The sequence below is a fragment of the Actinoplanes sp. NBC_00393 genome (assembly GCF_036053395.1).
Classification (GTDB): Bacteria; Actinomycetota; Actinomycetes; order Mycobacteriales; family Micromonosporaceae; genus Actinoplanes.
This window is the reverse complement of sequence record NZ_CP107942.1, coordinates 8,818,999-8,932,957: the sequence shown is the minus strand read 5'-3', so window position 1 is coordinate 8,932,957 and position 113,959 is coordinate 8,818,999. Positions and strand designations below refer to the sequence as shown.

The window sequence follows — 113,959 nt, the reverse complement described above, 5'->3', positions numbered from 1 at the left end:
GTACCGGGAAGCGCTCCGAACGTCTCGGGGACCACCTCGCCGCGCAGCAGGTTCAGCGCGCTGATCACCTCGGCGCTCTCCTCCTTGCCGGTCAGGCCGACGGAGACCACCGCGACGTTCCCGGCCGGGTTGACCTCGACGTCGATCGGCTCGACCAGCTTGCCGCCACTGGCCTGTACCGCGGACCGGAACTCGGCCAGCGCCTGATCGAACTGCGCGCCCTTGACGGTGTCCGCCTGCACGACGACCTGCGCCGGCGTGGTCTTGCTGGGGAACGCCTCGCCGATCGCGAGGAAGGCCTGCACCACCGGCGCGTCCGGGGACACGTCCTGGATGCCCTGACCCTTGGTCTTCAGATCCAGGGCCGGCGCGGCGAGCGCGCCCAGGGCCGCCACCGCAACCACCGCAGAGATCAACGGCTTGGCGAGTACGAGCTTCAGCAGCCCGTTCCACACCCGGCCCTCGCTGTTCCGGCGGTACAGGCCGGGGATCTTGACCGCGTCTACCCGGTCGCCGAGGGCCGACAGCAGAGCCGGCAGCACGGTCAGCGAACCCAGCACCGCGGTGGCGACCACCAGAATCGTGCCGGTCGCGAAGCTGACGAACGTGACGTCACGGGTGAAGAACATGCCGGCCATGGCCACGATCACGGTGAGCCCGCTGACCCAGATCGACCGGCCGGACGTCTGCGCGGCGATCATCAGTGCCCGGTGCGGATCCGCGCCCTTGCGCCGCTCGTCGCGTTCCCGCCGGATGTAGAAGAGGCAGTAGTCGACACCGACCGCCAGGCCGATCAGCAGCATCACGTGCGTGGTCTCGTCCACCGCCGGCGCGAACCGGCTTGCCACGGCCATCAACCCGATCGCGGCGACCACCGACATGACCGCCAGCGCCACCGGCAGCAGCGCGGCCACCACGGCGCCGAAGGCGACCAGCAGGATGCCGAGCGTCACCGGGATGGACAGCAGCGACAGCCGGGTGAGGCCCTCCTCCAGCTCGTCACCGATCAGCTTGTCCCCGCTCGCGTCACCGGCCTCGGCGATGTAGAGATCCGGGTGGGCGGCCTGCACCTTGGACACCGTGTCCAGCGCCGGGCCGACCCGGTCCCCCGCGGTCTCCGCGTCACCGCCGATGGTGAACGAGATCAACGTCGACCGGCCGTCCGGCGACTCGATCGGCGCCTGTACGTCGGTGACGTCCGTGGTCGACTTCAGCGCCCGGGTGACCTCCTCCGCAGCGGCCACCCGGTCCCTGCCGGCCCGGTTCTGGATCAGCACCATCTCACCGGCCGGCTGCTCCGGGAAACCGGCCGCCTCGACGATCCGGTCCGCGTCGCCGGAGTCCCCGTGCCCCGCCTCGGCGTAGTTGGCCTGTGTGGTCCCGAGCTGTGCGCTGAGCATGACCGTGGCCGCGACGAAGGCGATCCAGCCGATGATGGCGAGCGCCCGATGGCGGGCGCTCCACATCGCGACGCGCGCCGCGATTCCCTTGACGTTCCCCCTGTTGTCCATGGTGAGAACGCTATGAATTCCGAAGTGGCTGGACGATCCGGCGAGCACCCCGGTCCGGGGTAGTGCTAGCCCTACGTCTGGAGGTAGGCCAGCACCGCCAGGACCCGCCGGTGCTGCTCCTCGTCCTGGTGCAACCCGAGCTTCGTGAAGATGTTGCGCACGTGCTTCTCCACCGCGCCCTCGGTGACCACCATCTTGCGGGCGATCGCGGTGTTCGACATGCCCTCGGCCATCAGGCCCAGCACCTCGCGCTCACGCGGGGTCAGGCTGCGCAGCGGGTCGTCGCGGTGCCGGCGGACCAGCAGCTGGCCGACCACCTCGGGGTCGAGCACGGTGCCGCCCTCGGCGACCCGGTTCAGCCCGTCCAGGAAGTCGGCGACCAGCGACACCCGGTCCTTGAGCAGATAGCCGACCGCCCCTCGGCGATCGGCGAGCAGATCATCGGCGTAGGAGACCTCGACGTATTGGGAGAGCACCAGGATCGGACTGCCCGGCACCGCGGCCCGCGCCTCGACCGCGGCGCGCAGCCCCTCGTCGGTGTGCGACGGCGGCATCCGGACGTCCACGATGGAGACGTCCGGACGGTGTTCCTTGATCGCCTCGACCAGGGACGGCCCGTCGCCGACGGCCGCCACCACAGTGTGACCGTTCTCCTCGACGAGCCGTACCAGGCCCTCTCGCAGCAGGACGGCATCGTCGGCAATCACCACACGCATGCCGCCATGCTGTCAGATCGGCAATGCCGCCGTGAGCCGCGTCCCTTCGCCTTCCGGACTCTCCACCGCCATCACCCCGCCGGCCGCCCGGACCCGGTCGTCGAGTCCGGCCAGACCGTGACCCTTGGCGAGGCTGGCCCCGCCGATCCCGTCGTCGGCGACGGTGACCAGCAGGCCGGTGGCGATCCGCTGCACACTCACCTGCACCTCGCTGGCGTGGCTGTGCTTGGCGACGTTGGTCAGGGCCTCGGCCACCACGAAGTACGCAGTCGACTCGACCGACGGGTCGAGGCGCTCGATCGGCGGCGCGTCCAGGTCGACCGGCACGGTGCACCGGCCGGCGAGCGCGGTCAGCGCGGCCTGCAGTCCCCGGTCGACCAGGATCGGCGGGGCGATGCCGCGGGAGAGGGCACGCAGCTCGTCCAGGGTTTCCCGGGTCTGCGAGAGCGCCTCGGCGACGGTGGCCCGGGCCGCTTCCGGGTCGGTGGCGAACTGCTGCTCGGCCCGGCCCAGGTCCATGGCCAGCCGCACCAGCCGCTGCTGCGGGCCGTCGTGGATATCGCGTTCCAGCCTGCGCAGCGCGACCGCCTCGGCCGAGACCGCGGCCGCCTTCTGCTGCTGGGCGATGTCCCGGTCCGCGTTCGCCTGGGCGACCTGCTGCCGCAGGTCGTCGACCCGGCTGAGCAGAAGCTGCGCGAAGAACGCCTCGAAGAGGGCGGCGCCGCGGACCACCGGGTAGAGGGTGGCGCCGAAGATCAGGCCGATCATCACGTTGACGCCGATCCGGGTGCCGGCGGTGTCCTGGAAGCCGAGGAACTCCGGCAGCTCGTAGTTGGCCTCCGGGTGCGGCAGCGTCCAGTCGTAGAACGGGTAGGTGAGGCCGGCCACGGTCACCGACCACCAGGTGATGACGAAGCAGAACGCCAGGGTGCTCGGGATGAACCGGAAGATCCCGTGCACCATGTCCAACCAGGACTGCGCGTCGGCGAGTGGGGACAGCATCTTGCGTACCCAGCCGTCGGCGCGGGCGGTGCGGTACATCGGGTGCGGGATCCTGCGCCGCAGCACCGGTCCCATCCGGGCCCGCTCCAGGATGGCGAAGCCGCGGGACATCCCCAGAGTGGCGACCAGGATCGGCAGGCCGACCCAGATGATCACGGTGCCGATGCCGACCGCGAACCCGGTCAGGCAGAGCACGATCGTGATCAGACCGATCGGGAACCCGAGAAGCACGTACTGGGTGTCGATGCCCAGCTGGCGCAGGTAGCGCCCGGCCAGGCTCGACTGGTTCGCCGAATCGGCGTAGGTCGTCGTCATGTCGTTCACGCTAGGCAATCGGGGCCTCCTCTCCGATCCCGCGAGCCGCCCGATCGACAGTAGGGTTAACCCGACCTACGGCTGCCGGAACGCGCCCGCGTTGACCGCCTCGGCAACCGCGGCCACCGCGTTCGCCGTCTCCTCCGGCGTCAGATCCAGGTCCGCGGTGTCGAGGGGGGTACCGGCGGAGTCTTCCACGGTTGCACCGGCCCACTTCGCGAGCTGGATCGCCGCCGTGCCGATCGGGCCGGCACCGTCCGCGATCAGCACGGTCCGGCCGGCCAGCGAGCCCGGGGTGAGCCGGTCCGGGCCGCCGGTGGCCCGGGTCAGGCACCGGTGCGCTTTCAGGGCCGGCAGGCCCAGGAGGGCGCCGACCTCGAACGGGACGTAGTCGTGCATCCGGACGGCTTGGTGACGGGGCAGCACGACATAGTCCTGCGTGGTTTCGGCGGCCCAGAGCCACACCCGGTCGCCCGGCTCGAGGTCGCGTACGCCCTCGCCGAGCGCGTCCACCACACCGGCGCCGTCCTGGTTCATGACGCGTACGCGTACCTCCCCGGCGCCGGCCACCGGCAGCTTCCGGTCGGCGCTCGGGAGGACGGACTCGCGGGAGACGGCAGCACGCATGCCCCAACCCTATGAGCCGGCCGGAAGATCGCGTCGCATGGTCAGGCGGGGCCAGCGGTCCAGCCCGTGCGCGGCCTCCTCGGCCCGGATCTCCCGCAGCCCCGGCGTCAGCTCGCTGTCGGCCAGCCGCCGGAAGCCCAGCCGCTCGTAATACGGCGCATTCCAGGCCACCTCGGCGAAGGTGGTCAGCGTCAGCGCGGCCGAGCCGCAACTCCGGGCCCAATCCGCGACGTGCGTGATCAGATCACGACCGAGACCACGGCCCGCGTACGCCGGATCGACCGAAACCTGCTCGATGTGCACCAGCCCGTCCACCCACTCGGCGATGAGGTAGCCCACCGGCCGGTCCACCTCGTCGACGACCACCCACGCCCGCCCGTCCCGCTGGTATTCCAGCAGCTCAGCGGCGGGCAGCGCCTCATCGCGGGCCACCTCGTCCATCCCGATCGCGGCGAACGACCGCCCGGCCGCCACCTCGATCTCCCGCAGCCGCTCGATCTCCGTAGCTCGCGCCGGTCTGATCACGCGCCCATTCGACCAGTTCACCGCTTCAGGTGGCGAAGCATTTAGCGGCGGTTGGCCTCAGCGGAGCAACGAGGTTGCCGAACTGGAGTACAAGTGCACAGCAGTGTCCCTGGAGGTTCGCGTGCCTACCGTGCTGATCGCCGACGACGAGATAGACCATCGGGAACTCCTGAAGTTGGCTCTGCACCGGCTGGGCTTCGACGTGGTGACCGCTTGTGACTCGGTGAGCGCCATCGACGCCATCGCCCACGGCGGCGTCGACGCGGCCCTGATCGACGTGCGGATGCCCGGCGGATCGGGCATCGAGTTGTGCCGTCGCATCCGCAGCGACCCGGAGACCCAGGACATGCCGATCATGGTGGTCAGCGCCGACGTGCACCGCCAGCAGATCATGACGGCGCTGCACGCCGGTGCGGACGACTTCCTGGCCAAGCCGTTCAGCCGGGCCGAACTCACCAGCCGCCTGGAGGACCTGCTGCGGCAGCGGCACAGCGCGGCGATCCGCTCGGCGGCCGCGGCCCGCGCTGCTCTGCTCGCGGCCCGCCAGGCCGTGCCGCCGGCCACCCCGGCGACCCACCGCGAATATCGGCACACGGCCTGAATCAGTAGTGCGCGATGATCCGTCGCGCCGGGCCGTCGACCGTGATCCGGCCGCCGTACGGCAGCACCCACTGCGGGTCGGTGTGCCCGAAGTCCACGCCGAAGACCGCCATCGCCTCCGGGTTGTACGCCTCCAGGGCCCGCAGCACCGCCGCCCGCTGCTCGTCCCGGTACTTCTGCCGGTCCTCCGGCGGCCGTGGCGCGGCGAAATGCGTGGCCTTGGCGGTCGCCACCAGCACCGCCGGGAACTGCTGCAGCAGCCCGCGCTCCCCGGCATTGCGCAACATCCGGAAGACCTCCAGCTCGGGTGGCATCTCCTCGGACGTCTCCAGCAGCAGCACGCAGCCCGCGTAGTCACCGGACGGGCGGACCCAGCGCCCGGCCGCCAGATTCCAGTGCAGGATCTCCAGATTGCCGCCCCAGGCCGGGCCGGTGACCACCCGGTCCGGCCGGTGCCAGCTCCACCCCGGGCTCGGGATCATCGGCGCCGACTCGGTGAGCGACCGGGGGTCCTCCCAGTTCACCTCCTCCTCGGCGAACGCGGCGACCGGCCGGATCTCCCGGTCGCCGGTCTCGAAGAGGGCCGCACGCAGCGACTCCAGGTGTTCCGGCCGGATCCCCTCGCCCTGCGCGAGATGCATCTGGGTCGATCCACCGTGGTACGCCGCGATGCCGTGGTACCAGAGCCAGTTCAGCAGGTTCGTGTTGTCCGAGAAGCCGAAGAACGGCTTCGGGTCGGCCCGGAACGGCGTGGGATCCAGGTACGGCAGCACGGTGATCTGGTCGTCCCCGCCGATCGTCGCGAAGACCGCCCGGATCGCCGGATCCGCGTACGCCGCCATCAGGTCGGCGGCCCGGTCCGCCGGCGTGGCGCCGAGCTGCCGGGTCGTCGGGTACTCCACCGGCTCCAGCGCCAGCTCCGCACGGATCCGCCGGATCGCCTGCTCGTGCAGCTCCGGGAACAGACCCGGCGCCGCGAAGGCGGGCGAGACGACGGCCACCCGATCACCCGGGCGCAGTTTCGGGGGCATACGGAATTCGGGTCGCATGCCCCCACATCTTTCACGTCACCGAAGCGGTGCCAAGCACTTTTCCGTCCCGGTCGGTGATCAGCACCGCGTCCACGTCGCCGATCTTGAACGAGCTCGCGCCGTTCACCTTGGCGCTGCCGTTTCCGGTGTCACCCCAGACCGCGGACTGTTCCGTACCGCCGCCCTTGCTGCGCATCAGGCACAGGAACGGCCCGTTGCCGGACATCTTGCTCACATCCAGCGCGATCGCCACACCCCACTCCTTCGGGGTGAGGACCGCCGATCCGGTCAGCCCGCTGCCGGGCGCCGACTCGAACCGGGTGGTCACCAGCTCCACGCTGGGCAGCGCCTCCGGCACCGTGCCGGGCTGCACCCGGCCGTTGGTGAAGATCCCGTAGCCGATCGCGGCGGCCGCGATCATCACGACCGCGGCGGCGGCCAGCCACCGCACCCGGTTGACCCGGGTCTCCCTGGTCTTCTCCGCCCGCATCCGGCTGAGCAGGCCTTCGATGTTCTGCTGGCTGGGCCGCGCGGTCGGGGCGACCGCGAGCGGTGCGCCACCACCCAGGTGCCGCGCGTCCGGCAGACGCTGCAGCATTTCCGGTACGGGAGCCAGCCGGTCGAGTTCGGCTCGGCAATCCGCGCAGTCGTGCAGGTGCTCGTCGAGCCGATCGGTGTCGGCCTCGTCGAGACCGCCGAGGAGGTAACCGCCCAACAACCGGTGCAGGTTGTCGTGTTCGTCGAGGTCGCTCATCGCAGCATCCCCATCTCCTCGAACACCGTACGCAGCGCGCGCACCGCGTAGTAGGCGCGCGATTTCACCGTGCCCTCCGGCACCGACAGCCTCCGCGCCGCATCCGCCACGCTCTGCCCCTCGTAATACATCGCCTGGATGACGGCCCGATGCTCCGGGGAGAGACGCTCCAGCGCCTCCGCCACCAGCCACCCTTCCACCATCTGATCCACATTGTCCGCCGACGGCACCGAATTGACCGCGTTCTCGTCGGCGACCAGCCGGGGACGACGCTGTTCGGCGCGCCAGGCGTTGGTCACCACGTTGCGGGCGATGGTCAACAGGTACGACCTGGTCCGGCCCGGTTCCGGGTCCAGATGGTCGATGTGCTTCCAGGCCCGTAACAGTGTCTCCTGCACCAGGTCCTCCGCTTTGTGCCGATCCGAGACGTACCGGGACACAAAGTTGATCAGGACTGAGTAGTGCTCGGTGTAGAGCGCGGTCATCAGCTGCTCGTCGGGGCTCACCCGTCGCTTCATCGGCGCCAGCTCCCCTCGGGTTCCGCCCGGCCACCCGCATGTACATCCTGGCATGCGGTCCGGTTCAAGTACTGTCGGCGAAAAGGCGAAAAACATCGATGCCCGGTCCCACGAGGGGAACCGGGCATCGAGTTGATCTAGCAGGTCAGCAGGCTCCGGAGCCGCCGTAGCGGAACGTACGGGCGCTCAGCTTCTCCACGCTGTAGTAGTCGCTGGTGCTGCGGACCTTCATCTCCACCGGCGGCCCGTTGAGGTACGAGACGCTGCCGACCTTGGCCGCGGTGGTGTCGGCGCCACCCTTGCCGTTGCCCATCTCGGTGCACGGGGTCGCGGTGGTCGCGGCGACCTCACCGAAGATCTGCACCAGACCGCTGCGGGTGAACTTGCCGCCCCACAGCTCGCCGGGGAAGTAGCCGACCCACTCGGTGTCGTACGCCACCCACCAGTCGCCGTTGAAGTTCTGGATGCCGAACTTCTTCTGGGTGTCCTGCACCAGGGTGTCGCCCGGCTTGATGGTCTTGCTGTACTGCACGAAGCCGCAGCCGTTGTAGCAGCTCGTCTGCCGGTCGACCCAGTGGTAGACGAACAGGTGCGGGTCGTCGTCGCCGTTGACCACCCGGTCGACGGTCCAGCCCACCTCGACGATCTGCTTCCCGTCGGCGGACTGCACGGCGATCTCGGCCAGCGTGTGGTAATCGCTCTTGGCCAGCTTGGGCTTGCTGATGGTGAGGTTCGCGTACGCCGCGTCGGCCTCGGCGGACTGCGAGCCCACGTTGTAGAGGAAGTGCACCGTCGGCCTGGCCGCGGCGTCCGGGCTCTCGGTCGGCACCGGCTCCGGCGGGACGACCGTGGTCGTCTGGGTCCGCAGCGATTCGGTCCGGTTGGTCCGGCCCTTGGGCGCCCGGTCCCGGCCGCGGTCCTCCGAGTGCGCGGCACTGAGCCCGGCCGCCTTCAGCGACTTGCTGGTGGCGCCGAACCGGCCGGTTCGAACTTTGCGGGGCCGCTCGCCCCACGGGAGATTGGTCGGCGGTTTCGCGACCGACTCGGCGGGCGCCGCCGCCTCCGCGGTGTCGGCCGGCGCGACGTCGGCGGGCGCCACCGCGGGTGCCGGCGCATCCGGGATCTGTTCGGCGCCCGCGTTGAGAGTCGAGACGACTCCGATCGCGCCGACCACAGCGGCGCTCAGGCCGGCGGCAAGCAGTCCGCGGCGTGACTTCAACACGTGTCCGTCCTCGTTGCTCGGGGCATCGGAGGCGATACGCGGGCGGCCTCCGGCAACCGGTTCTCAGCGGCGCCGCTCACGATATAGCTTTCTCGATTGGCCAGATACCGGCTGACCAGCAATTCCTCCGTTACGGCGGACCGGGGTAGGCCGAACTGGTGACAGACAGGCCACTTTGGTCGACGCAGCGTATCGATACCGTCGCGTATTGAAGTTTTTCGCACCACCTTCAGAAAGAGGCAAAGCTCTTGAAGCCTCTTTCGGGGACGTGCATCGCGGCCGAGCGCCGACTTCGCGATTCGGAAACCGCGGCCACGATCTTGTGGTAAAACCTATTGAGCCTATAGGGTATGTATGTGAGTTGGGAGCTGTCATGATCCGCGCCGCCGTCCGCCTCGATCACCTCGCCATCGCCCGTCAGTACGCGGCCGGCGCCGGCCTCTGGCCGGTCGCGCCCCGCTTCGATCCGGTCGAACGGTGGTATCACCGTCTCGCGGTCGCCGACGATCATGAGGTCTGGTTGCTCACCTGGCTACCCGGCCAGGCGACCGAGATCCACGACCACGGCGGCTCGGCCGGCGCGTTCCACGTCCACGAGGGCACCCTGACCGAAGACACGGTTTCGACCGGTCCCGCCGACTCCCCTCGGGTCACCTCCCGCTCCGCCCGGGTCACCTCCCGCTCCGCCCGGGCCACCTCGCGTGAGCTGGGCGAGGGCGCCGGGCGCCGGTTCGGCAGCCACCACATCCACCGGATCATCAACCGGTCCGGCCGGCCGGCGATCAGCGTGCACGTGTACGCGCCGGCGCTGACCACCATGACCAAGTACCGGATCGGGCCGGCGGGCCTCGAGGTGCTCACGGTCGAGCGGGCCGGTGCGCAGTGGTGACCACACCCCCGCCCGGATCCCGCGGGATCGACGAGATCCTGGCCGAGGCGCGTACCCGGCTGCGCCGGCTGGGACCGGAGGAGACGCACGCAGCGCTGAGCGACGGCGCCGTCCTGGTGGACATCCGGCCGGCTGCCCAGCGCGCCGAGTTCGGAGAGATCCCGGGCGCCGTCGTGATTGAGCGCAACGTGCTGGAGTGGCGGCTGGACCCGCGCTCCGACGCCCGGCTGCCGTTCGCCGGCGACTACGGGCTGCGCGTGATCGTCACCTGCCAGGAGGGCTACACCAGCAGCCTGGCCGCCGTCGCCCTGCACGATCTGGGCCTGCGGGAGGCGACCGATCTGGCCGGCGGCTTTGCCGCCTGGAAGGCCGCCGGTCTACCGGTCCGCTAGAGGGGGTAGACGATGCCGGAACGGCCGCTGTAGAGGTGACGCGTTCCGTCCCTCTCGTGACCGGTGTTCGGCGCGTCCAGCCAGACGATGTACGCGGCACCCGTCTCCAGGCCGGTGATCGTGGCGGTGACCGTGCAGCCGGTGCCCGGAGAGACCCGCTGCCACGTCGGCTCCGGCTGCGCCCCGGAGACCAGCGCCTGCGGCACCGCGGTCACCCGGTAGTCGGAGCTGTACTGCGTCGGCCATTCGACCTTGAGCGAGCCGGCGCCCGGCGTCACCTCGACCGGGATCATCACCGGCTCGGTACGCGGCCAGAGCTTGGTGCAACTCGGGTCGGGAGCCGGCAACGAGGCGGTGGCGTCCGGCGACGGACTGGCGGCCCGGCCGCGCGACGGGGCCGGGCTGGGCGTGGCCGCGCCCTCCTCGTACAGCATCCAGGGCTCGGCTGCCTGCTCGGCGGCCGACGAGGCCTGTGGGGTGTCACCGAGGCCCAGCGCGGCGCACCCGCCAAGCGCCAGCGAGAGAGCGGCCAGAGCGATCGCGGTCTTCGTGTGGCGCATGCCTGCAGAATCGGCCGGCGCCGTCCCGGGTTTAGCCCTCAGCCCGCCGGGAGCAGGCGATGTCCGGCCATCTCGAGTTCGCCCTCGTGCACGGTCACCGGCGTGTTCAGGCCGGAGTCGTCGTGAAGCAGCACCGAGGCTCCCTCGACCTGGTACGTGCCGCGAGCCGGGCGGCGGCGGCCGGCCACCTCGCCGGCGTACGTACCGTCGGTGCGCAGCCGCAGGCAGACCACACCGTCGGCGCTGCGCCACGCGCCGACGACGGCGGCGCCCGTCATCACCTTCGGGCGGCTCTTCGCCGGCCGCGAGCCCGGGTCCGCCGCGCCGCCCATGGCGATGGCGAGCAGCGCGGTGGAGTCCAGCACTGTGGTTTCCAGCACAGTGCGGTCGGTACAGGTGTCACTGAGAGAGGTCATCTTCTCCGGCTCCGGGGGGATCGGGTCGGGGTCAGCCCCTTCCTTCGGCCCCCACGGCGCGGAGCGCAGACTTTTCTGAGTTGCGAACGGGTGCGAATCGGTGAGCACCCGGTCGCCGGCTCAATCCCCTCCGGCGCCCTTCAGAGCGGCCGTCACGGCTGCCGCGAGCTTCTCCAGGTCGTCGTCCCGCAACGGTTGCCGGGCCACCGCCAGACGCCAGTACAGCGGGCCGAGGATCAGGCCGACGGCGAGGTCCGCATCCGTACCCTCGGGCAGCTCGCCCCGGGCGATCGCCTGACCGACCAGCTTCTCGCCCACCGCCTGCTGATGGGTCTGCAGCGCACGCTGCAGCGTCTCGGCGATCTGGGGGTTGCGAGCGGCCTCGGCCATCAGGTCCGGGATGATCTGCGAGGCGATGCGGTGTTGCAGCGCCCGGCTCACGATCATCATCAGGAGTTCGAGATCACCGGCGAAACTCCCGGTGTCCGGAAGGGGAACCTTTCGCTCCGCCACGTCCGAGATGATCTCCAGGACCATCTCCAGCTTGTTGCTCCACCGCCGGTAGATCGCGGTCTTGCCGACCCCCGCGCGGCGGGCCACCGCCTCGATGGACAATCGGCCGTAGCCGACTTCCGCCAACTCGTTCATGACCGCGTTGCGGATCGCCACGGTGATGTCACCTCGGAGCACCGCCGCTCCGGCTGGTGCGCGCTTAACTGTCGCCACAGAGTCACTATAACGCTACGACGTTACGGTTGCGTTCCGCCGTTTGGTCAGCTACCGTTTACAGCCACGTCGATACGAGCCCGTTTCATCGGTGTCGGTGGGTGCCTGTCATGCTGCTAGCTGTGTTCTCGCGTAAGTCACCGGAAGCCGCCGCCTCCCACGGGCTGACAAGATCGGAGCACCACCCCATGCCAGAGACGGCGGTCGCCGACGCCGACACCGGGCTTTCCCTCAAGGAACTGGCCCGGCGGCACGGCCTCAGCGCGTCGGGACGGCTCCCCAGCCTCCCGGAGTACGCGCGCCACCTGTGGGCTTACCGGCACTTCATCCAGGCGCACGCGAGCGCGAAGACGAGTTCGGCGCTGGGCAACACCAAGCTCGGCATGATCTGGCAGGTCCTCACGCCGATCATCAACGCCGCCGTCTACTACGTGATCTTCGGCATCATCCTGGGCGGCCGGAACGGCGTCGACAACTTCATCGCGTACCTCTGTGCCGGCGTGTTCGTCTTCGGCTTCACCCAGTCGGTGGTGCAGTCCGGGCAGAACGCGATCACCGGCAACCTCGGCCTGATCCGCGCCCTGCACTTCCCGCGGGCCAGCCTGCCGCTGTCGGTCGCCCTGGTGGAGATCCGCAACTACGTCGTGGCGCTGATGGTCCTGATGGGCATCATGCTGATCACCGGTGAGCCGATCACCGCACAATGGCTGCTGGTCATCCCGGTGGCGCTCCTGCAGGCGGTCTTCAACACCGGTCTGGCGCTGTTCATGGCCCGCTTCGGCTCCAAGGTGCGCGACATCAAGCAGCTGATCCCGTTCATCATGCGGTTCTGGCTGTACGGGTCTGCCGTGCTCTACCCGGTGACCCTGTTCGAGCAGCACCTGCAGGGCTGGGCGCTCGCCCTGGTCGAGGCGAACCCGCTGCTGATCTTCATCGAGCTGATGCGTCACTCGCTGATGGAGGACGTCCCGCTGGCCGGCCAGCCGACCCTGCTGTGGATCCAGGCGGTCGTCTGGACGGTGCTGGTGGGCCTGGGTGGCTTCGTCTACTTCTGGCGCGGAGAGAAGGGCTACGGCCGTGGCTGACAACGATCGCATTCCGACCGTCATCGCCGACAACGCCCATGTGATCTACAAGGTGCACAGCTCGGCCACGGCCGGGCAGACCAGCCCGCTGGCCAGCTTCAAGCGGCTGGTGACCAGCAAGACGGTGAACGTGCGCGAGGTGCACGCGGTCAAGGGCGTCAGCTTCGTGGCGTACCGGGGTGAGGCCATCGGCCTGATCGGCAGCAACGGCTCGGGCAAGTCGACCCTGCTGCGCGCCGTCGCCGGCCTGCTCCCGGTGGCCCACGGCAAGATCTACGCGGCCGGGCAGCCGTCACTGCTGGGTGTCAACGCGGCACTGATGAACGAGCTGCCCGGCGAGCGCAACGTCGAGCTGGGCTGCCTCGCGATGGGCATGTCGCCGGCCGAGGTGAAGGCGAAGAAGGACGAGATCATCGCATTCTCCGGCATCAACGACCGGGGCGACTTCGCCTCGCTGCCGATGCGGACCTATTCGTCGGGCATGGCCGCCCGGCTGCGCTTCTCGATCTCCGCGGCGAAGCAGCACGACGTGCTGCTCATCGACGAGGCCCTGGCCACCGGTGACGCCAAGTTCCGCCGCCGCAGCGAGGCACGGGTCCGCGAGCTGCGCGCCAACGCCGGCACGGTGTTCCTGGTCAGCCACAGCGAGCAGTCGATCCGGGACACCTGCGAGCGGTGCATCTGGCTCGAGTCCGGCCTGATCCGGGCCGACGGCCCGACCGCTGACGTGCTCCGGGAGTACGAGGCCTTCTCTCGCAAGTAGGCCCCGCACTCCCGCGGTTCGGACCCGTTCAGTTGACCGACAGGTGCACGTGGTTGGTGTGGTCGCTGGACGGGTCGCCACCCGCCCCGCTGTACGACTTCCAGCCACTGCTCGGCAGCCAGATCCGGCGGTACCAGATCACGTAGAGCACGTGCAGCTCGTCGGCGTTGTTGATGAAGTAGTTCGCCAGGTTGTCGCCGTACGTCCGGTCCCCACCGGTGGCGTCGCCACCGAAGGTGCCCTTCTCGGCGGAGAAGTCACAGGCCCGGCCCTTCGGGTGCTCACCGCTGTTCTGCTCGCGGAAGCACTTGGTGAACCGCGTGAACCCGTCGCTGCGCGCCTGCTCCAGCGCGTGCAGCGTGCGCGGGGTGAGGCAGCCGCTGGTGGTCGGGTCGCCCTCCGTGCAGCCGTTGCCGGCGCTGGGCGCCGGGTCGGCCGAGGCGCTGCCCCCGCCGTCACTCGCCCGGGAGGCGTCCGCACCCTGGTTGGCCTTCTTGAGCGCGGCCTCGGCCTGAGCCTTGCGCTTGGCCATCACGTTGACCTGCGTCTGCTCGTCCCGGACGGCCTGGTCGATGGCGATCTTGGCGCGCTGCTGCGCGGCCCGGGTCTCCTTGAGATCCGCGATCGCCGCGTTCTGCTGCGCCGCCACGGTGGCCAAAGTCTCGGCCCGGTCCAGGAAGGTGTCGCTCGAGTTCGCGGTGATCAGGGCGGACATCGGACCGAGCCGGCCCGACGTGTACGCCTGCTGGGCGATCTCGTCGAGGGCCTTCTGCTGGGGGCCGAGGGCGGCATCCAGCCGCTTGATCTCGGCGGCCAGGTCGGTCTGCCGCTTCTGGGACTTCTTGAGCTTGGCCTTCGCCTCCACGAAACCGCTGGAGGCCGCTTCGAGTTGTTCGACGAGGGACTTGGAACCACCCTCACCGTCGTCACCGGTGTCGCCCGGGGCGGCGAGGGGGCGGGGGGCCGCGGTGGCCGGCGTCGCGGCGACGGCCAGCCCGCACACGGCGACGAGCACCGCCAGCAGCGGTGCTAATCGCCGCGCAGTCTGATCCTGCACAGGCATTTCCTTCCGTCGGCCGCCGGCCGGGTTAGCTGACGGGTTCGGGACGAAGGAAATCCCTACCGCGGAACGCGGATTCACCCCGGAGAATGTGGTTCCCCGGCTCGCCGTAACGGCGATTAGGCGGCGGTCCCCGGTCGGGAACCGGCTCCGACCATACCCACTACATCGACAGATCGACAGTTCTCGTACGCACGGCAATTGGTCGCACACGGCAGGTGATCTGATTACAGAAAGTCGTTGCCCGGTAACGAATTTGACGGTTCCGTGGGTCCTGATGCGCGGCGATATCTCGGGTAAACTGGCCGCCGGTCCTGCCAGGACGGCACCGCCCCCGAGTTGCCGGCAGGCCGCCGCCCAATCGCCGAAAGGCGAGCCGGGGAACCAGGTCACTGGGGTGAATCCGCGTAATGCGGTAGGGATTGCTTCCGTCCCGAACCCGTCAGCTAACTCGGTCGGCGGTGACAAGGAAGGAACTGTTGATGACCGTAAGTCCCCGCCGGTGGCTGACACTTGCCCTGGCACCGCTCGTGGCTGTCGCATTGTTTGTGGCCCCCGCCACATCCGCGGCCGCGGCACCCGGTGGCAGTTCGCCATCTGCCGAGGACGAACCGGACGCGCTGATGTCGGACATGATGGAGTCGACCAACCGTCGCTTCGTCAACGCCAAGGCCGCCGTCAATGCGTCCCGAAAGAACCAGAAGAAGCTGGCGGCCGAGATGAAGGCTGCCGAGGGGCGACGCGACGCCCTGATTCCCGAGGTCAACTCGATCGCCCAGCAGCAATATCAGGTCGGCAACCTCAGCGCCGTCGGCTTCCTGCTGAACGCGAGCACGTCGAACGACTTCATGAGCAAGGCGATCTCCCTCGAGGAGATCAACAAGCTGCACGACAGCAAGCTGCGCGAGCTGAACTCGGCGATCGCCACGGTCACCGAGAGCAAGGCGGCCCTTGACGCCGAGCTCAAGAACGAGCAGCAGCAGCTGACCGCGCTGACGAAGCAGAAGGCGGCCGCCGACAAGCAGATCGACCTGCTCGGCGGTGGCACCGGCATCAACCGGACCATCACCGACGGTCTGGTCGACGCCAAGTCCAAGCCCGCCGAGGCAGCCCCGCGCAACGCCGACGGTGGCTTCTCGGCGGAGGGCTGCACGGAGAAGGACGAGACCACCAGCGGCTGTGTGACCAAGCGCACCCTGCACATGTACAAGGAAGTCCGCAAAGCCGGCTTCAAACGCTTCGTCGGCTGCCACCGCAACGGCGGACCGTTCGAGCACCCCAAGGGCCGGGCCTGCGACTGGTCCCTACAGAAGAGCGGCTTCTCCTCGGCGGACAGCAACGACGAGATGAAGTACGGCAACAACCTGACGGCGTTCCTGGTGCGCAACGCCGACAAGCTCGGCATCTACTACGTGATCTGGTACAAGCAGATCTGGTTCCCGGCAACCGGCTGGCGTGCGTACAGCGGGGTCAGTGACCACACCGACCACGTGCACGTCTCGATGCTCTAGCAGGCATATGAATGGCCCCCGCCCATCGGGCGGGGGCCATTTTCGTCGATCAGTGCACGGCGCGGCGCACCGGCGCCCGGCCGGCCGGCTGCGACGGCGCCGGGCCCACCGGCAGCGGCGGCGGGATCGCCATCGTCACCGGCCGCACCTGGGTCACCTCGAGCTCCTTGCCGTGGTGCAGCAGGGTGAGCCGGGCCTGGCCACCACCGTTGCGCAGCGAGTAGGTGACCTCCTCGGAGGTCACGTTCACCCGCAGCCGCAGGCCGCGCCAGAGCAGCGAGAACTCCAGGTTGTTGATCCGGCTGGGCAGGCGCGGGGCGAAGCTCAGCTGACCGTTGAAGTCACGCATGCCGCCGAGGCCGGCGACGAGCGCGATCCACGACCCGGCCAGTGAGGCCACGTGCACGCCGTCCCGCGCGTTGCGGTGCAGGTCGTGCAGGTCCATCAGGGCGGCCTCGCCCAGGTAGTCGTGGGCCAGCTCCAGATGGCCGGTCTCGGCCGCCAGCACGGCCTGGATACAGGCCGAGAGCGAGGAGTCCCGTACGGTCCGCGCGTCGTAATACGCGAAGTTGCGCGCCTTCTCCTCGGGCGTGAACGCGTCCCCACGGATGTACATCGCCATCACCAGGTCGGCCTGCTTGACCACCTGCTTGCGGTACAGGTCGAAGTACGGGTAGTTCAGCAGCAGCGGGTACCCCTCCGGCTGCGTGCCCTCGAAGTCCCACTCCTGCAGCCGGGTGAAGCCCTCGCACTGCTGATGCACCCCGAGCTCCTTGTCGTACGGGATGTGCACCGCGGCCGCCGCATCCCGCCAGGACGCCGCTTCCTCGTCGTCGACCCCGAACCGGCGGGCCAGATCCGGATGCCGCTTGCAGGCGTCCACCGCGGCCAACAGGTTCTGCTGGGCCATCAGGTTGGTGTAGACGTTGTCGTTCACCACCGCCGTGTACTCGTCCGGCCCGGTGACACCGTCGATGTGGAAGCGCCCGTGCCGGTCGTGGTGCCCCAGCGAGCGCCACAGCCGGGCCGTCTCCACCAGCAGCTCCAAGCCGACCTCACGCTCGAAGTCGTAGTCGCCGGTGGCCTGGACGTACCGGCGGACCGCGTCGGCGATGTCGGCGCCGATGTGGAAGCCCGCCGTGCCCGCCGGCCAGTAGCCGGAGCACTCCTGGCCGCGGATCGTGCGCCACGGGAACGCGGCGCCCTGCAGGCCGAGCGTCTGGGCCCGCTCCCGGGCCAGGTCCAGCGTCGAGTGCCGCCAGCGCAGCACGTCGGCCGCGGCCGAGGGCTGGGTGTACGTCAGGGCGGGCAGAACGAACGTCTCGGCGTCCCAGAACGTGTGTCCGTCGTACCCCGGCCCGGTCAGGCCCTTGGAGCCGATCGGGCGCTTCTCCGCCCGGGCGCCGGCCTGCAGCGTGTGGAACAGCCCGAAACGGACCGCCTGCTGCACCTCGGGGTCGCCCTCGACCTTGACGTCGGAGTGGTCCCAGAAGGCGTCCAGGTAGTCCTGCTGCTGCTGGACCAGGCCCTCCCAGCCGTCCAGGCGGGCGCTGGCCAGGGCCGCGCCGACCTGGTCACGCACTGCGGGCAGCGAGCGCATGCTGGACCATCCGTACGCCGCCAGCTTGACCACCCGCAGCTTCTGCCCGGGCTCGAGCCGGCAGGCGACCGTGGTCCGCAGCCAGTCGGGGTGTCCCTCGGTGGTGATGGCGTGCCGGCCCGGCGTCTCCACGGAATGTTCCATGGCGGCGGCCATCCGCAGGTCGCTGGCCTTGGTGCGGTGCACCAGGATGCCACCGGTGGCCTGCTCCATCATCTCCTCGGCCTGCAGCGGACGGTCCAGGACCGCCGCCACCCGCGGGTCCTTGCTCATCGGCGGCAGCTGCTCGTTCGCCACCAGCTCGGACTGCAGGATCAGCCGCGCCGGTACGTCCAGCGGCTCCACCTCGTACAGGAACGCCACCACGGCGCGCTGGGTGAACGAGACCAGCCGGACGGTACGCACCCGGACGCCCTGGCCCGACGGGGACACCCACTCGACGATCCGCTCCAGCGTGCCGGCCCGCATGTCCAGGCAGCGCTCGTGGGACCGCAGCTCGCCGTAGCGCACGTCGAACGGCTCGTCGTTGACGAGCAGGCGCATCAGCTTCGCGTTGGTGACGTTGACCATGGTCTGGCCGGACTCCGGGAACCCGTACCCGGCCTCGGCGTGCGGCAGCGGCCGCAGCTCGTAGAACGAGTTGAGGTAGCTGCCGGGCAGGCCGTGCGGCTCGCCCTCGTCCAGGTTCCCGCGTATCCCGATGTGGCCGTTCGAGAGTGCGAACACCGACTCGGACTGGGCCAGCAGGTCCAGGTCGAGCCGGGTCTCCCGGATGTGCCAAGGGTCGACGGGGTAGGCCCGTTCACGGATCACGGTCGTGCCTCTCGGTACTGAGAAGAGGAGGTCTTTGTTACTGCAGGAGGAGCTCGGACAGGTCCGTCACCACGATGTCGGCGCCGTGTTCCCGGAGCGCCTCCGCCTGACCGACCCGATCCACCCCGATCACGATGCCGAATCCGCCGGCCCGCCCGGCCGCAACACCGGCCAGAGCGTCCTCGAAAACCGCACAGTTCTCCGGGGCGAGATCGAGCAGCTTAGCCCCATAGAGGAAGGTGTCGGGCGCGGGCTTGCCGGGCAGTCCCAATTCGCGGGCGACCAGGCCGTCCACCCGGGCCTCCAGCAGGTCCGCGATGCCGGCCGCGGTGAGGACGTCCTTGCAGTTCGCGCTCGCCGACACGACGGCACGGCGCAGCCCCGCGGCCTTCACCGCGTTCAGGTAGTCCACCGAGCCGGGGTACACCTGGACCGCGCCTTCCTTGATCTTTTGCAGCACGAGCAGGTTCTTGCGGTTGCCGACGCCGTTGACGGTCTCCCGGTCGGGAGTGTCGTCGGGGTCGCCCTCGGGCAGGGTGATGCCGCGCGAGGCGAGGAAGGTCCGGACGCCGTCGGCACGCTGCCGTCCGTCCACGTACAGGTGGTAGTCGGAGCCGGAGTCGAACGGCACGAAGGGTGTGCCGGTGCGAACGGCCCATGATTCCAGGAACGAATCGAACGTCTGTTTCCACGCGGCATTGTGAACCAGCGCGGTTTGCGTCAACACTCCATCAAGATCGAATAGACAAGCGGTCACCTGGGAAGGAAGTCCGAGCACGCGCCCAATGTAGCCGGACGGAAGAGAGCACGAGACCGGAAGGGCAGCTTCACATTTCCTTGCTGGTTCACCAGCCGTTCAAGCTGGTGTTTCACCGGGAATCCGGCACGACATCCAAAGACATACGCAATCCGATCGAGGTACCGATCGGGCCGGTCGCGGTGGTCACCTCGTCGCACAACTGGTGCGCCAGCCACAATCCACGACCACCGACCTCGTACGCCTCCGGCGCCTGCGGATCGTTCAGAAGGTCACTGGGGATACCGGGGCCGGAGTCGGTCACCACACACCACACCGAACGGTTCTCCCGGCGCAGCCGCAGCCGCCCGGCGCCACCGGCGTGCAACACCACGTTCGTGATCACTTCGTTGACGGCGAGCAGATAGCCGTGCCGGCGGTCGCTGCCGAGACCGAGCGAGACGAGCCGGTCGGCCACCTCGTGGCGCAGAACGGTGATGTCGTCATGGCCGAAAGAGCGGTCGAGCAGCACGCCGTCCCCCGGTGAAGGGGCGGCGTCGACCCTCGACTCCCGTCCCGGAGCCGAGCGAACGCTGTGTCCGATCCTGTCCTCCACCGTCGTGCAGCCTACGCGCTGTGGCCGTCCGGTGGCGGGAGGCATCGGCTATCCCGCCCGGAAGTGGCGCGTGTCGTGAACTCAACGCCAACCGACATCGATGCGATCACCTCGCTCGTCGAAGAAGTGCACGGCGTCCATCTGCACCGAAATCGCCAGCGGATGCCCGGAGGCGACCTGGGGGTACGGCGCCAGCCGCACCGCGAGCTCGGCCGGCTTGCGGGCGTGTCGGCCGGGGTCGTTGAGCACGCTGACCCGCTCCCGGGACCGGTTCGGCAGGTTCGACTCCACCGGCGCCGGCCGGGTCAACCGCTGCAACGCGCCCCCGATCCGCTTGAGCGCGCCGCCGGCCGGCGGCTGATCCTGGATCGGGCCGCTCATCTCGTCCACCACGATCGCGGTGGCCCCGATGTCCAGGAACGCGACGGACTCGTGCCCGTGGTGCTCGAGATAGCGGATCCGCCCCTGGAAGATGTGCCCCGGCGTCTGCGGGGTCACCGGCGTGAGCGCCTCCGCCCGGATCCCGACCACGATGCGCTCGCCGTGATAGCGGGCCACCGCCCGCGCGCGTGGGTCGTTCCAGGGCAGGTAGAGGCTCTGCTCGCCGAAGCTCAGAGCGATGTACTGGTCGAGGTGCACGTAGACGGCGGCCTCGAGCAGATTCATCTTCGGCGAGCCGAGGAAGGCGGCCACATAGAGGGTGGCCGGGCGACGGTAGACGTCGGTGGGAGTGCCGACGTCCTGCAGCACGCCCTTACGCATGATCGCCACGCGGTCGGCCATGGTCAGCGCCTCTGCCTGGTCGTGCGTGACGTACATCGTGGTGACACCGAGCTCGCGGGTCATGCTGGTGATCTCGGCGCGCAGCTCGGCGCGCAGGCCGCTGTCCAGGTTGGAGAGGGGCTCGTCCATCAGGAACAGGCCGGGGCGGCGGACGATGGCCCGGCCCATGGCGACACGCTGCCGCTGACCGCCGGAGAGCTGGCTGGGGCGGCGGCCGAGCACCTCCCCTATCCCGAGCGCGCCGGCGATGGCGCCCACCCGGTCCTGGCGCGGCTCGGGCTCGACGCCGGAGAGCTTGAGCGGGAAGCCGATGTTCTCCGCGACGGTCATGTGCGGATAGAGCGCAAAATCCTGAAAGACCATCGCGATACTGCGGTCGCGCGGGGGCAGCTCAAGAACCGGTTCGCCGTTCAGCAGGATCTCGCCCTCGCTGGGATCCTCGAGCCCGGCGATCATGCGGAGCACGGTCGACTTTCCGCAGCCCGAGGGGCCGAGCAGGACCATGAACTCCCCGTCCTGCACCTCCAGGCTGAGGTTGTCTACGGCGTAGGTGCCATCTGGCCAGATCTTGGTGACGTCCTTGAGTGCGACGGTGGACACCGTCAACCTCCCCGATCGAGTGTGATCCCGATCCCACGACGGTCGGCGATCGGATACTGACTCTGCGAGTGGGTTCGATGCTTCGCCATCGGGCGAAAGTGCCATTCGCACATAGTGATCAATCGATTACGGAGATCTGAACTTCAGGAGATCAACTGTGCACGTTCACAGCAAGAACAGACTTGCCAGAAATGTCGTATTCCCAGCTCCCGCTGCCCCTCAGCGCCGTTTCGCCCGCAAACAACCTTGAGCGCCAGCCCACCCCACCCGGCTGACCGCCACGGTCGCTTCCCGAGCCGCAAAGCAGCACTCAGCGACAGCCGAACAACCGGGCTGACCGCCACGGTCGTATCCCGCGCCGCGAAACAGCACTGAGCGACAGCCGAACAACCGGGCTGACCGCCACGGTCGTATCCCGCGCCGCGAAGCAGCACTGAGCGACAGCCGAACATTCGGGCTGACCACCACGGTCGTATCTCGCGCCGGGAAGCAGCACTGGGTGACAGCCGGGATGCAGCGGCTGACCGCCAGCGCCCTCTCACGCGCCGCGAGACGGCGCTGAGCGACAGCCGGAGGGCTCAGCGGCTCGCGCGCCAGTCGGAGACAGCAACCACGGCGAACGCGGCGCCCACCAGAGCGGCCAGCACAGCCGTGCCCGCGGTGGCGTACCCGATCAATGCGGCCAGGACCAAAAGCAACACCCGGCCGTCCCAGCCCAGCCTGGCCCCACCGGCGCTGGTCGCCGGCGCGCCCTTCTCCATCCGGGCGGTCAGGTCGTAATGCCGCAGAGCCAGCATGAACAGCAGCAGGAAGACCACCGGCGGCGGCACCGACCCGTATTGCCCGACGGCGACCACGACCAGGTATTCGGCGGCCCGCAGCGCGGCCGGAACCAGCCAGTCCAGCGCACCACCGTGGCGGAGCCGGGCCGGGAACCCGCAGATCAGCACCGGCACGGCCACCACCGCGAGCAGCCACGGGTATCGGGACGGCTCACCGGCGAGCATCACCCCCACGGTGACCAGCGCGTACACCGTAAACAGCGCGGCGAACGGCAGCGGCCACCCGGCGCCGACCCGGCTCAGCACGGTCCGCACCAGCGGGCCGTCGTCGCGGTGCCGCATGGTGTCGACGGTGTTCAGCACGCCGACCCGCATGGAGAGCGCCCGCAGCGACCGCAGCGCCAGCGTGTATGCCGCCGCCAGCAGACCGAACCCGACCACGGCCGCGAGGGTCGTCCGCCCGTTGGTGATCGCGGCCAGCACGGCGATCAGCGCCCAGCGTTCACCGATCGGGAAGACCACGATCCGCTTCAGCCAGTAGATCAGCGAGCCGCGCTGGCTCTGCGCCTTGACCGAGGCGGCGGTGAGCCGGGCGCCGACCCCGCCCGCGGGTTGCGCCCCCGGGTGGGCGGCGGCCTCGTCGTGCAGCGCGCCGTACCAGGTGTCGGTCATGTGCCGGACGGTCTGCAGGAGGATCGCGGTGATCGCGAGCGGCCACGCGTACGGCAGCCCGATGCGTTCCGCTCCGGCGGCCAGACCGGCGTAGACCGCGTACTCCTTGGCCCGGTCGGCCATGGTGTCCAGCCATCCGCCGAAGGCGTCGAAGCGGCGGGTGTACCGGGCCAACTGCCCGTCCACGCAGTCCAGCACGAAGCCGAGGTAGAGCAGCACCCCGCCGGCGATCATCGCGATTCGGGACGCCTGCCAGAACAGCAGCGCGGCGCCGACCGCGAACAGCACCGACAGCCCGGTCACCCCGGTGGGCGTCAGACCGAGCCGGGCGGCCGCCTTGGTCACCCGGGGAGACCAGGTGCTCACGGCGTACGTCGTGAAGAAGTCGTCCTGTTCCTTGACCGCGAGCCGCAGGCGCGCCTTGTCCTCGTCCACCGCAGCGACCGCGGCCTGGGCGGCGATGAGCTCGGCCTCGGTGCTCACCTGCTCCGCGTGCAGCAACCGGGTCCGGGTGGCGATCGGAACCAGGCCGTCCGCCAGTAGGGCGGGCAGCAGTTCCGGCCGGTCGGCGACCTTCTCCAGCAGCGGCAGGTCTGCCGGGGCGATGCACATCGCGCCGAGGAACCGGACGGTGCCGGCGCCTGCCGGGGCGGGAACCACCCGGCCGCGATCTTCTTTCAGATCGCCGTCGGGATCAGAGGCGACCAGTACGGTGCTGCGGCCGGCCGGTTCGGTGGCCAGCATCCACAGCAGGCTGCCGTGGGCGACCAGGTTGTCCGGGCAGATCAGCAACGGCTCGTTCGCGTCGCGGGCCTGCCGGGCCAGCTCGCGCAACCGGGCTGCCACGTCGTTCCGCGCTGCGACACGGTCGATCGACGAGGCGCCGGCGTCGCGCAGAGCGACGGTCAGATCGTCAGTGAGGCGCTCCGAGGCGGCCGTGTGGCCCGGGGCGTAGAGGAAGGCAAGGGTCACCGTTCAGCTCCTCGTCAACGCCCGGGCGTTGACACCCGGCCCGAAATCCGGTCCAGGTTAACAGCGGGCATCCAGCGGGTACGGGTCACCCGTACGGGAAACCGGTCGCCGGTCTCCACCTGTGGACCGAGGGCCGCCCCCGCTCCCGTACCTACCGTCGAAGTGGCCGTGGCAGAGCGCCACCGGCCGCCCCCGAGGAGTGAATGAACGTGGCTCGCACGCTCAAGACCCGCACCCTTACCCGCCCGCGTCACAACCGCATGATCGCCGGTGTCTGCGCCGGCCTGGCCCGCCGGTTCGGCATGTCGGCCGGCATGGTCCGGCTGCTCTTCGTGCTCTCCTGCTTCCTCCCGGGCCCGCAGTTCGTCGCCTACCTGATCCTGTGGGCCCTGCTCCCGAACGAGGACACCTACTGACGGATCACGGGTTGGCGAACGTCACCGTGACGGTCGTGTAGCCGAGGCGGGCGAAGAGGCTCTCCAGCATCCGCTGGGTGTTCTCCTTCGCCCGCTCATCCAACCCGCTGGCCCGGGCGGCCTCGGTGATCCGCTCCTGGGCCAGCTGATAGACCCGCTGCTGCTTGTTGGGCTCCTCGCCGAACGCGTCGCCGATCCGGTCGAACAGCCCTCGCTCCTCGGCCACGACATAGCTCTTGGTCATGTCGAGCGCGGCGGTGGACTGCTGCGGCGGCGGCAGGGTCAGCTCGATCGACTGCTTCGCCTCGTCGATCTTGAGAGCGTCGCCGGCCAGCTCGCTGAAATCGACATAAACCTCGACGGTGCCGGAGCCGACGAACAGCGTCCGCCGGTTGACCAGGAAGTCGGGGATGTTCTCCTTGTCCTGCTGCAGGTCGACGATGACCTGGAAGGTGCCGTCCGCCGCGACGTAGCGATGCAGGTCGCGCATGGACTGGAGCAGCACGGGCTGGCTGCGGTCGACAGTGCGGTCCTCGAACGGGTTGTCGAACGAGGGCAGCACATTGATCGCGCGCAGCCCGAAGCAGGCGAGGACGATCAGCGCGAAGACGAACCCGACGAAGATCAGCAGCCGGGCGAAACCGCTCGGCCGCCGCTCCTCCGGAACAGCGGGGTACTCCCGGGTGGGCTCGTCGACATCCGGTGAGGTTGCCATGACTCAACGGTAGGCAGGGGGTACGACAATTCGCATCCGGTGAGCCAGACTCAGCGTGCGAAAGCGTTCAATCCAGTCAATTTCTGGCCTATCGACAGCTGGTGGATCTCCGACGTCCCCTCGTACGTCAGCACGCTCTCCAGATTGGCCGCGTGCCGCATCACCGGGTACTCGTGCAGGATCCCGTTCCCGCCCAGGATCGACCGGCACTCCCGAGCGATCTTGATGGCTTCCCGTACGTTGTTCAGCTTCCCGATACTGACCTGCTCCGGCCGCAGCGGCTTGTCCCCCGCGTCCCGCAACCGCCCGAGGTGTAGCGCAAGCAGGAAGCCTTTCTGCAGCTCCAGCGCCATGTCGGCCAATTTCGCCTGGGTGAGCTGGAAGCCCGCGATCGGCCGACCGAACTGCTCCCGGCGCCCCGCATAGTCGAGCGCCGTGTCCAGGCAGTCCCGGGCCGCCCCGAGCACCCCCCAGATGATGCTGAGCCGCGCCTCGGTCAGGCAGGAGAGCGGCGCCATCAGACTGCGCACCCCGGGCAGCCGGGCACTTTCCGGCAGCCGGACGCCGTCCAGGACGATCTCGCCGGTGCTGGACGCCCGCAGCGACATCTTGTGGTCGATCTCCCGCACCCCGAACCCCGCCGTGTCGGTCGGCACGGCGAACCCGGTCACCCCTTTCTCCGCCTTCGCCCAGATCACCGCCACGTCGGCGATCGGAGCGTTGAGGATCCAGGTCTTGACCCCGTCGAGCACCCAGTCGTCACCGTCGCGGCGGGCCCGGGTGGACATCCCGGTCGGATCCGAGCCGTGCTCCGGCTCCGCCAGGCCGAAGCAGCCGAGCAGCCGGCCGGCGGCCATCCCCGGCAGCCACCGTTCCCTCTGCTCCTCGGAGCCGTAGCGCCAGATGGCGTACATCACCAAGGAACCCTGCACGGAGACCAGCGAGCGGATGCCGGAATCCGCAGCCTCCAACTCCATGCAGGCGAGGCCGAGACTCACCGAGGATGAGCCGGCGCATCCGTACCCCTTGAGGTGCATTCCCAGCAGTCCGGCCCGGCCGAATTCGACGGCCAGGTGGCGGACCGGGGCGTCCCCGTTCTCGTACCACTCGGCCACGTCCGGACGTACATGATCGTCGGCCACTCGGCGGGCTGTCGCCCGCGCATCGCGCTCGTCGTCGGTCAGGAGTTCGTCAAGATCCAGCAGGTCAAGCGGTCGGGCTCCCATCAACTAAAGCTAATGGGTGTGCTCTCAGTCCTCCACGATCAATACACGGGCGTGGATCTGATTGCGCTGTTGCAGGGCCGCGCGCAGCGCCCGGTGCAGTCCGTCCTCGAGGTACAGCGCGCCCTGATACTCGACCACGTGCGGGAAGAGATCGCCGTAGAACGTGGAGTCCTCGGCGAGGAGCTTGTCGAGCGCCAGCTCCCGTTTCGTGGTGATCAGATCGGCGAGCCGGATCGGGCGCGGCGGAATCTCCGCCCACGCCTTCAGCGTCGTGTGGTGATCGGGGTACGGGGCTCCGTCCCGGACCGCTTTGAAAATCACGGCGGCTGCCCCTTTCCGTGAGAAACGTTCCCGCGCCTGTCAGCGTAGCCGCGAGCCGGTCAAGCCCATCGGCCATAATGCACCACGTCGGCCACCGGACGGTGCCCTCGACGTAGTGACGGAGACCTCTTGTCGGCGCCCCGGTAGCCGACCGTGAGAGCACCGATCGGGGTGAACTCGTCCGGCACACCGAAGGCACTCATGAAGTCACCCACGGTGGCGGCCGGCAAACCGATGAAGCACGATCCGAGACCCTCGTTCACCGCGGTGAGATGCATGAGCAGCGCGGCGAACCCGGCGTCGATGTCCCAGTACGGCACCGGCCAGCGCGCCTCGTCCCGATCCGTCCAGCCCTTGTCGGACTCGGCGTACCGGTCCAGGTAGACCGATTTGTTGGAGAACGCCACGATGACCAGCGGCGCGGTGCTCATCCGCTGCAGCCAGCCGCCGGCCGCGCCCTCCCCGGACGCGGTGACCGCCCAGAACCGCTCCCGGTCCTCCGGCGCGGTGAGCACCAGGAAACTCCAGCCCTGGGAGAAGCCGGCCGACGGCGCGCGCAGCCCGTGCTGGACGATCTTGTCGACCAGTTCCGGCGGCAGCGGGCGGTCCGGGTCGTAACCGCGCACCATCCGCCGCCGGCGGATCACCTCGTCGAACTCCATCAGGCGCGGACGCCCCAGGAGGTCGTCCAGGTCTGGCCGGGCTCGAGCACGACCAGGTCCCGCCCGGTACGGAACGCGTCCGGCGGGCACGTCATCGGCTCGACGGCGACGGACCGCCGGTGCCGCTCGCCGTGCAGGGTGTCACCGGTGAAGACCTGCCAGTACCGGAACTTCTCGTCGGCCCAGACCACGATCCGCCGGTCCGAGCCCGAGTCGGCCAACGTGACCGTGGTGATCCCGTCGCCGTCGAACTCGATGTCGCCGAACGTGACGTCCAGCACCGCGGCGCCGATCCGGCGCGGCTCGGCGTAGTCGAACTCGGAGCCGGTGACCTTGACCGCGCCGATCGGCAGCAGCCGGTTGTCGGCCAGGATGCGGCTCTTGGCCGGCACCTGCAGCACCGTGTCGTCCACAGTCACGCCGGGCAGCCGCAGGTACGGGTGTACCGAATACCCCCAGGGCGCGTTCGCCTCGGACGTGTTGACGACCTCCTGCACGCACTTGAGCCCGTCGGCCGAGACCGACCAGCGGGTACGCAGCAGCAGCGACCACGGGTAGCCGACCTGCGCGGGCAGTTCGTACTCCAGCGTCACCGCGTCGGCGGCCTGCTCGGCGAGCCGCCACCGGGACCAGTTGACCAGGCCGTGGATGGCGTTGTGCCGGGCCGGCTCGGTGAGCGCCAGCTGGTACTCCACGCCCTCGAAGACGTAGCGGCCGTCGCGGATCCGGTTGGGCCAGGGCGCGAGGATCTGGCCGGCCGAGCCCGGGGCGATCTCATCGGTGTCGAAGCCGTCCAGCAGCTCGACGCCGTCGACGGAATACGCCCGCAGCGTGCCACCGACCTCGGTCAGGACGGCGCGGTGGCCGTCTGCCTCGATCGACCACTGGACGCCGGACTTCGCGGCTGACTCTGCGCTCATACCCGCGACACTATCGGTCCTCGGATCCGTCCCGATCGGGCCGGTATCGGATCAGCGCCGGGGAAGCCGCAGCGAGCAGCACGGCCAGGCCCGCCGCCGCGAACCCGCCGCCGGCCCAGGAGGCGGTCACGCTGGTCAGGTCGGCGGTCGCGCCGGCCCGCAGGTCACCCAGCCGGGGACCACCGGCCACCACCACGGTGAAGACGCCCTGCAGTCGTCCGCGCAGCCGGTCCGGCGCGAAGGTCTGCATGATCGATTGCCGGTAGACGGCGCTCACCAGGTCCGCGGCGCCGGCGACCGCGAGCAGCAGCACCATCAGCCAGAGCGAGTTCGCCAGGCCGGAGAAGCCGATCGCGACTCCCCACGCGACCACCGCCACCACCAGCGCCAGCCCCTGCCGGCCGACCCGGCCGATCCAGCCCGAGGTGAGCCCGCCGAGCACCGAGCCGATCGCGATGGCGCTGTACAGCCAGCCCACCGCGGCGCCACCGCCGAACTGTTCCTCGGCCACCGCCGGGAACAGCGCCCGGGGCATCGCGAACACCATGGCGATCAGGTCGATCGCGAAGGAGAGCAGCAGTACCGGCTGGGTGACCAGGTACTTCAGGCCGACGGCGATGCCACGCAGACCGGCCGTCGGCTTCTCCTCGCCCGCCACGTGCTCGATCGGCGGGATCGCCGGCAGCCGCCAGGTGGCCCAGAAGGTGACCGTGAAGAGCAGCGCGTCCAGGGCATAGGCCACCACCACACCGGCGCCGGTCGACCAGATCCCCATGATCAGGCCGGCCGCAAGCGGGCCGAGCACTCCGCCGGCCGTAGTGGTCGTGTAGTTCAGCGTGTTGGCGGCCGGCACCAGGGCCGCCGGGACGATCCGCGGGATGATCGCCTGCCGGGCCGGCGAGCTGATCGCGAACCCGGCCGACTGCACCGCGGTGAGAAGCAACAGCAGGTGGCCGCTACGCACCCCGAGCAGCGCCTGCGCCAGCAGGGCGCAGGTGGTCAGCCAGGTGAGCACCGAACTGGCCAGCAGCAGCCGGCGCCGGTCCACCACATCGGCGACCGCGCCGCCCCACAGGCCGAAGATCAGCAACGGGACGAGCCCGGCCACCCCCAGCAGGCCCACCCAGGTGGGCGAGTCCGTGATGGCGAACATCTGCACCGGTACGGCCACCGCGGTGAACTGGAACCCGAAGTACGAAGCCCCGTTGCCGATCCAGGTGCGCCGGAACGTCGGCACCCGCAGCGGGCGGGTGTCGATCATCCAGGATTTCGGCTCCTTCTCCACCTCCTGGCTCAAGGAGCCAGCCTTTCCACAACCCAACCCGCATCGGTACGCCGGAAGCGCAACCGATCGTGCAGCCGGCTGCTCCGCCCCTGCCAGAACTCGACCGTCTCCGGAACCACCCGGAATCCGCCCCAATGGGGTGGCGCGGGGACCGGTCCGTCAGCGAACCGATCGGCCACCTCCTCCCAGCCGGCCTCCACCGCCTCCCGGCCGGGCAGCACCCGCGACTGCGGACTCGCCCAGGCGCCGAGTTGCGAACCGCGCGGCCGCGAAGCGAAATACTCCTCGGTCTCGGCCCGGGTGACCCGCTCCACCGCGCCGGCCACGATCACCTGACGCTGCATCGGGAACCAGGGGAAGACCAGACTCGCGTACGGGTTCGCGGCCAGCTCGACACCCTTGCGCGACTCATAGTTCGTGAAAAAGACGAAACCGTCCGCGTCGTACCCCTTGAGAAGAACCGTGCGAGCCGACGGTCGCGCCTGCCCGTCCGCCGTGGCCACGATCATCGCGTTGGGTTCCGGCAGGCCGAAGGCCGCCGCGTCGGCGAACCAGGCGGCGAACTGCCCGGCCCAGTCCGCGGCCAGCCCGTCCTCCAGCAACGGCGCCCAGCTCGTGTAGTCCCGGCGCATTTCGGCGGGCGACGGTGCCTCGGCAGTCATGCGCGCTCCAGTTCTCGAGTCGGATGCCACAGTTCTCGATTCGGATGCAACGACGTTAAGTCGCCCCGCCCGAAGAGTCAGGTGAACCAGGATGGGTGTCATTGAGAGCACAATCGCCACGGGTCGACCGCGCGGTTACCCGGCGGGCAAGATGAATCACCCACCGCAAACCCGCTTCCTCAGGGAGTGCCGTGTCCGACTTCAAGCCGGGCCTCGAAGGCGTCGTCGCTTTCGAGACCGAGATCGCCGAGCCCGATCGGGACGGTGGCGCGCTGCGGTACCGCGGCGTCGACATCGAGGACCTGATCGGCCAGGTCTCCTTCGGCGATGTCTGGGGCCTGCTGGTCGACGGCAAGTTCGGTCCCGGGCTGCCGCCGGCCGAGCCGTTCCCGGTGCCGGTCCACTCCGGTGACATCCGGGTGGACGTGCAGTCGGCGGTCGCGATGCTGGCGCCCTACTGGGGGCTGTCCCAGATGCTCGACATCACCGACGAGCAGGCCCGCTCCGACCTGGCCCGGGTCTCGGTGACCGCGCTCTCCTTCGTGGCCCAGGCGGCCCGCGGTCTGGGTCTGCCGGCCGTCCCTCAGAAGGACATCGACAAGGCCGAGACCATCGTGGAGCGGTTCATGCGCCGCTGGCGGGGCGAGCCGGACCCGCGCCACGTGAAAGCCGTCGACGCGTATTTCATCTCGGCCGCCGAGCACGGGCTGAACGCGTCCACCTTCACCGCCCGGATCGTGGCCTCCACCGGGGCGGACACCGCGGCCTGCGTCTCCTCCGGGATCGGCGCGCTCTCCGGTCCCCTGCACGGCGGAGCGCCCACCCGGGTGCTGCACATGATCGAGGCTGTGGAGCGCAGCGGCGACGCCACGTCGTACGTGAAGGATGTCCTGGACCGCGGTGAGCGGCTGATGGGCTTCGGCCACCGGGTCTACCGGGCCGAGGACCCCCGGGCCCGGGTGCTGCGCCGGATCGCCAAGGACCTCGGCGCCCCGCGCTACGAGGTGGCCGCCGCCCTGGAGACGGCCGCGCTGACCGAGCTCCGCGAGCGCCGGCCGGACCAGGACCTGTGGACCAACGTCGACTTCTGGGCCGCCGTGGTGCTCGACTTCGCCGAGGTCCCGGCACACATGTTCACCTCGATGTTCACCTGCGCCCGGGTGGCCGGGTGGAGCGCGCACATCCTGGAGCAGAAACGGTTCGGCCGGATCCTGCGACCCAGCCTCCACTATGTGGGACCGGCGCCCCGCAAGCCGCAGGAGGTCGAGGGCTGGAGTCACCTCGCGCATAATGTGTGACCGTGGCTGACTTGAGGATCCCCGACACGATCAAGCCCGTCGACGGCCGGTTCGGCTCCGGGCCGAGCAAGGTCCGGCCAGAGGGTGTCGAGGCGCTCTCCGCCGTCTCCCGGACCTTCATGGGCACCTCCCACCGGCAGAAGACGGTGAAGGAGCAGGTCGCCCGCCTGCGCCGGGGTCTCGCCGAGTTCTTCTCCGCGCCGGACGGCTACGAGGTGGTCCTGTCCAACGGCGGCACCAGCGCGTTCTGGGAGGTCGCCGCGTTCGGCCTGGTCCGGCAGAAGGCTCAGTTCGCCGAGTTCGGCGAGTTCGGCGCCAAGTTCGTCAAGGCCGTCGCCGACGCGCCGTTCCTCGACCAGCCCACCGTGCACCGGGCGCCGGGCGGGCAGGCCGCGTTCCTGACCGCCGAGGCGGGCGTCGACGTGTACGCCAGCGTGCAGAACGAGACCTCCACCGGCGTCGCCGTCCCGGTCCGCCGCGTCGAGGGCGCCGACCCCGGCGCACTCCTGCTCACCGATGCCACCTCGGGCGGCGGCAGCCTCGACGTCGACCTGCGCGAGACCGACGTCTACTACCTGGCCCCGCAGAAGGCGCTCGGCTCCGACGGCGGCATCTGGCTGGCCCTGATGTCCCCCGCCGCGATCGACCGGGCCTTCGAGATCAAGTCGAGCGGCCGGTACATCCCGCAGTTCCTGGACCTGGTCACCGCCATCGAGCAGTCCCGGCTGGAGCAGACGTACAACACGCCCGCCCTGGCCACCGTCTTCCTCGCCGCCGAACAGGTCGACTGGATGAACGCGCAGGGCGGCCTCTCCTGGGCCGTCAAGCGCAGCGCCGAGAGCGCCGCCGCCGTCTACGGCTGGGCCGACCGCTCCTCATACGCCGAGCCTTTCGTGACGGACCCCGCACTCCGCTCCGCCGCCGTCGCCACCATCGACTTCGCCGACCACATCGACGCGGCCGCCATCGCCAAGATCCTGCGCGCCAACGACATCGTGGACACCGAGCCGTACCGCAAGCTGGGCCGCAACCAGCTGCGCATCGCCCTCTACCCCACCGTCGACCCCTCCGACGTGACCGCCCTCACCGCCTGCATCGACTACGTCGCAGAGCGCCTCTAACCACCCACTTCCCCGGCCGGCCACCAGTCGGCCGGCCACTCCACTCGGCCAGCCACTCCGCTCGGCCCGGCCTTCTTCACTGGCCAACCACTCCGGCCCGGCCTTCTCCACTGGCCAACCACTCCGGCCCGGCCTTCTCCACTGGCCAACCACTCCGGCCCGGCCTTCTCCACTGGCCAACCACTCCGGCCCGGCCTTCTCCACTGGTCAACCATTCCGGTCGGCCCGGCCTTCTCCGCTGGTCAACCATTCCGGTCGGCCCGGCCTTCGGGCCGACCCGGCCATACCCACGAGCGCGGCCTGCCCTCCGCGGCAGCGTGCCACCCAGCCCGAACGCCCAGGCCGGAGATGCACGACCCCGGGAGCTCCGCGCGCCCCTCCGCCTGCCCTCTCGCGCGCTTGCGTCCCACACTCTTGCGCTTCTGCCCTCGCGCCTTCCTCCCTCGCGCCTTCCGCCCTCCGCGGCTTCCGCCCTCCGCGCCTCCACCCTTGCGGCTTCCGCCGTCCGCGCCTCCACCCTTGCGGCTTCCGCCCTCCGCGCCTTCCGCTGTGCGCTGCCCGCGGCCCACACCTTCCGCCGCCCGCGCCTTCCGCCGCCCGCGCCTTCCGCTGTGCGCTGCCCGCGGCCCACACCTTCCGCCGCCCGCGCCTTCCGCCGCCCACACCTTCCGCCGCCCGCGCCTTCCGCCGCCCGCGCCTTCCGCCGCCCGCCGCCCGCCGCCCGCCGCCCGCCGCCCGCCGCCCGCCGCCACGGTGATCTTGTGGCTTAAACCACCCAATGGTGTGGCTAAAAGCTCAAGATTCTTACGGCGCGCAGATCTTGGGCGATTGTGCACCGCGGGGTGTGGCTTAAAGCCCAAGATCGCGGCCAGAAGTGACGACGCCACGCCGCAGGCACGCCACGCCGCAGGCACGCCACGCCGCAGGCACGCCACGCCGCAGGCACGCCACGCCGCAGGCGTGCAGCGGCGCGGGCGTGCAGCGGCACGGCGCGCAGCGCGGGAGGTTGGCCGCGGCAGACCGCTCAAGACCGGCGGCGGCCCTGGAGGCCCGGCATGGCAGATGGTCGCTCCGGAGGGGCGTGACAGGGCTCATTCGGGTTGACTACCCGACACCCGTACCAATAAAAGGGTTTGCTGGGTTTGAATGGATCACGCATTGCGGAACTTGAAGATCATCATCGCTGGTCAGCTACTTTGACGGCGTGGCTTACCCCCATAGGGTGACCAAGGCGCGTACCGTGTTCCGAAACGCGCCCGGGTGGCTGACTCTCGGGAGCACAGGCCAACGCGACGGGACGGAGGCAACGCATGCGGCCGGTACGCTTCGTCGCCCTCTCCGAGGACGGTCAGGCCCTGGTGCTCGCCGACGAGGTCGGCCGGCTCCTGGCCCTCCCCATCGACGACCGGATCTCCGGGGCGCTCAACGACGGCCCCGCCACTCCGGGTACGACGTTGGCGGTCATGGCCCCGGAGACGGCGCCCTCGTTGTCCCCTCGGGACATTCAGGCACGCATCCGCCAGGGTGAGTCCGCCGAGGATGTGGCACGGATTGCCGGGGTGCCGGTCGATCGGGTGCTGCGTTACGCCGGCCCGGTGTTGCAGGAGCGCGCCATGCTGGCGCAGCACGCGCGCCGCACCCGGCTGAAGACGTCGGATTCCGGGCAGCCGCTCGCCGAGGTGGTGGACAGCCGGCTCGCGCAGCACGGCATCGACACCGAGAAGATCTCGTGGGACGCGTTCCGCAAGGACGACGGCGCCTGGCGCATCGTCGCCACGTGGCCTTCCGGCAAGGCCACCGCGCAGGCCATCTGGGACCTCGACAAGGGCCGCCAGGTGGTCTCCCCGCACGACGACATGGCGCAATATCTGTGTGCCGAGCGCCCCACCCAGATCCTCGGGCAGGAGCCCGCTCCGGAGCGCGGCGGCCACGGCCTGCCCGGTCCGGCGCGCAGCACCGAGCCAAGTCGTGGCGGCCACGGCCTGCCGAGCGCCGACCCGGCGCCGACCCGGCCCAACCGTGATCCGATCCGAGCCGGGCGCGATGCCCTGCTCGCGTCGCTCGACCGGCCGATCGAGGGCAGTTCCGGCCGTCCGATCGAGCGCCGTCCGGTTGCCGGTGGCGCTGCGGCGCTGCTCGGCGGTGGTTCCGGTTCTGCTTTCGACGACGACGCCGACCTGCCGAAAGAGGTTCCGGCCGTGCCGTCGCTGGCGGTTCTGCGGCCGCGCCGCACGGTGGGTCAGCCCGCCGCGGCAAACTCCGAGGCCGAGGAGAGCAGCAAGCCGCGTAAGCGGCTGCCGAGCTGGGACGACGTGCTGTTCGGGGGCGGCCCGGCGGCCCGGGAGTCTTCCTGAGCCTGTTCGTGGCCGTCTTCCCGTCGGAGGACGCCCGGCTCGACCTGCAGCGCCGGCTGCCGTCTGGCAGCCGGCACACCCGCCCGGAGAAATGGCATGTCACGGTGGCCTTTCTGGGCGAGATCACCGGTACGGACGAGGTCGCCCACACCCTGCAATCAGTGCCGCCGCCTGAGCCGTTCACGCTGCGGCTGGCCGGTGGTGGCCGGTTCGGTTCGGTGCTCTGGGTCGGCTTGGCCGGCGATGTCGAGGCGCTGGCGTCGTTGCGGGCCGATATCGGTTCGGCCGGCATCCCGATCGATGACCGCCCGTTCCGCCCGCATCTGACGGTCTCCTACCGCTTTGATCGGCGCATCGTGGAGGCTTTGCACGACTACGCCGGCCCGTCCTGGCCGGTGACCGAGTTCTCCCTGGTCCAGAGCGCGGCGGGCAAGTATCACTGCCTACAGAGCTGGCCGTCAGCCGGCTTCCGCCCGGATGCCGTTGATCATGAGGCGTAGGCCGTAGCGGAACTGTTCCGACGAGCCGACCACCGGCAGTTCCGCGCCGGGCATCCCGGGCAGCGCCTGGCTGACCTGGTGCCAGCGTGCATCGCGCGCTCCCGCGTTGACCGCCATGGCCAGCGCCGCCGCCACATAGGCGATCAGCGCCTGCACGGCATGAACCACCCCGGACGGTGACAGTCCGGCCTCCGCCAGGGCTCGGGTGAGTTCACCCGCCAGCCGCAGCCCGTGCGGCCCGAGCGGCGGCCGCGACGCGATGTGGGCCGCGACACCCGGATGCCGCAGCGCCGCCTCCCGCACCGAGGTCAGGATTCCGCGGACCCGCTCGTCCCAGCCCGTCGAAGGACCGGGCACCGGGACGTCGGCCAGCGCCAGGTCGGCGACCGCGTCCAGCAGCGCCTCCCGGTTCGGGAAGTGCCGGTAGATCGCCATCGGGTCGCAGCTCAGGTCGGCGGCGATCCGGCGCATGGACATCGACGCCGGGCCCTCCCGGTCACCGAGCCGCAGTGCAACCTCGGCAATCAGCACGGGTGTCAGCGATCGTTTCGGCACGCGCCGCAGTCTACGCCGTAGACAAGCTGGCCCGGTCGTGTCTACGGTGTAGACATGCGACTCCTCCTCGTGGGCCGCGTCGCCGCGGCCGTCCTGAGCCTGAGCACCTTCGTCTTCCTCTTCCTGCACGACTCCTGGCGCCGGGACAACATGTTCCTGGTCCCCGACCTGATCCTGTGCGGGATCCTGCTGATCGGCGCGCTCCTGCCGGATCGGTCGGCCGTGGCCACCCTCACGGTCGGGTTCGGGTACGCGGCCGGGGTCCTGTCGACCTCGGTCCTGTCCTACGCGGTCCGCAGCGAGTTCGGGCTGCCCAGCCTGGTCGGCGCCGTCATCGCGGCCGTCCTGGCCGGGGCGCTCGCACATGATCAGCGGAGGTCGCGCCCCGAGCGGCGCAGCGTCAGCCCGGCCGCCTCGAGCTGACCCTCGACGCGGACGCGCTCGATCTCCCGGTCCACCCCGTCCAGGGGCTGCAGGTGCTCGGTCACGCCGAGGCAGCGGCAGGCCAGTTGGAGCCGAGCATCGTACGCCCGGAGCACCGCGGCGAGCCACACCGCGGAGTACCGGGTCGGGCCGCTGCGGCGCTGCTGGTCGAGGCGGCGCAGGTCGTACGCAATCTGCTCGATGGTGGGATCGTCCAGCGTGGCCAGGCGGGGGCCCGGGTCGAGGACCCGCAGGGTCCGGTCGAGCCGGCGCAGCGCGCGCAGCTCCTGGCGACCACGACGGGTGAACAGCCGGCGCATCTGCCGGGTGTCGGGGTCGAGGAGGGCGGCGGCCGCGCACGGCAGTATCAGCAGCGCCGAGAGCGCCGCCGAGAGCACAGCAATGTGCGCGATTGCCACGGATTCGACGCTAGGCGCTGCCCGGGCGGGCCGGAATACCCGTTCGGCGGAGGGCTTCTGCCAGCTTCACCGCCGACGGCACGGATCTTGACGAGTTCGGCTCCCGGGAGGGACGAAATCGCCAAGATCGTGCAATCCGGGTCAGACCCGAGCTACCGGTTCGGACCGGGCAAGAGGCTCAGCATGCGCGCGAGGCCCGTCGGCCGACCGCGGCCGGATCCCACCGGCACCGGGCTGCGGCCGGGCCTCGCCGGGCTCGACCTCGACCGCCGCCGGTGCCGGGATGCGGCGCACACTCAACCGCGGCCGCATCCGGACCTCCATCCGGTCCCCGCTGGCCCGCAGCTGCCAGGCCAGCGCGCCGAGCGCGGCGACGAAGCTGACCAGCCCGGCCACCCAGATGCTCGACGGCACCCCGAAGTGCTCGCCCCACCAACCGGCCAGCGTCGCGCCGATCGGGGTCGTGCCGAGGAAGACCAGCACGTAGAGGGCCATCACCCGGCCCCGGTACTCCGGGTCGACGCCCATCTGCACCCGGTGGTTGGCGCCCTGGGCCAGGTAGATCGAGAAGAAGCCGGTCGGCACCAGCAGCAGCGCGGCGACGGTGAAGTTGGGCGCGAACCCGACCGAGACCTCGAAGAGGCCGAAGAGCACGGCCGCACCGATCACTTTGTAGACGCTGGGCCGGGTCCGGCGCCGGGTCCCGGCCAGCGCGCCGCCGAGCGAGCCGATCGCCAGTGCCGTGGTGAGCAGGCCGAACGAGGACGGGCCGGCGTCGAAGTTGATTTTGGCGAGGGCGGCCAGGGTGACCGGGAAGTTGAAGCCGATCATGCCGATCACGGCCATCAGGCAGATCGGTAGCAGCAGGTCGTGCCGCTTCCCGACGTACCGCAGGCCGTCGATCACGCGGGTGCTGGCGCCGCTCCGGCGCTCGGTGCGGATCAGGTCGGCCGGGCGCATCCGCAGGTAGGTGAAGACCGGGGCGACCGCCAACGCCGTCGAGATCAGGAACACGCCGGGGGTGGAGAGCACCGCGAGCAGCACGCCGGCCAGCGCCGGACCGCTGATCCGGGCGGTGTTGAAGGTCGCCGCGGAGAGCGCAAGCGCGTTCGGCAGCAGCCGCAACTCGACCAGCTCGGAGACGAACGCTTGCCGCACCGGAGTCTCGACCGCGTTCGCTATACCGAGCAGCAAGGCGAAGACGAAGACGTGCCAGAGCTCCACCACACCACTGGTGACCAGCACGGCGAAGGCGATCGCGAACGCCGCGAACGCGGCGTTCGCCCAGATCAGCAGCTTGCGCTTGTCATACCGGTCGGCCAGGCGACCACTCCAGAGAGTGAGGACCATGACGGGTACGAATTGCAGCGCCGTAACCATTCCCAGAGCGCCCGGGGAGTTGTCGGAGAGTTCGAGCACCAGCCAGTCCTGGGCCGTGAACATCATCCACACGCCGATCAGCTTCACCAGCTGCCCGCCGGCAAAGAGGCGGTAGTTCGGGACCTGCAGGGATCGGAATGTGGAGTTCAGGCCTGCCCGCACGTGGCTGCGCCCCCTCGAGTTCGGTCGTACGCGTCATCGTCGTGTGACGAAGCGGAACGACCTTGGGTTGGGCTCAGCCCCGGGCGAGACGCTGCAGAATCTCCGCAGCCTGCGCCAGGGTGGCCCGTTCCTCGGGGGTAAGCCGGTCCAGTTCCCTGGCCAACCATTCGTTACGTGCCCGCTCGTGCAGTGCATACACCGCCCGGCCCTCGTCGGTGGCGGCCAGGATGACTTGGCGCCCGTCGGTGGGATGGGGTGTCCGCGCCACCAGTCCGCGCTCCTCCAGCTTGCCGACGATCTTGGTCATCGTCGGTGGCTGGACCCGCTCCACATCAGCGAGCTCACGAGGAGTCAGCGCACCGGCCAGTTGGAGGCTGGTCAGGGCGGAGAGCTGACTGAACGTGAGATCGCCGACCGGACGGGCCTGGCGAACTCGGCGGCTGAGTCGGGTGATCGCGTCCCGCAGCGTCTTGGCCAGCGGTTCCGCTGTCGCACGCTCCGTCGTCACCACCCGCTCCATCACGATACTTAGCCTAGCTAATGAGCATGGCTAACGACATCTGAAATGCCTGAGACCACCGTCACCGGCACGTTAGCGCACCCCGGCGACGGTGGTCATCGGCCACGAAACTAGATCAGCCAGGTCTCCAGGGGCCCCCGGGCGAAGTACAGGACGAACAGGGCAGCGACGCCGTACAGGATCGGGTGGATCTCCCGCGCCTTGCCGGTGAAGACCTTCAGCACCACGTACGAGATGATCCCGGCGCCGATGCCGTTGGAGATCGAGTACGTGAACGGCATCAGTGTGATCGCCAGGAAAGCCGGCACCGCGATGGTGTAGTCGGTCCAGTCGATCTGCTTGACCGCGGTCATCATCAGGAAGCCGACCACCACCAGGGCGGTCGAGGCCGCCTCGAACGGCACCACCTTGACCAGCGGCGAGAGGAACATCGCCAGCAGGAACAGCACGCCGGTGACCAGGTTGGCCACACCGGTCCGGGCACCCTCGCCGACACCGGAGGCGCTTTCCACGTACGAGGTGTTGCTGGACACGCTCGCCGCGCCACCGGCCGCCGCGGCGACCGAGTCGACCAGCAGGATCTCCCGGGTACGCGGGGGCATGCCTTCCTTGTCGAGCAGGTCACCCTCCTGCCCGACCGCGACCATCGTGCCCATGGTGTCGAAGAAGTCGGTCACCAGCAGCGTGAAGACGAACATCAGCACGACCAGCCAGCCGGCCGTCGACCACGAGTCGAGCACGTTGAACTGGCCGAGCAGCGACAGGTCCGGAGTGTCGAAGATCTTGTCCGGGATCGCCGGCACGTTGAGCGACCAGCCGTGCGGGTTCTCGATCGACGGGCCGACCTTGGCGATCGCCTCCACGATGATCGCGACCACCGTGGTGCCCAGGATGCCGATCAGGATCGCGCCCTTCACGTTGCGCACGAAGAGCACCAGCGTGAAGAGCAGGCCGATCGCGAAGACCAGCGTCGGCCAGGTCATCAGCTTGCCGCCGAGGCCCAGCTCGACCGGGACGGTGGTGTTGGCGGCGTCCGGGACGCGGTGCACGAAACCCGCGTCGACCAGGCCGATGATCATCAGGAAGAGGCCGATGCCGACGCCGATCGCAGTCTTGAGCTGGGTCGGGACGGCCTTGAACACCGAGGTGCGCAGGCCGGTGAGCACCAGGATGCCGATCAGCACACCCTCGATGACGACCAGGCCCATCGCGTCGGCCCAGGTCATCTCCGGCGCGATCTCGTACGCGACCAGCGCGTTCACGCCCAGACCCGCGGCCAGCGCCAGCGGGAAGCGGGCGACCACACCCATCAGGATCGTCATCAGGCCGGCGACCAGCGCGGTTCCGGCGGCGAGCGCGGCGAGGGGCAGGTGCGCGCCGGTCTTGTCGGCGCCGCCGGCCAGGATCAGCGGGTTCAGCACCACGATGTACGCCATCGTGAAGAACGTGACGACACCACCGCGGATCTCACGGCTGAGCGTGGATCCGCGCTTGGTTATCTCGAAGTACCGATCAAAGCCATTTTTAGGCGTATATGAGGGTGATTCGGTATCTGTAGACATGTGACCTTCCCAGGCAACACCTCATGAGGGGACGCGCGCATGCTTTCAGATGCAACTACTTCGGTAAAAGCGAAGTGATGTTACAACTCTCACGCGCTGCACCGATGCGGTGCGTAATGGCCTTACCCTGTCGGAGTGAGTGACCTGTCTCCCGCCACGCACACCGGCGAACCCCTGCCGGCGGCCCTCGCCGTGGTGACCGGGACGAAACCGCGGCCCGAACCACTGGATCCGCCGATGGTCCCGTTCGCGCTGGCCGGCGACGCCGCCTTCGCGATCGCCCTGCTGATCACCTGGCTGGCCGGTGCGCCGCACGAGTGGGTGATGATCTGCCTCGCCGGGCTCCTCTGGGGTATCCCGGGCACCCTGACCATGGTCGTCCACGATCGGGAGAGGAAACGGCGCCGGGCGCTGACCCACCCGGAGTTCCGCGTAACGGGCTAACAGTGCCCGTAAGCCTGGACCTAGCTGTGCCCGTAGTCCTCGGCCGGCTCGCCCGATTCGACCGAGCCGTGCCCGCGGCTGACCGCCACCGACTCGACCTCGCTGTCGTCGTAGACCGTCGGCAGCTCGTCGACCGCCTGCTCAGGGGTGCTGAGCAGGGCCTCCGAGTGCGCACCGCACCCGTGGTCGGCGCTGACCGCGCGGCCGTCGTCCGGCGCGTACAGGTTGCCGCAGACGCCGAACATCTGCCGCAGCCGCCCGGCGAGCGGCAGGTAGAAGCCACAGGTCCCGCAGCGCGCGTTGCGCGGGGCGGCGGCCGAGATCGGCGCCTCCGGACCGGACTCCCCGTCATACCACCGCTGGGCGGTCTCCATCCGGCCCTCGCGGGACATCACCCGGGACCGGCCCAGGCCGAGCTCCCAGGAGACCTCCTCGACCGCCGCGTCGTCACTGAGCACATAGCCCGGGGTGAGCCGGTCGTCGTCCGGAGCGGTCGGCATCAGGTCGCCCACACCGAGGTCGCCGGGCTGCACCCGCTCGTTCCACGGCACCCAGCCGGGCGCGAGCAGCGCGTCGGGGCCGGGCAGCAGCACCGTCTCGCAGACCGTGACGTGCCGGCTGCGGGGGACCCGGGTCACCGTGACCGCCCACCGCCAGCCCTTGTAGCCGTCCAGGTGGCTCTCGAAGAAGTGGGTCACGACGCGGTCGCCCTCGGCGATCGCTTCGAGGTGCTCACCGACGTCGCTCGGGTCCACATCGGTGATGGCACCACGAGCCACCCCGACGGCATCGGCACAGACCTGGTCGAGGCGGGCAGCGCGGGATGCGGTCCTGGAGGTCACCCGCCCATTGTTGCCTACCGAACCCGGTGGCCCGCAACGAGTCCCCAGATACCGGGGCGTGGTAGGGGGCAAGGCTCGCCCACATCAGTCAGGATGGTTCCCATGCCGTTGCTTCCCACACTCGGACGCACCGTCGGCACCGGCATCAGGGCGGTGCGGATGGTGGTGCGCGGTTCGGTGCGCGGCAGCGCCTGGGCCACCCGCCGGGTCGGCTCGGCCCGGGCCCGCGGCGCGGCCAACGAGGTCGGCATGATCCGGCTCTTCGACCTGCACGCGATCTCCTGCGCCGGCGACGCGCTCATCGCGATCGGCCTGGCCGGGACCATCTTCAGCGTCCCGCTCGGCGAGGCCCGCAGCAAGGTGGCCCTCTACCTGCTCATCACGATGGTGCCGTTCGCGCTGCTGGCACCGGTCGTCGGCCCGCTGCTCGACCACTTCCGGCACGGCCGGCGATATGCGCTGGCCACCACCATGCTGGGCCGCGCGTTCCTGGCCTACGTCATGGCCGACAACCTGCTGGGCTGGGGCCTCTACCCGGCCGCTTTCGGGGTGCTGGCGCTCTCCCGGGCGTACGGGGTGGCCCGCTCCGCAGCCGTGCCCCGCCTGCTCCCGGCCGGCGTCGGACTGTCCCAGGTGGGTGCCCGGGCCAGCGTGTACGGGACGTTCGCCGGCATCCTGGTCGCCCCGATCGGCCTGCTCGCCTTCAAGTTCGGGCCACAGTGGCCGCTGCGGGTCGCCACCGTCATCTTCATGATCGGCGTCGTCGTCTCGCTGCGCCTGCCACCCCGCGCCGACTCCGACCCGCCCGAGGCCATGCCCCGCCCCTGGCGCGCGGTGCTCCGGGTGGGCCGCGGCGCCGATCGCCCGCTCGCCAACCGGCTCGTCCTGGCCACCCTGATCGGCAGCGCCAGCCTGCGGCTGCTCTACGGCTTCCTGCTGCTCTTCCTGACCTTCGCGATCATGGGCAACGACCTGAACACCACCGTCTTCGGCGCCGAACTCAGCCGCGGCGCCGCCGTCGGCGTGGTCGGCGCGGCCCTGGCCCTGGGCACCTTCCTGTCCACCGCAGCCGGCACCGGCCTGACCATCCGCCGCCCGCTGGCCCTGCAGTCCAGCGGCCTGGTGCTCACCGCCGGCGTGGCCGTGCTGGCCACGATCTTCTACAACCTCGCGACGGTCACCCTGCTGGCGCTGTTCACCGCGATCTTCAGCGGGATCGCCAAGCTGGCGGTGGACGCCAGCATCCAGGAACGGGTACCGGAGAAACTGCGGGCCACCGCGTTCGCCCATTCCGAGACGGTGCTCATGCTCGCCTGGGTGGCCGGCGGCGGCATCGGCCTGATCCCGCTGACCGGCCGGTTCGGCATCGCACTCGCCGCGGTGCTGGCGGTGCTCGGCGCGGGTCGCGCGGCGTGGGCTGCCGCCCGCATGCACAACGAACGCCTGGCCGGGCGTCCCGACGCCGAGGCAGCCACCGACCCGAACCGTCGCGATGACGATGCTGTGGTCGAGCTCAAAGACTTGGAAGACCCTCCGGAGTACGGTCCTGGCGTCGATCCTCACTCCGGTCTTGGCTCTCATGCCGGACCCGGCTCTGGCCTTCATTCCGGCCCTCGATCCGGCGTTGGCGCTGGCCCTCGTTCCGGCGCTGGCGCTGGCCCTCGTTCCGGCGCCGGCTTCGATCCGGGGGACGGCCCGGATTCGGCACTGCCCGCTGACCCGTGGCCGGACGCGCCCACCGTGCCGGGGCCGAGCAGCGCACCACCGCAGCGTCGCTCCCCCGCCACCCGCGGAACCACGGGCGGATCCGACCCGCGCCACACCGACAGCACATCGCAGGGCCGCGGATCGCGCACCAACGGCGAGCCCAGCAAAGCCGGCGGGATCGGGGACCGCCGCGCTCCGGACCGTTCTGTCGAGGCCAACCCAGGCGCCGAATCGGGTCGCCGGGGCCGCTCTGTTCAGACCAGTCAGGGAGTCGGCGCCGAATCAGCGGAGTCCCGAGGGCTGGATCCGACGTTGGTGGAGCCACCGGCCGTCCGGAAGTGGTGGCGCGGGTGGCGCGAGGACAAGCCCGCCGACAGCCGCCCGCAGGTGGGAAGCCCGCCGGACGACGAACGGACAGCCCGTTCGGAACGAGGCCCTCGCGACGAACGGCTGAGCCGCGCGGAACGGAGCGCGAGCGAGCAGCGGCCGGCCCATGCCGACCTGGGTGGGAGCGAGGAACGGGCACCGGGTGACAGCGAGCAGCGGGCTGGGGGATCCGCGCCGCCGGGATACCACGTGTACCGGCCGTCCAGCGCTGGTTCGGGTACCCGCAACGGTGAGCCGGGGAGCGGCGAGGAGTCGTGAACGCGTACCCCATCCTGGTGGTGACCGCGGTGGATGCCGAGGCTGACGCCCTTCGTGCGGAGATCGACCCGGCTTTGATCGCGGTCGAGGCCGTAGACGTCGGCCCAGCCGCCGCGGCCGCCGGAACCGCGCGGCTTCTCGCAACCCGCCAGTACCGCGCGGTGCTCAGCGCCGGCATCGCAGGCGGCTTCCCTGGCCGGGCCCCGGTCGGCGGCACTGTGCTCGCTGTCCGCAGCATCGCAGCCGACCTGGGCGCCGAAACCCCCGACGGCTTCCTGCCGGTCGAGGAACTCGGATTCGGCACCAGCGTCCTGGAATGCGATCCGATGCTGGTCAAAGCCTTGCGCAGCGCCTTGCCCGAGGCCATCGTCGGCGATGTCCTCACGCTCAGCACGGTCACCGGCACGGCCGCGACCACCGATCGGCTCGCGGCTCGTTTCCCGCAGGCTGTCGCCGAGGCCATGGAGGGGTACGGCGTGGCCAGCGCCGCCGCCGGTGCCGGCGTTCCGTTCGCTGAGCTGCGCACCATCTCCAACCCGATCGGCCCCCGAGACCGCGCAGCCTGGCGCCTGGCCGATGCGTTCGCGGCCTTACGCGCTGCCGCGCCCGCACTGACCACACTCCCCTGAGCGCGCGGTATCCCTACCCGGGGGCTCGCCTTGCCAACCGCGAAACCCGGGCCACCCCGCACCCCGCACCCCGCACCCCGCACCCCGCACCCCGCACCCCGCACCCCGCACCCCGCACCCCGCACCCCGCACCCCGCACCCCGCACCCCGCACCCCGCACCCCGCACCCCGCACCCCGCACCCCGCACCCCGCACCCCGCACCCCGCACCCCGCACCGAGGGAGCGTGGCCAAGCGGATGGGAGAGCAGCGTGCCGCCTGCCGTGTCGGGAGGAAGGTCGTGGGTCGGCCCACGTCCATAACGCACAGCTCGCTGATCCACTAGGGCGGTTTCCGGACTCCGGCTGTGCGTTATGGCTGTCTCCCGAGCTGTGAGGCAGCCATATCGCACAGCTGATTGATCAATAAGGCCGAAAAGGAGGGGTCGGCTGTGAGTTATGCCAGTTGCGGGTCATCAGTAGTCCCTCGGGGCGAGAGCGCGACGGCCGCGCCGGGCCCGCCAAGATCAGCTCGGCTGAGGTCGGCGGGGGTGCGGCGAAAGAGCGGCTCAAGCCGGCGGGAGAGCAGGCCACGGCTGCTACCGACGGAACGGTGGGCCACCACACAGCCGCGCAGCGCCACGCAATGGAACGGCAGCGCAGCGGGTCGGTGCGGTGCGGCGAAGAGCGGTGCCACCCGGCGGAAGAGCGGCGCCACCCAGCGGAAGAGCGGCGCCACCAGGCGGAAGAGCGGGCCACGGCCGCTCACGACGGCACGGCGGCGCAGCGCGCCACCACAGAGCCGCGCGCGCACCACGCGCAATGGCACGGCGGCCTGACTGCGGCGCAGCGGGCGGTGCGACGGCACGGCGGCCACACGGCTGCGTAGCGGGCGGCGCAACGGCGTGGCGGGGCGAAACAGCAGCATGGTGATAGGTCCTGCGAAGGCGAGATTTTGGCAAACGATCGGCATGCGGCCTCGCCGGGCGGCGCCGGTCGTGGTGGCCGTGCCGTCGGCACGCGCCGCGCAGGCGGCACGGGCGACGCAGGCGGCATAGGCGGCGAACGGCACGGGCGGCATAGGCGGGGACGGCACGGGCTGCGCGGAACGGCACAGGCTGCGCGGACCTGCGCAGGCAGGCACGGCACGGGCGGCGCAGGCGGGGACGGCACGGGCGGCGCGGACGGCACGGGCGGGGACGGCACCGGCGGCGCGGACGGCGCAGGCGGAGACGGCACCGGCAGCGCAGACGGCGCAGGCAGGCACAGCACCAGCAGCGCGGACGGCACGGAACGCGCGATCGGCGCGGACGGCACGGAACCCGCGATCGGCGCGGACGGCACGGAACCCGCGATCGGCGCGGACGGCACGGAACGCGCGATCGGCGCGGACGGCACGGAACCCGCGATCGGCGCGGACGGCACGGAACCCGCGATCGGCGCGGACGGCACGGAACCCGCGATCGGCGCGGACGGCACGGAACCCGCGATCGGCGCGGACGGCACGGAACCCGCGATCGGCGCGGACGGCACGGAACCCGCGATCGGCGCGGACGGCACGGAACCCGCGATCGGCGCGGACGGCACGGAACCCGCGATCGGCGCGGACGGCACGGAACCCGCGATCGGCGCGGACGGCACGGAACCCGCGATCGGCGCGGACGGCACGGAACCCGCGATCGGCGCGGACGGCACGGAACCCGCGATCGGCGCGGACGGCACGGAACGCGCGATCGGCGCGGACGGCAAGGAACGCGCGATCGGCGCGGGTGGCGGGCGACTCGGCGGTAGCGGCGACGCGACCCTCGTTGGTGGCTCTGGAGGCTGGGCCGAGAAGCTCACGCGAGCGACGGGACAGGCTGCCCGCACGACCGGCGGCTGCGGGCCCCGTACGCATGAAGGGAAGGCAAGCCGGAACCGTAACCGGCAAGCTGTTGCTGTTGTCGATCGAGAGCGGCATGCTGCGAGCACCATCGCCGCCGACTTCGAAGCGAGGCACGATGACCGACGTGAGCGGGGCTGTGATGCCGGCTGCCGCGCGGGCCCGGCTGATCGGGGCCGGGTATGCCGCGCAGGGGCTCGGGTACGCCGCGGTGGTCACTGCGCTGCCGACCTTCAAGGATCGGCAGGGCATCGATGACACGTTCGTCTCCGCGATCCTGCTTCTGGTCTGTGTCGCTGCGGCCGGTGGGTCGATGCTGGCCGACCGGGTCGCCGCCCGGTGGGGCAGCCGGTATGCGCTGGCGTCCGGCCTGCTGCTGGTGGCGGCGGGGCTGGCGGGCGCCACGGTCGGCACGCCCAACGTGGTCTTCACGGCCATCCTGCTGGCGTACGGTGTCGGCCTCGGCGCGGTCGACGCCTCGCTGAGCATGCAGGGTGTGCTGGTTCAGGCCCGGCTCGGTCGCAGTGTGATGAGCCGGCTCTTCGCCGCCTACACCGCGGCCGCGATCGCCGCCGCGCTGCTCATGTCGGGGATGCTGGCCAGCGGTGCCGGCGCCGCCATCGCGGTGGGTGTGGCCGCCGCGTTCGCTGCGACGATCGGCCTGGTCGGCTGGCGCACCTTCGAACCGGGCCGCACCGAGCGGGTGGCCGCCGTCCACGCCGAAGGCGGCCCGAGCGTGCGCCCGGTCGTCTGGATCTGCGGCATGTTGATCTTCACAGCGTTCCTGGTCGATTCCGCGGTGAGCACGTGGAGCACCGTCTACCTGCAGGATTCGCTCACCGCAGCCGCTTCGGTGGCTCCGCTCGGCTACGCCGCGTACCAGGCTGCCGTACTCGTCAGCCGCCTTGTCGCCGACCACGTGGTGCCGCGCGCCGGCCGTACCCCGATTGCTCTCGGCGCTCTCGCCGTCTGCGGCCTGGGCTGCGCTCTCGTCTCGATTCTGCCGTCGATCGGCGCCGCGGTGACCGGGTTCGCGATCGCCGGCATCGGCGTCGGCGTGCTGGTCCCGCTGGCTTTCAGCGCCGCCGGCGAGGCCGCCGCGCAGAGCAGCGACGAGGTGATCGCCAAGGTCAACCTCTTCAACTACGGCGGCGCGCTGCTCGGCGCGGTCCTGCTCGGCGCCCTTTCCGAACCGGTCGGCCTGCAGGCCGCCTTCCTGATCCCGGTGGTCGCGGTCATAGCCACCCTCCCGCTGGCACGCCGCCTGCGCACGCTGGGCGTCTCGGCCCCGGTTTAACCCTTTTTATCGGTACGGGCTACCAAAGGTCTATCGGCTACCGCGCGAGCCGGGCATCACCCGAGGCCGCAGCGCGGCCGCCGGGAAACGGCAGGTGGCTAAGCTGGCCGCGTGCCAAGGCTGGTGGACCACGAGCGGAGAAGAGCGGAGCTGCTCGCAGCCGCCTGGCGCGTGGTCCGGGCCCGGGGCGTCGAGGGCACGACCACGCGCGCCATCGCCGACGAGGCCGGCTGTTCGCTGAGCGTGCTGGCCCACTTCCTGGGCGGCAAGGACGACATTCTGGTCGCCGCGCAGAAGGCGGTGTACGACCGGATCGTCGAACGCGCCTTCCAGATCGGCAAGAACCTGGACGGCCTGGCCGGTCTGCGCGCCGCACTCGAGGCGGTGCTGCCGATCGACGAGGAACGCGCCGCCGACGCGCACGTCAACGTGGCATTCGCCGGTGCCGCCCTGTCGCATCCCCGGCTGGCCGAGTCCCGGCGGCGCTCGCACCAGGAGATCCGCGGTCACCTGCGCAACTGCCTGCGCGAGGCCCGCGAGCTCGACGAGCTGCGGACCGAGGTCGACGACGAGGCGGTGATCGACGACTTCATCATCCTGGTCGAGGGCAGCACCCTGCTCAGCCTGGTGGACGGCTGGGCCGAGGAGGGACGCGCCGAACGGCTGTCCCGCCTCGCCACCACGTTTGTAGATCAGCTCAGGGTCGATCAGCTCCGGCGCTGAGCCGCGATCAGGTCGCGGTACCAGTACCAGGAGTCCTTGCGGGTCCGGGCGAGGGTTTCCCGGTCCACGTGCACCAGCCCGAACCTCTCGTCGAACCCGGCGGCCCACTCGAAGTTGTCGAGCGCCGACCACACGTAGTAGCCGTCTACGCGTACCCCGGCTTCTTGAGCTGCCGCGACTGCCTGCAGATGCGCCTCCAGGAAGGCGATCCGCTGGTGATCGCGGATCCGGCCGTCCGGGCCGGGCCCGGCGTCGTGGAACGACGCCCCGTTCTCGGTGATCAGCACCGGCGGCAGATTCGGATAGCGGTCCCGCAGCGTCGTCAGGATCTCGGTGAGCCCGGACGGCACGATCGCCCAGCCGAAGTCGGTGCGCTCGTCGCTCTTCACCGGCACGGGCGAGAACGGCAGCCCCTCGGGAATGTCCACTTCGAGCACACCGGAGTAGTCCTTGCCGGCCCGCGGCGCCTCGATCATCGTCGGCTCGTAGTAGTTGACCCCGTAGAAGTCGAGCGGCGCACTGATCACCTCGAGATCCCGGGGATCGCCGATCTCGGCCTGGATCATCTCGTTCGGGTATTCACCGCGCAGCAGCGGATCGGAGAACATCCAGTTGGTGAGGTCGGCGAAGAGCCCGGCCGCGGCCACGTCCGCCGGATCGTCACTGGCCGGCGAGACGGGGAAGTGCTGGTTCGCCACGCCCACCGAGCCGGCCCCGCCCGCCCGCAGTGCCTGGACGGCCAGCCCGTGCGCGAGCAACTGGTGATGGGCGGCCGGCAGCGCCGCCAACCCGAGACCGCGGCCCGGGGCGTGGTCGGTGAGCGCGTAGCCGTACAGGGTGTGGACGCTCATCTCGTTCATGGTGATCCAGTCCCGGACCCGGTCACCGAGCCGCGACACCAGCGTGCCGGCGTAGTCGGCCAGCCGGTACGCGGTGTCCCGGTTCATCCAGCCGCCGGCGTCCTCCAGGTCCTGCGGCAGATCCCAGTGGTAAAGCGTCGGGACCGGCCGCACCCCGGCCTCGAGGATCGCGTCGACCAGCCGGTCGTAGAAGGCGGGATCGGACTGCACCCGGGTCCAGGAGAACGAGAACCGGTAGTCGTGGACCCCGGCGGCGGCGATGTGTTCGACGTCCTCGGCGTACCGGTGATAGTGATCGATCGCCACCCGCCCGTCCTCGCCGTGCCGAACCGTCCCCGGACGCGCCGTGAAGGTGTCCCAGATGCTCGAGCTCTTGCCGTCGGCCGCCCCCTCGATCTGGTAGGCCGAGGTCGCCATGCCGAACCGGAAACCCGGTGGGAACTGGGGATACAACATCTGTCCTTTCAGTACAGTGCCCGCAGGCGGGGCAGGGCAGCCAGCGCCGCCAGCGCGAAGGCGGCGGTGAGCAGGTAGAGGGTCTGGTATCCGCCGAGCGCGGTGACGATCGGCGCGGCGAGCACCGGCGCGAGCAGCTGCGGGAGCGTGCCGGCGATGTTGGCGACGCCGAGCATGGTGGCCCGGGTCTCGGCATCCGGCAGGACGTGCGTGATCACCGCCATGTCGACCGCGATGTACGCCCCCCAGCCGGCCCCGACCAGCACCGACGCCGCGATGACCACCGGCACGACCGGGATCAGCGCCATCAGCACCGTGCCGGCCGCGAGGAGGACCGCCGCGACCGCCACGAAGACCTTGCGCTTCTCCCAGCGGTCCGACAGCACTCCCCCGGCGAACCCGACCACGCCCGCGACCAGCACGTTCACCACGGTCACGATCAGCACCCAGAGCGCCGCGTCGCCGACACCGACCCGGTCCGACAGGTAGTAGAAGAGGTAGACCAGGACCAGGGCGTTGACCAGGTTCAGCAGGAAGCGGATCAGCCAGGCCCAGGCGAACTGGCCGCCCGGCCGCATCAGTACGGCCCAGTGGATCCGCCGTCTCTCGACTGCGGCGACGGGCTCGTCCCGGTGGATGATCAGCAACGCGGCGCCGAGCGCCGGCACCGCTATCGCCACCGCGACGTACCCCGGCGCGCCCTGCCCGACCGCGACCGCGACGGCCGTGCCGAGTACCACGCCGACGATCTGGGCCACCCCGAACAGCGCGCCGACCGTGCCGCGTTGCTGCTCCGGCACCCGGTCGCCGATCATCGCGGCCAGCGCCGCGAGCGGCCCGTTCAACCCGGCCTGGACCAGCACCCAGCCGAGCACCATGCCCGGCGTGGAGTCGGCCCCGGCGAGGATGAGCAACCCGGCGACGCCGACCACGGTGCCGGCAATGAAGATCGGCAGCCGCCGGGACCCGATCCGGTCGGAGAGCGCACCCCAGAGCGGGTTGGCCACCATGGACACTGCCGCGCCCCATGCGGTGACCAGCGCAAGCAGCGCCTCCTTGCCGCCCTCGCCGGCGAGACGTGCCGCCTGCTCCGGAAGCAGGATCTGGATCGGGCCGAACCAGCCCGCCGCCACCCCGACCATGGCCAGGCCATAGGCGGTCATCCAGCGGCGACGGACCGGTGCTTCGACGAGCGTCATGCTGTGTCTGCCTTCGGCATGCCCTCGTGGCCCTCGCCTGCGAGGCCATAGCGCACTGCGGCTGGGTGCCGCTCGGTGCAGTCGGTCATGCCGCCCGGGCCCTCTCCCACATCACCGTGTAGGCCTCGGCCCCGTTGAGCAGGTGCTTGCGCAGTTGCGCGGCGTCCGAACCGGACTGGTTGAGCAGGTCGACGATCCAGTCGGCGTAGAGGCCGTACTGGGCGACGCCGTCGGTGTTCAGGTCGAACGTCCGCGAGCCGTAGACGTGCCTGTTCACCGTGGTCCCGTTGGTCGCGGTGAACGGGTAGGTGAGCGGACTGGATCCGGCGTTCTGCCGGGGAGCGGCCTGCGGGCCGAGCCCGTTCACGTCGGTGCCCACCCCGTACCCGGTGATCTTCGAACCGTTGGCCAGACCCTTGTTGGCCCGCCACTCCTCCAGGAAGGTGGGCGTGTCCTGGCCGTCGGGGGTCGCCGAGAAGGCATAGCCGGCGAGGAAGCCGCCGACCCCGAGGAGCCGGTTCATGATGGTCGGGTCGGACCAGCTGTGCACCGAGGTGACGCCCGGGTAGCCGGCCTGCTCGGCCATGTCGAGCACCGCGGTCGCGGTCTTCACGCTCATGTGGTCCAGGTGGATGATCATGCCGCGGTCCATCATCTTCTGGATCAGGTACTTGCCGAGGTCGGTGAGCCCGCGGACGTTGCAGATCTTGCCGCTCGGGTAGACCGGCAGGACGGTCCCGGCCGGCAGGCCGACGCCGAGTTGCAGCAGCTTGGCGATGTCGTCACTGACCAGCGGCTGCTCGTTGTCGGACGGTCCGGTGCAGCTGGTCGCCTGCCACCAGTGGCCGGTGGAGATCAGGTTGCCGACGTTCACCGCCGCGCCGGTGACGCCCTCGTCGAACCGGGTGCCGCCGAACGCGTTGTCGAACTTGTGCACCGGGTAGATGCCACTGACACCCATGCTCGCCAGCTCGTCGAGCCCGCGGTCGATGTCGGCGGTGGTGCACTGCGGCACGTCCTTGATCTCCCGGCAGCCGAAGATCTCGGAGTTCTCCACGCCGATGGTCACCGCGAGTTTGCCCTGGGCGGCGATCTGGCGTACCTGCGCAGGGGTGGTGGCCAGCCGGAACCAGCCCTTGCCGGGCCCGCCGCTGCGTGCGTCCACATAGTCCTGCATCTTGCGCAGGTAGGTCGCCTGCGCACGGATCTGGTCCATCTCGTCGCAGGAGGTGTGCTGGAGGGTGAGGCCGCAGATCACCCGGTTCGCCACCAGGAGGGCGTTGTGCACCCGCTGGCCGGACCGCCACGCGCGCTCGATGCTGCGGAAGTAGGACGCCTCGTGCAGCATCGTGTCGTGCTGCGGCCAGTCACTGAAGGTCGGCCAGCCGTCCTCGGCCGAGTCGATCGGGTCGGTGCCCGCGATGATCGCCTCGAGCAGGGCGCCCCAGCCGAGCGTGGCGTGTGAGGGGCACCCCTTCAGCGCCACGGTCACGCCGCCCGGCGCGTACGCCTCACCGCAGTGCATCGACCCGCCGAACGCTTCTGCAGCGGTGATGTGCGAGTGCGCGTCGATCCAGCCGACCAGCTTGCCGTTGGCGTCCACTCCCGGGGCCGGGGTGCCGCTCACACCGGTCGCGATGTCCGGGTTCGCGGCGCAGCCACTGGCCGGTGCGAGCGCGTACGTCGCATTCCCCGCCCCGAGCCCGCCCAGGTAGACGCCCATCTGCTGGCCGGTGGCGGTGGAGACGAACTTGTAGCGGCCGTCGGCGACGGTGGCCGTCCAGTCCGCCCGGTCGCCGTAGTCGGCGCCGGCCCAGACCCAGCCGACCACGCTCTGGTAGATCGGGGCGCCGGTGGAGTCCCGGATCGCGTACCGGCCGAGCTGGGTCGCCTCGAACCGGAACTTCTCGGCGCGTGCCGAGTTGCTCGTGTACCCGTACCCGACGCTGTCCTTGAAGACGTAACCGTTGGAAGCCTGGAGGGTGACACATGCACCTTCCAGATCATTCGCAGACGTCCAGGCCGCGGCCATGGCGGCGGGCGCGGGCAGCCCACCGATGAGGCCGAGCACCAGGACGCCCGCGACGAGCGTGCGTAGTCGCGCCACGGGACACCCCCTTTGATCGATCAAGTGATCCAACAAACGGAGTGTAAGAAGCGTCACACCAGAGATCCAGACACAAAGATGAATCTTTTTCCAGGATGCACCGCGAGGTGTGGGGAGCTAGACAGAGCGATCCCCGGCGTGCCGGGCTAGCGTGAGACCGTGGCGCTTTCCCTGGCGGTCTCCCCCTGCCCGAACGACACCTTCGTCTTCCACGCGCTGATCCACGGGCTGGTGCCCGGCGCGCCGCCGGTCGATCTGACCTTCGCGGATGTGGACGTGACGAACACGGCTGCGGAGAACGGCGCGTTCGACCTGGTCAAGGTGAGTTACGCGGCGCTGCCGTGGCTGCTCGACGACTACGAGCTGCTGCCCTGCGGCGGTGCGCTCGGCCGGGGCTGCGGGCCGCTGGTGCTGAGCCGGGAGCCGCGGGATCTGACCGGTGCGACCGTGGCCGTCCCCGGTGACCGCACCACGGCGTACCTGTTGTTCCGCCTCTGGGCGGCCGGCCAGCCGCCGGCCCGGATCGAGGTGGTCCCGTTCCACCAGATCATGCCGGGCGTCGCCGACGGGCGGTACGACGCCGGTCTGGTCATCCACGAGGCCCGCTTCACCTACCAGCGCTACGGCCTGACCGCCCTCGCCGACCTCGGCGAGTGGTGGGAGAAGGACACCGGCCTGCCGATCCCGCTCGGCGCCATCCTGGCGAAGAAGGGCACCGTCGACCCGGCCGCGGCCACCGAGTGGATCCGCGAGTCGCTGCGCCAGGGCTGGCTCGACCCGACCGCCAGCCAGGAGTTCATCCTCGCGAACGCGCAGGAGATGGAGCCCGCGGTGGTGAAGCAGCACATCGAGCTGTACGTCAACGAATTCACCCTCGACCTGGGCGAAGACGGACTCGCCGCCGCGCACGCCCTGCTGGGACGCGCCGCGGCGGCGGGTCTGACACCTCCGGTCGATTGCCGGTTACAAGGCAATCGACGCGGAGCGAAGCGGAGCCGGCAAGCTCAGTGAAGCTCTAGATCTCGAACTCGCGGGCGACCGCGTGGACGAGCTGCGCGATCTTCTGCGCGGTCTTCTTGTCGGGGTAGCGGCCGCGCTGCAACGCCGGCTGCACCTGGCTCTCCAGCACCTTGATCATGTCTTCGATCATGCTGGCCAGCTCGTCCGCCGGGCGGCGGCGCAACTCGGCCAGTGACGGCGGAGCGTCCAGCAGTTTCACGCCGAGCGCCTGGGCGCCCTTACGGCTGTCCACGACGCCGAACTCGATCCGCTGACCGTTCTTCAGCTCGGTGACCCCCGCCGGCAGCGCGCCCTTGGGCAGGAACACGTCACCGCCCTCATCGCTGGTGACGAACCCGAATCCCTTCGTAGCGTCGTACCACTTCACTCGACCCGTGGGCACCGCTGACCTCAACTTCACTCAATGGACACAACTGCTCACGGCAAGGCTATCCAGACGTTGGCCGGGACCCAACCGCAATCTCACCCAGCAGTGCGGGGAACCCCGTGAGATCCGGCAGAACGTACGACGCTCCGGCGTCCAGAAGGTCCTGCTCGGAGCACGGACCGGTGGTCACCCCGATGCCCGGGATCCCGGCGGTACGAGCGGCCACCATGTCTGCCACGTGGTCTCCCACGTACCACCGCACACCGTGTTCCACCAGCGCGGTCGCCTTGCCCTCGGCGAACAGGTCGCCGGCCAGCTCGTCGGCGTGCATGCCCAGGTGGTCGAGGTGCAGATGGGCCAGCCGGCCGAGTTTCGAGGTCACCACGACGGTACGCAGACCGGCCGCCCGAACCGCGTCCAGCGCCTCGACGGCGCCGGGGGTCGGCACGGTCGGCCGGATCGCGTACTCCGGGTAGAGCGCCCGGTAGGTGACGACGGCTTCCTCGATCTCCTCGGCCGGGAACCAGTACCCCAGCTCGGTTCGCAGCGGCGGGCCGAGCCGGGTCACCGCGAGGTCGGCGTCGACATGCACACCCGTCCGGTCGGTGAGCGCCCGATAGGCCGCCGCGATCCCCGGCCGGGAGTCGATCAAGGTCATGTCCAGGTCGAACCCGACCGCAGGCGTCATTCCTGGGTGAAGGTCGGCGTGTAGGTCAGGCGGTCCACCGGCAGCGGGAAGGTGATGTCGTCACCGAACGGGGACGGAGCAGCGGCCCGATCGGAGATCAGCTCGGAGACGTGCATCTGGCCCTTCATGTCCACGCCACGCGGGCTGCTCTTCGCGCTGACAGACACCTGGGTGCCCGGCATCTTGGCCTTTGACGCCACGTTCGCTCCTCCTCGCCATAGCGGTCCGGCCACGCCCGGACCCACCACCATCGTCCCATGAACGTTAGCGTTGAAGACGATGGCCACCACATTCGCCGATCAACTCCGGTCGCTGCCCGACGAGGCGTTGGGCGCGCTGATACAGCTGCGCCCTGATCTGGTCGTCCCGGTGCCGGCCGACATCTCGGCACTAGCCGTACGCGCCCAGTCCCGTAACTCGGTCGCCCGCTGCCTGGACGGCCTGGACGAGTTCACCCTGCTGATCCTGGACGCGGCCCGCCTCAGCCGGGCCGCCGACACCGCGCTGACCTCGGTCGACGCGATCCTCGAGCTCACCTCGGAGGTGTCCGCCGACGACGTCCGGGTGGCGATCGACCGTCTCCGGGTCCGCTTCCTGCTGCACGGCCCGCCGGAGGCGCTGCAGGTCGTCGGCGCGGTCGACGAGGTCACGTCGCCCTACCCGGCCGGCCTCGGCCGCCCCGCCGACTATCTCGATCCGCAGGCCGCCGTGCTCTGCGCGGACCCGGCCAAGCTGCGCCGCACCATCCTCGCCGCGCCCGCCGGCGCCCGCGCGGTCCTCGACCGGCTGGCCGCGGGTCCCCCGATCGGGGCACTGAACCGGGAGGCGGTGGCCGAGCCCATCCGCTGGCTGGTCGACGAGCACGTCCTGGTCCCGGTCTCGGAGGCCGGCCGGGCCCCGCGCCCGGACGGCGAGCTGGTCGAGCTGCCCCGCGAGGTGGGCATGCTGCTGCGCCGCGACACCGGCCCGCTCGGCCCGCTGCGCCCGTTCCCGCCGATCCCGGAGGCCACGGTCCGCGACCGCAAGGCCGCCGACTCGGCCGGCGCCGGGCAGGCGATGGAGGCGGTACGCGCCACCGAGGCGATCCTCGAGGCCCTGGCCGCCGAGGCCGCCCCGGTCCTGCGCGCCGGCGGCCTGGGCGTCCGCGACCTGAAGCGGCTGGCCCGCGCCGCCGGGGTGGACGAGGCCGGCGCCGCCCTGCTGGTCGAGACGGCGTACACGGCCGGCCTGCTCGGCGAGTCCGAGGTGAGCGCGGGCCGCTCCGCCACCGGGGCCGCGCAGGACGTCTTCCTGCCCACCGGGGCGTACGACCTGTGGCGCGCCTCCAGCGTCGCGCACCGCTGGACCGCGCTGACCCGGGCCTGGCTGATGATGACCCGGCAGACCGGCCTGATCGGCCGCCGCGACGACCGGGACCGCCCGATCAACGCGCTCGCACCGGACGCCGAGCGGGCCGGTGCGCCGCAGGCCCGCCGGGAGGCGCTGAACGCGCTGGCCGACCTGGAGCCGGGCGCCGCCCCGTCCGTCGACGACCTGATGGCGTTGCTGGCCTGGCAGGCGCCACGGCGGGCCCGCGGCCGGGAGATGGCCCACCGGGATGCGTACGCCGGAGCGGTCCTCCTCGGCATCACCGGGCTGGGAGCGCTCACCTCGTACGCCCGGTTGTTGCTGGCCGGGCCCGACCCGGACGAGGGTGACCCGCTGGGGGTGCATCCGGAGGATGCCCCGCCCGACGCCGTCCGCGCGCTGGACCACCTGCTGCCCGTGCCGGTCGATCATTTCCTGGTCCAGGCCGACCTCACCGTGGTCGTGCCCGGCCCGCCGGAGCCGGAGCTCGGCGCCGAGCTGGACGACGTGGCGGAGCCGGAGTCGGCGGGTGGCGCAAGCGTGTTCCGGGTGACGCCGGCGAGTGTGCGGCGCGCGCTGGACGTCGGCTATAGCGCCGATGACCTGCACCGGCTCTTCCGCCGCCGGTCCCGCACGCCGGTGCCGCAGACGCTGACCTACCTGATCGACGACACCGCCCGTAAGCACGGCGGGTTGCGCAGCGGCTCGGCCGGCTCCTACCTGCGCAGCGACGACGAGGCGCTGCTCACCGAGGTGCTGGCGGACAAGCGGCTGAGCACCGTGGACCTGCGCCGGATCGCACCGACGGTGCTGGTCAGCCCGCGCCCGGTGGCACGGTTGCTGGGCGCGCTGCGGGAGGCAGGGTACGCCCCGGTCGCCGAGGACGTCGGCGGCGCGACCATGCTGTCCCGGCCGAAGGCTCGGCGCGCGCCTACGCGTACCCCGAGAATCGCCGAACCACCGGGACCGCCGATGTTGGCCGGCCCCCGTCTGGCCGGCGTGGTGGAACAGCTGCGGCGCGGTGACATCGCCACCCGGGCCGCACGTCGCGCGCCGGTCACCGTGCGCGCCGCGCACGGCCAGGCCGGGCCGGGCCTGACCGCGGTACAGCAGCATTCGCAGGCCATGGCGGTGCTTCAGCAGGCCGTGCGGGACAAGGCCAAGGTCTGGGTGGGGTACGTGGACTCGCACGGCGCCACGCTCTCCCGGCTGGTCCGCCCGGTGTCGCTGAGCGCCGGTTACCTGCGTGCGGAGGACGAGCGTGGCGAGTCGCTGCACACCTTCGCCCTGCACCGGATCACCGCCGCGGTGACCGAGGAATAGGTTTTTGCCGGGTCGTGCACCCCCGTTGTGGCACGACCCGGCCTCCTATACACGCCCCGGCGACCGGAAATGTTGCATCCGATTTCCGTGGCAGACTGGATGGTCGGCCTTTTCGGCCTGACCAGACGAAGGCGAAGGGTGTACGCGTGAGCGGCGGACCACTGATCGTGCAGTCGGACAAGACCCTGCTCCTGGAGGTGGACCATCCGGACGCGCATGCCTGCCGGATGGCGATCGCGCCGTTCGCGGAGCTGGAGCGGTCGCCGGAGCACGTCCACACGTACAGGTTGACCCCACTGGGCCTGTGGAACTCGCGGGCCGCCGGGCACGACGCGGAGAGCGTGGTCGACGCGCTGATCAAGTTCTCCCGCTATCCGGTGCCGCACGCGCTGCTGGTCGACGTCGCCGAGACGATGGACCGCTACGGCCGGTTGCAGCTGCTCAACGACCCGGTGCACGGCCTGGTCCTGCGCGGCCTCGACAAGATCGTGCTGATCGAGGTGGCGAAGTCGAAGAAGCTGGCCGGGATGCTCGGCGCCCGGATCGACGACGAGACGATCGCGGTGCACGGCTCCGAGCGTGGCCGGCTGAAGCAGGCCCTGCTCAAGCTCGGCTGGCCGGCCGAGGACCTGGCCGGTTACGTCGACGGTGAGGCCCACGCAATCGAGCTGAAGCAGGACGGCTGGACGCTGCGGTCGTACCAGCAGGAGGCCGTGGACGGCTTCTGGGCCGGTGGTTCCGGCGTCGTGGTGCTGCCCTGCGGCGCCGGTAAGACGCTGGTCGGCGCCGCGGCCATGGCGACGGCGAAAGCGACGACGCTGATCCTGGTGACCAACACCGTCGCGGGCCGGCAGTGGAAGCGGGAGCTGCTCGCCCGGACCACGCTCACCGAGGAGGAGATCGGGGAGTACAGCGGCGAGCGCAAGGAGATCCGCCCGGTCACCATCGCGACGTACCAGGTGCTCACCTCCCGTCGCGGCGGCGCCTTCACCCACCTGGACCTGTTCGGCGCCCGCGACTGGGGCCTGGTCGTCTACGACGAGGTGCACCTGCTGCCCGCGCCGATCTTCCGCTTCACCGCGGACCTGCAGGCCCGGCGCCGGCTCGGCCTGACCGCCACCCTGGTACGCGAGGACGGCCGGGAAGGCGACGTCTTCTCGCTGATCGGCCCGAAACGCTACGACGCCCCGTGGAAGGACATCGAGGCACAGGGCTGGATCGCCCCGGCCGAGTGCGTCGAGGTCCGGGTCACCCTCACCGACGCCGAACGCATGTCGTACGCGGTGGCCGAAGCCGAGGAACGCTACCGGATGGCGGCCACCGCACGGACCAAACTGCCGGTGGTCAAGGCCCTGGTCGAGAAGCACCCGGACGAGCAGGTGCTGGTCATCGGCGGCTTCCTGGACCAGCTGCACCAGCTGGGCGAATATCTGGACGCCCCGATCGTCGAGGGCTCCACCACGAACAAGGAGCGGGAGCGGCTCTTCGACGCGTTCCGCGACGGATCACTGCGGACGCTGGTGCTGTCGAAGGTCGGCAACTTCTCCATCGATCTGCCCGAGGCAGCGGTGGCGATCCAGGTCTCCGGTACCTTCGGCTCCCGCCAGGAGGAGGCACAGCGTCTCGGCCGGGTCCTGCGGCCCAAGGGTGACGGCCGGCAGGCGCACTTCTACACGGTCGTCTCCCGGGACACCATCGACACCGAGTACGCGGCGCACCGCCAGCGCTTCCTCGCCGAGCAGGGCTACGCATACACCATCGTCGACGCCGACGATGTTCTCGGCCCGCCGCTACCGCAGGTCGACTGAGCGGCCCCACTGCAGGGAGAGGCGGGTCGCGGCCCGCTCCGCTCGGATCTCCAGGAGATCGCCGAGGATGACCGCCCGGTCGACGACCACCGGGCGGCCGTCCAGGGCGTACGTGGTGCGCTCGCTGACGAAGATCGGGCTGCCCACCGGCCGTTCCAGATGGGCAGCGACGGACTCGTCGAGCAGCCCCGGGACGATCCGTTCGGAGGCGCGCACGATCGTCACGCCGGCCTCGGCGAGCGCGGCGTACAGCGACTTCGTGCTGAAGTCCGCGCTGCTCACTGCATCCGCGTGGGGCGATGGGACCCAGGACGTCTGGTGGATCGCCGGCTGCCCGCCGAGGCGGCGCAGACGGGTCAGGCGCAGGCCGGGCTCGGGCACCGACTCCACCGCGGCGGCCAGCACCTCGGTGGACACCTCGTGGCCCTGCTCGCGCAGGTCGTCGACGAAGCTGCGCAGGGTGTCCACCCGGTAAGCGGCCTGAGCCGGTGCGACGTACGTCCCGCGGCCCGGCTGCTGCACGATCAGGCCGTCGTCGCGCAGCTCCTGGAGGGCCTGGCGCAGGGTCATCAGCGTCACGCCGTATCGCGTACTGAGCTCCCGCTGCGGCGGCAGCGCGTCGCCCGGCCGATACTCCCCGTCCCGGATCCGGCCGGCCAGGTCGACGGCGATCCGTCGGTAGGCGGGCACCCGCTCAGCCATGCTTCTCCCGTCGCCGCCTGCTGACCGACCCAGTCTGGCCCATCAGCAAGCGGCGACCCGCGATCGGGTCAGCGGTGCCAGGTGCGCACGCTGGTCGCGGTCACGTTCCCGAGCCGGTCGTACGCCCGGAGCCGCACCTTGATCGTCTTCCCGTACTTCTTGGTGTTGATCGAGAACTGGTAGGCCGACTTCACGTCCCTGGCCACCACCTTGCCGTTGATCAGCAGCTCGACCCGGGCGACCCCGGCCGCGTCGCTCGCCGTCGCGGTGACCTTGACGGTGCCCTTGACCTTGGCCTTGTTCTTCGGAGCCTTGGTCACCGTGAGCTTCGGCCCGGTGTTGTCGGCGACGAGGCTCTGGTAGACCACCGCCTGGTTGCCCCAGGCGTCGTAGACCCACCAGCCGAGCCGGTACCGGCCGTCGTCGTAGATCGGGAACTTCGCCGTCCACGGCGCGGCACGCAGCGGCTTCGCCAGGTTGCTCTCGGGTATGACGTACATGTCCCGGGAGAGATCGCTGAGGGTGATCGTCGCAGTCACCGGCTTGCCCCGGACCCGGCTGTTGGCCGCCGGCTTGACCGCGGTGAGCTTGGGCGGGGTCGCGTCGACGGTGACCGGGAATTTCGTCACGGTCTGATTGCCCTCGACGTCGGTGGCCCAGAGTTCGATCTCGGCGGTGCGCTGGGTGGCACCGAAGTCGTAGTGCAGGTACCGATCGTGGGAGCGCAACGCGCCGTCGACGAACCAGCTGACCTGGTCGACCCCGGACGGGTCCGAGATGTCGGTCTGCAGGGTCTGAAAACCCTTGCCGATCACGTTCGGCGCCGCCGGCACGCCCCAGCGGATCTGGACGGTCGGGCCCTGCGTGTCGGCTTCGTCTGCCGAGGCCAGAGCCGCGGTCCCGAGGACCAGAGAGATGGAGAACGCCGCGATCGCGGCGCCACGGAGAACGCCCACAGTGGAACCCCCGCTTGAGAAGGATGCGACGGCACTGTATCGGAGTCGATCAAACTGTGGGTACCGCTGGTCCGTGGTGAAGAAGATCGGCGAGCAGGTCACCGTGCTGCTCGGCGCGTTCCAGCACCTCACCGGCCCCGAACTGGCGGGCCGCCATCTCGCCGGTCGCCATCGCGATGACCTCGTCCCAGGTCAGCGGCGCGGAACCGGTCGGCCGTTCGCCCGCCCGCAACGAATACGGCGTCACGGTCGTCTTCGCCGCGTTGTTCTGGCTCCAGTCGATGAAGATCTTGCCGGGGCGAATGGCTTTCGCCATCTTCGCGGTGATCGAGCCGGGCACGAGCGCCGCCAGCTCGTCCGCGACCTTTTTGGCGTACGCCGAGACGACCTCGGCGTTCTGCGTGCCGGAGACGGGGCAGCACAGTTGCATCCCCTTCTTCCCGGACGTCTTGGGGTAGGCGTCGATCCCGTCCTCGGCGAGCCGGTCCCGCATCAGGGTCGCCACCGCGCAGCACTCCTTGAGCCCGGCCGGCGCGCCCGGGTCGAGGTCGACGACCATCAGGTCCGGGTCGGCGCCGATCCGCCACTGCGGGGTGTGCAGCTCGATCGCCGCGAGGTTGGCGAGCCAGACCAGGGTGGGCAGGTCGTCGACGACCACGAAGTCGATGGTTTCCCGGCTCTTCGTCGAGCCGGGCACCGGAAGCGTCTCGAGGCGGACCCAGTCCGGCGTACCCCCCGGCTTGTTCTTCTCGAAGAAGTGGGCGCCCTCGACGCCGTTGGGAAAGCGGATCCGGGTGACCGCCCGGTCGCGCAGGTGCGGCAGCAGCACCGGGGCGATCCTGGTGTAGTAATCGATCACCTCGCCCTTGGTGAATCCGGCCGCCGGATACATCAGCTTGTCGAGGTTGGACACCTCCAGATCGCGACCGTCGACGGTGACGGTGAAGCGCTCCCTCTTCGGTCTTCCGCCGCGGGCCGGCTCAGCCATCGTCGCCCTCCTCCGCGCACTCGTCGGCCGCTTTGTCGTCGCGCAGCCGGAGGAACCGGGGGAACCGCAGTCGCTTGTCCGGCGTGCGGTTGCCGTAGCGGATCTCGGCCACCAGTTCCGGGCGTACCCAGTGCGCCCCGCGGGAATCCTCCCGCGGCACCGCGCCCGGCACGAACGGCGAATCACCGGCCGCCAGCGGCCCCAGCCGGGACAGCAGTTCCTGCTCCGCCGCCGCACCGATCCCACCGCCGACCCGCCCGCGGAACGCCAGCCCGTCCGGTGTCGGCACGCCCACCAGCAGCCCGCCGAGCTTCCGTGCGCCCGGACGCCAGCCGCCGATCACGTAGTCCCCGGTCCGGTCGAACTTCACCTTGACCCAGTCCGGCGAACGCCGCCCCGGCAGATAGACCGAGTCGGTGCGCTTGGCCATCACGCCTTCCAACCGGTTCTCCCGGGCGGCCGCCGCGGTGGCCGGGCCGTCCCCGAACGACGGCGGCACCATCCAACTGCCGCCGCCCAGGTCGAGTTCCTCCAACCGCTCGCGGCGGGCCAGGTAGGGCAGGCCGGTGTAATCCATGCCGTCCAGGAAGAGCAGATCGAAGATCAGGTACGTCACCGGCGCCGTGACCGCCAGCCGGGCCGCCCGGTTCTTGTCGCGGACGTGCATCCGCTCGGCCAGCGCGGTGAACGACGGCCGCCCCTCGGCGTCGAAGACGACCATCTCGCCGTCGAGCAGGGTCCCCTCGGGCAGATGCAGGCCGGCGATCTCCGGGTACGCCGCGGTGACGAGTGCTCCGGAACGCGCGAACAGCTCCGGGGCACCACCGCCGAACAGCGCGAGTACGCGTACGCCGTCCCACTTGAACTCGTAGGTCCAGCCGTCTCCGGTCGGCAACGAGCCCGCCGTGGCGAGCATCGGGGACAGGGGTGGACCCGGCACCCGATCACCATAGGCAGAAGCGTTCACCTTACGCAGGCGTCTCAGTAATGCCATTCTGATCAGGGGTCCTGACACGGAGGGTGCGACCATGCGTGCGATCTGGAAGGGTGCGGTCTCGTTCGGCCTGGTGTCGATCGCCGTGAAGCTGTATTCGGCCACCGAGGAGAAGGACATCCGCTTCCACCAGGTGCACCGCACCGACGGTGGCCGGATCAAGTACCAGCGCACCTGCTCGGTCGATGGCGAGGTGGTCAGCTACGACGACATCGCCAAGGGATACGACATCGGCGGCGGCGAAATGGTGATCTTGACGGATGAGGATTTCGCCGATCTGCCGTTGAGCACGTCCCGCGCGATCGACGTGCTGGAATTCGTCCCGGCCGAACAGATCGATCCGATCCTCTTCGCCAAGGCCTACTACCTCGAGCCCGAGGGTCAGGCCGCCAAGCCGTACGTGCTGCTCCGCGACGCCCTGCGCGACGCCGACCGGGTGGCCATCGTCAAGATCGCGATCCGGCAGCGGGAGCAGCTGGCCACCCTGCGGGTCCGCGACGACGTTCTGGTGCTCAACACGATGATGTGGCCCGACGAGGTGCGTACCCCGGATTTCGGTTTCCTGGACGAGGACATCGAGACCCGCCCGGCCGAGCTGGCCATGGCGAGCTCGCTGATCGACTCGATGGCCGGCAGTTTCAAGGCCGACGACTTCACCGACAACTACCGGGCCGCGCTCCAGGAGGTCATCGACGCCAAGGTCGAGGGCCGCGAGGTGGTCCAGCCGGAGGAGGCCGACGAGGAGCCGGCCGCGGCGATCGACCTGATGGCGGCGCTCAAGGCCTCGGTGGAACGGGCCCGCAAGGCACGCGGCGAGGACGACTCGGACGCCAAGCCGGCGAAGAAGGCGGCGCCGGCCAAGAAGTCGGCTCCCGCCAAGAAGGCCACCGCGGCGAAGAAGACGACCGCCGCCAAATCGACGAAGACCGCTGCCGCGAGCAAAACCACGCCCGCCAAGAGGCCCGCCAAGAAGTCTGCTTGACTAATGTCGTCGTGTGGCGTTGACGTGGGCTGAGTCTTACCTGGGCCGGGTTCGGGCGAGTGTCGGGGACACCGACACGATCTTCTTCGTCGGGGCACGCACCGTCGTGCTCGACGAGCAGGGCCGGTTGCTGCTGATTCAGCGGTCCGACAACCTGCGCTGGGCGATCCCGGCCGGTGCCATGGAGCTCGGCGAGAGCATGGAGGCGTGCGCGGTCCGGGAGCTGTGGGAGGAGACCGGGCTGCGGGCCACCTCGCTCACGCCGTACGCGTTCTACACGGCGTACACCTACACGAATGAGTACCGGCACACGTACCAGCAGGTGCTGATGACGTTCGTGGTGCACTCATGGGAGGGCGAACTGGTCCGGCAGACCGAGGAGAGCGTGGACGCCGGCTTCTTCCCGCTCGACGCCCTGCCCAGCGGCAAGTCCTTCATCATCGACGAGGCGCTGGCCGACCTCGCGACGTTCCGGGAGACCGGCCGGCTCGTCATGAAGTAACCGGGCGAGACGAAAATCCCGATGCGGGTAAGGGTGCCCTCAGGCAGGATTGCCCGACGTGACATCCCGCAGACGCCGGTTCGCGCTGGACCTGACCCCGTTGCGCACGTCCCGGGACTTCCGGCTCGTGTTCATCGGCGGTGTGGTCACGGCCTTCGGCTCGTTCATCAGCTACGTCACCATCCCGTTCCAGGTGGCGAAGCTGACCGACGACCCGCTGATGGTCGGCCTGATCGGCGTCTGTGAGCTCGCCCCACTGCTGATCATGTCGTTCGTCGGCGGTGCGCTCGCCGACTACATCGACCGCCGGCTACTGGTCCGGGGCAGTGAGGCGGCGCTGGCGCTGATCTGCGGCATCCTGCTGTTCAACTCGCTCTCCGAGGAGCCGCACCTCTGGCTGCTCTACGTCGCGGCGTTTCTCACCGCCGCGGTGGCCGGGTTGCAGCGCCCGGCGCTCGACGCGATGATCCCGCGCCTGGTGAAACCGGAGCAGCTGCCGGCCACCATGTCGCTGCAGTCGCTCGGCATGCAGTTCGCCCAGCTCTTCGGCATGCCACTGGCCGGCATCCTGCTCGCCAACTTCGACCTGGCCTGGGTGTACGCGTTCGACCTGATCACCTTCGCCGTCTCGCTGATCTGCCTGAGCCTGGTGCGAGCCGTCCCGCCGCCCCCCGCCGCCGACCGTCCCTCGCTGAAGAGCGTGGTCACCGGCCTGAAGTACGCGAAGTCCCGCCCCGAGCTGCTCGGCACGTACCTGGTGGACATCAACGCGATGTTCTTCGGCATGCCCTCCGCGCTGTACCCGTTCCTCGCCGACAAACTCGGCGGCCCCAGCGTCCTGGGTCTGCTCTACGCGGCGCCCGCCGTCGGTTCGCTGTTGGCCACGGTCGGGTCGGGGTGGACCGCACGGGTCCACCGGCACGGCCTGATGGTCCTGGTCGCCGCCGGACTCTGGGGAGTCGGCATCATCGGTGTCGGCCTGTCCGGCACGCTCTGGCTGACCCTGTTCTGCCTGGCCTTCGCCGGCGCCGCGGACATGATCTCCGGCATCTTCCGGATGATCATTTGGAACCAGACCATCCCCGACCACCTGCGCGGACGTCTGGCCGGGATCGAGATGCTGTCCTACACGACCGGCCCGCTGCTGGGTCAACTCCGGGCCGGCGCCATGGCGCGTACGTCGCTCGGCGTGCCCGGCGCCATCTGGCTGGGCGGTGTCCTCTGCGTGGCCGGCACCGCGGTCCTGGCCGCCGCTCTGCCCAAGCTGGTCCGCTACAACGGCAAGGACGGCATGGCCCTGAAGAAGGCCGCCGACGAGGAGTGGGCCGCCGCGGCCGCCTCCAGGACAAGCTGACCGGGCGAAGCGGGCGGAGCCCGCGAGCCCGGAAGACCCCGTGCTTATGCCCGGCGGCGGCGGGACATGGTTGTGGCGCACGGCCCGGGCCGTGCGCCACAAGACTTCTTCGTAGGCGTACCCCGAAGTGTTTTGATTTTAGGCGGGCTGACGGGCCGCGATGCGTTCGACGACCGCCTCGCAGAAGGCCGGCAGGTCGTCGGGGTTACGGCTGGTGATCAGGCCCTCGTCGACGTAGACGGTCTCGTCCACCCAGGTGGCGCCGGCGTTGACCAGGTCGGTGCGCAGGCTGGGCCAACTCGTCAGCGTGCGGCCGTCGACGACGCCGGCCTCGACCAGCGTCCACGGGCCGTGGCAGATCGCGGCGACCGGTTTGCCCGCGTTGAAGAAGTCGCGGACGAAGCGGACCGCGTCCGAGTCCATGCGCAGGAAGTCGGGGTTCGCGACGCCGCCGGGCAGGACGAGCGCGTCGTATTCGCCCGCGTCGGCCTCCTGCACGCTCTTCTCCACGCGGTACGTGCCGGCCTTGTCCATGTGGTTGACGGCCTGGATCTCACCGGTCTTGATCGAGACGAGTTCCGCCGTTCCACCGGCCGCCTCGACGGCCTTGCGCGGCTCGGTGTACTCGACCTCTTCCACGCCGTCGGTCGCCAGGAAAGCCACGCGCTTCCCCTTGATCGATGCGGTCATCGTGTGTGCTCCTTCCGGATTTCTACCCGGCATTCAACGCCGTCAGTAGTTCCGGTTCCCGGCAGCGGCGCGGGCAAACGCCGGCACGTGACCGGTCGCGATTTTGCCGCCGAACCAGGCGCCGTATCCGGCGACCGCGAGGGCGAGCAATTCGACGAAGAACAATCCGCCGCTCACAACCCGCTCCGGATCACGGACCCGGAGCATCAGGATGACCGTGAAGATCACCAGTACGCCCATGTTGAGCAGGCCTCGCAATACGCCGAGGCGACGCGCGCCGGAATGGCGCACGAACATCACGTCGACGGCACCGGCCAGGGTAGCCAGCACGCCGCCGAACAGGCCGGCAACGAGGTTCCAGTAGGCCAGTGCGCCAAGAATGCTAGGGCCACCCAGCAAGTCCGCCATATCGAACATTACGGCCATAGCGAAGAGACCGAGCGGGAACATCACCAATATCGGCTGCACCGCCTGGCCCGCGACACTCAATCGGCTCTCCATCCGCTTCTCGCCCTCCTACCTGCGGAAATACAGGTTCGTCGCGGTTCCGCAGATGGCCTACCCGGTGCCGTCGAGCCCGAAACGCGACCTCGCGGGTAAGACCGGTCACCTGCGGCCTGACCTAGGAGCTTGTACGCAGTCTGCAACATGGCAGATTGAGTGGTGGCGGTCAGCAGGGTGGCGTGCTCTACTAACGGTAGAGCAACAAAAGGGCGGAGTTGGAGGGAGAGACAAACAACGGCACCCGGCGGCAAACGGGTGCCGTTGTCCGCCTCTGGCGGCTCCCGGCTTCACTGTCTCCGGTCGTTGCCGCTCGAGCGAGGCGGGGTGGTCTCTCGCGCCAATGGTGGCCCGCTCTTCTCCTCCTCGCAAGGAAAAGTGAAGAGGAGTTCGCCATGCGCACACGCACCTATTACGACGCGGCCGACGCCATGGTGACCAACGACCAGTTCGTCTGGCACACCGCCTCAGGGCGTTTGGTTTTTCACGTTCAGCATCTGCGCAATGTCGGCCGGGTTCAGGCGCCGGCGCGCGTGCGCCCCTTCGCTCCGGCTCTCGCCGGATGCACCCTGTTCGCCGCGGTCGCCGGCTGGACCCTGCTCGCCGACCCGGCTCTGTACGTCGTCGCCTTTCTGGCGCTCGCCACACCCGCTGTAGCCGCCACCTGGCGGCAGCCCCGGCACTGGGAGCTGCACGCGCAGCACCGGGGCGAGGCTGTGGTGCTCTTCTCGTCAGCCGATGAGCGTGTCTTCAACCAAGTGAGCCGCGCTCTGCGCCGGGCCATGGAGGACGCCCGAGGCACCCCGTTCCGCATTCCGCAAGCCGCCGTCTGACCTGCTCATACGCGAAGACCTCTCGGGTGAAGTCTCTATTCGATCAAAACCACTACCTTGCACCTGTCGTTCTGATAGGACAGTAATCTAAGATGTCGGCGACCTCGCTGCCTGCCAACTAGCAGTCAGCGAGGTAGCAGATAGCAGGATCACTGCTACTCCCGGTAATCAAGCTACTCGACGTAACCACGAACTTCGACGATGAAGGACTCATGGCTGAGGGCGACTCGCCTACCATCGCGCGCCGACGGGTGCGACTCGCGCTTCGTGAAGCGCGAGAGCGGGCCGACCTCACGCAGATGCAGGTCGCCGAGGAGATGGAGTGGTCGCTCAGCAAGGTGATCCGGATCGAGAACGGGGATGTCAGCATCTCCCCGAATGATCTGAAGCCGCTGCTCAATTTCCTCGGGATCAAGGACCGGGCGACCGTCGCCTCACTGCTCGCCGACACCCGCATCGCCCGCACCCGGCAGCGGCAGGCCTGGTATCAGGCACCGGAATTCCGCGAATATCTCACCGACGCCTCTCGTAAGCTGATCGAATACGAGAATGAGGCCGCGGAGATCCGGTCGTACTCGATCTACTACATTCCGGGGCCCTTGCAGACCACCGGCTACTCGAACGCCTTGATGGCATTGTTCGAGGACGAGCTCGGCGAGGACCAGCGCGAGGCGCGCCTGCGGGCCCGGACCCTGCGCCGCGATGCGATGCGCGCCCGCCTCGACGAGGGCGTGCCGTTCCTGCTGATGGTCGACGAGTCGGTGCTGCGGCGCACCATCGGTGGACCAGCGGTGTTCGCCGAGCAGTTGCGTGACCTCGTGGAACGGGCCGAGGCCGGGACGATCCGGATCCGGATGGTGCCGTTCTCGCTGGAAGCCTCGGTGACCAACAACGCGAGTTTCGACCTCCTCGTACTGGGCGAGGGCGAAGTGCTCTACCGGGAAACCGGACTGAGCGACGAAATGATCGAAGATCATGACATTACGGCGAAGCACCGGGCTCGCTACGACAGAGTCTGGAAAGAGGTCGCCGATGAGGCAGACACGATCGAATTCATCCGGCGGCAGATAGAGATCCTGGAAGGCGGCGCAACCGATGTGCCGCCCAGGGACACCCGATAAAACCAAGGCCGTGGCGGCCTTGGCCGGCGCGGCGCCTAAAACCGTGGAAGGTCCACAATGGGAGAGATGAACGTGCCCGCATGGCGAAAGAGCAGCCGCTGCGGAACGTCAACCTGCGTCGAGGTTGCCAAGGTCGACGACCAGTACCTGGTTCGCGATTCGAAGAACCCCGACGCCGCCACACTCAGCTTCACCAAGGCTGAGTGGGACGCGTTCGTCGAGGGTGTCACCGCGGGCGAGTTCCGCTTCTGACGTCGTCAGCCGCCCGCTCTGCGCATTCATATTTCGGCAGAGCGGGCCGGTCAAAAATACTCACAAAATTCGTGCACCATGCCGAACGGGCGCCGCATACCTCACATTTGAGGTGATAAGCGGCGCCGTTTCGTTTTCACTCATCCGACTGGTTCGTCACATTCGCTTACCGTGTAACCGAACCGTCACGGAGGTGCACACACATGATCAAACCGACGGATGGGCCAGGTTGGCGTCGTAGCGGTCAGTGTTCAAGCGGGGCCTGTGTCGAGGTTGCCAAGGTCGGAGACCGGTACCTCGTCCGCGATTCCAAGCAGCCCGGGGGCACGCCACTGACCTTCACCAAGGGCGAGTGGGACGCGTTCGTCGCCGGAGTCAAAGCCGGGGACTTCGGTTTCGAATGATTCCGATAGTTCCGGAGGAGCAGGGTGTCGCGGGCCGAGCGCGGCATACTGCACTGGTGGACGGCTACGCGCACGCCACCGACACCGACCGCTTCGCGATCCTGCACGATGCGGCCGACGACCTGCTGGACGAGCTCACCGAGCGCTACCAGGTGGAGCGCCGGGAAAGCAAAGAACCGCTCGGGCTCGATGACGCGCTCGTGCGGACCGTCCGGCTCATCCCCCGCGTGCCCACCGCGGCACCGCTGGCGATCCATTTCACCGATCCCGGACTGATCCTGCGTCTCGGCCGGTGGTGGGAGGAATCCCTGCCGGCCTGTGCCTGTGACGTCTGCGGTGAGGATCCGAGAGAACTGACGAGTATGTTGCAGACCCACGTCGCCGCGTTGATCGAGGGCGGGCTCTGGGAACGTGTCCGTCGTGGGATGAGTGGATCCTGGTTCGAGACCAGGCTGATCGGCACCGGAGTCAAGTCGGACCGGGAGGGGCCGCTCTCCGCGGCCGGGGCCCGGGACGCCCGGCGCGGCGGATTCGCCGCTCCGGTGCAATGGGCGCCGTGGCAACTGCGCTCCTGAGAAGCAGCTAGTCGGTGGCCGGCCGCGCAGGAGCGCGCCGGCCGCCCAGCACACTCACGGCCACCCGCAGCGTACGAGCCTGAAGCACCCGCGCCATCGAGATCTCCCCACGACAGAAGCCGGTGAACGCGCGCCACCCGAGCGGGCTCGCGAACGCCGCGTGCACCAGCGCGGGATGCCTGCCGAAGAGTCCCAGCAGCCGGCGGCCCGCGGCCATCTCCGGCGCCAGTCGCTCGGTCACCATCCGGTCGTACGCGCTCAGGTCACCGCCGTTCGCGGCGACCGTACCGGCCCAGGCGCCGGAGCGCAGGGCGTAGCTGATCCCCTCGCGGGTCCACGGCTCGAGCAGACCGGCCGCATCGCCGGCGAGCAGGACACGGCCGCGGCGCAGCGGGGCGTTCGCGGTACGGCAGCGGGTCAAGTGGCCCGACTCGCGCAGCACCGGGTGCTCGGTGAGACCAAGCCGGGCGACGAGATCGCTCAGGTACCGGCGGGTGTCGGCACCGCGGCCCTTTTCCATGATCACGCCGACGGTGAGCTGGTCGTCCTTCGGGAAGACCCAGCCGTACGAGCCGGGGACCGGGCCCCAGTCGAGCAGGAGACGGCCACGCCAGCCGGACCGGTCCGCCGGGGAGGCGGCCAGTTCCACCTCCAGGCCGAGGTCCTGCTGGTCGAAGGTGACGCCGACGTGCCGGGTGCTCACCCCGGCCGAACCGTCGGCGCCGATCACCACCCGGGCGGTCACGTCGCTGCCGTCGGCCAGGCTGACGGTAGCCGTACGCTCGCTCTGGGAAACGGCCCGGACCAGGCTGTTCTGCCGGACTGTCGCGCCCAGCGCAACCACGGCCTGATACCAGGCGTGATCGAAATCGGCCCGCCGCACCATGGTGACCACCGGCTCGCCCGGCGATCGGCGGGTGAACTCGCGCCGGCCGTCATGGGTGAAGGTGACCGCGTTGATCGTGTCGCGGGCGGGCACGGCGAGGCGCTCCGCGCTGATCCGCAGCGACGTCCCGAGCAATCCGCCGCCGCAGGTCTTGTAGCGGGGGTGCTCGGCGCGTTCCAGAACCACCACCCGGGCCCCGGCCGAGGCCGCCGCGTGCGCCGCCGACAGTCCGGCCGGCCCCGCCCCGATCACCGCGACGTCCCACTCCGGCTCCTCCAGCACGCCTGAAGTTTAGATACCGTCTTCTGCGAACCTTCCTCACGATTAACGGGGCGCACTTGAGCACAGTCGTCGCGACCGACCTGCGGGCCTCCACGCGCGCGGTCTATGTCGTTTTCACCTTCCTCGGCGTGGCCATGGCCAGCTTCGCCGCCCGCATCCCGCAGATCCGCGACGAACTCGAGCTCAGTCCGTCCCGGCTCGGGCTGGTGCTGCTGGCCATCGCGGTCGGCTCGATCACCTCGCTTCCGCTGGCCGGGCACATCGTCGGGCGGTTCGGGTCGCGGCGGACGGTCGGCGTGATGGCCGTGCTGCTCGGCGTGGCGCTCGCCGTGGTGGCCGTCGGCTACCAGTTCGGGGTCGTGCCGGTCATCATCGGCCTCTACCTGTACGGATTCGCCACCGGCGCCTGGGACGTGGCGATGAACGTGCAGGGTGCGCTGGTGGAACGGCGGATCGAACGGTCGATCATGCCGCGGTTCCACGCCGGGTACAGCGTCGGCACGGTCGCGGGCGCGCTGATCGGGGCGGGCGCGGTGGCGGTGGGCCTGTCGGTCACCGCGCACGTGACCATCGCCTGCATCCTGGTCACGGTCGCCGTGGTCACCGCCGTGCGCGGGTTCCTGCCGGACGACGAGGAGCCCTCGTCGCCGTCCGGGGCGGATGGCGGGCTCGGCGGTGCGCTCGCGTCCTGGCGTGAGCCGCGCACCCTGCTGATCGGCGTGTTCGTGCTGGCCTTCGCGTTCACCGAGGGCGCCGGCATCGACTGGATCAGCGTCGCGATGATCGACGACTACGACACCTCGGCCGCGGTCGGCACGCTGGCGTTCGCGGTCTTCCTGGCCGCCATGACGATCGGCCGCTGGTTCGGCCCGGCACTGCTCGACCGCTACGGCCGGGTCCCGGTGCTCCGCGTGCTGGCGGTGACGGCGCTGGCCGGCCTGGTGCTGTTCGTGTTCGGTGCGGCGACCCCGCTGGCGTTCGCCGGCGCCCTGCTCTGGGGTCTCGGCGCCTCGCTGGGCTTCCCGGTCGGGATGAGCGCCGCCGCGGACGAGCCGGCCAAAGCATCCGCCCGGGTCAGTGTGGTCGCGTCGATCGGATACTGCGCGTTCCTCGGCGGGCCGCCGCTGATCGGGCTCCTCGGTGACCACGTCACGGTTCTGCGGGGCCTGCTCGCCGTGGCGGTGCTGCTGATCGTGTCGATCGCTCTGTCGCCGGCTCTGAAGCGTCCTGTGTAGACAGGCACAACCCCCGTCGATCCGGTATCGTTCCACCGCTATCGATGATCGACGGGGGAACAGAGGATGGCAGTCCGGCGTCGCCGTGCCCTGATCGCATTTACCGCCATGGTGGTCCTGACCGGGACCGGAGTGGCAGTCGCGGTGACCCGGGAGGGCACTGCAGACGAAACGCGGGCCAGTTGGACCGAGACGGCCCCGGCCGTCCCCGCGTCGCTGGAACCATCGCCGGCCGCGTCCGTTCCTCCGGATAGATCGATCAGCCCGACCCGGTTGACCGCTGAGGCCCGGACGGCGATTCGCCGCAACGGCGCAGCGATCCGGTCGGCACCGAACGAGCAGTACCGCCCGGTCGACACCGTGCTGGAGGCGAGTGGGGCCCGGCATGTCCGGTTCGAGCGCACGCACGCGGGCCTTCCGGTGCTCGGCGGCGACTTCGTGGTTCACACGAGTGCGGCCGGCCGATTCAGTGGCGCCACCGTGGCGCAATCACAGGTGATCGACGTTCCGATCACGGCCAAGATCGGTCGGCAGAAGGCGATCTCGGTGGCCTCCGGTGGGAAGGCGCGGAAGGTCATCGACGCCTTCGACGGGAAGCCGGTGCTCGCGTGGGAGGTGACGTCCGGCGGGAAAGTGGTGATCGTCGACGCCACCACCGGGGCGATCCGGCGCACCTGGGACGAGGTGCACCACGCCGACGAGGGCCGCGGGCACGGCCTGCATGCCGGTCAGGTGCCGCTGGGCACCACTCGGCAGGCCGACGGGACGTACCGGCTGGTCGACCCGGCACGCGGCGGCACCACCGTGCGTGACGCTCAGAACCGGAACTACTCGCACCTCGCTCCGAAGGAGTTCGGGGAGTTCACCGACGCGGACAACGTGTGGGGCGACGGCACCCGCGGCGACCGAGCCACGGCCGCCGTCGACGTGCACTACGGCCTGGCCAAGACCTGGGACTACCTGAAGGAGACGTTCGGCCGCTCGGGTGTCGGCAACGACGGCAAGGGCCTGACCGCGTACGTGCATCACGGCATCGACTGGGCCAACGCCTCCTGGAGCCGAGCCTGCGGCTGCATGTACTTCGGTGACGGCACCCCCGCGGGCCGGCCGTTCACGACCGTCGACCTGGTCGCGCACGAGACGGCGCATGGGCTCGTCCAGCACACCGCCAACCTGGTCTCCAGCGGCGAGTCCGGCGGCCTGAACGAGGCCACCGGCGACATCTTCGGCACCCTGGTCGAGTTCTGGGTGAACAACCCGGCCGACGCACCGGACTACCTGGTGGGCGAAGGGACCGGAGCCCGCGACCCAGCACTGCGCCGGATGGACGAACCGGACCGGGACGGCAAGTCGGCCTCTTGCTGGTCACCGACGGTCAAGGACCTCGACGTCCACCACTCGGCCGGAATCGGCAACAAGTTCTTCTACAACCTGGCCGTGGGCAGCGGCGACTCGCAGTGGGGAGACAGCACGCCGTGCAACGGCGCCGCACCCGTCACCGGGATCGGCAACGACCGTGCCGCCCAGATCTGGTACCGCGCGCTCAACATCTACATGGTGTCGAACACCGACTTCGCCGGCGCGCGGGACGCCACCATGCTCGCGGCCGCCGATCTGTACGGCCCGGACAGCGCGGAACGCCGTGCGGTGAACGCTGCCTGGCTCGCCGCCGGGGTCGACGGCTCCACCGGAGCGTTCGGCGCGCCACAGCTCGACAATTTCGGTGACAGCATGCCGAGCCCGCGCCTCGGCGAGACCGTCCGCATCCAGGTCAGTGCCCGGGAGCCGCAGGGCCAGCCGATGACCTTCAGCGCCATCAACCTGCCGCCCGGCGTGACGATCGACGCGAACGGCCTCATCACCGGCGCCCCCACGACCAGGGGCGACTACCCGAGCAACATCATCGTGACCGACCCGGACGGCAACACCGACCGGGAACTGATGTGGTGGGTGGTCAAGGGCCCGCCGGTCATCCAGTCGGCGCCGGCCGCGATGAACATGCAGCTGGGTGCCGGAGCCCTCGGCAACTACAGCGTCACCGTCAACGACATGTCGGACCACATGGCCGACCCTTACAACTCGTTGAAGGTGACCGTCACCGGGGTGCCCGACGGCCTGACCGTCTCGGTGCGGCAGCCGGCCACCGGCACCTACGTCGCATCCATCTCCGGGATCCCCACCACCGAAGGATCAGGCACCACACTGGTGACGGTTACCGACGCCGACGGTGAGACGGTCACGGCCACCATCCCCTGGCAGGTGCTGCCGGCGAACCGGCCGTCGGCACCGGTCGGCGTCTCGGCGGCGGGCGGCAACGGCACCGCGAAGCTGGTGTGGGAACGGCGCGGCAAGACCGGGGAGACGCCGGTCACCGGCTGGATCGTCCGGGTCACGCCGGGCACCGAGACGACGCTGCCCGCGACAGCTCGGTCGCTCGAGTTGACGAAGTTGGACATCCGCCGGGCGTACACCATCGGGGTGCGCGCGACCAGCGCACTGGGCGACAGCGCGGAACTCACGACCACCCTCACCCCGACCGCGCTCCCCCTGACCGCGTCACCGATCGCAGTCAGTTCCGGCAAACCCGCCACCCTCAGCGGCAGAATCCTGCGCGGCGGCCGAACCGCGGTCACCAACACCGCGGTGGTCCTGGAGCAGCGGCCGGCCGGGAAGACCACCTGGAGTTACGTCCTGTCGACGCGGACCGACGCCAAGGGAGTGTGGCGGGCCGCGGTGAAACCGTCCACCACCACGGCGTACCGGGTTCGGTACACCGGTTCGGCCGGCATGTGGCCGGCCACATCGGCCGCGGCGGCGGTCACTGTCCGCTACACGGTCACGCTGAAGGCGAACAAGACCAAAACCAAGGTCAAACTCTCCGGTACGGCGAAGCCCGGTCGTTCCGGCGTCAAGGTGACACTGCAGCGCAAGGCGGGCACCCGCTGGGTGACGGTCACGACGGGCAAGACGGTGGCCGGTGGGGCCTACTCGTTCACGCGGACCTTCAAGCGCGGCACCTGGACGCTGCGGGTGGTGGTCGCGGGTAGCGCCTACAACGCGACCGTGACCAGCGCGGCGATCAAGCTCAAGGTGAAGTGACCGGGACCGGTAGATGACGAAAGCCCAGGCCATTTGGCCTGGGCTTTCGTATGGAGCCGCCTGACGGAATCGAACCGTCGACCTACGCATTACGAGTGCGTCGCTCTAGCCGACTGAGCTAAGGCGGCAACGAGAGCCAGTGTACGACATCGACGATCCACGCCTCGCAGGGACGTCTGATGTCGTACCCCCTGACTAATGTGCAGGGCGTGGCAATCGCTCCCCGGCAGCGCCCCGTTGAGTCTGAACAGACCGTGCCCAACCGACCGCGCACCCTGGATCCTCAGGAGCTCGGCTTCACGCCCAAAGGCCCGATCGGCTGGCTGGCGCCGTTGCTGCTGCTCAACACCGGGCTGCGAGCCCTGCTCGCGATCCTGTTCGGCGCCTATCTGGACAAGCGTGAGCTGCAGAATGCGCTGGATGGCGAGTTCTTCGATCACTCCGCGACGGCCGACGGCGACATCTGGCTGGATTACGTCGCCGACCTCGGGGACGGGTTCGACGCGACCTATTCGGTGGCGTACCTGTTGGCCCAGCCTGAGCTGACCGTCGACGGCGACCAGCTGCCACGCGGGCGCCTGCTGCTGATGGGCGGTGACCAGGTCTATCCCCTGGCCAGCGGCGACGGCTATGAGAACAGGATGAAGGGCCCGTACCGCGCGGCCTTGCCGGAGGCGCCGGCCGGGGCGCCGCGGCCCACGCTCTTCGCGCTTCCGGGAAACCATGATTGGTACGACGGGCTGACCGCGTTCCTCCGGCTTTTCGCGCGGCGGAAGGACGGGCACATCGGCGGGTGGCGCACCGAGCAGCGGCGGTCGTATTTCGCGGTGAAACTGCCGGCGGACTGGTGGCTGTTCGCGGTGGACGAGCAGTTCGGGGCGTACATCGACGATCCACAACTGCTGTACTTCGAGAAGGCGGCCCGGGAGGTCGGGCCGGACGACCGGATCATCCTGATGACCCCGTCGCCGACCTGGGTGAAGGCTGTCGACGAGCCAGAGGCGTATGACGCGGTCGACTACTTCATCCGGACCATCCTGGCCCCGACTCAGGCGCACGTGCGGGTGCTGGTCTCCGGCGATCTGCACCACTACGCGCGGTACACCGGGGACGACCGGGAGTTGATCACCTGCGGGGGCGGCGGGGCGTACACGCTGGGCACCCAGAATCTTCCGGGGCAGATCACCGTTCCGCCGAAAGAGACGCTGACCCGGAGTAAGAGCCGCAGCCGGGCGTACGATTTGGTGGCCCGTTTCCCCGACGAGCCCACCTCGCGCCGTTGGGGTTGGGGTGTCTTCCACCGCCTGCCGCGCCGTAACGCCGGGTTCGCCACGATGCTCGGGATCATCCAGACGTTGACGATGCTGGCGATGGCGGGGGCGGCCAGTCAGGGCGGGAACATCCAGCGGCTCTTCAGTATCCCGTTGGTGCTCATGCTCGTACTGATCATGGCTGGCACGATTCTGTTCGCTAAGCCGCCGGAAGCGGCGTCCGCCAAGCATGCGCGGCACTGGATTCTCGGCGTGGCGCATGGTCTGGCCCAGATCGGGCTCGCCGTCGGCGGCACCTGGGTGTGGCTGCAGTTGCCGTTCCGGGATTGGCACTGGCCAGGGCCGCTGGTGATCGCCGCGGTCGGCTACGGGCCGCTGATCGCGATCCTCTCCACCCAGCTCTGCGCGCTGTACCTGCTGATTTCCGGCCGGTTCGGGGTGAATCTGAACGAGTTGTTCGCCGGCCAAAGCATCGAGGACGGCAAGAGCTTTCTGCGCATGCACATCGATGCCGATGGCACGCTGACCATTCACGCGCTCGGGGTGGACCGGGTCTGTCATCGCTGGGCCGCCGATCCGGCGGGCGGTCCGGAGGCTCCCTGGGTCCGGCCCGAGGAGCCACTCGCCGTCCGCCGGATCGAGGAGCCGATCGTCGTGGCCGGGCCACGGGCGGTCCGGCCCTAGATCGGCTGCAGCGATCTCTGGTCGGCGATCAGGGTTCGGCCGATGCCGGCCATCCAGAGCAGGGTGAAGGCGATGATGGTCGGGTTCTTGACGGCGACGATCACTGCGGTCACGGCAGCCTGCTGGTCGGCGGGGACGGTCGTGGCGACCAAGGCGTTCAGCAGGACGTCGAAAATCAGGAAGGCGATCGCGAGCAGCGCCCACTGGCCCAGAAGGCGCGCCTTCGGCTGTCGATTGCCGCTTTCAGCCGGGACCAGGCGGTGCGCCGGTCGACGCCGATCTCGGCCAGCATGATTCGGACGATCAGGACGGCGAGCAGGATGCGGGTGCCGGTCACCAGCACTTCGGTGGTGATGGAGATCAGCGCGGGCGGCTTCCAGTAGACCACCGCGAAGCGCTGCACGGTGGGGATGATCGATAGGCCGAAGACGAGCGGGAAGTGATGACGGTAGGACCGGGCGGCCCAGACTGCGGCGTCGCGGCCGAGGCGTAGCACGTCGTTCATGGCAACCTCCAGATATTCCACTACGATGGACTATCCAAGGTTGTGAAGTAAAGGGGTCGGGGCGATGCGGGACTACGGCTGGGAGTTGAGCACGGCGATCGTGCTGTTCCATGAGGCGATCGCTCGCCGGCTCGGCCTCAGCGCGGCCGAGCACAAGGCGCTCGGCGCGATCCTGCGCGGGGCGCCGATGCCGATCGGCGCACTCGCGCCCGAGTTGGGGGTCGGCGTCACCGCGCTGACCGCGATTGTTGATCGGTTAGAGCGTGCTGGGTACGTGCTACGTCAACCCGATCCAACGGACCGGCGGCGGGTGCTGCTGATTGCGAACCCGGACAAATCGCCGGACGTGGGCAGCATCTTCGCTGATCTGGGTCGGTCCATGGGCGAGTTCATGGGGAAGTACGACGAGCGCGAGATGGCCGTGATCACCGACTACCTCGACAACACGATTCGAGTGCTGCGCGAGCAGATCGACAAGCTCGCCGAGTCGCCCTGAGGCGGCGGCCACCGGTCTTCACCGGGCCGGCGTTCTGCCTTCGCCGCGCTGCCCTCCGCTTTCGGCGCGCTCAGCCCTCGCCTCGCTCTTCCCTCGCCGTTTCCGCCGCGCTCAATCCTCGCCGCGCTCAGCCCTCGCCGCGCTCTTCCCTCGCCGTTTCCGCCGCGCTCAATCCTCGCCGCGCTCAGCCCCGCCGTTTCGCCGCGCTCAGCCCTCGCCGCGCTCAGCTCTCGCCGTAGTGGGCGTCGTGGGCCTGGCGCGGGGCGCAGACCGACGCCCGGCTGCAGGAGCAGCGGGAGCCGTCAGCGTCGAGGCGGACCACGACCGAGTCCTTCGGGACGCTGTGCGCGACCACACGACCGTCGCCCTCCGGCGTGGTCACCCGGCTGCCGACGGCCGGCGCCGAGGCTTGGAACTGCTGGTAGAGCGGGTGCTCATACTTCAGGCAGCACATCAGCCGACCACACGCACCGGAGATGCGTAGCGGGTTGAGCGGCAGATCCTGATCCTTGGCCATCCGGATGGTGACCGGCTCGAAGTCGGTCAGGAACGTGGCGCAGCACAGGTCCCGCCCGCAGGAGCCGATGCCGCCCTGCACCCGCGCGGAGTCACGGGCTGAGAGCTGACGCAGCTCGACCCGGCAGTGCAGGGTCGCGCCGAGGTCCCGGACCAGCGACCGGAAGTCGACCCGGTGCGGCGCGGTGAAGTAGATCGTGGTCCGCGCGCTGCCGGTGCCGCCCTGGTCCAGGACGTGATCGACCGCGACCACCTTCATCGGCAGCTCGTGCGCCTTGATCAGTTTCTTGGCGGCGACTTTCGCCTCCGCCTTGCGTTTGCGCAGCAGCTCGTCGCGCCGCAGATCCTGGTCGTCGGCGAGTCCGATCACCTTGGGGAAACCGGACGTCTCCTCGTCGACCCATTGCGGCGCCCAGACGCACTCCGCCACCTCGGGTCCGTCGTCGGTCGGCACCAGCACACGGTCTCCGACGGACGGCGTGAACCCATTCGGGTCGAGGTAGTAGAGGCGGCCATACCGGTTGAAACTGACCGCGCACAGCATGCCCATGAGGTCAACCCTACGGCGGCCAGCAAGCCGTACCAAATGCCGGATTTGAACTACCCGCGCGGGTTGTCGCATAGATGTGGCGCAACCGCCCCAATCGACCTTCGTTGGCCAGTCCCGTAGAAGCCGTCAGTTGACGCCGCCGCGGCGGCACGCCTGGAAAGGAACTGCTATGACCCCCGCCAGGTCGGTGGCCGCCAGTGTCGTTGCGCTGGGATTCGTGAGCACGCTCACTGCGCCGATGCCCGCCTTCGCCGCGCCCGCTCCCTCGTCGTGCGAGCGCTTCGAACACTTCGCCGCGCAGGCCGGAGCCGAGGTGCTGAGAATCAACCGCCTCGATCTCGGCCCGCTGGCAGGCGCCGCCCACCGGGACGACGAGTCCCAGAACCGCGAGGATGCTGGATCTCCCGCCAACCGGCGCGGCACGGATGCCGCTCCATCGACCGGCGACACAGCGCCGTCAGGCCGGGCTGCCATCCCGTCGGACTCCGTTCCGTCGGACTCCGGATCGCAGGGATCCGGCCGGTCCGGCTCCGGTCGGTCGGGCGCCGATCCGTCAGGCTCCGGCTCCTCGGGGTCTGGTTCGTCAGGCTCCGGCTCCAGCTCCGGCTCCTCCGGCTCCGGCTCCGGCTCCGGCCCCACAGGCTCTAGCTCGTCACGTTCTGGTTCTGGTTCTGGTTCGCCTGGCTCCGACTCGCCGGGCGCCGTCCCGTCGGGCTCAGACGAGGATGCCGATGCTGCGCGTTCCGGCCGGGCCGCCGGTGCGTCGGCCCCGAAGGACTCAGCCCTGCTTTCCGGTGCGAAGCAAGCCGTCACCTCGCTGAACCCGGACGGCGACGACGCGGCCGCCTCGGTGCTTGCGATCACGGACACGGTCGCAACGAGCCCGGCCCGATCGAAGACGGTCACCCCCGCTCCGGCCGATGGGGCAGCCACTCCGCCGCGAACACGCCAGCGGACCGCAGTCGCTGCGAACACCGAGAGGTCGCAAGAGAGCAAAATCAGCCGGGTACGCGAGGACAAGCGCGCCCCGCAGTCGATCGGTGGAGTCGGGCTCGGTGACGCCCGAAGCGTCCTGATCGCCGACGGCCCGGTCAACTCGGCGGCCGCCGCCCGAATCCTGGACGGCCGTGTCGCCGGGTCCTCCACCCGGAACGACCTGGTGGTGCAGCAGGCGCCGCCGAGCAGCAAGCACCCAACGGTACGGCGTACCGGGGAGAAGCGGTTCGGGCCGCTGCGGGCCGGCGACGGGAAACTGACCGCCCACGCCCGGTGGAACGCCGACATGACCTGCGGATCCACCGACGCCGAGGCGGCCCGGTCGACCGCCGAACTCAACCGCATCACGGTCATCGGGGCCGGCAGCGACTCGCTGCTCGGCGTACCGGAAAAGATCATGGGCCGAAGCGACACCGCGGTGCGGCAGCGCGACGGGCGACCGGAATCGGTCGCGTCGGCGACCATCACGGCCGGCCGGATCAGTCTCGCCGACGGCGCGGTCCGCATCGAGGTGCTGCGCGCGCCCGAACTACGGGTCAGCATGTCCCCGACCGGCAAGAGCGAGGTGAATTACCGGCCGGCCGTGGTCCAGGTCTCCGATCGGAACGGCCAGTCCAAGCGTCTCGTCACTGCTGGTGACAGCATGGAGATCACGGTACGTGATAAGGCACGTGAACTGGAGTCACTTCCCGCGCTGATCGAGCCGATCGCACCGCTGCCGCTGCCGTCGGTCGGCGGACTGCCCGCGGCGGGCGAACCGGAATCCGCCCCGGCGCCCGGCAAGAGCGAGGGAACGCGGTTGCGCATCGCGCTCGGAGACGTACGTCAAGCCACCAAGGGCAACGCCGTGGCCGCCCGGGCGACCGCAATCAAGGTCTCGCTGGTCCGCGATCAGGGCCTGGGACGTACGAAGCGCGGCTACGGACCGTCCCCTGCGGTCGCAGACCTCGGCATCGGCTTGCTGGAGGGCGCAGCGGTCGCCCCGTCGCCGGCCGGATACGGGCAGGGTGTCTCCTCGGCCGGCGCGGGTGCCGGGGCCGGCCTGCCGATCACCGGACCGCGCGCATTCTCGCTGCTTCTGGCCGGCGCCGCCCTTCTGATCGGCGGTGCGGCAGCCCTCATCATCACTTCCCGGAAGCGCCGTTTCAGCTCCTGACGCCAACGGAACTCGTCCGGGCGGTCGCGGCAACGGTCGCCCGGACGCACCACTTTGGAACTACAAGCGCCTGGCTGACCCCCGTCTGCGCCTGATGAAGGAGCACCTGCAACGCCGCACGGTCAACGCACGCCGGCCTCACGCCAACGCCAGGCACCCGGCGCGTCGAGACCATTGGACCGGCCGGACGTTGATGGGTCAGACAAGTAGCGCGTTCTGCAGTGGGACGGACTCGTCGAGGAGTGACTCGCCGCGGTCGTAGCTGTCTGCGATGGTGCGCAGCAGCAGGGCTGCCACCGCGGCTGCTGCCCTCGCCTGTTCGTCGGGTGGGAGGTCACTGCCGGCGGAGAGGGTCACTGCTTCGGCAGCGCCCAGGGCTTCGGCCAGCGTCATGGCCAGATCGTCGCGAGTGCGGGTCATCCACTCGGTGAGGGCCTCGGCGAAGTCGGCTGTCAGCTCCATCCGGCGGGCAAGGCTTTCGGGGCCGCCGGCGAGGTGTTCGGCGGCTCGGCGGCGGGCCTGCTCGTACATTTCAGCGGCCTCGCCGGACCACTCGCCTGCGAAAGGGACGCTGTCGGCGAGGTCCGCGTAGCTGCGGGCGTTGGCCCGCAGCTCCGGCAGCGTCTCGCGGATCGCCTCGGGCTGCAGGTCGCACACGGCCCGCACCGCGTCGCCGGGCAGCAGCCGGACCCGGCGCAGCTCCGGCCAGACATGGTGTCCCTCGGGCGCTCCGAGCTCGGAGAGCACGGCGTCGACCCGGCTCAACAGCGGACCCGCGGCCTGCACCAGCTGGTCCAGACGATCCGCCATCAGAGCCCTCGCTGGAATCTGCGGCGAACCGCGTCGTCGGTGGTCGCATACTGCTGGGCGTTGGTCCGCACGGCCGCAGCCGTCCGGGTCAGGCTCGCGGAGACGTCAGCCGCCTCCCGCGCCCGCGCAGCGAGCACAGCTGTCCAGCCCGCGTAGAGGGCCCGCCCGATCCGGCCCGGCCGTCCCGCATCGTCGGCGCCGAACGCGGAAGCGCTCGGCGCAAGGCTTGGCATCCGCCGGTCCATCGTGGTCAGAGCCGCCGCCACCTGGTCGATCTGATCGGCGAGTCGATCCACGTCAGTGCCCCTCCAACCTGCGGAACGTTCCGAATACCTCGTCGTGCAACTTCTCCCGTGCCCAGCGAGCGGCCTCGGCGGCGCTGGTGACGACGGCCCGCATCTCCCGGGCGAACTCCGCAGCGTCGCGATGCCGAAGACCGCCGTGCACCCGAACGTCCACAATGTCGCCGGCGGCGGTGACCACCACCTCGATCGACTGGTCCGGCGAGTGCACCGACACGGAGTGGGCGACGACCGCTCTGTCGAACTCGGCACGTAACTTCTCGATGTGCCGATATCGGTCGACCGCCTCGTCGATCCACGCCTCGTCGATCTCGCGGGCCATTCATGGCTCCTCACCGCGCGTCATGCAGCCGTCGCGTTCCGGGATCAGACCGTACCCGCTGCGGCGATGCTCCCGCTACGCCGGAAAGTCCCTTGTGGATAACTACTTGGGCGAGCACACACTGTTACGGAGACGCGCACGACGATCACCATGAGTAGCAGTCCGGGCCGGTTCAGAGGCTGTCGCCAGGCCGGAGCGGCGGGCGAGCGGAGTGGCCGAGAGGGCGGGCCGGGCTAAGGCAGGGACAGGCGGTCCGGTTTCTGTCGGACCCTCGCAATACCATCATCGGGTGAGTCGGCATGACGTCTTCTCGGAGCTGGTCGGCCAGGATGAGCCGGTCGAGACCCTCCGCCGGGCCGCGAGCGCGGCCGCCCGTGTTGTCGCGGGCGAGCCCGGCGGTGGCGGGATGACCCATGCGTGGATTTTCACCGGGCCACCCGGGTCGGGTCGATCGGTGGCGGCGCGCTCGTTCGCGGCGGCACTGCAGTGTGAGCGCGACGGCGCGGGCTGCGGTGAGTGCCACGGTTGCCACACCGCGCTCGGCCGGACGCATGCTGATGTGCGGTTCGTCGTGCCCGAAGGGCTTTCCATCGGGGTCAACGAGATGCGGGCGCTGGTTCTGCGGGCGGCGACCGCGCCGTCCGGCGGCCGATGGCAGATCGTGATCATCGAGGACGCCGACCGGCTCACCGAGGCAGCCGGCAACGCCCTGCTCAAGGCGATCGAGGAGCCGCCGCCGCGGACGGTCTTTCTTCTCTGTACGCCGTCCACGCATCCGGACGACATCTCGGTGACGATCCGTTCCCGGTGCCGAGTGGTGTCCCTGCGCCAGCCACCCGCCGACGCCGTCGCCGAGGTGCTGGCGAAGCGGGACGGGGTGGCGGTGGAGGTCGCGGCCTGGGCGGCATCGGCGTCCCAGGGGCATGTCGGCCGGGCGAAACTGCTGGCCGGCGACCCGGAGGCGCGAGCTCGGCGGGAGGCCGTGCTCTCTGTTCCGCGACGGCTGACCGGTATTGGAGCCTGCTTCGACGCGGCGGCCGCGTTGATCGAGGCAGCCGAGGCCGAGGCGGCCGCCGCAGTGGCTGAGAGCGACGTCGCCGAGCGCGCTGCGCTGGAGCAGGCACTCGGTGCGGGTGGCACCGGCCGGGGCGCCGCCGGGGCCATGCGCGGAGCCGCCGGTCAGATCAAGGACCTGGAGAAACGCCAACGGTCACGGGCCACCCGTGCCCAGCGGGATGCTCTGGACAGGGCGCTGGTCGACCTGGCCGGCTTCTACCGGGACGTGCTGATCACCAACCTGCGCGCGCCGGTCGCGGTCGTGCACGGAGACGTGTCTTCCCAGTCGGAGGCGGCCGCACAGAAATGGTCGCCGGAAAGCACGCTTCGGAGGCTTGAGGCGGTGCTTGCTTGCCGGGACGCCATCGAGCAGAACGTCAAGCCGAAAATCGCCGTCGAAGCAATGATGGTCACCCTCTGGCGCGGCTGACCCAGACCGCGACAAACCGGCCGCGGCCTGCCAAGCGACGGCCTCGCGGGCGAGGCGGTGGAGTGGCTGCCGCGGGCTAGGTGGCAGGGCGGCTGCCCCGCCGGCCAGCGGGCAGGGCGGCTGCCCCGCGGGCGAGGCGGCTGCTGCGTAGGCGAGGCGGGCACCGCGCAGGCAAAGACGGGCTTCGCAGGCAAGGCCGGGTACCGCGCAGGCAAAGGCGGGCTTCGCAGGCAGGGCGGGCACCGCGCAGGCAATGGCGGCCTTCGCAGGCAAGGGCGGGCATCGCGCAGGGCGGCTGCCACGCAGGCAAAGTCGGGCACCGCGCGCGCAAGGCGATTACCGCGCAGGGAGGTAGCGGAGCAACTGCCGGGCGAGCCAGGTGGCAGGGCGGCTGCCGCGCGGGTGGGGCCGCTCGGGCGAGGCGGTGGCCGCGGGCGAGGCTGCGGAGCGGTGCCACGCGGTGGCCGGCAGCTGGCTGGAGGATCAGGCTGGCGGCAAGCGGCCGCGATGTAGCAAGGCGACAGCTACGCCGAAGGCAGGCGGCGGCCGTGAGGTGACCGGCTGCGCGCTGTGGCGGGTGGCGGCCGTGCCGGCGGACGGTGCCGGCACGGCCGGGGGTGCGGCCCTCTTCCCGGTCCGCGCCTGACGGGGCTGGGCCCGTCAGGCGCGGCGGAGCCCCGCCGGGCGAGGCGAAAGCCCGCCGGGCGGGGTGGAGCCCGCCGTGGGCGGGCCGGCGCTTCGGAGCCGTGGGTGACGACCCGCACCGACGAACCCGTGCTCGAAGCGACCGCCGCACGCTTCTGGTCGAGCGCGGCATCCCGATGGCTCGAAACTTCCGCGCTCCGAGCGAGACAGTAAGCCCAACGACGGTGCACAGTCAACGACATGGCATCGACAAACATCACGGGAAGCCATATCGCTTACCTGCGCCACATCCCGCCTTGACGGCAGAGATCGGCCGGATCTACGTTACGGAAGTTCGACCATCCGATGCGAAAGTTTCGGAGTGCCTAATGTCGACCCGTCGTGAAGTTCTTGCTCTGGCGTCCGGCGCCGCCCTCGCCGCGGCAGCCGCGCCTCAGGCCGCCGCCGCATCAGCAGCCGGGCGCGATGACGCCAATGACAAACGCTGGGTCGCGACCTGGGCGGCCGCGCCCACCACGATTCCACCGGGCCCGCCTCTGACGCTCAGCGATCAAACGGTCAGGCACGTCGTGCACACCAGCGTCGGCGGCGATCAGATCAGGATCCGGCTTTCCAACGAGTTCGGCACCGGCCCGCTGCGGATCGGCGAAGTGCGCGTCGCGGTCCGGGAGGGGGCGGGCGCGAGCACCGATGCGGTGCCCGGCACCGACCGGCGGGTGACGTTCGGTGGTCGCACCTCGGTCACCGCGCCGGCCGGGGCGCCGCTGGTCAGCGATCCGGTCCGGCTGGCGATCAAGGGCGGGGCGGATCTCGTCGTCAGCATCTATCTTCCGATGTCCACCCCGGTCACCACGCTGGCCGCGTTCGCCTTCCAGGACAACGTGATCGCGACCGGGAATGTCACCGCCGCCCGCCGGGTCACGCCGGTTCAGACCGTCGGGCAGTTCCTCTTCCTCTCCGGGGTGAGTGTTCACGCCCGGACTTCTTCGATCGTCACGCTCGGCGATTCGATCACCAACGGGGCGAACACCGAGACCAACGCCAACCACCGCTGGCCCGACCTGCTGGCCGCCCGGCTGCGGGCCGCACGTCTGGAGCGCGGTGTCGCCAACGTCGGCATCTCCGGCAACCGGCTGCTGCACGACCCGAATCCGCCGGCCGGCAGCGCCGCGGAGGCGTTCGCGGCGTATTTCGGGCACAGCGCGCTGCGCCGCTTCGACCGGGACGTGGTCGCGCAACCCGGCGCGGCGTACCTGGTGGTGCTGCTCGGGGTGAACGATCTCGGTCACCCGGGCACCGTCGCTCCGCCCGACGAGGTGGTGTCGGCGGAGGATCTGATCTGGGGGCACCGTCAGCTGATCGGTCGCGCTCATCAGGCCGGGCTTCGGGCGTACGGTGCGACGGTCCTGCCGTTCAAGGACGACACGCTCGGCTTCTACACCCCGGAGAACGAGCGCAAACGGGCCGCGTTGAATCACTGGATCCGGACGTCGGGCGAGTACGACGGCGTGATCGACTTCGACCGCGCGGTCCGCGACCCGGCCGATCCGCTGCGGTTGGCCGCGGCCTTCGACAGCGGCGACCACCTGCACCCGAACGACGCCGGCATGGCCGCGATGGCCGCAGCCGTGCCGCTCGGCCTGTTCAGGAAGTGACGGTCACGAACGGCGGCGAGGCTCTTCGTCGCCAAGCAGTTCGGCCATCTCCTCGATCGGCGGCGCATCCGGAACATCGGACGGCGCAGGTGGAGGCGGAGGCATGCTCTCCGGGTGGGCCGCGTCCATCGCGCTGAGCAGTCCGGTCAGCCGTGCGCTCACCGCCTCGGTGATCTCCTCGACCGGCCGGGCCGCGTCCAGCACCAGATAACGCTTCGGGTCGGCAGCGGCGAGGTCGAGGAAGGCGTAGCGGACCCGCTCGTGGAAGGTGCGCGACTCGCTCTCCAGCCGGTCCGCGCCCACGCCGCGGGAGTCGACCCGGGTCAGCCCGACGCCGGGGTCCACGTCGAGGAGCACGACCAGGTCGGGCTTGAGGCCGCCGGTGGCCCAGGCGGAGAGCCAGGAGATCTCCTGGACCGGCAGGGTACGCCCAGCACCTTGATAAGCGAGCGACGAGTCCACGTACCGATCGCTGATCACCACCGCGCCCCGGGCCAACGCCGGCCGGACCACCGTGGCCACGTGGTGGGCCCGGTCGGCCGCGTAGAGCAACGCCTCCGCTCGCGGTGACGGGCTCTCGCTCTTGTCCAGGACCAGCCCGCGGATGCGGGAGCCGACCGGGGTGGCGCCGGGTTCCCGGGTGACCACCACGTCGCGGCCGGTGGCCTGCAACGCTTCGGCGAGCCGGGTCACCTGGGTCGACTTGCCGGCGCCCTCACCGCCCTCGAACACCACGAAGATGCCGGCCCGGACGAATGACTCGGCCGGGGAGAGCGGGCGGCCCCGCAGCGACCCCCACAGGTCGGCCAGGACCGCGACGCCGCGTTTGTCGTCCATCTGGCGGAACGAGCCGATCCCGACCCAGATCCCGATCGCGCCCGCGACCAGCAGCAGCACCCGGGTGGACGAGACGTCGACGTGCACCGGGCCGAGTTCGACCCGGCGGGAGCTGCCCAGACCGACCAGGATGCCGGCGAGGGTGATGGCGAGGAGCAGCACCATCCGGACGCCGATCTGCACCACGGCGAAGACCCGGCCGCGCAGTTCGTCGGCGATCTCGCCGTAGAGCAGGGTGGTCCCCGCCAGGAACGCCATTCCGGCGCCGGCGCCGACCAGCAGGGCCCCGACCAGCGCCATGGACAGGTGGAACGCGAAGCCGAGGAACATCACCGAACCGCTGGCCAGCACGATGCTCATGCCGAACCAGCGGCGCCGGGAGAGGTCCTTGACGATCATCGGGCCGAGCCCGATGCCGAGCGCCAGACCCATGAAGATGACGCCGAAGAGCAGGTAGAAGGCGGCCTCACCGGCACCCAGCGAGGTGGCGAAGGTACGCGCGGCGCCGATCACCACACCACCGGCGGCGAAGGCCCCGAAGATGCCGAGCACCAGACCGCGGACCAGCGGGGTGCTGCCGATGTACTTCCACCCGTCGAGGAACTGCCGGGTCATGCTCTGCTCGGCGGCTTTCACCCGGTCCGGGCTCTTGCCGCCGATCTCCTTGATGCCGAAGAAGACGACCAGCGCGGTGGCGAGCCGGGCGAACGCGTTGATCCAGAGCGCCAGCTGCACCGGCTCGGCCCAGTCGGGCACTGTCACCCCGGATTGCTGCACCCCGGCGGTGAAGGCGGAGAGCACGAGCGCGGCCATGATCGGCGTGATTCCGTACGTGGTGACCAGCGTGAGCTGGTTCGAGATCTCGATCCGCGACTTCGGGATGAGGTTCGGTACCGCGGCTTCCTTGGCCGGGATCCAGATCAGGGTGACCGTCTCGCCGAGGAAGGTGGCGATGGTGATCCAGGTGACCGTGATCGCCGCCGACTCACTGACGATCGCGACGATCGGGATCGAGAGGTAGATCACGAACCGCAGCAGGTCGGTGATCACCATCGTGTAGCGGCGATCGAACCGGTCGGCGAGGACACCGGCGATCGGGCCGAGCAGCAGTGCGGGCAGCAACCGGACGGCGATGGTGCCACTGAACGCCGCACCCTGGGCCGCCGGGTTCTCGAACTGGCCGTAGGCGAAGAGGGCGGTGGCGAGCAGGCCGATCCAGTCACCGAACGACGCGGCGCCGAGCACCAGCCAGAGCCGGCGGAAGCCGCGCAGGCGCAGAACCGACCGCAGGGCCGCCATGCCGGAGAGGTCGACGGGCCCCGAGTCCTGTTGCTTGTCGGTACTGATGGCCGTTACCTCCCGTGGTCACTGCTCGGAGCACTGTAACCGGCCGGTGCAGCTCACCGGGGGTCCCTACCGGTACGCACGTACGGGTGGTGCATAAATGAATGTCTTTCGCGTTGCCCGGAAGCCGGGTTACCGTGCTCGCGTGCTCACTGACCGCACCGCCCTGCGCCAGCGGCTCGACAAGGCCACCGACCACCTCGAGACCCCGGTCGCCGCGGTGGATCTGGCCGCTTTCGACGACAACGCCGACCAGCTGACCGCGCGCGCCGCGGGCAAGCCGATCCGGGTCGCCAGCAAGTCGGTACGCTGCCGCACGCTCCTGGAACGTGTCCTGGCCCGGCCCGGTTGGCACGGTGTGATGGCCTACACGCTGCCCGAGGCGATCTGGCTGGTCCGCTCCGGTGTGACCGATGACGTGCTGGTCGCGTACCCCACTGCTGATCGCGCCGCCCTGCGCGAGCTGGCCTCGGACGCCGCGCTCGCGGCAGCCGTGACCGTGATGGTCGACCACCCGGCCCAGCCGAACCTGATCGACCAGGTCGTCGCGCCCGACGATCGGCCGGACATCCGGCTCTGTCTGGACTTCGACGCCTCCTGGCGACCGGCCGGCCCGCTGCACGTGGGGGTGCGCCGCTCGCCCGTACACTCGGCTGCCCAGGCCGGCGCCCTGGCCCGCATGCTGGCCGCCCGGCCGGGATTTCGCCTGGTCGGCATGATGTCCTACGAGGCGCACATCGCCGGGGTCGGCGACGACCCGCCCGGCCAGGCCCTGCGCGGCCGGCTCATCCGGCTGATGCAGAGCCGGGCCCTGCCCGAGCTGCTGGAGCGCCGCGCGGCCGCGGTCCGGGCGGTACGCGAGCACACCGATCTGGAGTTCGTGAACGGCGGCGGCACCGGCAGTGTGGCCGCCACCAGCGCCGACCCGTCCGTCACCGAGGTGACCGCCGGTTCCGGGCTGTACGGTCCGGCGCTGTTCGACTCGTACCGGAGCTGGCGTCCCACCCCTGCGGCGTTCTTCGCGCTCTCGGTGGTCCGCCGCCCGGGCCCGCGGATCGCCACCGTGCTCGGCGGCGGCTGGGTCGCCTCCGGCGCGGCCGAGAAGTCCCGGCTGCCCGAGCCCTACCTGCCGGAAGGGCTGGCGTTCAAGGCCGACGAGGGCGCTGGGGAGGTCCAGACGCCACTGCTCGGCGCGGCCGCCGAGGAGCTGCGTCCCGGCGACCGGGTCTGGTTCCGGCATGCCAAGGCCGGCGAGCTGTGTGAGCACGTCAACGAGCTGCAGCTGATCGACGGCGAGACAGCGACGCCGGCCCCGACATATCGGGGAGAAGGCCGTGCGTTCCTGGGCTGACCGCCCAAGCGCCGCGAAGCGGCCTGCTTGGGCGGGACAGCAGCCAGCCGCCGTAGGCGTCCACGCTCCTGGGCGGCGCAGCCGCCGGTCAGGCGTCCACGTGCCGGTGCAGGTACTCCCGGATCAGGGCTTTCGCCTCGGTCAGCACCGCTTCATCCCCGGCCGGGTCCCGCCGGAACGCCAGCTTGATCAGGGCGTCCGCGGCCTCGACCGAGATCTGCAACGCGAAGCGCAGCCGGATCCGGTCGATCAGCTGGAACTGCTCGACCAGCAGCTCGGCCAGACGCTCGGCGATGACCGCGTTGTTGTCCCGGTCCGAATCCAGCAGGTGCAGGTCCACCACGTCACCGAAGTGCAGCGTCCGGAAGCCCGGCACGCTGCGGTGCATGCGGATGTACGCGTCGATCGCCGCGTCCACCGCGTCCCACCAATGGGTGAAGGTCTCGCTGGCGAAGCGATCGGAGAGACTCTGCAGGTAGGCGTCCATGTTGCGCAGCGCGAGGGCCTGGACGATGGCCCGTTTGTCCGGGAAGAACTGATAGACCGAGCCGATGGCGACTTCGGCTCGCTCGGCCAGCAGGGTCGTGGTCAGGCCTTCATACCCGACCTCGTCCACCAGCTCAGCGCAGGCGTCGAGCATGCGCTGTACCCGGGCAACGCTTCTGCCCTGCACCGGAACCCGCCGCAGCGGGCCGGTGCTGACGGTTGGTGTCGACACGCGTCGCCACTCCCTCTCAGCAGTGAGATCCATCCACGACGGCGAAGTTCATGAATAAATCCCAGTGATAAATCGAACGTTACTCGGATCAACGAGCGAGGCGCATCGACGGGACGCCAGGTGCTGGTGTCCGCTCGGACGGAGGACAAAGCCCGAATGACTACACCCGTTAACTCGCGTCGCTGGACCAACTGGGGGCGTAACCAGGAGTCCGTGGCGGAGGTCCTGACCCCGGGCACCGTCGATGAAGTCTCGGCCCAAGTGAACCACGCCACGCAAAGCGGCCGGCGCATCAAAGTGGTGGGTTCCGGACACTCCTTCACCGCGATCGCGGTCGCCGATGACCAGCGGATGTTCCTGCACCGGCTCAATCAGCTGGTCTCGGTGGACGGCCCGCTGGTCACCGTGCAGGCCGGCATGCTGCTGTCCACTCTCAACACGGTGCTCGCCGAACACGGGCTGGCCATGCCGAATCTCGGTGACATCGACGCGCAGACTGTTTCCGGGGCGATCTCCACCGGCACGCACGGCACCGGCGCGGCCTATTCGACCCTGGCGTCCTGCGTCGAAGCGGTGACGATGGTGACCGCGGGCGGCAAGGTCGAGCGATTCACCGCCGACGCGCCGGAGTTCCCGGCGGTCCGGCTCGGGCTGGGCGCGCTCGGCGTACTGGTCGACGTGACGTTGCGGTGCGTGCCGACTTTCACGCTGCTCGCCGACGAACGGCCGATGCGCCTGCCGGACGTGCTGGCCGGGATCGACGAGTGGAACGCGGACTTCGACCACGTCGAGTTCTTCTGGTACCCGTACACCGATCGGACCTCGCTCAAGCGCAACCGGAAGGTGGCGGCGAACGATCGGCCGCTGTCGGCGTTCCGCGGCTGGCTGGATGACGACTTCCTGTCCAACACGCTCTGGCAGGGCGTATGCAAGGTCGGCCAGAAGGTGCCGGCCACGGTTCCGGCGCTCAGCGCCATGGCGGCCCACGCGCTGAGCGCGCGGACCTACACCGGGCGGTCGGACCAGGTCTTCTGTTCGCCGCGGCGGGTGCGTTTCACCGAGATGGAGTACGAGATCCCGCGCGCCGCCCTGCCCGAGGTCCTGCACGCGCTGAACCGGATCCTCGACGAACTGCCGTTCCGGGTGCAGTTCCCGGTCGAGGTGCGGTTCACCGGGCCGGACGACGTCTGGCTGTCGCACGGGTACGGCCGGGACTCCGCCTACGTTGCCGTGCACCAGTTCCTCGGCAGCCCGTACGAGCCGTACTTCCGGGCCTTCGAGGCGGTCTGTGCGGGGCTGGGCGGGCGTCCCCACTGGGGGAAGCTGCACTACCGGGACGCGGAGTCGCTGCGGAGCGCGTACCCCCGCTTCGACGACTTCCTCGCCGTGCGTGACCGCCTGGACCCGGGCCGGGTCTTCACCAACGACTACCTGACCCGGGTCTTGGGATAGAAAGGGCTACTCCGCGGCCGTCGTCGCCTTGCGCGGGGCGGCCTTCTTGGCTGGAGCCTTCTTCGCGGCGGTCGTCTTCTTGGCGGCCGCCGTCTTCTTGGCGGGAGCCTTCTTGGCCGGCGTGGCGCCGTCCTCGCCGGACGCGGCGGCGGCCTTCTTGGCCGGGGCCTTCTTCGCGGCGGCCCGCTTGCGTGGCGTCGCCGGCCCCTTGGCCCGCTTGTCGGCGAGCATCTCGGCGGCCTGCTCCGGAGTGATCTCCTCAGGCGTCTGACCGCGCCGCAGCGTCGCGTTCGTCTCGCCGTCGGTCACGTACGGCCCGAACCGGCCGTCCTTGACCACCATCGGCTTCTGCGTGGCCGGATCCAGGCCCAGCTCGCGCAGCGGCGGCTTGGCCACGCCACGCTGGCGGGTCTTCGGCGCCGCCAGCAGGGCGAGCGCCTCCTCCAGGGTGACGGTGAAGAGCCGGTCCTCGCTCTCCAGCGAGCGCGAGTCCTTCTCCCGCTGGATGTACGGCCCGTAGCGCCCGTTGCGGGCGACGATCTCCTTGCCCTCGGCGTCCTTGCCGACCACCCGGGGCAGCGACAGCAGTTGCAGCGCCTCCTCGAGGGTGATCGAGTCGGGCTTCTGGGTCTTGAACAGTGACGAGCTGCGCTCGCCGCTCTGCACGTACGCCCCGTAGCGGCCGGACTTGACCACCACCGGCTCACCGCTGGCCGGGTCGTCGCCGAGCGCTCGGTCGCCGTTCCCGGCGAGGAAGAGCTCCGCCACCTTTTCCGGGGTGAGCTCGTCGGGCGCCAGACCCTCCGGGATCGAGGCCCGGTCGTCCGGTGCGTCCTCCGGGGCGTCGACCGCGCGGCGCTGCAGGTACGGCCCGAACTTGCCGACCCGGACGACGACCTTGCGGTTCTCCTCGTCGGTGAAGAGCGGAATCGAGTTGACCTCGCGGGCGTCGATCGCGCTGAGGTTCTCGGTGACCATCTTCTTCAGGCCGCCGGCCCGGGCGATCTCGTCGTCCGCGCCGCTGGCCTGGCTGCCGAAGTAGAAGGAGGTGAGGAAGGCGAGCTGGGTGCCGTCACCGGCGGCGATGTCGTCGAGCTGGCCCTCCATCGCGGCGGTGAAGTTGTAGTCCACCAGCCGTGGGTAGTGCCCCTCAAGCAGGCCGATCACCGCGAACGCCAGGAACGACGGGATCATCGCCTGGCCGCGCTTCTCCACGTACCCACGGTCCTGGATGGTCTGCATGATCGACGAGTACGTCGACGGCCGGCCGATGCCGAGCTCCTCCAGCGCCTTGACCAGCGACGCCTCGGTGTAGCGGGCCGGCGGCGAGGTGTGGTGACCCACCGCGGCCAGCTCCTCGGCGGTCAGTGGCTGGTCCTTCACCAGGTTCGGCAGGCGGCGCTCGGCGTCCTCGGCCTCGGCGTTCTCGTCGTCCGAGGACTCGACGTACGCCCGCAGGAAGCCGGGGTCGGTGATCGTCTTGCCGGAGGCGGCGAAGTCGGCCTCCTCGTTCGCCGTGGAGACCGCGCGGATCCGGACGCTCACCGAGTTACCGACCGCGTCGGTCATCTGCGAGGCGATGGTCCGGCGCCAGATCAGCTCGTAGAGCTTGAACTCGTCGCTGCTCAGCTCCTTGGCGACCTCGCCCGGGGTCCGGAAGTTGTCGCCGGCGGGCCGGATCGCCTCGTGCGCCTCCTGCGCGTTCTTGGCCTTGGTGGTGTAGCGGCGCGGCTGCGGCGGCACGTTGTTCGCCCCGTACAGCTCGGCGATCTGGCGGCGCGCGGCGGCCAGGGCGGTCTCGGAGAGGTTCACCGAGTCCGTACGCATATAAGTGATGTAACCCTTTTCGTACAGGCTCTGCGCCGTACGCATCGTCTGCTGCGAGGAGTACCGCAGCTTACGGGCCGCCTCCTGCTGCAGAGTCGAGGTGATGAAGGGCGCATACGGCCGACGCCTGTACGGCTTCTCCTCCACCCGGGTGACCTTGAAGTCCCGGCCCTCCAGGCGGGCGGCCAGCCCGCGGGCGCCGTCACCGTCCAGCTGCACGACGCTCGAGCCGGCCTTGAGCTGACCGGTGGTCGGCTCGAAGTCCTTGCCGGTGGCGATCCGGTCGCCGTCCAGGGCGATCAGCGTGGCCTGGAACGAGCGGGCGCCCTCGACCGGGCCCTGCACCGACAGTTGGGCCAGGATGTCCCAGTACTCAGCCGAGCGGAACGCCATCCGCTGCCGCTCACGCTCGACGACGATGCGGGTGGCGACGGATTGCACACGGCCTGCCGAGAGGCCGCGCATCACCTTCTTCCACAGGACCGGGCTGACCTCGTAGCCGTACAGCCGGTCCAGGATCCGGCGTGCCTCCTGCGCGTCCACCAGCGAACGGTCGATGTCCCGCGGGTTCGCCACCGCGGCCTGGATCGCCGGCTTGGTGATCTCGTGGAAAACCATCCGCTTGACCGGGACCTTGGGTTTGATCGTCTCGATCAGGTGCCAGGCGATCGCCTCGCCCTCGCGGTCCTCATCGGTGGCGAGGAAGATCTCGTCCACCTCTTTCGCGAGTTTCTGCAGCTTGGCTACCTGCTGCTTGCGATTCTCGGAGACCACGTAGAGCGCGTGGAAGCCGTTGTCGACGTCGACGCCGAGGCGGGCCCACGACTCGCCCTTGTACTTGGTCGGAACCTCGTCGGCGTTTCTCGGCAGATCGCGGACATGGCCGACGGAGGCCTCGACCAGATAGTCGGGGCCCAGGTAACCGGCGATCGTCTTGGCCTTCGACGGGGACTCGACGATGACCAGACGGGTCGTCCTGGTGTCACTCGGCACGGCACTCCCAATTTCGTTGCGATCCTCGGCGCTCTCCGTCTTGCCCGGCGGAGCACAGATGTTCAACGTAACGCGCCGGACAAGCAACCATTCCCGGGAGACCCCGCAGTCGGATGGTAACGGCCCGGCCACCGCACGCGTCCGACCGCGACACCGTACACCGGGAAGACGTTGTAATGTCGGACACAATCCAGGAAGATCACGCAGCCGCGCCGCCCGGCCACACTTCTGCCGGGGCCGCAGGTGGGCGCTCCCCGACCAGCTCGGCCAGCCGTCTCAGGCGCCGGCGTCCGGTGATCAGATAGAAGCGTCCGTCATCCGACAGCCGGCCGGCCAGACCGGCGCGGACCAGCGCGGCTTCCACCGGGTCACGCTCTTTCTCCGGGTCGAGGCCGAGCGCGTAACCGCCGGGCCGCGGATCGCCTGCGGCGGCCACCCAGAGACGCAGCCGAGGTCCGCTGAGGAAGAGCTGGGCAGCGGCGGCCGGCCAGGCACGGGCCAGACCGTTCAACCTCTGGGAGTACGCGGTACGCACTTCGAAGATCTGCGGAGGCGGGTCGGCTCCGACCTCGGGTTCGTCGGCGGGCTCCGTGGGGCCCGGTTCCCCGGTCGTCTGGTGTTCCGACGTGTCGATCGCCTCATCTTCGGCCGAGGGCTCGTCCGTTCGTACCAAATCTGGGTTTTCGACGGGTGCCCAGGTGGCTGCCAGGCCGCGCGTGACCAGCTCGCTGACCAGGACATGCACCCGCCAGGCGGCATCGACGCGAACCGTGACCCGCGCAGTGCCGCCCATCCGGCCGAGCCGGCCGGGGCCGGCGAGCAGACCCGCAAGATCAGCCGGTGACGGCTCGGTCGTCTCGGCGCCGAACATCGACAACTGGCGGCCGGCCTCCGGGCCCGCCGCACCCCTTTGCACGTGCCTCTTGGCCACCGGAACCGGCGGAGGAAGCACCTCCCGCGGAATGAGCGGCCAGCCCGTCTCGGTCATGTCATTGGCACTCGGGCAGGGAGTCGAAGGCCTGCTGCAGCTCGACGGACTCCAGTTTCGTGGTGTCCAGGCTGCTCTTCTCATACTCCGTGGTGAGCCGCTCGACCACCTTGGTCACCTCGTCGTAGAACGTCTTCGCCGGGCTGGTGGCCAGGGCCTGAATGCCGCTGCGGGCGTGACCGTAGGCGTCGCGGATGCCGGCGAGCGAGCCCACGAAACCGTCCGCGATCCGGTCGCCGTTGGTCACGTCGGGGACGCCGGCCCGCTCCACCCCGGCCCGGGCCTCCTCGCTCGCGGTCGCGGCGCCGTCGAAGAGGCGGGCCAGATTCTCCTTGGCCTGACCGGGCGTCGTCTTCGTGGTCATCTGCTGCTGGGTCCGGTTGGTGAGGGAGTCGATCTCGCTGCGCCACGGACTCAGCGCGGTGCAGACCTGCGCCGCCCAGGCCGACGGCCCGGGCTGCGCTGAGCAGGCGCTCAGCGGCACGGCGAGCACGAGGGCGAGAGCCAGGGAGATCAGTCGGACCGCGCGCATGGGAGCAGAGTACGGCTCCGGTCCGACACTCCACACGCCTCGATCGAGTCAAAGCGGAAGGGCACCCGTTTCCGGGTGCCCTTCCGTTGCCCTCAGACGCGTGTCAGCTGACGTTGTCCTTCAGCCGGGCGGCCTCGGCCTCGCGGGCGTCCTGCGCCGCCTTGGCCGTGTCGGCAGCGCCGGCAGCGGCAGCCGCGGCCGGTTCGTCGCCCATGGTGACCGGCTTGCGCTTGCTCCAGACCACCGCCGCGGTCACGATCGCGACCGCGAGGACGGCGACACCGACCCGGGCGCCGACGCTGGCGTCCACGCCGTAGCTCAGGGTCACGACGGCCGGCGCGATCAACAGCGAGACCAGGTTCATCACCTTGATCAGCGGGTTGATCGCCGGACCGGCGGTGTCCTTGAACGGGTCACCGACCGTGTCACCGATGACCGTCGCCGCGTGCGCCTCGGAGCCCTTGCCGCCGAACGCCCCGTCCTCGACCAGCTTCTTCGCGTTGTCCCACGCGCCGCCGGAGTTGGACAGGAAGACCGCCATCAGCGTGCCGGTGCCGATCGCACCGGCCAGGTACGCCGCCAGCGCGCCCGGGCCGAGCCCGAAGCCCACCGCGATCGGCGCCAGGATCGCCAGCAGACCGGGGGTGAGCAGCTCCCGCTGCGCGTCCCGGGTGCAGATGTCGACCACTCGGCCGTACTCCGGACGCTGGGTGCCGTCCATGATCCCCGGGAAGTCGCGGAACTGGCGACGGACCTCCATCACCACGGCGCCCGCCGACCGGGAGACCGCGTTGATCGCCAGCCCGGAGAAGAGGAACACCACAGCCGCACCGACCAGCAGGCCGACCAGCGCACGCGGGTTCGAGATGTTGAGCTGGGCCAGGATCTCGGCCCCGACGTCGGTCACCCCGGCGTCGGCCATCGAGCTGGCCAGGCTGTTGGTGTACGAACCGAACAGCGCCGTCGCCGCGAGGACCGCGGTGGCGATCGCGATGCCCTTGGTGATGGCCTTCGTGGTGTTGCCGACCGCGTCCAGCTCGGTGAGGATCTGCGCCCCGCGCTCGTCGACGTCACCGGACATCTCGGCGATGCCCTGTGCGTTGTCCGAGATCGGGCCGAAGGTGTCCATCGCCACGATGACGCCGACCGTGGTCAGCAGGCCGGTGCCGGCCAGCGCGACCGCGAACAGCGACAGGGTGAGCGAGGAACCGCCGAGCAGGAAGGCGCCGAAGACGCCCGCGCCGAGCAGCAGCGCCGAGTAGACCGCCGACTCCAGACCGACGCTGATGCCGGCCAGGATGACGGTGGCCGGGCCGGTCTGCGACGACTTGCCGATGTCCTGCACCGGGCGGCGGTTGGTCTCGGTGAAGTAGCCGGTCAGCGCCTGGATAGCGGCGGCCAGCACGATGCCGATCACGACCGCGCCGATCGCGACGAGCTGCGGGTTGCGGTCGCTGGCCAGGATGTCCTCGGCGATGCCGGTGTCGCCGAAGCCGGCGAAGGTGTCCGGCAGGTAGAGGAAGCTGACCACGGCGACGGCGATCGCGGCGATCGCGGCCGAGATGTAGAAGGCCCGGTTGATCGCGGTGAGGCCGTTGCGGTCACTCGCCCGCAGCCGGGTGATGAAGACGCCGATGATCGCGATCACCACACCGATCGTGGAGACGATCAGCGGGAAGATCAGGCCGTCCTGGCCGAACGCCGCCGAGCCCAGGATCAGGGCGGCGACCAGGGTCACCGCGTACGACTCGAACAGGTCGGCCGCCATGCCGGCGCAGTCACCGACGTTGTCGCCCACGTTGTCCGCGATGGTCGCGGCGTTACGCGGGTCGTCCTCGGGGATGCCCTGCTCGACCTTGCCGACCAGGTCGGCGCCGACGTCCGCGGCCTTGGTGAAGATGCCACCGCCGACCCGCATGAACATGGCGAGCAGCGCGGCGCCGAAGCCGAAGCCCTCCAGGACGGTCGGCGCGTCACCCCGGAAGATCATGACGACCAGGGCGCCACCGAACAGGCCGAGGCCCACGGTGAGGAAGCCGACCACACCACCGGTACGGAAGGCGATGCCCATCGCCTTCTCCCGGCCACCCGGCTCACCGGCCGCCGCGGCCACCCGCAGGTTCGCGCGGGTCGCCAGTGCCATGCCGGCACCACCGATGAACGAGCTGAAGATCGCACCGACGATGAAGAACAGCGACCTGCCGATCTTCACCCAGGTCTCGTTCTCGGTCTCGTGCACCGGCAACAGGAAGAGCAGGACGACCGCGATCACGACGAAGATCGCCAGAGTTCTGAACTGGCGGATCAGGTAGGCCGAGGCGCCCTCCTGCACAGCGCCGGCGATCTCCTGCATCTTCGGTGTGCCACGCGCGGTACGCAGCACGGACTGCACGAACATCGCCGCAAAGCCGAGCGCCACGAGGGCGAACGCCAGCGCGACGACGATATATACGACGTTTTCTCCGCTGAGGGACACTCCGCCGCCCTCGGCGGCGAGGTCTATCGAGGTCCCGGACATCAATGTCCTCCTGTACACCGAACGCACCCGGACGGCGGACGTGACCTCCGGGCGCCTCCCCGGGGAGCCGGGGAATGATCGACCAGACCCGCGGGCGCGGGACCAGAAGTAGCTGACAACTCGCGTACTGTATAGGCCCGACGTGGCGATCGTCACACGCGCCACCGGCCGTGTCGCGGTGATGTTCACCGCTGTGTTAGTCCCACGGCGAGCGGGTATAGGGCGCGGTTGATCTCCCGCCGCAGGTCGGCGGGCATGCTTCGTCCAGCTTGCTGGGTGATCGTTGATCTCGGCGAAATTTGCCGGAGTATTCCCGCTTCGGGGTGTCTGTGCCGGGGTTACGCCGCGGTCAGCGGCGGGTCACGGGCCAGATCATCCGGACCTCGGTGCCCGGGCCGTCCTCCACCGGACGCACCTGGAGGTCCTCGACGAAGCCGGCGAGCAGAGCGAACCCGACGCCGGTGGTGAGCGCGTCGTCGGTCAGCGACTCGTCGGCCAGCTCGTCCGGCGGCAGCTTGGTCAGGCCCACACTCGCCTCGATCGGGGCATGGTCGATGACCCGGACGGTGTACGAGTCCGAGTCGGACATCTCGACGGTGACCAGGTCGGGCAGGCCGTACTGGCGGTGCAGGGTGACGGCCCGGGTGCACGCCTCACCGATGGCCAGCCGCACCTCGTCGAGCAACTCCTCGGCCACCCCCGCACGTCGGGCAACCGCTACGCCGACGAGCCGGGCGGTGCGCACGTGCACCGGCGCCGGCGAGAAGGAGAGCCGAACAGTCGCCATCACGAAGCGGGACCGCTGCCGTCGCGTTCGGTGGCCGCTTCAACCGTCGGGAAGATCGGGAAAACCTGGTCCAGCGCGGTGATCCGGAAGATCTTCAACAACGGCTCCTTGGCGCAGACCAGCCCGAAGGTCCCCTGCGCGGTCCGCAGCCGTTTCAGGGCGCCGACGAGCACGCCGAGACCCGTCGAGTCGAGGAACTCGACCCGCTCCAGATCCACGACGACGTCACGGGCACCCGCGTCCACCAGCTCGATGAGACGCTCGCGCAGCCTGGGGGCGGTGTAGACATCCACCTCGCCACCGACTTCGAGCACGGTGTGCTCGGCGACAGTCCGGGTCGCCAGCGACAGCTCCATCGGTCCTCCTCCCTGATCTCCCCCGCGAAATCTAACCACCGAGGGCTACCGCACGACGCGTGGCACCCGTCGTCCTACCCGTTTGAGGTTCGGGGCATACCGATGTCACAGTGCAATGCGTGACGTCCACCGCCTTCGGTCCCGCTGAGCTGCTGCATCGGCTGCAGGCCCGCGGATCCGCGGCGGCGGTGTCCCCGATCACACATGTCGAACGGGTGCCCGCCCGGGCCGGACGCGCGGCGCCATGGCCCACATGGACCGATCCCGCGGTGCGCGACGCATTCGTCGCACAGGGGATCGCCGCGCCATGGGAGCACCAAGCGGCCGCCGCCACCCTCGCCCAGGAGGGCACGCACGTCGTGCTGGCCACCGGCACCGCTTCGGGGAAGTCCCTCGCGTACCAGCTGCCCGCGCTCAATGCGCTCGCCACGGACCCTAAGGCGACGGTGCTCTATCTGTCACCCACCAAGGCACTCGCGGCGGACCAATTACGGGGGATTGTCCGCCTTGAGGTGGACGGTGTGCGACCGGCGACATACGACGGTGACACTCCACGGGAGGAACGGGAGTGGGTCCGGCAGCATGCGCGGTTCGTCCTGACGAACCCGGACATGCTGCATCACGCGCTGCTGCCCGGGCACGCCCGGTGGGCGGCCTTTCTGCGGCGGCTCGCGTACGTGGTGGTCGACGAATGCCACACCTACCGCGGCGTTTTCGGCTCGCACGTGGCCCACGTCCTGCGGCGGCTGCGCCGGGCGGCAGCCCGGTACGGCAACTCCCCCACGTTCGTCCTGGCCTCGGCAACCTCCGGCGATCCGGCCGGCACGGCGTCACGGCTGGTCGGACTGCCGGTGACCGCGGTGACCGAGGACGCCTCGCCGCGCGGAGCGGTGACCTTCGCGTTGTGGGAGCCGCCGCTGCTGCCACCGTCCACGGTCGCCCTCGAGGACGGCGACGTCGAGTTGCCGCCGATCCGGCGATCCGCGCTGCGGGAGACCGCTGACCTGCTCACCGACGCGGTCGTCGGTGGCACGCGGACGCTCGCCTTCATCCGGTCCCGGCGTGGCGCCGAGGTGGTCGCCACAATGACCCGGCGGGCCCTGGACGAGGCGGTGCCGGGGCTCGGCGAGCGGGTCGCGGCGTACCGGGCGGGGTATCTGCGGGAGGACCGGCGCGCCATCGAACGGGCGCTGCTCACCGGCGATCTGCTGGCTCTGGCCTCCACCAACGCCCTCGAGCTCGGCGTCGACTTGGTCGGCTTGGACGCGGTGCTGATCTGCGGCTATCCCGGGACCCGGGCCTCGCTCTGGCAGCAGGCGGGCCGGGCCGGGCGGGCCGGCGGGGAGGCGCTCGCCGTGTTGATCGCCCGGGACGATCCGCTGGACACCTACCTCGTGCATCACCCGGAAGCGGTGTTCGGCCGACCGGTCGAGGCGACCGTGCTGGACCCGTCGAACCCGTACGTCCTGGGCCCGCAACTCTGCTGCGCCGCCTCGGAAGCCCCGCTCACCCAGGCTGACCTGGAACTCTTCGGCGGCGCGGAGGCGAAAGCAGCCGTTCGCGCGCTCATCGCGGAAGGCGCTCTGCGGCAGCGCCCGTCCGGCTGGTACTGGACCCATCGCGGCCGGCCCGAAGTGGATCTGCGGGGCACCGGCGGGACGCCGGTCGCCGTGGTCGAGTCGGCCACCGGCCGGCTGCTCGGCACGGTCGACCCCGGCTCGTCCCACGTCATGCTCCACGAGGGAGCCGTCTACCTGCATCAGGGCATTTCGTACGTGGTGGACGAACTGGATCTGGAGGACGGCTTCGCTCTGGTGCATCAGGAGGAGCCGGACTGGTCCACGCACGCTCGCGATGTGACAAACCTCTCAGTGGTCAGCGTCCGCTCGTACGTGGACGCCGGACCGGTGGGCCTCTTCTTCGGCGAGGTGGACGTCACCAACCAGGTCGTCTCCTACCAGCGGCGGCGGATCGGTAGCGGCGAGATCATCGACACCCGGCCGCTGGATCTCCCGGTGCGCGAGCTGCGGACGACGGCCGTCTGGTTCACCGTCTCCCCGGACGCACTGGTCGCGGCCGGGGTGGAGCCGGCCGACTTCCCCGGCGCCCTGCACGCCGCCGAGCACGCCGGGATCGGCCTGCTCCCGCTGATCGCCACCTGCGACCGGTGGGACATCGGCGGCCTGTCCACGGCCAACCACGCGGACACCGAAGCGCCGACGGTCTTCGTCTACGACGGGCATCCCGGTGGCGCCGGCTTCTCGGAGCGCGCGTACGAAACCGCGGCGGAGTGGCTGCGCGCCACCCGGGAGGCGATCGCCTCGTGCGTGTGCGAGGCCGGCTGTCCCTCCTGTGTGCAGTCGCCGAAGTGCGGGAACGGGAACAATCCGCTGAACAAGGCGGATGCGGTGAAGGTCCTCGACACCGTCCTCGCCGCGCTCTAGCCGGCAGTCACCGGGCCGGCCCGGGCAGCCGCCATGGCTACACCGGACATTCCGGGCATGGGGGTGACGGCTACCTCGACTCGGATCACTATCTCCAGGCCGGACACGGTGCAGCTGGTCATCCGGGCGTCGTTCGCGGAGGCGTATCGAGCGGCCTCGGCACAGGCCGCACCCTCGCCCTCGATCGTGCGCAGCGCTCCGGCCAGCGCGCCCAGATCCGCCGCGTTGCGGGCCTGGTGCCGGGCCACCCGAGCGGACCCGACCGCCGCGCCGGCCAGGCCGAGCGCCACGAGCAGGAGGCCGATCGCCAGCACGAAGATCGACGCGGCGCCGCGGTCGGAGGCCGTCACAGCGCCTCCGGTTCCCTGGCCGCGACCGCCTTCGCTCGCACGGTCATGCCGGGCAGGTTTCCGCCGAGCACCTGTACCCGGGCCGAGACGACGGCCGTGACGGTCTTCGCGTCCCCGGAGACCGTGATCTCCGCACCGTCCGGGGCGGTCGCTGCCGCCGACCCGGTCGGCTCACCGCGGGCGGCGGCGAGCGCGGCCTCCCGCGCCGCGTCCAGGCACTGGGCCCGGGTCATCACGGCGGCCACCGCACCGGCCGCGACGAGGAACATCAGGATGAGCGCCGGCAGCCCGGCCGCGAGCTCGGCGGTGAACGCGCCCCGGTCCCGGCCGGGCCACCGGCGCCGACTCACTTCAGCGCCCGGCCGATGAGCCCGCCCAGCGCCGCCTGCACGGTTCCGCTACTGACCACCTTGAGCAGGACACCGGCGAAGGCGACCGCGGCGAGCGTGCCGACCGCGTACTCGGCGGTGCTCATCCCGGCGTCCGCCGCTTCCGACCGAAGCCTCCGGAAGTTGGCGATGAGTTTGTGCACGTGGTTCCTCCTCGGTTGAGATGTGCGGCGCGCCGGCCGCGCCGCATTCGGGCTGGGCGGCGCGACCGGGTGAAGGGCCGCACCGCCGGTTCACAGGACGTCGCCGAGGACGGCGACCAGCACCGGCACCAGGCCGGCGAGCAGAAAGGCCGGCAGGAAGCACAGGCCGAGGGGCAGGACGATGAGGACCCCGGCGCGCTGGGCGGCGGCTTCGGCGGCGACCGTACGGTCGGCGCGCAGATCACCGGCGAGGCGTTCCAGGGCCCCGGCGAGGGCGCCACCGCTGGCACTGGACCGGACCGCTGCCGCGACGAGCCTGTCGGCGCCGGTCACGCCGGCGAGATGCCCCCACGCCTCGGCCGGCCCCGCACCGAGCCGCAACGACCGGGCGACCCGCTGCAGCCGCCCGCCCAGCGGACCGTCCAGCGCGTCCGCGACAGCGGCCGCCGCCCGGTCCGCCGGCGCGCCGGCCCGCAGCGCCGCGGCCAGCAGATCCGCGGCGAGCGGCAGATCGGCCAGCGCTTGCAGCCGCTCCCGCCGGAGTTCGGCAGGTTCCCGGCGTCGCAGGAACTGTTCGGCGCCGACCCCGGCGGCCAGCCCCACCGGAATGCCCCACCAGGTCCCGACCAGCCCGGCCACTGCCAGACCGGCCATGGCGGCGAGCAGCAGCCGGGTCTTCCGATCGGTCGCCCGGTTCGCCGGCTTCGCGTCCAGGCTCCGGCGGACCCGGGACAGCCGCCGTCCGGCCGGTTTCCGGCCCCTCAGCGGCAAAGCGAGAAGGATCGCGGCCAGGGCGGTACAGGCGGTGACGACGAAGGTCATCACCTGCGCGCTCCAGGTGCGACGTCCTCGGCCGGGAGGGTGGCTGCGAGCACCACGCATCCGCCGGTCTTCGCCCGCACACCGATCAGCGCGGCCGCGCAGCACTCCCGCAACGGCACCCGGACCGGCCCGCCCGGCCTCAGCAACTCGGCCGCGCCACACGACGGGACATCCACCGCATCCCGGGTCATCGGCTCGTCCCGTTCGTGAGGCGCTCAGCCCACTGGAGGCCGGCACATTGCAGCGCCACCGCCACCACCGCACAGGCCGCACCCACGGGCGTGTGCAGGAGGACGTGCAGCGGATCCGCACCGATCGCATATCCCAGGGCGATTCCGCCGAGTGGCAGGGCCGCCAGTAGGAAGGCAGTGGCCTGGGCACCAGCGGCCTGCGCGGCCGCCGACTTGGCCGCCCGATCCGAGGTACGCGCATCCGCCTCGATCCGCTCCAGAAGGTCCGCCGCCGGCGCCCCGGTCTGCTCGGCGAGCCGCCACACCGCCGCGGCCAGCCCGGCGATCCGGGAGTCCCCCGCCAGCTCGGTCGGCACCGGTCCACCCGCTGCCACCACGACCGGCGGAATCCCGGCCCGCAGATCGGCCACCAGCGAGCAGAGCCCGTCCAGAGCCGCCGCCCGGCCCGCGACGACCCGCTTCCGGGCGCCCCGCCGGACCAGCTCCCGTCCCGCCAGCCCGGCGTAGGCGGCCGCGACCAGCGCAGCAACCGGCCCGCCAAGCACGAGCCCGGGCACCGCCACCAGCGCCGACGACCCCAGAGCTGCCCGGCCCGGCGATCGCGAGGCGACCCGGCCCAGGATCTGGCGAAGCCGCGCCACCTCGGTTCTGGCCCGGCCACCGACGGGCCGCCGGCCCAGCAACCGGTTCCGCGCCGCGCTGACCGGCCACAGGACGACCGCCACCCCGGCCAGTAGCCCGCCAACGATCAACCAGCTCATTCCGGCCGCCCGGCGGGCCGCAGAAGGTCCGGGACCGCGATTCCTCGCTCCCCGAACAGCCGGGCCAGCACTTCCGCACCCGGCCCGGCACCGCGCCCGAGCTCCCAGGCCGGCACCACCGTCGCCAGCCGCTCCTCCCCGGAGGGCAGCAGCACGCTGATCGACTCCAGCACCCGGCCCCGGCCCGTACGCCGTACCTGAAGAACCACCTGCAGAGCCGCCAGCACCTGGGCGTGCAGAGCCGCTCTGGGCAGCCCACCGAGCATGCCGAGCGCTTCCAGCCGGGCCGGTACGTCACCCGGCGCATTCGCGTGCAGGGTCCCCGCCCCGCCGTCGTGCCCCGTGTTCAGCGCCCCCAGCAGATCCACCACCTCGGCGCCGCGGCACTCGCCGATCACCAGCCGATCCGGCCGCATCCGCAGCGCCTGCCGGACCAGATCGGTGAGGCCAACCGCGCCCGCCCCTTCCACGTTCGCGGTACGCGCCTGCAGCGCCACCACATGCGGATGCACCGGCCGCAGTTCGGCAGCGTCCTCGACCAGGACGATCCGCTCGGTGGCCGGAACCAGTCCGAGCAGCGTCGACAGCAGCGTCGTCTTCCCGCTGCCGGTCCCACCGGTCACCAGGTACGCCAGCCGCCCCGCCACCACGCCCGACAGCACCACCGCCGCGGCCGGTTCGACCGTCCCGTGCGCGACCAGGTCGTCCAGGCTGAACGGCCGCTGCCGGAAGGTCCGCAACGACAGGTAGGGCCCGTCAGTCGCCACCGGTGGCAGCACCGCGTGCAGCCGGGTCCCGTCGGGTAGTCGCGCATCCGCGTACGGCTGCCCGTCGTCCAGCCGCCGACCGCACGCCGCGACGAGGCGTTGCGCGAGTCGGCGTACCTCGTCGGCGTCGTTGAGACGCACTGCCGCGCGCTGCATGCCGGCGCCGCGATCCACCCAGACCTGCGTGCCGTTGACCACGACATCGGTCACTTCCGGATCGGAGAGCAGCGGCGCCAGCGGACCCGCGCCGATCATCTCGTCGCGAACCTGCCCGGCCAGGCGCAGAACGGCCCGGTCGCCGAGCACCCCACCGGCCCGGCGGACCGCGCTGACCACTGCCGCCGGTGTCGCCTCGACCCCCTCGTACGCGAACTGCCGCCGAACCCGATCCACCACCGGCTCGGTGCTCATGCCGCCACCTGCGCGCCGGCCGTACGCATCAGGTCCTCGATCAACCGCTGGCAGAGCTCCGCGAGCGGCCCCTTGCCCTCCGCTGTCGGCGGCGTCCCGTTCTCCACGGCCTCGCACATCGCCGGTTCCGGCCGCAGCGTCCCGGCCAGCGGAAGTCGCAGCGCCTCGGCGATCTCCCGGGCCCGGAGCCCGCCGGGCGCCGGCCCGCGCACCACCACGGCCAGGTTCTCGCAGTGGAACGCGACCGTCGCCGCAGTTCGCGCAGCCGCCACCGCCGCCCGCAGCTCCGCCGGGACCACCATCAGCGTCTGATCGGCTGCCTGCAGGGCCAGCACCGCCGCGTCGTCGAGGTGCCGCGGCAGGTCGGCGACGATCACATCGCGGCCGCGCCGGGCGGCGTCCAGGGTGGCCGCCATCGCCTCGGCCGGAATGCCCAGCAGCTCCTTGCGGTCGAACGTGAGCAGCACCAGGCCACCCCGGCGGGGCAGAGCGCGAATCAGCGACCGGGGCTCGACCCGCCCGTTCGTGTCGGTGAGCTCCCGCCAGCGCAGCCCGGTCACCTCTTCCCAGCCGAGCACCATGTCCAGGCCGCCACCGAGCGGGTCCGCGTCGACGAGCAGGGTCTGGTGGCCCGCGCGTACCGCGGTGGTGGCCAGCCCGGCCGCCAGGATGCTGGCCCCGGCCCCGCCGCGCCCGCCGATCACCGCGATCGTCCGGGCGGTGGCGGCCGGGCCCGGCCGTTCGGTCAGCTGGTCCACCACCCACGGCTCGGCGGTCGGCAACACCGCGACGTGCTCGGCGCCGATCAGGCTGGAGATCTCCCAGGTGCGTTCCGCGCTGTCGTCCCGGCAGATCAGGATGACCCGCGGGCGGCGTGGCAGGCGGGCCCGCAGGCAGGCCGCAACCTGATCCGCGCCGATCAGAACGAGTGGCGCCCCGGAGTAGCGGGCCCGGGCACCGGGCGGATCGGCGGCCACGTCCACCTCGGTGCCGCCGGCCGCGGCGAGTCTGAGCAGGTCGTCGAGCAGGTCGGGGTCGGCGGTCACGATCAGGGGACGGCGCGGGGCGGGCATCACTGACCTCCAGCGAGGGACGCGGCGGTTTGAGGCGCCCACCGTCGCCGGACCGGCCCGGCGACGACAACCGCCGGGCCCCGGACCTGTGGATATCGCGGGCGGCTGTGGACAACGCCTGACCCGGCGGATTGATCTACTAAGACGGGGACGAGTGAGCTGGATTCCGTTGGGTATGTTTGTCTGCCGAAACGGACCGATGGAGTGCGGATGGACAGCTCGATCCGGACCACGCTTGGCGAGGACGGCACGGTTACCGTCACCGTGCTGGGCGAGATCGATTTCTCGAACGCTGACGAGGTGGCGGACGGCATCCGCGATGCCCTCGTCGACTGGACGCCGGCCACCGTCCTGGTGGATCTGCGCGATGCCTCGTTCATCGACTCGACCGGCCTCGGCGCCCTGATCGAGGGATACCGGGCGGCGACCGAACGGGACATCGAGTTCGCCGTGGTGAACCCGAGCGACACGTTCCGGCGGGTGCTGAACGTGACCGGGCTCTCCGACTTCTTCGGCCTGATCGAGCCCGCGGCCTCAGCCGAAGCCGAACCGAGCCGGGCCTCCGGCTCCTAAGGGAACGACCCCCGTCGGGGGAGACGGGGGTCGTCCTGGGATTCGGCTCCGGGGGGGTCGAGCCGAATCAACTCGGCAATCGCGGGGGGCGCGATCACCGAGGGCCATCAGTTGATCGAAAGTTCACCAGACGCGACGGTAACAACACTCATCCCAGTCGCAAACACAAGTCTGCCTCAGAATCAGGCCCGGCGTCGAGTACTGAATGTGACCCGATGCCACGCTCCCTGCCCGTCTGACCGTTTTCACAGCGCGTCACCGCCGGGCGCGTCCCCCGCGCGGGACAACCGGGGCGAGCGTGTTGCGGCTACACTTTCGGCCCGTGGGCCTGAGCGCCGCGTTTTTCGACCTCGACAAGACCGTCATCGCCAAGTCCAGCGCCCTGGCCTTCGGACGGCCTTTCTACCGTGATGGCCTGATCAGCCGGCGTGACGTGGTGAAATCCGCCTATGCCCAGCTGATGTTCCGGCTCGGTGGCGGCACCGATGAGCAGGCGATGGCACGCACCCGCGACTACCTCGCCGCGCTCTGCAAGGGCTGGCGGGTGGAGCAGGTGCAGCAGATCGTCGCCGAGACGCTCAACGACCTGATCAATCCCTATGTCTACGCCGAGGCCGCCGCGCTGATCGCCGAGCACCAGGCCGCCGGCCGCGATGTCGTCCTGGTCTCCGCCTCCGGCGACGAGATGGTCCGCCCGATCGGCGCTCTGCTCGGCATCACCGACATCATCGCCACCCGGATGGCCATCGTCGACGGCCGCTACAGCGGCGAGGTCGAGTTCTACGCCGCCGGCCCGGCCAAGGTGGTCGGCGTCCGCGAGCTCGCCGAGTCCCGCGGCTACGACCTCTCCGAGTGCTTCGCCTACTCGGACTCCAGCAGCGACCTGCCACTGCTGGAAGCAGTCGGTCACCCCAGCGCCGTCAACCCCGATCGCGCGCTGCGCCGGGTCGCCGCCGAACGCTCCTGGCCGATCCTCGAGTTCCGCCATCCCGTCCCTCTGGGCCGGCGCCTCCGCGACCGCCCAGCGGTGCCGGTGGCAGCCGCGGCCCTGGGGGTCGGCGTGGGCGTCGCCATCGGCTTCGCCATCTACGGCCGCCATCGCCGCACGCGCGCGGCCGCAGTCGCTTGAAACCCATTCTCTGTACGCCTACCAGGAGTACCTCGGCTAACGGCCGGCTGAGCAGGTGGTCACCCCCGCCACCGACCTTCCGGCCGGTGTTGTCGCCAGACGTGGCCCGCCACGCCCGTTCCGCGGCCTCCTCCCCGCTTCCCGAGCCGGCTTCCTCCCCCGCCCACCGGTCCTCAATGGCCAGTGAGCTGCGTGAATGGCATTGGTCTGAGTAATAGCGGTACGCCAGGTTTGCGTGCCTGATACCTGGCGATCATGCGCGAACCGGCGTAGAAATGACTCGCGGGCCCGTTGAAATCGGGCACCGTGCACGGCCACCGGGAACCCACGCGCGATCAGCCACGGCAGGCACGTTGCGGCGGGACCTATGCCAGATTTTGGCAGCTGGACCGCCGACAACGACCCAGGTGCACGCTTGATAACCCGGTCCGGACGCGCACAGCCGGCGCCCCTCAAGGGACGCCGGCTCTTACTTTGCCGCCCGGCCGGCCGCGGGTCACGGCTGAGCAGATGCGAGATGCCGATTACGGATCTCGTGATAGACCGCGCGGAACACCTTGGGCCGGGAGTGGAAGTCGACCCCCTGCGCCCAGAGCTCGGTGTTCACCATGGCCCCGTCGTGCCGCTCGATCAGCACGGTCATCCCGCTCTCGATCCGCCACGGCCCGACCCGGTGGGTGGTCCGGTGCAGGCGCACCCCGGCGATCTCCCGCCACCGCACGATCCGCGAGCGCAGCAGCCCACGGATGAGCACACCGTCCGAGCTCACGTAGACACCGTGCTTGACGATCCGCCACGTGCCGACGGCCCAGACCACGGCCAGCAGCCCGGCAACCGCCCGGACGCTGTGCCCCATCAACTCGAAGTGCAGAACGCTTGCCCAGGTCAGCAGGGCCAGCGCCCCCGCCTCCCAGGCGATCACCAACCAGCGGCCGGTTCCGGGCGTGTACGGACGGATCCAGTTCTCACCCACCCGAAAAGTATGCCGCCGTTCAGACCGCCGCCAGGACGCTGTCTCCGATGACGACGATTTCGTCGGCGCCGGCCGTGATCGCCGCCGCGTAGTGCCGCAGCCACGACCGCACGCCGTCGGGCGTACCCGTGGCGTAGGCGCCGGCGGAACCCACGTACTCGGGCTCGCGGGCGAGGTGGCCGACTTCGGCAGCGACCAGACCGCGGGGGTCGAGGCCGCGGCCGATCAGCGTGAGGTGGGCGGCGGCCCGGGCCACGACGCCGGACGGGCCCGCGAACGGCCGCAGGGTCAGCAGTTCGGCGTGCACGATGGCGGCGAGCAGCAGCGGCGGCGTCTTCTCGTTGCCGGCGACCAGCCCGGCGAGCGCGTCGATCCGCTCCGCACCGGCGGTGAGCCGGCCCAGGTCGTGGTCGTGGACGACGCCACGGGCCGCGAGGACGTGCAGTTTGGCGAGGACCTGACGGGGGGCGCGGGGCCAGAGGTCGACGAGGCCACCGAGCGACTCGGCGACCCGCAGGGCGCCCTGCACCACGGGATCGGTGACCGTGCCACCGCGTACCTCGTCAAGGTCGTAACTGCTGCCCTCCAGCGCCGCGCTGGCGACCGCGGCCCGCAGACTGGCTTCGGCGGCCACCTGGCCGCCGTGCCGGCGCAGAGATCGATGCCGCATCGCGGCGTCGACGGAGTCACGGGCTTGGTCGAGTGCGGGCGCGACGTCGGCGAGGTCGAGCAGCGGGGCGAGTGGATCCACGTGAACACGGTAACCGGTAAAGAAGCAGAAACACGGGGTGCACAAATACGCGTGGAACTGGCAAGATTCGCGCAGTAGCGAGCAGCAAAGAGCCAGTCGGCGCGCGTACCGAACCATCGGGCGCGCCCCGCGGCGCAACCCTTCGCCGGACCACCCGGCGCAACTAGTGTGCAACGAAGAAACCCCGGTCAGGCAGAGGAGCCGCCCTCATGAGCGAGACACTGGAGAACTTGTACTCGGAGACGCGGCAATTCCCGCCGCCCGCCGACCTCGCGGCGAACGCGAATGTGAAGGCTGAGGCCTACGAGGAGGCTGCGTCCGACCGGCTCGCCTTCTGGGCGCGCCAGGCCGAGCGGCTGTCCTGGGCGAAGCCGTGGGACCAGATTCTCGACTGGTCGAACCCGCCGTTCGCGAAGTGGTTCGTCGGCGGCGAGCTGAACATCGCGTACAACTGCGTGGACCGCCACGTCGAGGCGGGACACGGCGACAAGGTGGCGATCCACTGGGAAGGCGAGCCCGGGGATACGCGCACGGTGACGTACGCCGAATTGTTGAAGTCGGTGAGCCAGGCCGCCAACACCCTCACCGAGCTCGGGGTCGCCGCAGGCGACCGCGTCATGATCTACCTGCCGATGATCCCGGAAGCCGCGGTGGCGATGCTCGCCTGCGCCCGGATCGGCGCGACGCACAGCGTCGTGTTCGGCGGTTTCTCGGTGGACGCGCTGGCCACCCGGATCGAGGACGCTGCCGCCAAGGTCGTGATCACCGCGGACGGCGGCTACCGGCGGGGCAAGCCGTCGGCGCTCAAGCCGACCGTGGACGAGGCCGTGGCGCGCACCGGCAGCATCGAGCACGTGCTGGTGGTCCGCCGCACCGGCCAGGAGGTCGCCTGGACCGACAAGGACAAGTGGTGGCACGAGACGGTCGAGCAGGCCGACTCTTCGCACACCGCGCAGCCGTTCGACTCCGAGCACCCGCTGTTCATCCTCTACACCTCGGGTACGACCGGTAAGCCGAAGGGCATCCTGCACACCACCGGCGGCTACCTGACCCAGACCTCCTACACCCACCACGCGGTCTTCGACCTGAAGCCGGAGACCGACGTCTACTGGTGCACCGCCGACATCGGTTGGGTGACCGGGCACTCGTACATCGTTTACGGTCCGCTCTCCAACGGCGCGACCCAGGTGATGTACGAGGGCACGCCCGACACCCCCGACCGGGGCCGGTTCTGGCAGATCGTCGACAAGTACAAGGTGTCGATCCTCTACACCGCCCCGACGCTGATCCGCACCATGATGAAGTGGGGCGACGACATCCCCGCGAAGTACGACTTGTCCTCGCTGCGGGTGCTCGGCAGCGTCGGTGAGCCGATCAACCCCGAGGCCTGGATGTGGTACAGGGAGAACGTCGGCCGCGAGCGCGCGCCGATCGTGGACACCTGGTGGCAGACCGAGACCGGCGCGATCATGATCTCGCCGCTGCCCGGCGTGACCTCGGCGAAGCCCGGTTCGGCGATGACCCCGCTGCCCGGCATCAGCGCCGACGTGGTGGACGACGAGGCCCAGTCGGTGCCGGACGGTGGTGGCGGCTTCCTGGTGCTGCGTGAGCCGTGGCCGTCGATGCTGCGCACGATCTGGGGCGACGACCAGCGGTTCCTCGACACCTATTGGTCGCGGTTCGGAGCCGGCGCTTCGTCCTCCTCTTCCGCCTCGTCCGGCGAGTGGATCTACTTCGCCGGTGACGGCGCGAAGAAGGATGAGGACGGCTCGCTCTGGCTGCTCGGCCGGGTCGACGACGTCATGCTCGTTTCCGGTCACAACATCTCCACCACCGAGGTCGAGTCGGCGCTGGTGTCGCACCCGTCGGTGGCCGAGGCGGCCGTGGTCGGCGCTACCGACCCGACCACCGGTCAGGCGATCGTCGCGTTCACCATCCCGCGCGGCAACGTCGACACCGAGGGCGACGCCGGTGAGGAGCTCATCAAGGAGCTGCGCAACCACGTGGCCAAGACGCTCGGCCCGATCGCCAAGCCGCGGCAGATCATGCTCGTTCCGGAGCTGCCGAAGACCCGGTCCGGCAAGATCATGCGACGGCTGCTGCGGGACGT

General features: G+C 70.2%; 109 protein-coding genes, 1 tRNA gene, 1 pseudogene and 2 riboswitches (2 of these 113 running past the window's edge). Of the genes and pseudogenes, 41 read left to right on the top strand and 70 right to left on the bottom strand.

Features of this window, described 5'->3' with window-relative positions:
- The 5 genes from OHA21_RS41385 to OHA21_RS41365 form a co-directional block, all read right to left on the bottom strand.
- Nucleotides 1–1,511: the 5' portion of an MMPL family transporter gene (locus tag OHA21_RS41385; protein WP_328464655.1), read on the bottom strand. Its footprint begins 688 nt before the window's first position; the window shows 1,511 of its 2,199 coding nt (coding positions 1–1,511); the start codon lies at nt 1,509–1,511; its stop codon lies beyond the left edge, outside the window.
- Between the two features lie 71 nt (nt 1,512–1,582).
- Nucleotides 1,583–2,227 (bottom strand): response regulator transcription factor, encoded by a 645-nt coding sequence (locus OHA21_RS41380; protein ID WP_328464653.1) that lies wholly within the window; start codon nt 2,225–2,227, stop codon nt 1,583–1,585.
- A 12-nt stretch (nt 2,228–2,239) separates the two neighbouring features.
- Nucleotides 2,240–3,544, bottom strand: a complete 1,305-nt coding sequence (locus OHA21_RS41375; RefSeq protein WP_328464651.1) for a sensor histidine kinase — start codon at nt 3,542–3,544, stop codon at nt 2,240–2,242.
- A 75-nt stretch (nt 3,545–3,619) separates the two neighbouring features.
- The gene (locus tag OHA21_RS41370; RefSeq protein WP_328464649.1) at nt 3,620–4,171 is read right to left on the bottom strand and encodes a hypothetical protein; all 552 of its coding nucleotides are present in this window, start codon (nt 4,169–4,171) and stop codon (nt 3,620–3,622) included.
- Nucleotides 4,172–4,180: 9 nt separating this feature from the next.
- Nucleotides 4,181–4,696 carry a GNAT family N-acetyltransferase gene (locus OHA21_RS41365; protein WP_328464647.1) on the bottom strand — a complete coding sequence of 172 codons (516 nt, stop codon included), beginning with the start codon at nt 4,694–4,696 and terminating at the stop codon, nt 4,181–4,183.
- A gap of 121 nt (nt 4,697–4,817) precedes the next feature.
- On the opposite strand from OHA21_RS41365, the gene OHA21_RS41360 reads away from it, so the two are divergent.
- Nucleotides 4,818–5,297 (top strand): response regulator transcription factor, encoded by a 480-nt coding sequence (locus tag OHA21_RS41360; protein ID WP_328464645.1) that lies wholly within the window; start codon nt 4,818–4,820, stop codon nt 5,295–5,297.
- A 1-nt stretch (nt 5,298) separates the two neighbouring features.
- Here OHA21_RS41360 and OHA21_RS41355 read toward each other — a convergent pair whose 3' ends face one another.
- From OHA21_RS41355 to OHA21_RS41340, 4 genes are all read right to left on the bottom strand, one after another.
- A complete protein-coding gene (locus OHA21_RS41355; RefSeq protein ID WP_328464643.1) occupies nt 5,299–6,345 on the bottom strand; it encodes a S66 peptidase family protein in 1,047 nt (348 codons plus the stop codon).
- Nucleotides 6,346–6,358: 13 nt separating this feature from the next.
- The gene (locus OHA21_RS41350; RefSeq protein WP_328464641.1) at nt 6,359–7,081 is read right to left on the bottom strand and encodes a zf-HC2 domain-containing protein; all 723 of its coding nucleotides are present in this window, start codon (nt 7,079–7,081) and stop codon (nt 6,359–6,361) included.
- The gene (locus OHA21_RS41345) at nt 7,078–7,599 is read right to left on the bottom strand and encodes a sigma-70 family RNA polymerase sigma factor (protein WP_328464639.1); all 522 of its coding nucleotides are present in this window, start codon (nt 7,597–7,599) and stop codon (nt 7,078–7,080) included. The genes OHA21_RS41350 and OHA21_RS41345 overlap by 4 nt, the downstream gene beginning before the upstream one ends.
- Nucleotides 7,600–7,744: 145 nt before the next feature.
- Complete coding sequence (locus OHA21_RS41340; protein WP_328464637.1) at nt 7,745–8,821, bottom strand: neprosin family prolyl endopeptidase; 1,077 nt, start codon at nt 8,819–8,821, stop codon at nt 7,745–7,747.
- A gap of 373 nt (nt 8,822–9,194) precedes the next feature.
- Between OHA21_RS41340 and OHA21_RS41335 the strand changes: the two genes are divergently transcribed.
- Together OHA21_RS41335 and OHA21_RS41330 are read left to right on the top strand one after the other, a co-directional pair.
- The gene (locus OHA21_RS41335; RefSeq protein ID WP_442874991.1) at nt 9,195–9,710 is read left to right on the top strand and encodes a cysteine dioxygenase; all 516 of its coding nucleotides are present in this window, start codon (nt 9,195–9,197) and stop codon (nt 9,708–9,710) included.
- On the top strand, nt 9,707–10,102 hold the full coding sequence (locus OHA21_RS41330; protein ID WP_328464635.1) for a rhodanese-like domain-containing protein: 396 nt from the start codon (nt 9,707–9,709) through the stop codon (nt 10,100–10,102). Before OHA21_RS41335 ends, OHA21_RS41330 begins: the two co-directional genes overlap by 4 nt.
- Here the strand turns inward: OHA21_RS41330 and OHA21_RS41325 are convergent.
- The 3 genes from OHA21_RS41325 to OHA21_RS41315 form a co-directional block, all read right to left on the bottom strand.
- Nucleotides 10,099–10,662 (bottom strand): hypothetical protein, encoded by a 564-nt coding sequence (locus OHA21_RS41325; protein WP_328464633.1) that lies wholly within the window; start codon nt 10,660–10,662, stop codon nt 10,099–10,101. The genes OHA21_RS41330 and OHA21_RS41325 overlap by 4 nt on opposite strands.
- A gap of 38 nt (nt 10,663–10,700) precedes the next feature.
- Entirely contained in the window at nt 10,701–11,078 is a 378-nt protein-coding gene (locus OHA21_RS41320) for an Atu4866 domain-containing protein (protein ID WP_328464631.1), read from the bottom strand.
- Between the two features lie 120 nt (nt 11,079–11,198).
- Complete coding sequence (locus OHA21_RS41315) at nt 11,199–11,804, bottom strand: TetR/AcrR family transcriptional regulator (RefSeq protein ID WP_328464629.1); 606 nt, start codon at nt 11,802–11,804, stop codon at nt 11,199–11,201.
- A 188-nt stretch (nt 11,805–11,992) separates the two neighbouring features.
- Between OHA21_RS41315 and OHA21_RS41310 the strand changes: the two genes are divergently transcribed.
- Together OHA21_RS41310 and OHA21_RS41305 are read left to right on the top strand one after the other, a co-directional pair.
- Nucleotides 11,993–12,889 (top strand): ABC transporter permease, encoded by an 897-nt coding sequence (locus tag OHA21_RS41310; RefSeq protein ID WP_328464627.1) that lies wholly within the window; start codon nt 11,993–11,995, stop codon nt 12,887–12,889.
- The gene (locus OHA21_RS41305; RefSeq protein ID WP_328464625.1) at nt 12,882–13,652 is read left to right on the top strand and encodes an ABC transporter ATP-binding protein; all 771 of its coding nucleotides are present in this window, start codon (nt 12,882–12,884) and stop codon (nt 13,650–13,652) included. Before OHA21_RS41310 ends, OHA21_RS41305 begins: the two co-directional genes overlap by 8 nt.
- A gap of 28 nt (nt 13,653–13,680) precedes the next feature.
- On the opposite strand, the gene OHA21_RS41300 is transcribed toward OHA21_RS41305, so the two are convergent.
- A complete protein-coding gene (locus OHA21_RS41300) occupies nt 13,681–14,715 on the bottom strand; it encodes a coiled-coil domain-containing protein (protein WP_328464623.1) in 1,035 nt (344 codons plus the stop codon).
- Nucleotides 14,714–14,848: riboswitch (cyclic di-AMP (ydaO/yuaA leader) on the bottom strand. It overlaps the preceding gene by 2 nt.
- 208 nt (nt 14,849–15,056) lie before the next feature.
- A riboswitch (cyclic di-AMP (ydaO/yuaA leader) is annotated at nt 15,057–15,188 on the top strand.
- Between the two features lie 147 nt (nt 15,189–15,335).
- On the opposite strand from OHA21_RS41300, the gene OHA21_RS41295 reads away from it, so the two are divergent.
- Entirely contained in the window at nt 15,336–16,223 is an 888-nt protein-coding gene (locus tag OHA21_RS41295) for a coiled-coil domain-containing protein (RefSeq protein ID WP_442874990.1), read from the top strand.
- A 49-nt stretch (nt 16,224–16,272) separates the two neighbouring features.
- Here the strand turns inward: OHA21_RS41295 and OHA21_RS41290 are convergent, their stop codons facing one another.
- The 5 genes from OHA21_RS41290 to OHA21_RS41270 all read right to left on the bottom strand — a co-directional run bounded on the left by OHA21_RS41290 (nt 16,273) and on the right by OHA21_RS41270 (nt 23,797).
- On the bottom strand, nt 16,273–18,636 hold the full coding sequence (locus OHA21_RS41290; RefSeq protein ID WP_328464619.1) for a glycoside hydrolase family 65 protein: 2,364 nt from the start codon (nt 18,634–18,636) through the stop codon (nt 16,273–16,275).
- A 37-nt stretch (nt 18,637–18,673) separates the two neighbouring features.
- A complete protein-coding gene (locus tag OHA21_RS41285) occupies nt 18,674–19,414 on the bottom strand; it encodes a beta-phosphoglucomutase family hydrolase (RefSeq protein WP_328464617.1) in 741 nt (246 codons plus the stop codon).
- Nucleotides 19,415–19,505: 91 nt separating this feature from the next.
- Nucleotides 19,506–19,988 carry an ATP-binding protein gene (locus OHA21_RS41280; protein ID WP_328464615.1) on the bottom strand — a complete coding sequence of 161 codons (483 nt, stop codon included), beginning with the start codon at nt 19,986–19,988 and terminating at the stop codon, nt 19,506–19,508.
- An 81-nt stretch (nt 19,989–20,069) separates the two neighbouring features.
- Nucleotides 20,070–21,371, bottom strand: coding sequence for an ABC transporter ATP-binding protein (locus tag OHA21_RS41275; RefSeq protein ID WP_328464613.1), 1,302 nt, complete (start codon nt 21,369–21,371; stop codon nt 20,070–20,072).
- 578 nt (nt 21,372–21,949) lie between these two features.
- Nucleotides 21,950–23,797, bottom strand: a complete 1,848-nt coding sequence (locus OHA21_RS41270) for a DUF5941 domain-containing protein (protein WP_328464611.1) — start codon at nt 23,795–23,797, stop codon at nt 21,950–21,952.
- 203 nt (nt 23,798–24,000) lie between these two features.
- Between OHA21_RS41270 and OHA21_RS41265 the strand changes: the two genes are divergently transcribed.
- Nucleotides 24,001–24,213 (top strand): PspC domain-containing protein, encoded by a 213-nt coding sequence (locus OHA21_RS41265; RefSeq protein ID WP_328464609.1) that lies wholly within the window; start codon nt 24,001–24,003, stop codon nt 24,211–24,213.
- A 4-nt stretch (nt 24,214–24,217) separates the two neighbouring features.
- Here the strand turns inward: OHA21_RS41265 and OHA21_RS41260 are convergent, their stop codons facing one another.
- Genes OHA21_RS41260 through pdxH form a run of 7 tightly spaced genes read right to left on the bottom strand, consistent with a single transcriptional unit; the run spans nt 24,218 to nt 30,004 of the window.
- Complete coding sequence (locus tag OHA21_RS41260) at nt 24,218–24,928, bottom strand: DUF4230 domain-containing protein (protein ID WP_328464607.1); 711 nt, start codon at nt 24,926–24,928, stop codon at nt 24,218–24,220.
- Between the two features lie 50 nt (nt 24,929–24,978).
- Nucleotides 24,979–26,154, bottom strand: coding sequence for an acyl-CoA dehydrogenase family protein (locus tag OHA21_RS41255; protein WP_328464606.1), 1,176 nt, complete (start codon nt 26,152–26,154; stop codon nt 24,979–24,981).
- 24 nt (nt 26,155–26,178) lie between these two features.
- Nucleotides 26,179–26,475 carry a type II toxin-antitoxin system VapB family antitoxin gene (locus OHA21_RS41250; RefSeq protein ID WP_328464605.1) on the bottom strand — a complete coding sequence of 99 codons (297 nt, stop codon included), beginning with the start codon at nt 26,473–26,475 and terminating at the stop codon, nt 26,179–26,181.
- A gap of 59 nt (nt 26,476–26,534) precedes the next feature.
- Nucleotides 26,535–27,137 (bottom strand): nitroreductase family protein, encoded by a 603-nt coding sequence (locus OHA21_RS41245; protein WP_328464604.1) that lies wholly within the window; start codon nt 27,135–27,137, stop codon nt 26,535–26,537.
- A complete protein-coding gene (locus OHA21_RS41240) occupies nt 27,137–28,057 on the bottom strand; it encodes an aldose 1-epimerase family protein (protein WP_328464603.1) in 921 nt (306 codons plus the stop codon). The genes OHA21_RS41245 and OHA21_RS41240 overlap by 1 nt, the downstream gene beginning before the upstream one ends.
- 10 nt (nt 28,058–28,067) lie before the next feature.
- A complete protein-coding gene (locus OHA21_RS41235) occupies nt 28,068–29,318 on the bottom strand; it encodes an MFS transporter (RefSeq protein WP_328478875.1) in 1,251 nt (416 codons plus the stop codon).
- Between the two features lie 32 nt (nt 29,319–29,350).
- Nucleotides 29,351–30,004, bottom strand: a complete 654-nt coding sequence (gene pdxH, locus OHA21_RS41230) for a pyridoxamine 5'-phosphate oxidase (RefSeq protein ID WP_328464602.1) — start codon at nt 30,002–30,004, stop codon at nt 29,351–29,353.
- A gap of 191 nt (nt 30,005–30,195) precedes the next feature.
- On the opposite strand from pdxH, the gene OHA21_RS41225 reads away from it, so the two are divergent.
- From OHA21_RS41225 to thpR, 4 genes are all read left to right on the top strand, one after another.
- Nucleotides 30,196–31,302 (top strand): citrate synthase 2, encoded by a 1,107-nt coding sequence (locus tag OHA21_RS41225; protein WP_328464600.1) that lies wholly within the window; start codon nt 30,196–30,198, stop codon nt 31,300–31,302.
- The gene (gene serC, locus OHA21_RS41220) at nt 31,299–32,423 is read left to right on the top strand and encodes a phosphoserine transaminase (protein ID WP_442874989.1); all 1,125 of its coding nucleotides are present in this window, start codon (nt 31,299–31,301) and stop codon (nt 32,421–32,423) included. The genes OHA21_RS41225 and serC overlap by 4 nt, the downstream gene beginning before the upstream one ends.
- Before the next feature lie 1,310 nt (nt 32,424–33,733).
- On the top strand, nt 33,734–34,777 hold the full coding sequence (gene sepH, locus OHA21_RS41215) for a septation protein SepH (RefSeq protein WP_328464596.1): 1,044 nt from the start codon (nt 33,734–33,736) through the stop codon (nt 34,775–34,777).
- Between the two features lie 8 nt (nt 34,778–34,785).
- Entirely contained in the window at nt 34,786–35,277 is a 492-nt protein-coding gene (gene thpR, locus OHA21_RS41210; RefSeq protein ID WP_328464594.1) for an RNA 2',3'-cyclic phosphodiesterase, read from the top strand.
- Here the strand turns inward: thpR and OHA21_RS41205 are convergent.
- Nucleotides 35,236–35,832, bottom strand: a complete 597-nt coding sequence (locus OHA21_RS41205; RefSeq protein ID WP_328464592.1) for a TetR/AcrR family transcriptional regulator — start codon at nt 35,830–35,832, stop codon at nt 35,236–35,238. The genes thpR and OHA21_RS41205 overlap by 42 nt on opposite strands.
- A 54-nt stretch (nt 35,833–35,886) precedes the next feature.
- Between OHA21_RS41205 and OHA21_RS41200 the strand changes: the two genes are divergently transcribed.
- Complete coding sequence (locus tag OHA21_RS41200) at nt 35,887–36,255, top strand: hypothetical protein (protein ID WP_328464590.1); 369 nt, start codon at nt 35,887–35,889, stop codon at nt 36,253–36,255.
- Here OHA21_RS41200 and OHA21_RS41195 read toward each other — a convergent pair.
- The 4 genes from OHA21_RS41195 to OHA21_RS41180 form a co-directional block, all read right to left on the bottom strand.
- Nucleotides 36,201–36,674 carry a hypothetical protein gene (locus OHA21_RS41195; RefSeq protein ID WP_328464588.1) on the bottom strand — a complete coding sequence of 158 codons (474 nt, stop codon included), beginning with the start codon at nt 36,672–36,674 and terminating at the stop codon, nt 36,201–36,203. The genes OHA21_RS41200 and OHA21_RS41195 overlap by 55 nt on opposite strands.
- 141 nt (nt 36,675–36,815) lie before the next feature.
- Nucleotides 36,816–38,216, bottom strand: a complete 1,401-nt coding sequence (locus OHA21_RS41190) for an MFS transporter (RefSeq protein ID WP_328464586.1) — start codon at nt 38,214–38,216, stop codon at nt 36,816–36,818.
- 73 nt (nt 38,217–38,289) lie between these two features.
- A complete protein-coding gene (locus OHA21_RS41185; protein WP_442874988.1) occupies nt 38,290–38,739 on the bottom strand; it encodes a MarR family transcriptional regulator in 450 nt (149 codons plus the stop codon).
- Nucleotides 38,740–38,846: 107 nt separating this feature from the next.
- Entirely contained in the window at nt 38,847–40,298 is a 1,452-nt protein-coding gene (locus tag OHA21_RS41180) for an NCS2 family permease (protein ID WP_328464584.1), read from the bottom strand.
- 237 nt (nt 40,299–40,535) lie between these two features.
- Here OHA21_RS41180 and OHA21_RS41175 point away from each other — a divergent pair, with 237 nt between their 5' ends.
- Entirely contained in the window at nt 40,536–40,742 is a 207-nt protein-coding gene (locus OHA21_RS41175) for a DUF2530 domain-containing protein (RefSeq protein ID WP_328478871.1), read from the top strand.
- Between the two features lie 20 nt (nt 40,743–40,762).
- Here OHA21_RS41175 and OHA21_RS41170 read toward each other — a convergent pair whose 3' ends face one another.
- Complete coding sequence (locus tag OHA21_RS41170) at nt 40,763–41,656, bottom strand: DUF3027 domain-containing protein (protein WP_328464582.1); 894 nt, start codon at nt 41,654–41,656, stop codon at nt 40,763–40,765.
- Between the two features lie 30 nt (nt 41,657–41,686).
- Here OHA21_RS41170 and OHA21_RS41165 point away from each other — a divergent pair.
- Nucleotides 41,687–43,222 (top strand): annotated as a pseudogene (locus tag OHA21_RS41165) (MFS transporter); the annotation flags it as partial.
- Between the two features lie 710 nt (nt 43,223–43,932).
- Entirely contained in the window at nt 43,933–44,565 is a 633-nt protein-coding gene (locus OHA21_RS41160) for a futalosine hydrolase (protein ID WP_328464578.1), read from the top strand.
- Nucleotides 44,566–44,999: 434 nt separating this feature from the next.
- Here OHA21_RS41160 and OHA21_RS41155 read toward each other — a convergent pair whose 3' ends face one another.
- Entirely contained in the window at nt 45,000–46,502 is a 1,503-nt protein-coding gene (locus OHA21_RS41155; protein ID WP_328464576.1) for a hypothetical protein, read from the bottom strand.
- Between the two features lie 40 nt (nt 46,503–46,542).
- Between OHA21_RS41155 and OHA21_RS41150 the strand changes: the two genes are divergently transcribed.
- Complete coding sequence (locus OHA21_RS41150) at nt 46,543–47,721, top strand: MFS transporter (protein ID WP_328464574.1); 1,179 nt, start codon at nt 46,543–46,545, stop codon at nt 47,719–47,721.
- A 111-nt stretch (nt 47,722–47,832) separates the two neighbouring features.
- Nucleotides 47,833–48,444 (top strand): TetR/AcrR family transcriptional regulator, encoded by a 612-nt coding sequence (locus OHA21_RS41145; protein ID WP_328464572.1) that lies wholly within the window; start codon nt 47,833–47,835, stop codon nt 48,442–48,444.
- Here the strand turns inward: OHA21_RS41145 and OHA21_RS41140 are convergent.
- The 3 genes from OHA21_RS41140 to OHA21_RS41130 all read right to left on the bottom strand — a co-directional run bounded on the left by OHA21_RS41140 (nt 48,429) and on the right by OHA21_RS41130 (nt 53,066).
- The gene (locus OHA21_RS41140) at nt 48,429–49,760 is read right to left on the bottom strand and encodes a GH1 family beta-glucosidase (RefSeq protein WP_328464570.1); all 1,332 of its coding nucleotides are present in this window, start codon (nt 49,758–49,760) and stop codon (nt 48,429–48,431) included. The genes OHA21_RS41145 and OHA21_RS41140 overlap by 16 nt on opposite strands.
- An 8-nt stretch (nt 49,761–49,768) precedes the next feature.
- The gene (locus tag OHA21_RS41135; RefSeq protein ID WP_328464568.1) at nt 49,769–50,959 is read right to left on the bottom strand and encodes an MFS transporter; all 1,191 of its coding nucleotides are present in this window, start codon (nt 50,957–50,959) and stop codon (nt 49,769–49,771) included.
- 85 nt (nt 50,960–51,044) lie between these two features.
- Nucleotides 51,045–53,066, bottom strand: coding sequence for a hypothetical protein (locus tag OHA21_RS41130; protein WP_328464566.1), 2,022 nt, complete (start codon nt 53,064–53,066; stop codon nt 51,045–51,047).
- Nucleotides 53,067–53,225: 159 nt separating this feature from the next.
- On the opposite strand from OHA21_RS41130, the gene OHA21_RS41125 reads away from it, so the two are divergent.
- Entirely contained in the window at nt 53,226–54,077 is an 852-nt protein-coding gene (locus tag OHA21_RS41125; RefSeq protein WP_328464564.1) for a 1,4-dihydroxy-6-naphthoate synthase, read from the top strand.
- Between the two features lie 4 nt (nt 54,078–54,081).
- Here the strand turns inward: OHA21_RS41125 and OHA21_RS41120 are convergent, their stop codons facing one another.
- From OHA21_RS41120 to OHA21_RS41110, 3 genes are read right to left on the bottom strand one after another with little or no spacing between them, the layout of a single operon-like run.
- Entirely contained in the window at nt 54,082–54,468 is a 387-nt protein-coding gene (locus OHA21_RS41120; protein ID WP_328464562.1) for a cold-shock protein, read from the bottom strand.
- 46 nt (nt 54,469–54,514) lie between these two features.
- The gene (locus OHA21_RS41115; protein WP_328464560.1) at nt 54,515–55,141 is read right to left on the bottom strand and encodes an HAD family hydrolase; all 627 of its coding nucleotides are present in this window, start codon (nt 55,139–55,141) and stop codon (nt 54,515–54,517) included.
- Complete coding sequence (locus OHA21_RS41110) at nt 55,138–55,341, bottom strand: hypothetical protein (RefSeq protein ID WP_328464558.1); 204 nt, start codon at nt 55,339–55,341, stop codon at nt 55,138–55,140. Before OHA21_RS41110 ends, OHA21_RS41115 begins: the two co-directional genes overlap by 4 nt.
- Nucleotides 55,342–55,420: 79 nt before the next feature.
- Between OHA21_RS41110 and OHA21_RS41105 the strand changes: the two genes are divergently transcribed.
- Both OHA21_RS41105 and OHA21_RS41100 read left to right on the top strand, forming a co-directional pair.
- Entirely contained in the window at nt 55,421–57,811 is a 2,391-nt protein-coding gene (locus OHA21_RS41105; protein WP_328464556.1) for a helicase-associated domain-containing protein, read from the top strand.
- A gap of 146 nt (nt 57,812–57,957) precedes the next feature.
- The gene (locus tag OHA21_RS41100; protein WP_328464554.1) at nt 57,958–59,619 is read left to right on the top strand and encodes a DNA repair helicase XPB; all 1,662 of its coding nucleotides are present in this window, start codon (nt 57,958–57,960) and stop codon (nt 59,617–59,619) included.
- Here OHA21_RS41100 and OHA21_RS41095 read toward each other — a convergent pair.
- From OHA21_RS41095 to ligD (OHA21_RS41080), 4 genes are all read right to left on the bottom strand, one after another.
- Complete coding sequence (locus OHA21_RS41095; protein WP_328464552.1) at nt 59,602–60,321, bottom strand: GntR family transcriptional regulator; 720 nt, start codon at nt 60,319–60,321, stop codon at nt 59,602–59,604. The two genes, OHA21_RS41100 and OHA21_RS41095, sit on opposite strands and share 18 nt — an antisense overlap.
- A gap of 68 nt (nt 60,322–60,389) precedes the next feature.
- Complete coding sequence (locus tag OHA21_RS41090) at nt 60,390–61,277, bottom strand: Ig-like domain-containing protein (protein WP_328464550.1); 888 nt, start codon at nt 61,275–61,277, stop codon at nt 60,390–60,392.
- Between the two features lie 49 nt (nt 61,278–61,326).
- Nucleotides 61,327–62,265 (bottom strand): non-homologous end-joining DNA ligase, encoded by a 939-nt coding sequence (ligD, locus tag OHA21_RS41085; protein ID WP_328464548.1) that lies wholly within the window; start codon nt 62,263–62,265, stop codon nt 61,327–61,329.
- Nucleotides 62,258–63,205 carry a non-homologous end-joining DNA ligase gene (gene ligD / locus OHA21_RS41080; protein WP_328464546.1) on the bottom strand — a complete coding sequence of 316 codons (948 nt, stop codon included), beginning with the start codon at nt 63,203–63,205 and terminating at the stop codon, nt 62,258–62,260. The genes ligD (OHA21_RS41085) and ligD (OHA21_RS41080) overlap by 8 nt, the downstream gene beginning before the upstream one ends.
- Before the next feature lie 88 nt (nt 63,206–63,293).
- On the opposite strand from ligD (OHA21_RS41080), the gene ku reads away from it, so the two are divergent.
- From ku to OHA21_RS41065, 3 genes are read left to right on the top strand one after another with little or no spacing between them, the layout of a single operon-like run.
- Nucleotides 63,294–64,241, top strand: coding sequence for a non-homologous end joining protein Ku (ku, locus tag OHA21_RS41075; protein WP_328464544.1), 948 nt, complete (start codon nt 63,294–63,296; stop codon nt 64,239–64,241).
- A gap of 13 nt (nt 64,242–64,254) precedes the next feature.
- The gene (locus OHA21_RS41070) at nt 64,255–64,743 is read left to right on the top strand and encodes an NUDIX domain-containing protein (RefSeq protein ID WP_328464542.1); all 489 of its coding nucleotides are present in this window, start codon (nt 64,255–64,257) and stop codon (nt 64,741–64,743) included.
- 49 nt (nt 64,744–64,792) lie between these two features.
- The gene (locus OHA21_RS41065) at nt 64,793–66,097 is read left to right on the top strand and encodes an MFS transporter (RefSeq protein ID WP_328464540.1); all 1,305 of its coding nucleotides are present in this window, start codon (nt 64,793–64,795) and stop codon (nt 66,095–66,097) included.
- Nucleotides 66,098–66,235: 138 nt separating this feature from the next.
- On the opposite strand, the gene OHA21_RS41060 is transcribed toward OHA21_RS41065, so the two are convergent.
- Entirely contained in the window at nt 66,236–66,787 is a 552-nt protein-coding gene (locus OHA21_RS41060) for a type 1 glutamine amidotransferase domain-containing protein (protein WP_328464538.1), read from the bottom strand.
- Nucleotides 66,788–66,829: 42 nt separating this feature from the next.
- Complete coding sequence (locus OHA21_RS41055; RefSeq protein ID WP_328464536.1) at nt 66,830–67,288, bottom strand: DUF2231 domain-containing protein; 459 nt, start codon at nt 67,286–67,288, stop codon at nt 66,830–66,832.
- A gap of 395 nt (nt 67,289–67,683) precedes the next feature.
- On the opposite strand from OHA21_RS41055, the gene OHA21_RS41050 reads away from it, so the two are divergent.
- The 5 genes from OHA21_RS41050 to OHA21_RS41030 all read left to right on the top strand — a co-directional run bounded on the left by OHA21_RS41050 (nt 67,684) and on the right by OHA21_RS41030 (nt 70,473).
- Entirely contained in the window at nt 67,684–68,121 is a 438-nt protein-coding gene (locus OHA21_RS41050; protein ID WP_328464534.1) for a DUF6232 family protein, read from the top strand.
- Between the two features lie 212 nt (nt 68,122–68,333).
- A complete protein-coding gene (locus OHA21_RS41045) occupies nt 68,334–69,242 on the top strand; it encodes a helix-turn-helix domain-containing protein (protein ID WP_328464532.1) in 909 nt (302 codons plus the stop codon).
- Between the two features lie 57 nt (nt 69,243–69,299).
- Nucleotides 69,300–69,494 carry a DUF397 domain-containing protein gene (locus OHA21_RS41040; RefSeq protein WP_328464530.1) on the top strand — a complete coding sequence of 65 codons (195 nt, stop codon included), beginning with the start codon at nt 69,300–69,302 and terminating at the stop codon, nt 69,492–69,494.
- 203 nt (nt 69,495–69,697) lie between these two features.
- Nucleotides 69,698–69,898, top strand: coding sequence for a DUF397 domain-containing protein (locus OHA21_RS41035; protein ID WP_328464528.1), 201 nt, complete (start codon nt 69,698–69,700; stop codon nt 69,896–69,898).
- 56 nt (nt 69,899–69,954) lie between these two features.
- Entirely contained in the window at nt 69,955–70,473 is a 519-nt protein-coding gene (locus OHA21_RS41030) for a DUF6226 family protein (RefSeq protein ID WP_328464526.1), read from the top strand.
- Nucleotides 70,474–70,480: 7 nt separating this feature from the next.
- On the opposite strand, the gene OHA21_RS41025 is transcribed toward OHA21_RS41030, so the two are convergent.
- The gene (locus tag OHA21_RS41025; RefSeq protein WP_328464524.1) at nt 70,481–71,641 is read right to left on the bottom strand and encodes a geranylgeranyl reductase family protein; all 1,161 of its coding nucleotides are present in this window, start codon (nt 71,639–71,641) and stop codon (nt 70,481–70,483) included.
- Between the two features lie 56 nt (nt 71,642–71,697).
- Here OHA21_RS41025 and OHA21_RS41020 point away from each other — a divergent pair, with 56 nt between their 5' ends.
- The gene (locus OHA21_RS41020; RefSeq protein WP_328464522.1) at nt 71,698–72,876 is read left to right on the top strand and encodes an MFS transporter; all 1,179 of its coding nucleotides are present in this window, start codon (nt 71,698–71,700) and stop codon (nt 72,874–72,876) included.
- A gap of 273 nt (nt 72,877–73,149) precedes the next feature.
- The gene (locus OHA21_RS41015; RefSeq protein WP_328464520.1) at nt 73,150–75,975 is read left to right on the top strand and encodes a M4 family metallopeptidase; all 2,826 of its coding nucleotides are present in this window, start codon (nt 73,150–73,152) and stop codon (nt 75,973–75,975) included.
- A gap of 51 nt (nt 75,976–76,026) precedes the next feature.
- On the opposite strand, the gene OHA21_RS41010 is transcribed toward OHA21_RS41015, so the two are convergent.
- A tRNA-Thr gene (locus tag OHA21_RS41010) sits at nt 76,027–76,103 on the bottom strand.
- Between the two features lie 51 nt (nt 76,104–76,154).
- Here OHA21_RS41010 and OHA21_RS41005 point away from each other — a divergent pair.
- Complete coding sequence (locus OHA21_RS41005; protein WP_328464518.1) at nt 76,155–77,930, top strand: metallophosphoesterase family protein; 1,776 nt, start codon at nt 76,155–76,157, stop codon at nt 77,928–77,930.
- Here OHA21_RS41005 and OHA21_RS41000 read toward each other — a convergent pair.
- Nucleotides 77,927–78,082 (bottom strand): hypothetical protein, encoded by a 156-nt coding sequence (locus OHA21_RS41000; protein WP_328464516.1) that lies wholly within the window; start codon nt 78,080–78,082, stop codon nt 77,927–77,929. The two genes, OHA21_RS41005 and OHA21_RS41000, sit on opposite strands and share 4 nt — an antisense overlap.
- A gap of 23 nt (nt 78,083–78,105) precedes the next feature.
- The gene (locus OHA21_RS40995; RefSeq protein ID WP_328464514.1) at nt 78,106–78,456 is read right to left on the bottom strand and encodes a hypothetical protein; all 351 of its coding nucleotides are present in this window, start codon (nt 78,454–78,456) and stop codon (nt 78,106–78,108) included.
- A gap of 43 nt (nt 78,457–78,499) precedes the next feature.
- On the opposite strand from OHA21_RS40995, the gene OHA21_RS40990 reads away from it, so the two are divergent.
- Entirely contained in the window at nt 78,500–78,931 is a 432-nt protein-coding gene (locus tag OHA21_RS40990; RefSeq protein ID WP_328464512.1) for a MarR family winged helix-turn-helix transcriptional regulator, read from the top strand.
- A gap of 223 nt (nt 78,932–79,154) precedes the next feature.
- Here OHA21_RS40990 and OHA21_RS40985 read toward each other — a convergent pair whose 3' ends face one another.
- A complete protein-coding gene (locus OHA21_RS40985) occupies nt 79,155–79,997 on the bottom strand; it encodes a PSP1 domain-containing protein (RefSeq protein WP_328464511.1) in 843 nt (280 codons plus the stop codon).
- Between the two features lie 217 nt (nt 79,998–80,214).
- Between OHA21_RS40985 and OHA21_RS40980 the strand changes: the two genes are divergently transcribed.
- Nucleotides 80,215–82,149 carry a hypothetical protein gene (locus tag OHA21_RS40980; RefSeq protein WP_328464510.1) on the top strand — a complete coding sequence of 645 codons (1,935 nt, stop codon included), beginning with the start codon at nt 80,215–80,217 and terminating at the stop codon, nt 82,147–82,149.
- A gap of 198 nt (nt 82,150–82,347) precedes the next feature.
- On the opposite strand, the gene OHA21_RS40975 is transcribed toward OHA21_RS40980, so the two are convergent.
- From OHA21_RS40975 to OHA21_RS40965, 3 genes are read right to left on the bottom strand one after another with little or no spacing between them, the layout of a single operon-like run.
- Nucleotides 82,348–82,959 (bottom strand): hypothetical protein, encoded by a 612-nt coding sequence (locus OHA21_RS40975; RefSeq protein ID WP_328464509.1) that lies wholly within the window; start codon nt 82,957–82,959, stop codon nt 82,348–82,350.
- Complete coding sequence (locus tag OHA21_RS40970; RefSeq protein WP_328464507.1) at nt 82,959–83,255, bottom strand: hypothetical protein; 297 nt, start codon at nt 83,253–83,255, stop codon at nt 82,959–82,961. Before OHA21_RS40970 ends, OHA21_RS40975 begins: the two co-directional genes overlap by 1 nt.
- 1 nt (nt 83,256) lies before the next feature.
- On the bottom strand, nt 83,257–83,583 hold the full coding sequence (locus OHA21_RS40965) for a YbaB/EbfC family DNA-binding protein (protein WP_328464505.1): 327 nt from the start codon (nt 83,581–83,583) through the stop codon (nt 83,257–83,259).
- Between the two features lie 289 nt (nt 83,584–83,872).
- On the opposite strand from OHA21_RS40965, the gene OHA21_RS40960 reads away from it, so the two are divergent.
- On the top strand, nt 83,873–85,069 hold the full coding sequence (locus OHA21_RS40960; protein ID WP_328464503.1) for a DNA polymerase III subunit delta': 1,197 nt from the start codon (nt 83,873–83,875) through the stop codon (nt 85,067–85,069).
- 941 nt (nt 85,070–86,010) lie between these two features.
- On the top strand, nt 86,011–87,369 hold the full coding sequence (locus tag OHA21_RS40955; protein WP_328464501.1) for an SGNH/GDSL hydrolase family protein: 1,359 nt from the start codon (nt 86,011–86,013) through the stop codon (nt 87,367–87,369).
- 3 nt (nt 87,370–87,372) lie between these two features.
- Here the strand turns inward: OHA21_RS40955 and tmk are convergent, their stop codons facing one another.
- Complete coding sequence (tmk, locus tag OHA21_RS40950; protein WP_328478869.1) at nt 87,373–89,451, bottom strand: dTMP kinase; 2,079 nt, start codon at nt 89,449–89,451, stop codon at nt 87,373–87,375.
- A gap of 244 nt (nt 89,452–89,695) precedes the next feature.
- Here tmk and OHA21_RS40945 point away from each other — a divergent pair, with 244 nt between their 5' ends.
- Nucleotides 89,696–90,901: an amino acid deaminase/aldolase gene (locus OHA21_RS40945; protein WP_328464499.1), complete on the top strand. Its 1,206-nt coding sequence runs from the start codon at nt 89,696–89,698 to the stop codon at nt 90,899–90,901.
- Nucleotides 90,902–90,989: 88 nt separating this feature from the next.
- Here OHA21_RS40945 and OHA21_RS40940 read toward each other — a convergent pair whose 3' ends face one another.
- On the bottom strand, nt 90,990–91,619 hold the full coding sequence (locus OHA21_RS40940; RefSeq protein ID WP_328464497.1) for a TetR family transcriptional regulator: 630 nt from the start codon (nt 91,617–91,619) through the stop codon (nt 90,990–90,992).
- A 156-nt stretch (nt 91,620–91,775) separates the two neighbouring features.
- On the opposite strand from OHA21_RS40940, the gene OHA21_RS40935 reads away from it, so the two are divergent.
- A complete protein-coding gene (locus OHA21_RS40935; RefSeq protein ID WP_328464495.1) occupies nt 91,776–93,071 on the top strand; it encodes a D-arabinono-1,4-lactone oxidase in 1,296 nt (431 codons plus the stop codon).
- A gap of 6 nt (nt 93,072–93,077) precedes the next feature.
- Here the strand turns inward: OHA21_RS40935 and topA are convergent, their stop codons facing one another.
- The 6 genes from topA to OHA21_RS40905 all read right to left on the bottom strand — a co-directional run bounded on the left by topA (nt 93,078) and on the right by OHA21_RS40905 (nt 101,072).
- Entirely contained in the window at nt 93,078–95,891 is a 2,814-nt protein-coding gene (gene topA, locus OHA21_RS40930) for a type I DNA topoisomerase (protein ID WP_328464493.1), read from the bottom strand.
- A 199-nt stretch (nt 95,892–96,090) separates the two neighbouring features.
- Nucleotides 96,091–96,879, bottom strand: a complete 789-nt coding sequence (locus OHA21_RS40925) for a hypothetical protein (protein WP_328464492.1) — start codon at nt 96,877–96,879, stop codon at nt 96,091–96,093.
- Nucleotide 96,880: 1 nt separating this feature from the next.
- Complete coding sequence (locus OHA21_RS40920; RefSeq protein WP_328464490.1) at nt 96,881–97,411, bottom strand: hypothetical protein; 531 nt, start codon at nt 97,409–97,411, stop codon at nt 96,881–96,883.
- A 103-nt stretch (nt 97,412–97,514) separates the two neighbouring features.
- Nucleotides 97,515–99,929 (bottom strand): sodium-translocating pyrophosphatase, encoded by a 2,415-nt coding sequence (locus OHA21_RS40915; protein WP_328464488.1) that lies wholly within the window; start codon nt 99,927–99,929, stop codon nt 97,515–97,517.
- A 349-nt stretch (nt 99,930–100,278) separates the two neighbouring features.
- Nucleotides 100,279–100,719, bottom strand: coding sequence for an ATP-binding protein (locus OHA21_RS40910; RefSeq protein WP_328464486.1), 441 nt, complete (start codon nt 100,717–100,719; stop codon nt 100,279–100,281).
- Nucleotides 100,716–101,072, bottom strand: a complete 357-nt coding sequence (locus OHA21_RS40905) for an STAS domain-containing protein (RefSeq protein ID WP_196417014.1) — start codon at nt 101,070–101,072, stop codon at nt 100,716–100,718. The genes OHA21_RS40910 and OHA21_RS40905 overlap by 4 nt, the downstream gene beginning before the upstream one ends.
- 110 nt (nt 101,073–101,182) lie before the next feature.
- Here OHA21_RS40905 and OHA21_RS40900 point away from each other — a divergent pair, with 110 nt between their 5' ends.
- Nucleotides 101,183–103,516, top strand: coding sequence for a DEAD/DEAH box helicase (locus tag OHA21_RS40900; protein WP_328464482.1), 2,334 nt, complete (start codon nt 101,183–101,185; stop codon nt 103,514–103,516).
- Here OHA21_RS40900 and OHA21_RS40895 read toward each other — a convergent pair.
- The 8 genes from OHA21_RS40895 to ssd form a co-directional block, all read right to left on the bottom strand.
- A complete protein-coding gene (locus tag OHA21_RS40895; protein WP_328464480.1) occupies nt 103,513–103,866 on the bottom strand; it encodes an Rv3654c family TadE-like protein in 354 nt (117 codons plus the stop codon). The two genes, OHA21_RS40900 and OHA21_RS40895, sit on opposite strands and share 4 nt — an antisense overlap.
- Complete coding sequence (locus tag OHA21_RS40890; RefSeq protein WP_328464478.1) at nt 103,863–104,216, bottom strand: TadE family type IV pilus minor pilin; 354 nt, start codon at nt 104,214–104,216, stop codon at nt 103,863–103,865. Before OHA21_RS40890 ends, OHA21_RS40895 begins: the two co-directional genes overlap by 4 nt.
- Nucleotides 104,213–104,341 (bottom strand): DUF4244 domain-containing protein, encoded by a 129-nt coding sequence (locus tag OHA21_RS40885; RefSeq protein WP_328478867.1) that lies wholly within the window; start codon nt 104,339–104,341, stop codon nt 104,213–104,215. The genes OHA21_RS40890 and OHA21_RS40885 overlap by 4 nt, the downstream gene beginning before the upstream one ends.
- 147 nt (nt 104,342–104,488) lie before the next feature.
- Entirely contained in the window at nt 104,489–105,220 is a 732-nt protein-coding gene (locus tag OHA21_RS40880) for a type II secretion system F family protein (protein ID WP_442874985.1), read from the bottom strand.
- A complete protein-coding gene (locus tag OHA21_RS40875) occupies nt 105,220–105,411 on the bottom strand; it encodes a hypothetical protein (protein WP_328464476.1) in 192 nt (63 codons plus the stop codon). Before OHA21_RS40875 ends, OHA21_RS40880 begins: the two co-directional genes overlap by 1 nt.
- On the bottom strand, nt 105,408–106,172 hold the full coding sequence (locus OHA21_RS40870) for a type II secretion system F family protein (protein ID WP_328464474.1): 765 nt from the start codon (nt 106,170–106,172) through the stop codon (nt 105,408–105,410). The genes OHA21_RS40875 and OHA21_RS40870 overlap by 4 nt, the downstream gene beginning before the upstream one ends.
- A complete protein-coding gene (locus OHA21_RS40865; RefSeq protein WP_328464471.1) occupies nt 106,169–107,350 on the bottom strand; it encodes a TadA family conjugal transfer-associated ATPase in 1,182 nt (393 codons plus the stop codon). The genes OHA21_RS40870 and OHA21_RS40865 overlap by 4 nt, the downstream gene beginning before the upstream one ends.
- On the bottom strand, nt 107,347–108,396 hold the full coding sequence (ssd, locus tag OHA21_RS40860; RefSeq protein ID WP_328478863.1) for a septum site-determining protein Ssd: 1,050 nt from the start codon (nt 108,394–108,396) through the stop codon (nt 107,347–107,349). Before ssd ends, OHA21_RS40865 begins: the two co-directional genes overlap by 4 nt.
- Before the next feature lie 237 nt (nt 108,397–108,633).
- On the opposite strand from ssd, the gene OHA21_RS40855 reads away from it, so the two are divergent.
- Nucleotides 108,634–108,996: an STAS domain-containing protein gene (locus tag OHA21_RS40855; RefSeq protein ID WP_328464469.1), complete on the top strand. Its 363-nt coding sequence runs from the start codon at nt 108,634–108,636 to the stop codon at nt 108,994–108,996.
- A gap of 322 nt (nt 108,997–109,318) precedes the next feature.
- Entirely contained in the window at nt 109,319–110,125 is an 807-nt protein-coding gene (locus OHA21_RS40850) for an HAD family hydrolase (protein WP_328464467.1), read from the top strand.
- 496 nt (nt 110,126–110,621) lie between these two features.
- Here the strand turns inward: OHA21_RS40850 and OHA21_RS40845 are convergent, their stop codons facing one another.
- Nucleotides 110,622–111,098, bottom strand: coding sequence for a PH domain-containing protein (locus OHA21_RS40845; RefSeq protein WP_328464465.1), 477 nt, complete (start codon nt 111,096–111,098; stop codon nt 110,622–110,624).
- A 19-nt stretch (nt 111,099–111,117) separates the two neighbouring features.
- Nucleotides 111,118–111,849: an oxidoreductase gene (locus OHA21_RS40840; protein ID WP_328464463.1), complete on the bottom strand. Its 732-nt coding sequence runs from the start codon at nt 111,847–111,849 to the stop codon at nt 111,118–111,120.
- Nucleotides 111,850–112,058: 209 nt separating this feature from the next.
- Between OHA21_RS40840 and acs the strand changes: the two genes are divergently transcribed.
- Nucleotides 112,059–113,959, top strand: partial view of an acetate--CoA ligase gene (gene acs, locus OHA21_RS40835; protein ID WP_328464461.1) — the 5' portion only. The gene runs 100 nt beyond the window's last position; 1,901 of the gene's 2,001 nt are visible here — the first part of the coding sequence; its start codon is at nt 112,059–112,061; its stop codon lies off the right edge, out of view.

Bases quoted from the DNA above. Each gene is read 5' to 3' on its own strand.
- OHA21_RS41380 (WP_328464653.1), bottom strand. From the start codon at position 2,227: ATGCGTGTGGTGATTGCCGACGATGCCGTCCTGCTGCGAGAGGGCCTG.
- OHA21_RS41375 (WP_328464651.1), bottom strand. From the start codon at position 3,544: ATGACGACGACCTACGCCGATTCGGCGAACCAGTCGAGCCTGGCCGGG.
- OHA21_RS41370 (WP_328464649.1), bottom strand. From the start codon at position 4,171: ATGCGTGCTGCCGTCTCCCGCGAGTCCGTCCTCCCGAGCGCCGACCGG.
- OHA21_RS41355 (WP_328464643.1), bottom strand. From the start codon at position 6,345: ATGCGACCCGAATTCCGTATGCCCCCGAAACTGCGCCCGGGTGATCGG.
- OHA21_RS41350 (WP_328464641.1), bottom strand. From the start codon at position 7,081: ATGAGCGACCTCGACGAACACGACAACCTGCACCGGTTGTTGGGCGGT.
- OHA21_RS41345 (WP_328464639.1), bottom strand. From the start codon at position 7,599: ATGAAGCGACGGGTGAGCCCCGACGAGCAGCTGATGACCGCGCTCTAC.
- OHA21_RS41335 (WP_442874991.1), top strand. From the start codon at position 9,195: ATGATCCGCGCCGCCGTCCGCCTCGATCACCTCGCCATCGCCCGTCAG.
- OHA21_RS41325 (WP_328464633.1), bottom strand. From the start codon at position 10,662: ATGCGCCACACGAAGACCGCGATCGCTCTGGCCGCTCTCTCGCTGGCG.
- OHA21_RS41320 (WP_328464631.1), bottom strand. From the start codon at position 11,078: ATGACCTCTCTCAGTGACACCTGTACCGACCGCACTGTGCTGGAAACC.
- OHA21_RS41310 (WP_328464627.1), top strand. From the start codon at position 11,993: ATGCCAGAGACGGCGGTCGCCGACGCCGACACCGGGCTTTCCCTCAAG.
- OHA21_RS41300 (WP_328464623.1), bottom strand. From the start codon at position 14,715: ATGCCTGTGCAGGATCAGACTGCGCGGCGATTAGCACCGCTGCTGGCG.
- OHA21_RS41295 (WP_442874990.1), top strand. From the start codon at position 15,336: ATGTCGGACATGATGGAGTCGACCAACCGTCGCTTCGTCAACGCCAAG.
- OHA21_RS41265 (WP_328464609.1), top strand. From the start codon at position 24,001: ATGAACGTGGCTCGCACGCTCAAGACCCGCACCCTTACCCGCCCGCGT.
- OHA21_RS41260 (WP_328464607.1), bottom strand. From the start codon at position 24,928: ATGGCAACCTCACCGGATGTCGACGAGCCCACCCGGGAGTACCCCGCT.
- OHA21_RS41255 (WP_328464606.1), bottom strand. From the start codon at position 26,154: ATGGGAGCCCGACCGCTTGACCTGCTGGATCTTGACGAACTCCTGACC.
- OHA21_RS41245 (WP_328464604.1), bottom strand. From the start codon at position 27,137: ATGGAGTTCGACGAGGTGATCCGCCGGCGGCGGATGGTGCGCGGTTAC.
- OHA21_RS41240 (WP_328464603.1), bottom strand. From the start codon at position 28,057: ATGAGCGCAGAGTCAGCCGCGAAGTCCGGCGTCCAGTGGTCGATCGAG.
- OHA21_RS41235 (WP_328478875.1), bottom strand. From the start codon at position 29,318: ATGATCGACACCCGCCCGCTGCGGGTGCCGACGTTCCGGCGCACCTGG.
- pdxH (WP_328464602.1), bottom strand. From the start codon at position 30,004: ATGACTGCCGAGGCACCGTCGCCCGCCGAAATGCGCCGGGACTACACG.
- sepH (WP_328464596.1), top strand. From the start codon at position 33,734: ATGCGGCCGGTACGCTTCGTCGCCCTCTCCGAGGACGGTCAGGCCCTG.
- OHA21_RS41200 (WP_328464590.1), top strand. From the start codon at position 35,887: ATGCGACTCCTCCTCGTGGGCCGCGTCGCCGCGGCCGTCCTGAGCCTG.
- OHA21_RS41180 (WP_328464584.1), bottom strand. From the start codon at position 40,298: ATGTCTACAGATACCGAATCACCCTCATATACGCCTAAAAATGGCTTT.
- OHA21_RS41175 (WP_328478871.1), top strand. From the start codon at position 40,536: ATGGTCCCGTTCGCGCTGGCCGGCGACGCCGCCTTCGCGATCGCCCTG.
- OHA21_RS41155 (WP_328464576.1), bottom strand. From the start codon at position 46,502: ATGCCGCTCTCGATCGACAACAGCAACAGCTTGCCGGTTACGGTTCCG.
- OHA21_RS41150 (WP_328464574.1), top strand. From the start codon at position 46,543: ATGACCGACGTGAGCGGGGCTGTGATGCCGGCTGCCGCGCGGGCCCGG.
- OHA21_RS41140 (WP_328464570.1), bottom strand. From the start codon at position 49,760: ATGTTGTATCCCCAGTTCCCACCGGGTTTCCGGTTCGGCATGGCGACC.
- OHA21_RS41135 (WP_328464568.1), bottom strand. From the start codon at position 50,959: ATGACGCTCGTCGAAGCACCGGTCCGTCGCCGCTGGATGACCGCCTAT.
- OHA21_RS41115 (WP_328464560.1), bottom strand. From the start codon at position 55,141: ATGACGCCTGCGGTCGGGTTCGACCTGGACATGACCTTGATCGACTCC.
- OHA21_RS41105 (WP_328464556.1), top strand. From the start codon at position 55,421: ATGGCCACCACATTCGCCGATCAACTCCGGTCGCTGCCCGACGAGGCG.
- OHA21_RS41095 (WP_328464552.1), bottom strand. From the start codon at position 60,321: ATGGCTGAGCGGGTGCCCGCCTACCGACGGATCGCCGTCGACCTGGCC.
- ligD (WP_328464548.1), bottom strand. From the start codon at position 62,265: ATGGCTGAGCCGGCCCGCGGCGGAAGACCGAAGAGGGAGCGCTTCACC.
- ku (WP_328464544.1), top strand. From the start codon at position 63,294: ATGCGTGCGATCTGGAAGGGTGCGGTCTCGTTCGGCCTGGTGTCGATC.
- OHA21_RS41060 (WP_328464538.1), bottom strand. From the start codon at position 66,787: ATGACCGCATCGATCAAGGGGAAGCGCGTGGCTTTCCTGGCGACCGAC.
- OHA21_RS41055 (WP_328464536.1), bottom strand. From the start codon at position 67,288: ATGGAGAGCCGATTGAGTGTCGCGGGCCAGGCGGTGCAGCCGATATTG.
- OHA21_RS41050 (WP_328464534.1), top strand. From the start codon at position 67,684: ATGCGCACACGCACCTATTACGACGCGGCCGACGCCATGGTGACCAAC.
- OHA21_RS41045 (WP_328464532.1), top strand. From the start codon at position 68,334: ATGGCTGAGGGCGACTCGCCTACCATCGCGCGCCGACGGGTGCGACTC.
- OHA21_RS41040 (WP_328464530.1), top strand. From the start codon at position 69,300: ATGGGAGAGATGAACGTGCCCGCATGGCGAAAGAGCAGCCGCTGCGGA.
- OHA21_RS41035 (WP_328464528.1), top strand. From the start codon at position 69,698: ATGATCAAACCGACGGATGGGCCAGGTTGGCGTCGTAGCGGTCAGTGT.
- OHA21_RS41005 (WP_328464518.1), top strand. From the start codon at position 76,155: ATGTCGTACCCCCTGACTAATGTGCAGGGCGTGGCAATCGCTCCCCGG.
- OHA21_RS40990 (WP_328464512.1), top strand. From the start codon at position 78,500: ATGCGGGACTACGGCTGGGAGTTGAGCACGGCGATCGTGCTGTTCCAT.
- OHA21_RS40985 (WP_328464511.1), bottom strand. From the start codon at position 79,997: ATGGGCATGCTGTGCGCGGTCAGTTTCAACCGGTATGGCCGCCTCTAC.
- OHA21_RS40975 (WP_328464509.1), bottom strand. From the start codon at position 82,959: ATGGCGGATCGTCTGGACCAGCTGGTGCAGGCCGCGGGTCCGCTGTTG.
- OHA21_RS40965 (WP_328464505.1), bottom strand. From the start codon at position 83,583: ATGGCCCGCGAGATCGACGAGGCGTGGATCGACGAGGCGGTCGACCGA.
- OHA21_RS40935 (WP_328464495.1), top strand. From the start codon at position 91,776: ATGACTACACCCGTTAACTCGCGTCGCTGGACCAACTGGGGGCGTAAC.
- OHA21_RS40925 (WP_328464492.1), bottom strand. From the start codon at position 96,879: ATGACCGAGACGGGCTGGCCGCTCATTCCGCGGGAGGTGCTTCCTCCG.
- OHA21_RS40920 (WP_328464490.1), bottom strand. From the start codon at position 97,411: ATGCGCGCGGTCCGACTGATCTCCCTGGCTCTCGCCCTCGTGCTCGCC.
- OHA21_RS40915 (WP_328464488.1), bottom strand. From the start codon at position 99,929: ATGTCCGGGACCTCGATAGACCTCGCCGCCGAGGGCGGCGGAGTGTCC.
- OHA21_RS40905 (WP_196417014.1), bottom strand. From the start codon at position 101,072: ATGGAGCTGTCGCTGGCGACCCGGACTGTCGCCGAGCACACCGTGCTC.
- OHA21_RS40885 (WP_328478867.1), bottom strand. From the start codon at position 104,341: ATGAGCACCGCCGAGTACGCGGTCGGCACGCTCGCCGCGGTCGCCTTC.
- OHA21_RS40880 (WP_442874985.1), bottom strand. From the start codon at position 105,220: ATGACCTTCGTCGTCACCGCCTGTACCGCCCTGGCCGCGATCCTTCTC.
- OHA21_RS40875 (WP_328464476.1), bottom strand. From the start codon at position 105,411: ATGACCCGGGATGCGGTGGATGTCCCGTCGTGTGGCGCGGCCGAGTTG.
- OHA21_RS40870 (WP_328464474.1), bottom strand. From the start codon at position 106,172: ATGAGCTGGTTGATCGTTGGCGGGCTACTGGCCGGGGTGGCGGTCGTC.
- OHA21_RS40865 (WP_328464471.1), bottom strand. From the start codon at position 107,350: ATGAGCACCGAGCCGGTGGTGGATCGGGTTCGGCGGCAGTTCGCGTAC.
- OHA21_RS40855 (WP_328464469.1), top strand. From the start codon at position 108,634: ATGGACAGCTCGATCCGGACCACGCTTGGCGAGGACGGCACGGTTACC.